General features: G+C 65.3%; 115 protein-coding genes and 3 tRNA genes (1 of these 118 running past the window's edge). 51 read left to right on the forward strand and 67 right to left on the reverse strand.

Annotated elements, in window-relative coordinates; translation table 11 throughout:
• The 3 genes from AABA86_RS07560 to argE form a co-directional block, all read left to right on the forward strand.
• Positions 1–152, forward strand: the end of a protein-coding gene (locus AABA86_RS07560) for a YadA family autotransporter adhesin (RefSeq protein WP_338306334.1). Its footprint begins 1459 nt before the window's first position; only the last 152 of its 1611 coding nucleotides appear in the window; its start codon lies off the left edge, out of view; the stop codon is at positions 150–152.
• Between the two features lie 228 nt (positions 153–380).
• On the forward strand, positions 381–929 hold the full coding sequence (locus tag AABA86_RS07565; protein WP_246550393.1) for a hypothetical protein: 549 nt from the start codon (positions 381–383) through the stop codon (positions 927–929).
• Positions 930–1049: 120 nt separating this feature from the next.
• Positions 1050–2222, forward strand: a complete 1173-nt coding sequence (gene argE, locus AABA86_RS07570) for an acetylornithine deacetylase (RefSeq protein ID WP_338306335.1) — start codon at positions 1050–1052, stop codon at positions 2220–2222.
• Positions 2223–2481: 259 nt separating this feature from the next.
• Here the strand turns inward: argE and AABA86_RS07575 are convergent, their stop codons facing one another.
• Together AABA86_RS07575 and AABA86_RS07580 are read right to left on the reverse strand one after the other, a co-directional pair.
• The gene (locus AABA86_RS07575) at positions 2482–3540 is read right to left on the reverse strand and encodes a phosphotransferase family protein (RefSeq protein WP_338306336.1); all 1059 of its coding nucleotides are present in this window, start codon (positions 3538–3540) and stop codon (positions 2482–2484) included.
• A gap of 128 nt (positions 3541–3668) precedes the next feature.
• Positions 3669–4904 (reverse strand): acyl-CoA dehydrogenase family protein, encoded by a 1236-nt coding sequence (locus AABA86_RS07580; RefSeq protein ID WP_338306337.1) that lies wholly within the window; start codon positions 4902–4904, stop codon positions 3669–3671.
• A gap of 227 nt (positions 4905–5131) precedes the next feature.
• Here AABA86_RS07580 and AABA86_RS07585 point away from each other — a divergent pair, with 227 nt between their 5' ends.
• The gene (locus AABA86_RS07585) at positions 5132–5791 is read left to right on the forward strand and encodes a TetR/AcrR family transcriptional regulator (RefSeq protein WP_212249044.1); all 660 of its coding nucleotides are present in this window, start codon (positions 5132–5134) and stop codon (positions 5789–5791) included.
• 63 nt (positions 5792–5854) lie between these two features.
• Here the strand turns inward: AABA86_RS07585 and AABA86_RS07590 are convergent, their stop codons facing one another.
• From AABA86_RS07590 to AABA86_RS07625, 8 genes are all read right to left on the reverse strand, one after another.
• Complete coding sequence (locus AABA86_RS07590) at positions 5855–6247, reverse strand: outer membrane protein (RefSeq protein WP_338306338.1); 393 nt, start codon at positions 6245–6247, stop codon at positions 5855–5857.
• Positions 6248–6302: 55 nt separating this feature from the next.
• Positions 6303–6701, reverse strand: a complete 399-nt coding sequence (locus AABA86_RS07595; RefSeq protein WP_338306339.1) for an outer membrane protein — start codon at positions 6699–6701, stop codon at positions 6303–6305.
• A gap of 167 nt (positions 6702–6868) precedes the next feature.
• Entirely contained in the window at positions 6869–7261 is a 393-nt protein-coding gene (locus AABA86_RS07600) for a RidA family protein (RefSeq protein ID WP_212249046.1), read from the reverse strand.
• Between the two features lie 96 nt (positions 7262–7357).
• Positions 7358–7573, reverse strand: coding sequence for a hypothetical protein (locus AABA86_RS07605; RefSeq protein ID WP_212249047.1), 216 nt, complete (start codon positions 7571–7573; stop codon positions 7358–7360).
• Between the two features lie 104 nt (positions 7574–7677).
• Positions 7678–8553 carry a 3-keto-5-aminohexanoate cleavage protein gene (locus AABA86_RS07610; protein WP_338306340.1) on the reverse strand — a complete coding sequence of 292 codons (876 nt, stop codon included), beginning with the start codon at positions 8551–8553 and terminating at the stop codon, positions 7678–7680.
• A gap of 4 nt (positions 8554–8557) precedes the next feature.
• The gene (locus tag AABA86_RS07615) at positions 8558–9787 is read right to left on the reverse strand and encodes a CaiB/BaiF CoA transferase family protein (RefSeq protein WP_028141053.1); all 1230 of its coding nucleotides are present in this window, start codon (positions 9785–9787) and stop codon (positions 8558–8560) included.
• A 180-nt stretch (positions 9788–9967) separates the two neighbouring features.
• Positions 9968–11170: an MFS transporter gene (locus tag AABA86_RS07620; protein WP_338306341.1), complete on the reverse strand. Its 1203-nt coding sequence runs from the start codon at positions 11168–11170 to the stop codon at positions 9968–9970.
• Between the two features lie 127 nt (positions 11171–11297).
• Positions 11298–12026 carry an NUDIX hydrolase gene (locus tag AABA86_RS07625; RefSeq protein ID WP_338306342.1) on the reverse strand — a complete coding sequence of 243 codons (729 nt, stop codon included), beginning with the start codon at positions 12024–12026 and terminating at the stop codon, positions 11298–11300.
• Between the two features lie 102 nt (positions 12027–12128).
• Here AABA86_RS07625 and AABA86_RS07630 point away from each other — a divergent pair, with 102 nt between their 5' ends.
• Both AABA86_RS07630 and AABA86_RS07635 read left to right on the forward strand, forming a co-directional pair.
• Entirely contained in the window at positions 12129–13175 is a 1047-nt protein-coding gene (locus AABA86_RS07630) for an SPFH domain-containing protein (RefSeq protein ID WP_338306343.1), read from the forward strand.
• On the forward strand, positions 13159–14094 hold the full coding sequence (locus AABA86_RS07635) for a sugar kinase (protein ID WP_212249053.1): 936 nt from the start codon (positions 13159–13161) through the stop codon (positions 14092–14094). Before AABA86_RS07630 ends, AABA86_RS07635 begins: the two co-directional genes overlap by 17 nt.
• A 3-nt stretch (positions 14095–14097) precedes the next feature.
• Here the strand turns inward: AABA86_RS07635 and AABA86_RS07640 are convergent, their stop codons facing one another.
• The 10 genes from AABA86_RS07640 to AABA86_RS07685 form a co-directional block, all read right to left on the reverse strand.
• The gene (locus tag AABA86_RS07640; RefSeq protein WP_212249054.1) at positions 14098–14301 is read right to left on the reverse strand and encodes a hypothetical protein; all 204 of its coding nucleotides are present in this window, start codon (positions 14299–14301) and stop codon (positions 14098–14100) included.
• Positions 14302–14358: 57 nt separating this feature from the next.
• A complete protein-coding gene (locus AABA86_RS07645) occupies positions 14359–15696 on the reverse strand; it encodes a PQQ-dependent sugar dehydrogenase (RefSeq protein WP_338306344.1) in 1338 nt (445 codons plus the stop codon).
• The gene (locus AABA86_RS07650; protein WP_338306345.1) at positions 15693–16145 is read right to left on the reverse strand and encodes a DUF2231 domain-containing protein; all 453 of its coding nucleotides are present in this window, start codon (positions 16143–16145) and stop codon (positions 15693–15695) included. The genes AABA86_RS07645 and AABA86_RS07650 overlap by 4 nt, the downstream gene beginning before the upstream one ends.
• A gap of 123 nt (positions 16146–16268) precedes the next feature.
• Positions 16269–16592: a hypothetical protein gene (locus tag AABA86_RS07655; protein WP_338306346.1), complete on the reverse strand. Its 324-nt coding sequence runs from the start codon at positions 16590–16592 to the stop codon at positions 16269–16271.
• Positions 16593–16692: 100 nt separating this feature from the next.
• Positions 16693–17481 (reverse strand): ABC transporter permease, encoded by a 789-nt coding sequence (locus tag AABA86_RS07660; RefSeq protein WP_028141062.1) that lies wholly within the window; start codon positions 17479–17481, stop codon positions 16693–16695.
• A complete protein-coding gene (locus AABA86_RS07665) occupies positions 17478–18341 on the reverse strand; it encodes an ABC transporter permease (RefSeq protein WP_338306347.1) in 864 nt (287 codons plus the stop codon). Before AABA86_RS07665 ends, AABA86_RS07660 begins: the two co-directional genes overlap by 4 nt.
• Positions 18342–18359: 18 nt before the next feature.
• A complete protein-coding gene (locus AABA86_RS07670; RefSeq protein ID WP_338306348.1) occupies positions 18360–19406 on the reverse strand; it encodes an ABC transporter substrate-binding protein in 1047 nt (348 codons plus the stop codon).
• 22 nt (positions 19407–19428) lie between these two features.
• The gene (locus AABA86_RS07675; protein WP_338306349.1) at positions 19429–20736 is read right to left on the reverse strand and encodes an NAD(P)/FAD-dependent oxidoreductase; all 1308 of its coding nucleotides are present in this window, start codon (positions 20734–20736) and stop codon (positions 19429–19431) included.
• Between the two features lie 16 nt (positions 20737–20752).
• Positions 20753–21469, reverse strand: a complete 717-nt coding sequence (locus AABA86_RS07680) for an HAD family hydrolase (protein WP_018316998.1) — start codon at positions 21467–21469, stop codon at positions 20753–20755.
• Positions 21470–21502: 33 nt separating this feature from the next.
• A complete protein-coding gene (locus AABA86_RS07685) occupies positions 21503–22582 on the reverse strand; it encodes an ABC transporter ATP-binding protein (protein WP_338306350.1) in 1080 nt (359 codons plus the stop codon).
• 213 nt (positions 22583–22795) lie between these two features.
• Between AABA86_RS07685 and AABA86_RS07690 the strand changes: the two genes are divergently transcribed.
• Positions 22796–23734 (forward strand): LysR family transcriptional regulator, encoded by a 939-nt coding sequence (locus AABA86_RS07690; RefSeq protein WP_212249062.1) that lies wholly within the window; start codon positions 22796–22798, stop codon positions 23732–23734.
• Between the two features lie 209 nt (positions 23735–23943).
• On the opposite strand, the gene AABA86_RS07695 is transcribed toward AABA86_RS07690, so the two are convergent.
• Positions 23944–24017: transfer RNA gene (locus AABA86_RS07695), tRNA-Gly, on the reverse strand.
• Positions 24018–24346: 329 nt separating this feature from the next.
• The gene (locus AABA86_RS07700) at positions 24347–26752 is read right to left on the reverse strand and encodes an ATP-binding protein (RefSeq protein WP_212251970.1); all 2406 of its coding nucleotides are present in this window, start codon (positions 26750–26752) and stop codon (positions 24347–24349) included.
• 343 nt (positions 26753–27095) lie between these two features.
• Here AABA86_RS07700 and AABA86_RS07705 point away from each other — a divergent pair, with 343 nt between their 5' ends.
• Positions 27096–27809: a substrate-binding periplasmic protein gene (locus AABA86_RS07705; RefSeq protein ID WP_338306351.1), complete on the forward strand. Its 714-nt coding sequence runs from the start codon at positions 27096–27098 to the stop codon at positions 27807–27809.
• An 11-nt stretch (positions 27810–27820) separates the two neighbouring features.
• On the opposite strand, the gene AABA86_RS07710 is transcribed toward AABA86_RS07705, so the two are convergent.
• Together AABA86_RS07710 and AABA86_RS07715 are read right to left on the reverse strand one after the other, a co-directional pair.
• On the reverse strand, positions 27821–28024 hold the full coding sequence (locus tag AABA86_RS07710) for a hypothetical protein (RefSeq protein WP_338306352.1): 204 nt from the start codon (positions 28022–28024) through the stop codon (positions 27821–27823).
• A gap of 20 nt (positions 28025–28044) precedes the next feature.
• Positions 28045–28227, reverse strand: a complete 183-nt coding sequence (locus tag AABA86_RS07715; RefSeq protein WP_038950498.1) for a hypothetical protein — start codon at positions 28225–28227, stop codon at positions 28045–28047.
• Positions 28228–28452: 225 nt separating this feature from the next.
• On the opposite strand from AABA86_RS07715, the gene AABA86_RS07720 reads away from it, so the two are divergent.
• A complete protein-coding gene (locus AABA86_RS07720; RefSeq protein ID WP_338306353.1) occupies positions 28453–28833 on the forward strand; it encodes a YciI family protein in 381 nt (126 codons plus the stop codon).
• 4 nt (positions 28834–28837) lie between these two features.
• Here the strand turns inward: AABA86_RS07720 and AABA86_RS07725 are convergent, their stop codons facing one another.
• Positions 28838–29428: a TMEM175 family protein gene (locus AABA86_RS07725; protein WP_338306354.1), complete on the reverse strand. Its 591-nt coding sequence runs from the start codon at positions 29426–29428 to the stop codon at positions 28838–28840.
• A gap of 123 nt (positions 29429–29551) precedes the next feature.
• Here AABA86_RS07725 and AABA86_RS07730 point away from each other — a divergent pair, with 123 nt between their 5' ends.
• Entirely contained in the window at positions 29552–31609 is a 2058-nt protein-coding gene (locus AABA86_RS07730; protein WP_338306355.1) for an ATP-dependent helicase, read from the forward strand.
• A gap of 56 nt (positions 31610–31665) precedes the next feature.
• Positions 31666–32646, forward strand: a complete 981-nt coding sequence (locus AABA86_RS07735) for an NADPH:quinone oxidoreductase family protein (protein ID WP_338306356.1) — start codon at positions 31666–31668, stop codon at positions 32644–32646.
• Positions 32647–32687: 41 nt separating this feature from the next.
• On the opposite strand, the gene AABA86_RS07740 is transcribed toward AABA86_RS07735, so the two are convergent.
• From AABA86_RS07740 to AABA86_RS07750, 3 genes are read right to left on the reverse strand one after another with little or no spacing between them, the layout of a single operon-like run.
• The gene (locus AABA86_RS07740; RefSeq protein WP_338306357.1) at positions 32688–33935 is read right to left on the reverse strand and encodes a metal-dependent hydrolase family protein; all 1248 of its coding nucleotides are present in this window, start codon (positions 33933–33935) and stop codon (positions 32688–32690) included.
• A 17-nt stretch (positions 33936–33952) separates the two neighbouring features.
• Entirely contained in the window at positions 33953–34450 is a 498-nt protein-coding gene (locus tag AABA86_RS07745; protein WP_338306358.1) for a GAF domain-containing protein, read from the reverse strand.
• On the reverse strand, positions 34447–35805 hold the full coding sequence (locus tag AABA86_RS07750; RefSeq protein WP_028141078.1) for an MFS transporter: 1359 nt from the start codon (positions 35803–35805) through the stop codon (positions 34447–34449). The genes AABA86_RS07745 and AABA86_RS07750 overlap by 4 nt, the downstream gene beginning before the upstream one ends.
• Positions 35806–35892: 87 nt before the next feature.
• On the opposite strand from AABA86_RS07750, the gene AABA86_RS07755 reads away from it, so the two are divergent.
• Positions 35893–36840, forward strand: coding sequence for a LysR family transcriptional regulator (locus AABA86_RS07755; RefSeq protein WP_338306359.1), 948 nt, complete (start codon positions 35893–35895; stop codon positions 36838–36840).
• Between the two features lie 145 nt (positions 36841–36985).
• Positions 36986–38017, forward strand: coding sequence for an LLM class flavin-dependent oxidoreductase (locus tag AABA86_RS07760; protein ID WP_338306360.1), 1032 nt, complete (start codon positions 36986–36988; stop codon positions 38015–38017).
• A gap of 17 nt (positions 38018–38034) precedes the next feature.
• Here AABA86_RS07760 and rlmB read toward each other — a convergent pair whose 3' ends face one another.
• Positions 38035–38862: a 23S rRNA (guanosine(2251)-2'-O)-methyltransferase RlmB gene (gene rlmB / locus AABA86_RS07765; protein WP_212251988.1), complete on the reverse strand. Its 828-nt coding sequence runs from the start codon at positions 38860–38862 to the stop codon at positions 38035–38037.
• A gap of 207 nt (positions 38863–39069) precedes the next feature.
• Here rlmB and AABA86_RS07770 point away from each other — a divergent pair.
• Positions 39070–39155, forward strand: a tRNA-Tyr gene (locus AABA86_RS07770).
• 211 nt (positions 39156–39366) lie between these two features.
• On the opposite strand, the gene AABA86_RS07775 is transcribed toward AABA86_RS07770, so the two are convergent.
• A complete protein-coding gene (locus AABA86_RS07775) occupies positions 39367–39846 on the reverse strand; it encodes a hypothetical protein (protein WP_338306361.1) in 480 nt (159 codons plus the stop codon).
• Positions 39847–39889: 43 nt separating this feature from the next.
• Positions 39890–40375 carry a hypothetical protein gene (locus AABA86_RS07780; protein ID WP_212251992.1) on the reverse strand — a complete coding sequence of 162 codons (486 nt, stop codon included), beginning with the start codon at positions 40373–40375 and terminating at the stop codon, positions 39890–39892.
• A gap of 282 nt (positions 40376–40657) precedes the next feature.
• Here AABA86_RS07780 and AABA86_RS07785 point away from each other — a divergent pair, with 282 nt between their 5' ends.
• Both AABA86_RS07785 and AABA86_RS07790 read left to right on the forward strand, forming a co-directional pair.
• A complete protein-coding gene (locus AABA86_RS07785) occupies positions 40658–41134 on the forward strand; it encodes a hypothetical protein (RefSeq protein ID WP_212251993.1) in 477 nt (158 codons plus the stop codon).
• 157 nt (positions 41135–41291) lie between these two features.
• Positions 41292–41366: transfer RNA gene (locus AABA86_RS07790), tRNA-Thr, on the forward strand.
• A gap of 18 nt (positions 41367–41384) precedes the next feature.
• On the opposite strand, the gene AABA86_RS07795 is transcribed toward AABA86_RS07790, so the two are convergent.
• From AABA86_RS07795 to AABA86_RS07805, 3 genes are all read right to left on the reverse strand, one after another.
• On the reverse strand, positions 41385–41798 hold the full coding sequence (locus tag AABA86_RS07795; protein ID WP_338306362.1) for a GFA family protein: 414 nt from the start codon (positions 41796–41798) through the stop codon (positions 41385–41387).
• A 211-nt stretch (positions 41799–42009) separates the two neighbouring features.
• The gene (locus tag AABA86_RS07800; protein WP_338306363.1) at positions 42010–43842 is read right to left on the reverse strand and encodes an outer membrane protein assembly factor BamB family protein; all 1833 of its coding nucleotides are present in this window, start codon (positions 43840–43842) and stop codon (positions 42010–42012) included.
• Between the two features lie 93 nt (positions 43843–43935).
• On the reverse strand, positions 43936–44649 hold the full coding sequence (locus AABA86_RS07805; RefSeq protein WP_338306364.1) for a class I SAM-dependent methyltransferase: 714 nt from the start codon (positions 44647–44649) through the stop codon (positions 43936–43938).
• Positions 44650–44903: 254 nt separating this feature from the next.
• On the opposite strand from AABA86_RS07805, the gene AABA86_RS07810 reads away from it, so the two are divergent.
• From AABA86_RS07810 to AABA86_RS07820, 3 genes are all read left to right on the forward strand, one after another.
• A complete protein-coding gene (locus AABA86_RS07810) occupies positions 44904–45104 on the forward strand; it encodes a hypothetical protein (protein ID WP_212252000.1) in 201 nt (66 codons plus the stop codon).
• Positions 45105–45371: 267 nt separating this feature from the next.
• A complete protein-coding gene (locus AABA86_RS34625; RefSeq protein ID WP_445083459.1) occupies positions 45372–45746 on the forward strand; it encodes a hypothetical protein in 375 nt (124 codons plus the stop codon).
• A gap of 302 nt (positions 45747–46048) precedes the next feature.
• Positions 46049–46303, forward strand: coding sequence for a hypothetical protein (locus AABA86_RS07820; protein ID WP_028141090.1), 255 nt, complete (start codon positions 46049–46051; stop codon positions 46301–46303).
• A 27-nt stretch (positions 46304–46330) separates the two neighbouring features.
• On the opposite strand, the gene AABA86_RS07825 is transcribed toward AABA86_RS07820, so the two are convergent.
• The 4 genes from AABA86_RS07825 to AABA86_RS07840 all read right to left on the reverse strand — a co-directional run bounded on the left by AABA86_RS07825 (position 46331) and on the right by AABA86_RS07840 (position 48843).
• Complete coding sequence (locus tag AABA86_RS07825; RefSeq protein ID WP_338306365.1) at positions 46331–46573, reverse strand: hypothetical protein; 243 nt, start codon at positions 46571–46573, stop codon at positions 46331–46333.
• A gap of 251 nt (positions 46574–46824) precedes the next feature.
• Positions 46825–47532: an outer membrane protein gene (locus AABA86_RS07830; RefSeq protein ID WP_212252002.1), complete on the reverse strand. Its 708-nt coding sequence runs from the start codon at positions 47530–47532 to the stop codon at positions 46825–46827.
• Positions 47533–47818: 286 nt separating this feature from the next.
• Entirely contained in the window at positions 47819–48253 is a 435-nt protein-coding gene (locus AABA86_RS07835) for a hypothetical protein (protein ID WP_179879913.1), read from the reverse strand.
• A 215-nt stretch (positions 48254–48468) separates the two neighbouring features.
• On the reverse strand, positions 48469–48843 hold the full coding sequence (locus AABA86_RS07840) for a His-rich protein BRANT (protein WP_338306366.1): 375 nt from the start codon (positions 48841–48843) through the stop codon (positions 48469–48471).
• 250 nt (positions 48844–49093) lie between these two features.
• Here AABA86_RS07840 and AABA86_RS07845 point away from each other — a divergent pair, with 250 nt between their 5' ends.
• Both AABA86_RS07845 and AABA86_RS07850 read left to right on the forward strand, forming a co-directional pair.
• The gene (locus AABA86_RS07845) at positions 49094–49636 is read left to right on the forward strand and encodes a tetratricopeptide repeat protein (protein ID WP_212252006.1); all 543 of its coding nucleotides are present in this window, start codon (positions 49094–49096) and stop codon (positions 49634–49636) included.
• A gap of 106 nt (positions 49637–49742) precedes the next feature.
• Positions 49743–51128 carry a serine hydrolase domain-containing protein gene (locus AABA86_RS07850; protein ID WP_338306367.1) on the forward strand — a complete coding sequence of 462 codons (1386 nt, stop codon included), beginning with the start codon at positions 49743–49745 and terminating at the stop codon, positions 51126–51128.
• Here AABA86_RS07850 and AABA86_RS07855 read toward each other — a convergent pair.
• Positions 51118–52686: a S10 family peptidase gene (locus AABA86_RS07855; RefSeq protein ID WP_212252010.1), complete on the reverse strand. Its 1569-nt coding sequence runs from the start codon at positions 52684–52686 to the stop codon at positions 51118–51120. The two genes, AABA86_RS07850 and AABA86_RS07855, sit on opposite strands and share 11 nt — an antisense overlap.
• A 248-nt stretch (positions 52687–52934) precedes the next feature.
• On the opposite strand from AABA86_RS07855, the gene AABA86_RS07860 reads away from it, so the two are divergent.
• From AABA86_RS07860 to AABA86_RS07870, 3 genes are all read left to right on the forward strand, one after another.
• The gene (locus AABA86_RS07860) at positions 52935–53714 is read left to right on the forward strand and encodes an NAD kinase (protein ID WP_338306368.1); all 780 of its coding nucleotides are present in this window, start codon (positions 52935–52937) and stop codon (positions 53712–53714) included.
• Between the two features lie 98 nt (positions 53715–53812).
• Positions 53813–54358, forward strand: a complete 546-nt coding sequence (locus AABA86_RS07865; protein WP_279377020.1) for a response regulator — start codon at positions 53813–53815, stop codon at positions 54356–54358.
• A 28-nt stretch (positions 54359–54386) separates the two neighbouring features.
• Entirely contained in the window at positions 54387–54965 is a 579-nt protein-coding gene (locus tag AABA86_RS07870) for an Hpt domain-containing protein (protein WP_338306369.1), read from the forward strand.
• Between the two features lie 152 nt (positions 54966–55117).
• Here the strand turns inward: AABA86_RS07870 and AABA86_RS07875 are convergent, their stop codons facing one another.
• From AABA86_RS07875 to folE, 4 genes are all read right to left on the reverse strand, one after another.
• On the reverse strand, positions 55118–56293 hold the full coding sequence (locus AABA86_RS07875; protein ID WP_338306370.1) for a DUF2336 domain-containing protein: 1176 nt from the start codon (positions 56291–56293) through the stop codon (positions 55118–55120).
• Positions 56294–56581: 288 nt separating this feature from the next.
• Positions 56582–57643, reverse strand: a complete 1062-nt coding sequence (locus AABA86_RS07880; protein ID WP_338306371.1) for a lytic transglycosylase domain-containing protein — start codon at positions 57641–57643, stop codon at positions 56582–56584.
• A gap of 186 nt (positions 57644–57829) precedes the next feature.
• Complete coding sequence (hisI, locus tag AABA86_RS07885; protein WP_338306372.1) at positions 57830–58252, reverse strand: phosphoribosyl-AMP cyclohydrolase; 423 nt, start codon at positions 58250–58252, stop codon at positions 57830–57832.
• 27 nt (positions 58253–58279) lie between these two features.
• Positions 58280–58972 (reverse strand): GTP cyclohydrolase I FolE, encoded by a 693-nt coding sequence (gene folE / locus AABA86_RS07890; protein WP_212252022.1) that lies wholly within the window; start codon positions 58970–58972, stop codon positions 58280–58282.
• Between the two features lie 235 nt (positions 58973–59207).
• On the opposite strand from folE, the gene AABA86_RS07895 reads away from it, so the two are divergent.
• On the forward strand, positions 59208–59675 hold the full coding sequence (locus AABA86_RS07895; protein WP_212252024.1) for an iron-sulfur cluster assembly scaffold protein: 468 nt from the start codon (positions 59208–59210) through the stop codon (positions 59673–59675).
• A gap of 51 nt (positions 59676–59726) precedes the next feature.
• Here AABA86_RS07895 and AABA86_RS07900 read toward each other — a convergent pair whose 3' ends face one another.
• The gene (locus AABA86_RS07900) at positions 59727–60626 is read right to left on the reverse strand and encodes a hypothetical protein (RefSeq protein ID WP_212252026.1); all 900 of its coding nucleotides are present in this window, start codon (positions 60624–60626) and stop codon (positions 59727–59729) included.
• 242 nt (positions 60627–60868) lie between these two features.
• Here AABA86_RS07900 and yidD point away from each other — a divergent pair, with 242 nt between their 5' ends.
• Positions 60869–61207 (forward strand): membrane protein insertion efficiency factor YidD, encoded by a 339-nt coding sequence (gene yidD / locus AABA86_RS07905; RefSeq protein ID WP_338306373.1) that lies wholly within the window; start codon positions 60869–60871, stop codon positions 61205–61207.
• Positions 61208–61298: 91 nt separating this feature from the next.
• Positions 61299–61508, forward strand: a complete 210-nt coding sequence (locus AABA86_RS07910; protein ID WP_212252030.1) for a hypothetical protein — start codon at positions 61299–61301, stop codon at positions 61506–61508.
• Here AABA86_RS07910 and AABA86_RS07915 read toward each other — a convergent pair whose 3' ends face one another.
• Together AABA86_RS07915 and AABA86_RS07920 are read right to left on the reverse strand one after the other, a co-directional pair.
• The gene (locus AABA86_RS07915) at positions 61509–62723 is read right to left on the reverse strand and encodes a hypothetical protein (RefSeq protein WP_338306374.1); all 1215 of its coding nucleotides are present in this window, start codon (positions 62721–62723) and stop codon (positions 61509–61511) included. It abuts the gene before it with no gap.
• 2 nt (positions 62724–62725) lie between these two features.
• On the reverse strand, positions 62726–64093 hold the full coding sequence (locus AABA86_RS07920) for an APC family permease (RefSeq protein WP_338306375.1): 1368 nt from the start codon (positions 64091–64093) through the stop codon (positions 62726–62728).
• Positions 64094–64444: 351 nt separating this feature from the next.
• On the opposite strand from AABA86_RS07920, the gene AABA86_RS07925 reads away from it, so the two are divergent.
• Positions 64445–65749 carry an alpha/beta hydrolase gene (locus tag AABA86_RS07925; RefSeq protein ID WP_338306376.1) on the forward strand — a complete coding sequence of 435 codons (1305 nt, stop codon included), beginning with the start codon at positions 64445–64447 and terminating at the stop codon, positions 65747–65749.
• A 169-nt stretch (positions 65750–65918) separates the two neighbouring features.
• Complete coding sequence (locus tag AABA86_RS07930; RefSeq protein ID WP_212252038.1) at positions 65919–66245, forward strand: GrlR family regulatory protein; 327 nt, start codon at positions 65919–65921, stop codon at positions 66243–66245.
• 12 nt (positions 66246–66257) lie between these two features.
• On the opposite strand, the gene AABA86_RS07935 is transcribed toward AABA86_RS07930, so the two are convergent.
• Positions 66258–66647: a hypothetical protein gene (locus AABA86_RS07935; protein ID WP_130369499.1), complete on the reverse strand. Its 390-nt coding sequence runs from the start codon at positions 66645–66647 to the stop codon at positions 66258–66260.
• 91 nt (positions 66648–66738) lie between these two features.
• Entirely contained in the window at positions 66739–67908 is a 1170-nt protein-coding gene (locus AABA86_RS07940) for an MFS transporter (RefSeq protein ID WP_338306377.1), read from the reverse strand.
• A 184-nt stretch (positions 67909–68092) separates the two neighbouring features.
• Between AABA86_RS07940 and thrS the strand changes: the two genes are divergently transcribed.
• The 3 genes from thrS to AABA86_RS07955 all read left to right on the forward strand — a co-directional run bounded on the left by thrS (position 68093) and on the right by AABA86_RS07955 (position 72175).
• Complete coding sequence (gene thrS / locus AABA86_RS07945) at positions 68093–70186, forward strand: threonine--tRNA ligase (protein ID WP_338306378.1); 2094 nt, start codon at positions 68093–68095, stop codon at positions 70184–70186.
• A gap of 93 nt (positions 70187–70279) precedes the next feature.
• The gene (locus AABA86_RS07950; protein WP_212252044.1) at positions 70280–70843 is read left to right on the forward strand and encodes a nitroreductase family protein; all 564 of its coding nucleotides are present in this window, start codon (positions 70280–70282) and stop codon (positions 70841–70843) included.
• Between the two features lie 63 nt (positions 70844–70906).
• Complete coding sequence (locus AABA86_RS07955; RefSeq protein ID WP_338306379.1) at positions 70907–72175, forward strand: serine hydrolase domain-containing protein; 1269 nt, start codon at positions 70907–70909, stop codon at positions 72173–72175.
• Here the strand turns inward: AABA86_RS07955 and AABA86_RS07960 are convergent.
• Both AABA86_RS07960 and AABA86_RS07965 read right to left on the reverse strand, forming a co-directional pair.
• On the reverse strand, positions 72161–74623 hold the full coding sequence (locus AABA86_RS07960; RefSeq protein WP_338306380.1) for a putative bifunctional diguanylate cyclase/phosphodiesterase: 2463 nt from the start codon (positions 74621–74623) through the stop codon (positions 72161–72163). The genes AABA86_RS07955 and AABA86_RS07960 overlap by 15 nt on opposite strands.
• Positions 74624–75633: 1010 nt before the next feature.
• On the reverse strand, positions 75634–76485 hold the full coding sequence (locus AABA86_RS07965) for a LysR family transcriptional regulator (RefSeq protein WP_338306381.1): 852 nt from the start codon (positions 76483–76485) through the stop codon (positions 75634–75636).
• A gap of 102 nt (positions 76486–76587) precedes the next feature.
• On the opposite strand from AABA86_RS07965, the gene AABA86_RS07970 reads away from it, so the two are divergent.
• On the forward strand, positions 76588–77580 hold the full coding sequence (locus AABA86_RS07970; protein WP_338306382.1) for a zinc-dependent alcohol dehydrogenase family protein: 993 nt from the start codon (positions 76588–76590) through the stop codon (positions 77578–77580).
• A gap of 37 nt (positions 77581–77617) precedes the next feature.
• On the opposite strand, the gene AABA86_RS07975 is transcribed toward AABA86_RS07970, so the two are convergent.
• Positions 77618–77812 carry a hypothetical protein gene (locus AABA86_RS07975; protein WP_212252054.1) on the reverse strand — a complete coding sequence of 65 codons (195 nt, stop codon included), beginning with the start codon at positions 77810–77812 and terminating at the stop codon, positions 77618–77620.
• Positions 77813–78114: 302 nt separating this feature from the next.
• Positions 78115–79098 (reverse strand): aldo/keto reductase, encoded by a 984-nt coding sequence (locus tag AABA86_RS07980; protein ID WP_212252056.1) that lies wholly within the window; start codon positions 79096–79098, stop codon positions 78115–78117.
• 105 nt (positions 79099–79203) lie between these two features.
• On the opposite strand from AABA86_RS07980, the gene AABA86_RS07985 reads away from it, so the two are divergent.
• On the forward strand, positions 79204–80097 hold the full coding sequence (locus tag AABA86_RS07985) for a LysR family transcriptional regulator (RefSeq protein ID WP_212252057.1): 894 nt from the start codon (positions 79204–79206) through the stop codon (positions 80095–80097).
• A 169-nt stretch (positions 80098–80266) separates the two neighbouring features.
• On the opposite strand, the gene AABA86_RS07990 is transcribed toward AABA86_RS07985, so the two are convergent.
• Positions 80267–81340: a hypothetical protein gene (locus AABA86_RS07990; protein ID WP_212252059.1), complete on the reverse strand. Its 1074-nt coding sequence runs from the start codon at positions 81338–81340 to the stop codon at positions 80267–80269.
• A gap of 245 nt (positions 81341–81585) precedes the next feature.
• Between AABA86_RS07990 and AABA86_RS07995 the strand changes: the two genes are divergently transcribed.
• Complete coding sequence (locus AABA86_RS07995) at positions 81586–82614, forward strand: patatin-like phospholipase family protein (protein WP_338306383.1); 1029 nt, start codon at positions 81586–81588, stop codon at positions 82612–82614.
• Between the two features lie 35 nt (positions 82615–82649).
• Here the strand turns inward: AABA86_RS07995 and AABA86_RS08000 are convergent, their stop codons facing one another.
• Positions 82650–83078 (reverse strand): CBS domain-containing protein, encoded by a 429-nt coding sequence (locus AABA86_RS08000; protein ID WP_212252063.1) that lies wholly within the window; start codon positions 83076–83078, stop codon positions 82650–82652.
• 189 nt (positions 83079–83267) lie between these two features.
• Positions 83268–84089 carry a rhomboid family intramembrane serine protease gene (locus AABA86_RS08005; protein WP_338306384.1) on the reverse strand — a complete coding sequence of 274 codons (822 nt, stop codon included), beginning with the start codon at positions 84087–84089 and terminating at the stop codon, positions 83268–83270.
• 307 nt (positions 84090–84396) lie between these two features.
• On the opposite strand from AABA86_RS08005, the gene AABA86_RS08010 reads away from it, so the two are divergent.
• Entirely contained in the window at positions 84397–84699 is a 303-nt protein-coding gene (locus AABA86_RS08010; RefSeq protein ID WP_338306385.1) for a GIY-YIG nuclease family protein, read from the forward strand.
• A 557-nt stretch (positions 84700–85256) separates the two neighbouring features.
• On the forward strand, positions 85257–85811 hold the full coding sequence (locus AABA86_RS08015; RefSeq protein ID WP_338306386.1) for a PAS domain-containing protein: 555 nt from the start codon (positions 85257–85259) through the stop codon (positions 85809–85811).
• 10 nt (positions 85812–85821) lie between these two features.
• Here the strand turns inward: AABA86_RS08015 and AABA86_RS08020 are convergent, their stop codons facing one another.
• Positions 85822–86208, reverse strand: coding sequence for a COG4315 family predicted lipoprotein (locus tag AABA86_RS08020; protein WP_338306387.1), 387 nt, complete (start codon positions 86206–86208; stop codon positions 85822–85824).
• Positions 86209–86354: 146 nt separating this feature from the next.
• Between AABA86_RS08020 and AABA86_RS08025 the strand changes: the two genes are divergently transcribed.
• Positions 86355–86861 carry a GNAT family N-acetyltransferase gene (locus AABA86_RS08025; RefSeq protein WP_338306388.1) on the forward strand — a complete coding sequence of 169 codons (507 nt, stop codon included), beginning with the start codon at positions 86355–86357 and terminating at the stop codon, positions 86859–86861.
• Between the two features lie 123 nt (positions 86862–86984).
• Positions 86985–87290, forward strand: coding sequence for a hypothetical protein (locus AABA86_RS08030; RefSeq protein WP_338306389.1), 306 nt, complete (start codon positions 86985–86987; stop codon positions 87288–87290).
• Positions 87291–87368: 78 nt separating this feature from the next.
• Here the strand turns inward: AABA86_RS08030 and AABA86_RS08035 are convergent, their stop codons facing one another.
• Positions 87369–89339 (reverse strand): DEAD/DEAH box helicase, encoded by a 1971-nt coding sequence (locus AABA86_RS08035; protein WP_338306390.1) that lies wholly within the window; start codon positions 89337–89339, stop codon positions 87369–87371.
• A 284-nt stretch (positions 89340–89623) separates the two neighbouring features.
• On the opposite strand from AABA86_RS08035, the gene AABA86_RS08040 reads away from it, so the two are divergent.
• Both AABA86_RS08040 and AABA86_RS08045 read left to right on the forward strand, forming a co-directional pair.
• Positions 89624–90364, forward strand: coding sequence for a metallophosphoesterase family protein (locus AABA86_RS08040; protein ID WP_212252078.1), 741 nt, complete (start codon positions 89624–89626; stop codon positions 90362–90364).
• Between the two features lie 122 nt (positions 90365–90486).
• On the forward strand, positions 90487–90840 hold the full coding sequence (locus AABA86_RS08045) for a cupin domain-containing protein (RefSeq protein WP_338306391.1): 354 nt from the start codon (positions 90487–90489) through the stop codon (positions 90838–90840).
• A gap of 21 nt (positions 90841–90861) precedes the next feature.
• On the opposite strand, the gene AABA86_RS08050 is transcribed toward AABA86_RS08045, so the two are convergent.
• From AABA86_RS08050 to AABA86_RS08070, 5 genes are all read right to left on the reverse strand, one after another.
• Positions 90862–91287, reverse strand: coding sequence for a GFA family protein (locus AABA86_RS08050; RefSeq protein WP_338306392.1), 426 nt, complete (start codon positions 91285–91287; stop codon positions 90862–90864).
• Positions 91288–91393: 106 nt separating this feature from the next.
• Entirely contained in the window at positions 91394–91906 is a 513-nt protein-coding gene (locus tag AABA86_RS08055) for a hypothetical protein (RefSeq protein WP_338306393.1), read from the reverse strand.
• 90 nt (positions 91907–91996) lie between these two features.
• A complete protein-coding gene (locus AABA86_RS08060) occupies positions 91997–92425 on the reverse strand; it encodes a VOC family protein (protein WP_338306394.1) in 429 nt (142 codons plus the stop codon).
• 120 nt (positions 92426–92545) lie between these two features.
• The gene (locus AABA86_RS08065; protein WP_338306395.1) at positions 92546–93028 is read right to left on the reverse strand and encodes a DUF5680 domain-containing protein; all 483 of its coding nucleotides are present in this window, start codon (positions 93026–93028) and stop codon (positions 92546–92548) included.
• A 3-nt stretch (positions 93029–93031) separates the two neighbouring features.
• Positions 93032–94183, reverse strand: coding sequence for a zinc-binding dehydrogenase (locus AABA86_RS08070; protein ID WP_338306396.1), 1152 nt, complete (start codon positions 94181–94183; stop codon positions 93032–93034).
• A 338-nt stretch (positions 94184–94521) separates the two neighbouring features.
• On the opposite strand from AABA86_RS08070, the gene AABA86_RS08075 reads away from it, so the two are divergent.
• The 3 genes from AABA86_RS08075 to AABA86_RS08085 all read left to right on the forward strand — a co-directional run bounded on the left by AABA86_RS08075 (position 94522) and on the right by AABA86_RS08085 (position 97466).
• Positions 94522–95763: an MFS transporter gene (locus tag AABA86_RS08075; RefSeq protein WP_338306397.1), complete on the forward strand. Its 1242-nt coding sequence runs from the start codon at positions 94522–94524 to the stop codon at positions 95761–95763.
• 136 nt (positions 95764–95899) lie between these two features.
• On the forward strand, positions 95900–96511 hold the full coding sequence (locus AABA86_RS08080; RefSeq protein ID WP_026202686.1) for a PilZ domain-containing protein: 612 nt from the start codon (positions 95900–95902) through the stop codon (positions 96509–96511).
• 331 nt (positions 96512–96842) lie between these two features.
• Complete coding sequence (locus tag AABA86_RS08085) at positions 96843–97466, forward strand: transglutaminase-like cysteine peptidase (protein ID WP_028141141.1); 624 nt, start codon at positions 96843–96845, stop codon at positions 97464–97466.
• A gap of 118 nt (positions 97467–97584) precedes the next feature.
• Here AABA86_RS08085 and AABA86_RS08090 read toward each other — a convergent pair whose 3' ends face one another.
• From AABA86_RS08090 to AABA86_RS08100, 3 genes are all read right to left on the reverse strand, one after another.
• Complete coding sequence (locus AABA86_RS08090) at positions 97585–99348, reverse strand: CYTH and CHAD domain-containing protein (protein ID WP_212252092.1); 1764 nt, start codon at positions 99346–99348, stop codon at positions 97585–97587.
• Between the two features lie 467 nt (positions 99349–99815).
• Positions 99816–101174, reverse strand: coding sequence for a metal-dependent hydrolase family protein (locus AABA86_RS08095; RefSeq protein ID WP_338306398.1), 1359 nt, complete (start codon positions 101172–101174; stop codon positions 99816–99818).
• A 584-nt stretch (positions 101175–101758) separates the two neighbouring features.
• Positions 101759–102466 carry a GntR family transcriptional regulator gene (locus AABA86_RS08100; protein ID WP_212252096.1) on the reverse strand — a complete coding sequence of 236 codons (708 nt, stop codon included), beginning with the start codon at positions 102464–102466 and terminating at the stop codon, positions 101759–101761.
• Between the two features lie 268 nt (positions 102467–102734).
• Here AABA86_RS08100 and AABA86_RS08105 point away from each other — a divergent pair, with 268 nt between their 5' ends.
• From AABA86_RS08105 to AABA86_RS08130, 6 genes are all read left to right on the forward strand, one after another.
• The gene (locus AABA86_RS08105; RefSeq protein WP_338306399.1) at positions 102735–103721 is read left to right on the forward strand and encodes an ABC transporter ATP-binding protein; all 987 of its coding nucleotides are present in this window, start codon (positions 102735–102737) and stop codon (positions 103719–103721) included.
• 42 nt (positions 103722–103763) lie between these two features.
• Entirely contained in the window at positions 103764–105053 is a 1290-nt protein-coding gene (locus AABA86_RS08110; RefSeq protein ID WP_212252100.1) for an ABC transporter substrate-binding protein, read from the forward strand.
• 4 nt (positions 105054–105057) lie between these two features.
• Positions 105058–106017 (forward strand): ABC transporter permease, encoded by a 960-nt coding sequence (locus AABA86_RS08115; RefSeq protein WP_212252102.1) that lies wholly within the window; start codon positions 105058–105060, stop codon positions 106015–106017.
• Positions 106018–106020: 3 nt separating this feature from the next.
• Positions 106021–106899 (forward strand): ABC transporter permease, encoded by an 879-nt coding sequence (locus tag AABA86_RS08120; protein WP_212252104.1) that lies wholly within the window; start codon positions 106021–106023, stop codon positions 106897–106899.
• Positions 106900–106920: 21 nt separating this feature from the next.
• Complete coding sequence (locus AABA86_RS08125; protein WP_338306400.1) at positions 106921–107652, forward strand: aspartate/glutamate racemase family protein; 732 nt, start codon at positions 106921–106923, stop codon at positions 107650–107652.
• A gap of 177 nt (positions 107653–107829) precedes the next feature.
• The gene (locus tag AABA86_RS08130; RefSeq protein WP_212251537.1) at positions 107830–108324 is read left to right on the forward strand and encodes a hypothetical protein; all 495 of its coding nucleotides are present in this window, start codon (positions 107830–107832) and stop codon (positions 108322–108324) included.
• A gap of 174 nt (positions 108325–108498) precedes the next feature.
• On the opposite strand, the gene AABA86_RS08135 is transcribed toward AABA86_RS08130, so the two are convergent.
• Positions 108499–108873 carry a hypothetical protein gene (locus tag AABA86_RS08135; RefSeq protein ID WP_212251539.1) on the reverse strand — a complete coding sequence of 125 codons (375 nt, stop codon included), beginning with the start codon at positions 108871–108873 and terminating at the stop codon, positions 108499–108501.
• A gap of 206 nt (positions 108874–109079) precedes the next feature.
• Positions 109080–109418: a hypothetical protein gene (locus AABA86_RS08140; RefSeq protein ID WP_338306401.1), complete on the reverse strand. Its 339-nt coding sequence runs from the start codon at positions 109416–109418 to the stop codon at positions 109080–109082.
• A 94-nt stretch (positions 109419–109512) separates the two neighbouring features.
• On the opposite strand from AABA86_RS08140, the gene AABA86_RS08145 reads away from it, so the two are divergent.
• On the forward strand, positions 109513–109677 hold the full coding sequence (locus AABA86_RS08145; protein ID WP_162832279.1) for a hypothetical protein: 165 nt from the start codon (positions 109513–109515) through the stop codon (positions 109675–109677).
• The last annotated feature ends 11 nt before the right edge of the window (positions 109678–109688 follow it).

Here is a 109688-nt window from a genome sequence, read left to right on the forward strand (position 1 = left end):
CCGGCGGCTTCGGCAATTTCCAGGGACAATCCGGCCTCGCGGTCGGCCTCGGCTATTCCTATTCGGACTCCATGCGCTTCAACGCCGCGTTCACGGCCGCGCAGCAAGGCGCCGTCGGCGTGCGGGCCGGCGCGTCGTGGACGCTGAACTAAGGACGATGTTACCGCCCGATGAGGCGGGCCACGACAATTTCGAATGTCCGGATGTTGCCGGACAGTGACAGATTCCGTTCGATCGAACCGCTAGTGTCGTTGGCTCGGATTGGTTTGAGGAATGGTGATGCAGGCTTTCATGGGCTCGGGTGTGGGTGCCCGACCTGGATTGATGGGATTCGGCGCGCGGGTCGGAGACCGGCCCGAATGGTGACGCCGGATCTGGCCATGCGCTTGCGAAAATGCCTCGGCCTCGTGCTGGGCGTGGTGATTGCCTTGTCGCCGGTGGTGATGAACCCGATCAGCGCCGAGGACGACAAGGCTGCCACCAAGCAGCAGCCGCAGCTTCCCGTCACCCCCGAACAGGCCCTCTATCTGGTCCGCTCGACGCTGCTGACACTGAACGACGCCAACCGCAGCGGGAACTATTCGGTGCTGCGCGATCTCGCCGCGCCCGATTTCCAGGCCAAGAACACCGCCGCCGATCTCGCGCTTGGATTCACCGACCTGCGCCGGCGGAATTTCGACCTGTTCTCGGTGGCGCTGGCCGCGCCGCAGCTCTCGACACCGCCCTATCTCGACCCCAGCAAGATGCTGCGCCTGACGGGGTTCTTCCCGACGCGTCCGCTCCAGATCAATTTCGACCTCACCTTCCAGAACGTCGGCAACCAGTGGCGACCCTACGGCATCTCGGTCGCAACGCCGCAGGCGCCGCCGGAAACCGCCGCCGCGCCGCCCCCCGCTCCGGCCAGGAAGAACGCGACCCAGAAGAACTGAGGCACCAAGCCGGATGATCTGGCTCGACCGCCCGGCCCGGCCCGTTTGCGCATCATGCCCTTCCGTTGGTATGGTTCGTGCAGGCCGCAGAGCCACTCCTCCCATCACATGATCCCGAGAATGCTGGACCCAAGACCCGACCGGATTCGCAAGATCCTCGCCGACCTCGTCGGCTTCGACACCGTCAGCGACCGCACCAACCTGCCCCTGATTGCCCATATCGAGAGCTACCTCGCCGCGTTCGGCATCAAGGGTGAGCGCATCGTCGACGCAACCGGGCAGAAAGCCTCGCTGTGGGTCACGATCGGCCCCGAGGACCGGCCGGGCCTGGTGCTGTCGGGGCATACCGACGTCGTGCCTGTGGTGGGCCAGGGCTGGAGCCACGATCCCTTCAAGCTGCTCGAGCGCGACGGCAAGCTCTACGGCCGCGGCACCACCGACATGAAGGGTTTTGTCGCGGTGTGCCTCGCCATGGTGCCGGAGATGGTGCAGGCCAGGCTCGCAACGCCAATTCATCTCGCGATCTCCTACGACGAGGAGATCGGCTGCGTCGGCGTGCGGCCGATGCTCGGCGAGGTCGCCAAGAAGACGGTCAAGCCGCTCGGCGCCTTCATCGGCGAGCCGACCGAGATGAAGGTGATCATCGGCCACAAGGGCAAGCACGGCGTGCGCGCGACGTTTCGCGGGCTCGCCCGCCACTCCTCGATCGCACCCGACGGCGTCAACGCGATCGAATACGCCGCCGAGCTGATCGTCGAGATCCGCCGCCGCGCCGTGGCGCTTGCAAAAGAAGCCGAGCGCAACAGCCTCTACGACGTGCCACACTCGACGCTGCTCACCAGCATCGTGCATGGCGGCGCCGCGCTGAACATCGTGCCCGACACCTGCACGGTGGATTTCGAATGCCGCGGCATCGGCATCACCGAGTCCAGGGAGGTGACGGACGCCATCGTCGCCTGGGCCAGAGCCGAGCTCGAACCGGCGATGAAGAAACAGCATCCGGAGTGCGGCATCGATTTCGAGGAGATCCTCGACTACCCCGCGCTCGACACCGCGGCCGATGCCGCCATCGTCACGCTCGCCAAGAGCCTCGCAGGGCGCAACGACCATGCCAAGGTCGCCTTCGGCACCGAAGCGAGCCTGTTCGCCAGCATGGCCGATATCCCCTCGGTGGTGATCGGCCCCGGCGCCATCGCGCAGGCGCACACGCCGGACGAGTTCGTGGAGATGGCCGAGCTGGAGAAATGCGCAGGCTTCGTGGAGAGGCTGATCGCGCATTGTGTGAAGGCGTAGCCGCAGGCGCCGCTGCCGCAGGGTGGGCAAAGCGAAGCGTGCCCACCACTCTGCCCGCGAACGCCGACGGATGGTGGGCACAGCGCTACGCGCTTTTGCCCACCCTACGAGAGCTGCCCGTAGCCCGCATAAGCGAAGCGACATGCGGGAGCACCGTCCCGGGTATCGCTACGCTCACCCGGGCTACGACACCGAGTAAGTGGAAGCGGCGTCGCAACAAACAAAAAGCGCGGCCACATCGGCCGCGCCTTCGTCATTCCTACACCGCCCCCGCCTTCTGCGCGTATTCCCACGAGGCCTTTGACAGCGGCACGGTGCGCTTGGCGGACTCCAGGGCCTTGGCGTTGGCGGCGGTGCCGTCGCGGACGCGGCCGGCGATGCCCTGGGTGATGCCGGCAAGGCGGAACAAATTGTAGGCGAAGTACCAGTTGAGGTCAGGCACCGTCATCTTGGTGACGTTGCAATAGATCTGCGCGGCTTCCTCCACGCTCGGGATGTTGAGTGCCTTGAGGTCGGCGCCGTCCAGGCCGGGCATGATCCACTGCATCAGCAGATAGGTGAAGTCGGCCATGGGATCGCCGAGCGTCGACAGCTCCCAGTCCAGCACGGCCTGCACGCGCGGTTCCGTCGCGTGGAAAATCATGTTGTCGAGACGATAGTCGCCGTGGACGATCGAGACGCGCGCCTGCTCCGGCACGGTCCTGGGCAGCCATTCGGCGACCTTCTCGAACTCGGGAATGTGCTGCGTCTCCGACGCGCGATACTGCTTGGTCCAGCGGTCGATCTGGCGCGCGAAATAATTGCCGGGCTTGCCGAACTCGCCGAGCCCGATCGCCGTGGGATCGTACATGTGGAGTTTCGCCAGCGTCTCGATCTTGCTGGTGAAGATCTTGCGCCGCGCATCGCCATCCTGGCTCGGCAGCGTCGGATCCCAGAACACCCGGCCCTCCTCCATCGACATGATGTAGAAGGCAGCCCCAATGACGTTATCGTCCTGGCACAGCGCATAGGCGTGCGCGACCGGGAAACCCTGCTTGCCGAGCGCTGCGATTACGCGATATTCGCGATCGACCGCATGCGCCGAGGGCAGCAATTTTCCGAACGGCTTGCGGCGCATCACGTAGGAGCGCTTCGGCGTGTTCAGCCGATAGGTCGGATTGGACTGGCCGCCCTTGAATTGCAGGACGACCAGCGGACCCTCATAGCCTTCGACGTTGTCGCGCATCCAGGCTTCGAGCCGCATCTCGTCGATACGATGACGCTCCTCGACCGGCTTGGTGCCCGAGAACTCTTCGTCTTTCCTGACGCCGTCAGCCATGACGCTCCCTCTTCAGTCGAAGCACGATCCTAATGGGTAACCGCCGACGCACTTGCGTCAAGCGGTCACCCCGATCGGATCATGCCCTGTCGTTTCTTCAGATCGGGAGCGCCGCAGGGCTCTCCCTTTTAATGACTGGGAGAGTTTGCATACTTCCGAACCTCAAGTCTGGCAATGGCGCGATTGTGCACCTCGTCCGGACCGTCGGCCAGCCTGAGGGTACGGATGTGGGCGTAGTCCTTGGCAAGGCCCGCCTCGTCCGAGACGCCGGCGCCGCCGAAGGCCTGGATCGCCTCGTCGATGATCTTCAGCGCCATGTTGGGCGCTGCGACCTTGATCATGGCGATCTCGGCCTGCGCGGTCTTGTTGCCGACCTTGTCCATCATGTCGGCAGCCTTGAGGCAGAGCAGACGCGTCATCTCGATGTTGGTGCGGGCATCGCCGATGCGCTGCTCCCACACAGAGTGCTCGACGATCTTCTTGCCGAAGGCGCTGCGCGAGGACAGACGCTTCACCATCTTCTCCAGCGCCTCCTCGGCCTTGCCGATGGTGCGCATGCAGTGATGGATGCGGCCCGGGCCGAGACGGCCCTGCGCGATCTCGAAGCCGCGGCCCTCGCCGAGCAGGATGTTCTCCTTCGGCACCCGCACGTTGTCGAGCAGCACCTGGGCGTGGCCGTGCGGGGCGTCGTCGAAGCCGAACACCGGCAGCATCTTCTCGACCTTGATGCCGGGGGTGTCGAGCGGAATCAGGATCTGCGACTGCTGCTGATGCTTGGCCGCCTTGAAATCGGTCTTGCCCATCAGGATCGCGATCTTGCAGCGGGGATCGCCGACGCCGGACGACCACCATTTGCGGCCGTTGATGACGTAATGGTCACCGTCGCGCTCGATGCGGGTCTCGATGTTGGTGGCGTCGGACGAGGCCACCGCAGGTTCCGTCATCAGGAAGGCCGAGCGGATCTCGCCGTCCATCAGCGGGCGCAGCCATTTGCGCTTCTGCTCCTTGGAGCCGTAGCGGATGAACACTTCCATGTTGCCGGTGTCGGGCGCGGAACAGTTGAACACTTCCGAGGCCCAGGTGACGCGGCCCATCTCCTCCGACAGCAGCGCGTATTCCAGATTGGTCAGTCCCGCGCCGCGGAATTCGTCGTCTTCATGCTCGCTCGGCGGCATGAACATGTTCCAGAGGCCTTCGGCCTTCGCCTTCTTCTTGAGGTCTTCCAGAACCGGAATCACCTTCCAGCGCTCGCCGGCGTGATCCTGCTGATCATAGATCGGCACCGCCGGGCGCACGTGCTTGGCCATGAACGACCGTACGCGGTCGAGCCATTCCTTCTGCTTGGGGGACAGATCGAAATCCATGGGACGCTCCTCGTTTCTCTCTTGCGAACCTGTTGGCTTCGCGAGCCTGTTTTGCGCCGGACTGTCCTCCCGCTGCGCGCGGCCCGCAAGCGCGCAGCTTGCGGACGCTTCGGAACCGGCTTCGCGAGTTGCGAACGAGTCCCGATTGCGGATTGACTTTTCCCGACCTTCAAACGATAGTTTCATACAACTGTTTGAATTGCAACTCCCTCCCCTCCGGGACATCCATGGCCAGCGATCATACGAGATCTGCCATTCTCGCCGCCGCCGAACGGCTCTATGCAGATCGCGGCTTCGGCGACGTGACGCTGCGCGACATCGTCGCGGAGGCGGGTGTCAATCTGGCGGCGGTGAACTATCATTTCGGCTCGAAGGACGAGCTGATCGCGGAATTATTCGTCACCCGCTCGATCGCCACCAACCGCGAACGCCTGCGCGAGTTGAAGGCGGCGGAGGAAGAAGGCGGCGGCCGCGCGCCGATCGAGGTGATCCTGCACGCGCTGGTCGGGCCAACCTTGCGCGGCTGCCTCGGCCCCGAGAACCAGCGTTCCACCGCGGCGCGCTTCATGATCCGCGCCTCGATCGAATCCGTACCGCCGATCCGCCGCATCAAGAACCGCGAGATCGACCATTTGCGGAAATTCGCAGGCGCGATGCGCCGCGCCCTGCCCGACCGCAGCGACGTCGATATCTACTGGGGCCTCAACTTCGCGCTCGCGATGGCGCACCACACCATCCGCGAAAGCGAGCGGCTGACGAAGCTGTCGGAAGGCAAATGCGATCTCGACGACGTCGAGGACGTCGTCGCCCGCGTCGTCAGCGTGGCGACGATGGCGCTGACGGCGGGGAAGGTCGAGGCGAAGGCGCCAAGGGTGGCGGCGCGTTAGCACGTGCTCGACAGAAAACCCGGCCAGAGGCCGGGTCGAGTTTGGCTTGAACGATCGGCAAGATCAGTCGATCCGCGTGGCGCCGCCGAACTTGTAGCTGAGGCCGACCCGGCCGATGTCGTAATGCTGGCTGCGCGACCACGATGCACCGCACGGCGCGCCCAGGCAATTCCCGGAAGCCAGATTGAGCGTATCGGTCGCAGACCCGACGTCGACGTGCAGATATTCCGACCGCACGATCCAGTTGGGCGACAGCATCAGTTCCGCGCCGACGCCAGCCACCCAGCCGGTCCTGACGTTGGAGAAGGTCGCCGTGGTCAGATTCCTAGCACTAGAGTTAGCGCATCCGGCGACCCGACAATCGGCGGTGATCGAATCGCGCGTATCAAGAAACGCGACCCCGCCGGTGCCGTAGACCAGGATGCGGTCAAAGGCATAGCCGAGACGCCCTCGCACGGTTCCGATCCCTCTTGTTTCGCCCCGGAGCGTGAGGAAGCCTCTGCCGCTGTCGTCACTGCTGGTCACTCCCGATATCGGTCTGGCGACAGAACGAGTGCCTGGCCGACGCCCATTGCCAATCGCCTTCCAGGCCCAGCACCAAATGCGAGGTCTGCCAGTTGTATCCGAGATGAACGCCGCCGATGGCCGACGAGGTCGACGATGCCGGTGACGGCTGTGGATTGTTGGCAAACTCGGTCGTGTCATCGTCTTGAAAGAAGTTCGAACGTCCGCCCGTCGTGGCTTTGGTCCCGCCGATATCGGCGCCGGCATAAAAACCCGTCCAGTCCCAGACCGCGGCGACCGCCGCCGCTTTCGTGTATCGCGGCGCGACATCCGCAGCATTCGCACCGGCAAGACCGATGCAGAGAATGCCTGCTGCCGCGACGGCCCCGGCGAGCAATTCCTTCAAGACGATCCGGCAAGACATCTGTGCCCCTTCCCTCCATCGACCCGCACGTCCTGCGAGTCGGTCACGATGGATGAGGCTTAGGGGGAGCCCGCTCTGCCCGCGTCATTCGCTCGAATGACACAGGCCATCTTGCGGCGCAGTGTTGCCGATCTGCAATATGCCTCGCCTCACATCATCGCGATGCAGTCGATCTCGACGTCGAAGGGGCCGAACCATTCCGGCGTGCAGACGAAGATCCGCGCCGGCGGATCGAGCGGGAAATAGCGGGCATAGACCGCGTTGAAGGCGGCGAAGTGTTTCGTCGAGGTGCAGTAGACGTTGCACTTCATGACGTTGTCGAGCGAGGCGCCGGCCGCCTGAAGACACAGCTTCATCTGCTCCATGACGATCTCGCTCTGCCGCTCGATCGGCATTTGCGCGATCTCGCCCGTGTCCGGATCGAACGGCGGCAGGCCTGAGACGAAGATCATATTGCCGGCGAGCGTGACCGGCGAGACCGGCGCGTTGCGGCGATCGAGAAACGTCGAGATCGGCTCGACGCGGAGCGCTTCGCGTTTCATGGCCGGCCACCTTCGGTTCGAGCGGGACTGACGGCTGACTACATCATCTTTCAGCCGGCATGTTTCGCTTTTCGTCGAAGTGTGGTCGTGGCGGGTTCAGCCCCGCTGCGGCATCTCCTCGGCCTCTTCCTTGGCGAGCAGCAGCAGCATCTCGATGCCCATCTCGCCTTCCTGCGGCGAGCGGATGAACTTGATCTCCTCGGCACTCTGCCGCAGTGCGGCAACGATGGCGACGGCCTGATTGGCGGTCGCCGCCTCGGTCGCCAGAATTGCCTTCTGGTCCTTGGCCTGGAACCCGATCGTGTAGGACATCCATTTCCCTCCCGACATTACTGGAGAGATCGAATCAGAGTCGGGCGCGAAGCGGAAGCCTGTGCGACTACGGACCGGGATTATCTGGGGATGGCGCGCAAGCCTCACGCCAGCCCCAGCATCCCGCGCGCATCTTCCGCTGTCGCAACGCTCGCTCCCAGGCTCTTCAGAATGCCCGCGGCGTGCGCGACCAGCTCGGCATTGGTCTTCGCCAGCACGCCCTTGGACATATAGAGATTGTCCTCCATGCCGACGCGGACATGGCCGCCGAGCAACCAGGCCTGCGCCACCATCGGGAACTCGGCGCGGCCGATGCCGAAGCCGGACCAGATCGCGCCCGGCGGCAGCAGGCTGCGGGCGTAGAACATCGTCTCGGGCGTCGCCGAGAAGCCATATTTCACCCCGAGCACCAGCGAGAACAGGCCCGGCCCCTTCAGCGTGCCGTCGGCGAACAGGTCGCGCGCCAGATGGCAGTCGCCGCTATCGAACAGCTCGATCTCCGGCAGCACGCCGGCCGCCTTCATCCGCTCGGCCATGATGCGGACATTGCGCGGCGTGTTGATCACGACCTCGCCGCCGGAGTTCATGGTGTTGAGATCGAGCGTGCAGATGTCAGGCTTGAGCAGCTCGATGTGCTCGACGCGTTTTTCGGGCTGCAGCAGCGTGGTGCCGGGGCCGGCGACGCGCGGGTCTTCGAGCGAGGGCACGAAGCGCCCGCCGGGACCGGTGGTGAGGTTGATGACCAGACTCTTGTTGCGGGCGCGGATGCGCGCCACCACGTCGCGGTAGAGATCGACCTCCATCGAGGGACGCCCCGTCGCGGGATCGCGCACATGGATGTGGGCGATGGCGGCGCCGGCTTCGGCCGCTTCCAGCGCGGAGGTCGCGATCTGCTCGGGCGTGACGGGGAGGTACGGCGACTGCTCGGGCTTTGTGAGGTTGCCCGTGATGGCGCAGGTGATGATGGTTTTGGTGGTCATGAGATCAGATGATCCCCTGCTGCTTCAGCGTCTCGATCTTGCCCGCATCATAGCCGAGCTTGCCGCCGAGCACCTCCTGCGTGTGCTCGCCGAGCAGCGGCGGGGCGCGATATTCGGTGATGGGTGTGCCCGACAGGGTCAGCGCGTTGCGGATCAGCGAGAGCTCGGGCTCGAACTTGTGCTCGGTCTTCACCCGCATGCCGCGCGACTGGACGTGCGGATCGGAAAACACCTGCTCGAAATTGTTGATCGGGCCCGAGGGCACGCCAGCCTCTTCCAACTTGTCCAGCCAGTAGGCCACCGGCTGCTTCAGGAACAGGCCGGCGAAGATCGCCATGATCTCCTTGCCGTGCACGACGCGGTCGTTGTTCTTGATGAAGCGCGGATCGGTCGCCAGTTCCGGCGCGCCGAGCACGGCGCAGGTGCGCTGGAACTGGCCGTCATTGCCGACCACCAGCATCAGCTCGCCGTCGGTGCAGCGGAACACGCCGGCCGGCATGCCGCCATTGCCCCAGGTGCCGCGCCGCGGCGGCGTCTTGCCGTTGACGAGATAGATCTGCAGCCAGTGCGACAGCGACGCAATGACGGTGTCGAACAGGCAGACGTCGATGTGCTGCCCCTCGCCGCCATTGACGTCGCGATGGTAGAGCGCCGAGAGAATCCCGATCGAGGTGTTCATGCCGGTCATGTAGTCGACGATCGACGGGCCGACCTTCATCGGGCCCTCGCCGGGCTCGCCGTCGATATGACCGGTGACGCTCATCAGGCCGCCCATCGCCTGCAGGATGGCGTCATAGCCGGCGCGCGGCGCATAGGGCCCGGTCTGGCCGAATCCGGTCACCGAACAATAGATGATGCCGGGGTTGATCGCCTTGATCGTCTCGTAGTCGAGGCCGTAGCGCTTGAGATCGCCGACCTTGTAATTCTCCATGAAGACGTCGACGTCCTTGGCAAGCTCGCGGATGATCGCCTGCCCCTCGGGCTTGGCGATGTTGACCGTGACGGACTTCTTGTTGCGGTTGGCGCAGAGATAGAAGGAATTGTTGTTGTTGGCCTTGCCTTCCGGATCGGTCAGGTAAGGCGGGCCGAAGGCGCGCGCGTCATCGCCGGTGCCCGGCCGCTCGATCTTGATCACCTCCGCGCCCAAATCGCCCAGCATCTGGGCCGACAAAGGCCCGGCAAGCACGCGCGTGAGGTCAAGGATCTTGATGCCTGAGAGCGGCAAGGCCGACATATCGATTTCCTCCGGGGAACTGGATCTTGGCGCGGCGGCTCAAAGCGCGCCACGCCCCCTAGCGGATACACTATTTTGGCGCCTTGAGCACTGCACTGGCGGCATACGGCCATCCGCAGCTTCGGCAGCGAGCCAAGTCCCGTCTGCAACTTTCCGCGACGCGAATATTGCCTCATCGGCTCAGGTCACGGCCGCCGCAGTCGCTTGTGGCCGCCGCCGTCCGAGCAGGACCAGGATCAGCACCGTCGCGCAGGAGAAGACAAAAGTGAGACCGAGCGCACCGCGGCTGCCGAACTGGGTGAGCAGCCCGACAAGGAGCGGCGGCGAGATCGCGGAGGCGAGATTGAGCGGCAGCGCGATCATCGACATCGCCTTGGCGAACTCGGCCTGGTCGTAGAACACGAGCGGGATGGTCGCCCGCGCCACCGCCATCGCGCCGCTGCCGGCGCCATAGAGCAGGATGAAGACCGCCACCGCCCAGGTCGCGCCTTCGCTCAGCATCAGCAGCAACATCGCGACGGGCAGCGCGGTGCCCGCGACGAGCCCTGTCGTGATCCCATCCCATCGCCCGCCGCCGAGGAGATCGAGCCCGCGGGCGCTGACCTGGATCACGCCCAGCATGGAGCCGAAGAGGAGTGCCTGCGCCGACGCCAGCCCCTCCGCCCGCAACAGCTCGATCATGACGGCGCTGATGCCGAAATTGACGAAGGCGTTGAGCGTGATCGCGGCGACGACGAGGCCGAAGGTGCTCTTCGGAATCGCGGGCGGCGGTGACGCCTTGACCGGCTCGCCGCCATCATTCCCCGCGATCTTCCGGCGCGGTGCGAACGCATAGAGCGGCAGGCTGACGACGAGCATCATCGCGGCATAGACGAGGCACGTCCCCCGCCAGCCGAGGTGCCCGCTGAGGAACGACGTCGTCGGCCAGAAGATGCTGCTGGACAGGCCCGTCACCAGCATCAAGGCCCCGATCGCGTTCTTGGCCTGCCGTCCGGCGATCTCGTTCAGCATGATATAGGCGCCAGTCGACAGCGTGGCGCTGCCGGCGATGCCGAGGACGATCCAGGCGGCGAAATAGAGCATCGGCTCGCGCGCGAGGGACAGCAGCACGAAGCCCGGCACGGTGACGACCGTGCCGACCATCATGACCGTCCGCGCGCCATGCCGTGCAAACGATTTGGCCAGCCACGGCGCGCACAGTCCCATCGAGACGTAGAGAACGGACGTTCCGGCGAACACCGCCGGCAGGCTCATGCCGAGATCGCTTGCGAGATCGCGCCCGACGATGGCAGGAAGCCCGATCGTGCCCCATCCGACCAGCTGCGTGATGGCGAGCACCAGCAGGACGCCGATCAGCCTGCTGTCAGATTTCAAGAACCGCATTCCAACCGTTCGCCTGCCTGCCGAGCGCAGATCGCGCCGGCAACCAATGTCTTACCTGCAGACCGAGGCCACGGGCATGCCGGTTCCGAATGGCACCGCGGCGCCAGCCGCAGAGCGGAGCACGACCTCATTCCGGCGGATTGAACGTCCGAACGAAATACACGGGCTCGCCGCCCTTCTTCAGGCGGTAGAGTTGCGCCGGACGGTTGGGACCGCGCCGCATCTTCGCGACCGGCTCGATCATGTCGGCCGACAGGATCCGGGTCCGGAAGGCGCTTTTCTCGAGCGGGCGGTCGAGCACGATCTCATAGACCCGCTGCAGATCCGGCAGCGTGAATTCCGCCGGCATCAAATAGGCCGGCAGCGAGGTGTACTCCACCTTGTTGCGCAGCCGCCGGATCGCGGTTGCGAGGATCTCGCCGTGATCGAAGGCGAGCTTCTCCTTGAGCCGTCCGCCTCGAACCGGAAACCACCGCGCATCGTTCGCCAGCACGCTTGCGTCCGCCGGGATCAGCGCAAAATAGGCGTGGGTCGCCGACCAGCCGCGCGGATCGCGCGTCGCACTTCCCCAGCTTCCGAGCTGCTCCAGATAAGGACTGGTAACTCCGGTCTTCTCTTTCAGCTTGCGTGCCGCACAGGCGGCGAGATCGCGGTCCTTCGTGACGTCCACGAAGCCGCCCGGCAGCGCCAAGGCGAGCGGAAACGGCTCGCCCTCGCCGGCCGGGCGCTGCATCAGCAGCACCTGAAGCCTGTCGTCGAGGATCGTAAAGATCACGACATCGACCGTGGTCAGGGGTCGCGGGAAGTCCAATTGCCCTGATTTACCAGACCCTTCAGCCCGACCTTCGCCCGCCATCGGCAGCCCCCCCTGTTCGAACTTGACAGTAGCATAGTTAGTTGTACAGTCCAACTTACTTAGTTGCTCAGACCAACTTACAGTCAGTGATTGGAGACGGCCATGTTCGGCGTCAGGTTCATCAAGGCCCAGCCCACCACCTATCTGATGAAGTACCGCGCCGGCGCGGTCGTCGCCGAGGGCGCCGGGCTCTCCGCGCTCTATTACGCGCCGGTGACCACGCTGGTCGCCGTGCCCATCGGCAGCCGCGACGCCTCCTTCATCTTCGAGCAGATCGCGCGCGACTTTCAGACACTGACCGTGCAGGGTCACGTCACCTATCGCGTCAGCGAGCCGAAGAAGGCGGCATCGATGCTCGACTTCACGCTGAAGGCCGATGGCAAGTCCTACGGGAGCGACGATCCGGAAAAGCTGCCGGAGCGCATTCTCGGCACGGTCGAGGTCCTCGCCCAGCAAGCGGTGAAGGAGCTGACGCTGAGGGACGCATTGCAGGCGTCCGATCGCATCGCCGACATCATCGCGGGCGGCTTGAGGGCGCGCGCCGACATCGCCGCTCTCGGCCTCGAAATCCTCGGCGTGTCGATCCGCGGCATCAAGCCGACTCCGGACACCGCAAGGGCGCTGGAGGCGCAAGCGCGCGAGGCGATCCTGAAGAACGCGGACGAAGCGATCTTCGCCCGGCGCAACTTCGCCGTCGAGCAGGAACGTGCCATTCGCGAGAGCGAGCTCGACACCGAGATCGCGGTCGAGCAGAAGAAGCGGTCGATTCGCGAGACCCAAATGGACGCCGAGGCAAGCGTTGCGGCAAAGCGCAATGAGCTGCGCGAGGCCGGCATGGCCGCGGACATCGTGCTGGAGGGCAAGCGCAAGGATTTCGTCGGCCTCAATGCCGAGAATACCAGGACGCTGGCCGACGCCGAGGCCTATCGCGTCGGTGCGCTGATGAAGATCTTCGAGGGCGTCGACACCCGCGTGATCCAGGCGCTCGCCGCCGCCGGCATGCAGCCGGGTCAGCTGATCGCGCAAGCCTTCTCCGGCATTGCCGAGAAGGCCGAGAAGATCGGCCAGCTCAACGTCTCGCCAGACCTGCTCAGCCAGTTGATGGAGAAGCCGAAGCCGACGGAGGCCGCCAATGCCCGCCGCCAATGACCGCAAGGTGGTGCTGGTGACGCGCAAGACCAGGCTGGAGGACCTGATCGCGCGCCACCTGACGGCGGCGCAGGCCCGCTTCTACGTCGAGCATCTCGGCGCCGACTTCTCGGACTATGAGCGCGAGCACGAGGTCTATCGTGCGCAGCGCCACACGACGCTGCAAGTGCTGGAGCAATGGGGGCGCTATCAGGTCGTCGACCGCGGCTTCCTGCCGAACTTCCTGTTCGGCCCGGACGACATCGTGGTCGCGCTCGGCCAGGACGGCGTCGTCGCCAACACGATGAAATATCTGAACGACCACCCGCTGATCGGGCTCAATCCGGATCCCGCGCGCCACGACGGCATCCTGCTTCCCTTTGCGCCGCGTGACCTCGCAAAACTCCTGCCGGAGGTCGCCAGTGAGAAGCGCGGCAGCCAGACCGTGACGATGGCCGAAGCGCGGCTCAACGACGGCCAGGTGCTCTACGCCGTCAACGACCTCTTCATCGGCGCCCGCACGCATGTCTCCGCGATCTACGAGCTTGCGGCCGGCGGGGCGACGGAACGACAATCTTCCAGCGGCCTGATCGTCTCGACCGGGCTTGGATCGACCGCCTGGTTCAAGAGCATCGTCACCGGCTCGCTGGCCATTGCCGGCAGCTTTGGCCAGCCTCCCCCGCTGACCGGTTACGAGGCCCTGCCCTGGGACGCAGCCGAGCTGCGCTTTGCGGTGCGAGAGCCCTTTCCCAGCCGCCATTCGCAGACCCATCTCGTCTGCGGCCGGCTCGCTTCGGCGGATCAATTGCGCATTCGCTCGCTGATGGCGGAAAACGGCGTCATCTTCAGCGACGGCGTCGAAGCCGACCGTCTCGACTTCAACGCGGGTGCCGAGGTCACGATCGGGATTGCCGCGCGGCGCGGGCGGCTGATCGTCTGATGGCTAGATGCCGAGCGCGTTGTCTCCGGCTTCGCGGCCGGGCACGCTGACTTGGACTTCATGTCCCTCACGAAGCGCGAGGGATGCGGCGGCGACCGCCGATTCGAACGCAGCTTCCTTGGTGGCGTATGTGTTCTTGACGTCACCGTCGTGCAGCACGCCCCATTCGTTCCGCACCGGCACGATGGCATATTGAGCAAGGCCCATTGTCCAACTCCTGGCTTGGCTTTCAGAAACCGTCGTCCCGATAACGCGCCGGCGGGCTTAACGTTGCGTCAGCTGCGGATGCGCGGCGGTGACGCGCCACACCGTATTGCCGCTATCATCGGCGACCAGCAGCGCGCCGGTCTTGTCGATGGCGACGCCAACGGGACGGCCGCGCGCCTGGTTGTCGCTGTTGAGGAAGCCGGTCACGACATCCTGCGCCGGTCCGCTCGGCTTGCCGTCGATGAACGGCACGAACACGACCTTGTAGCCGTTGAGCACCTGCCTGTTCCAGCTGCCATGCTCGCCGACGAAGGCGCCGCCGCGATAGGCAGCCGGCAGGCTGGAGCCGGTGTTGAAGGCGAGCCCGAGCGGGGCGACATGCGAGCTCAGGGCATAATCCGGCACGATCGCTTTGGCGACGAGATCCGGCCGCTGCGGCTTGACGCGGGGATCGACATGCTGGCCGTAATAGCTGTAGGGCCAGCCGTAGAAGCCGCCGTCCTTCACCGAGGTCATGTAATCGGGAACGAGATCGGGCCCGAGCTCGTCGCGCTCGTTCACCACCGTCCACAGCGCGCCGGTCTGCGGCTCGAAGCTGAGCCCGTTCGGATTGCGCAGGCCGCTTGCGAACACGCGCCAGCGCCCGCTGGCACGGTCGATCTCCAGGATCGCCGCGCGATTGTGCTCGGCCTCCATGCCGTTCTCGGTGATGTTGCTGTTGGAGCCGACGCCGGCATAGAGTTTCGAGCCGTCGGGGCTGGCGACGAGACTCTTGGTCCAGTGATGGTTGATCGGCCCGCCCGGCAGCGGCGTCAGCACCGTGCCCGGTGCGGTGATCTTCGTGTCGCCGTCCGTGTAGGGATATCTGACGATCGCATCGGCATTGGCGACGTAGAGATCGTTGCCCACCAGCGCGATGCCGAACGGCGAGTTGAGATGGTCGAGGAAGACGCTTTGCGTATCCGGCACGCCGTCGCCATTGCCGTCACGCAGCAGCGTGATGCGGTTGCCCGGCCCGGTGTCGTTGCCGCCCGAGGTCGCCCAGGACTCGATATAGCCCATGACGATCTCCTTGGGCCGCTTGATCCCCGCTCCCTTCGGCGCCTTGGATTCCGCCACCAGCACGTCACCATTGGGCAGCACGTAGAGGAAACGCGGATGCTGCAGGCCGGTCGCGAAGGCCTTGACCTGCAGGCCCTCGGCCACAGCGGGCGTCTCGCCCTTCTTCCAGCCGACGATGCGCGCGATGTGGACGGGCGGCAGCAGATATTGCTGGATGTCCGGTAGCTTTGGGGTCGCACCGATCTGCGCCTTGGGATCGCCGCTGCCGTCGTCGCAGCCGGCCAGCAACGGCAGCAACGAGCACACCAGCGCGCGGGCGAGCTTCGATATCATCGCGCAACTCCCACGCCGTGGCGATAGACCATGGCCCAGCCGAGCCAGCCGGTGACGGGCAGGATCAGCACGGTGATCACGGACAGAACGAGCCCTGTCGGCCACACCGAGGTCCAGGCATCGCGGCTGTGGATCAGCGCGTTGACGATGGCCAGGATCAGCGCCACGGCATTGCCGATCAGATGCGGCCAGGCCGGCGTCTGCGCCCGCACCAGGCGGTTGCCGAGGAAATCAGTGAGGCCCGCGATCGCCGCCAGCACGCCGAAGACGACGCCAGCGAGCAGAAGCCAGGCGGAAAAATCCGCCCACATGATCTCGGCGCTGGCGACATAGGCGATGTCGGTCAGGAGAGCCCCGATGAAGCACGCGATCGGGATCGACACCAGCATCGGATGAATGGGATGACCCGCGATCTGCGCGATGGTGCGCACGCGCACGTCTTGCTGCACGGTTGGCCTCGTGTGACTTTCCTCCAGCCCGACCGGCCAACTCGTGCGGGATGTGATGGTTCCTAGGGGATCCGCCTTGCTCCGCTTTGACCCGCGCAGATCGCGCTCATCGCGGCGGCAATATCACCGACCGCGGCTGCCCTGGATACGCGTCAGACCCAGCCTTTCGCGGACCTCGTCATCCTCGATTGCCTGATCAAGACGCGCGTCCTTGCCGGCTTCGAAATCTTCCGCGATCGTTTCGAGCGCCCGAAACGCCTCCCCGGCGCTCGGTGCCGCTTCGATGTGAGCAAGCGACTGACCGTTGACCGTGAGATCGGCCTCGCCCCAGGGCGTGGTGTCAATCTCCAGGCGGTCGCCGCCGGCATTTGCGATGAAGTGCTGGACGGTGGATTTGGAGGTCGGCAGGGAGAGGTCCGGCGTCCAATCGATCGGCTTGTTGGTCATGTCATGGTTGTCCCGAAGTTGCGACTAACCGATAGACCATCCGGCGCGCGCGACATTGACCTGGATCAGGCCCGGCGCGGCCGGGCCGTCAGCGCAGGATTTATCCCACCTTCCTCTTCTGTCGCGTGGTTGCGAGCAATACCAGGAGGAACGAGGCCGCAGTCATCAGCGTCGATATCGCTCCAATCGTTGGGTCGATCTCGTCTCGAAGCGCGGTGAACATGCGCTTGGTCAGCGGCTGGTACTGGCCGCCGGAGATGAACAGCGCGACGATGGTCTCGTCCATTGCCGAGATGAAGGCAAAAATGCCGCCGGCGACCACGCTCGACTTGATCTGCGGCAGGGTCACCGCGAAGAAGCTGCGCAGCCGGTTCATGCCGAGGCTTCGCGCAACCATCTCCTGCGCCGGATCGAAGCTCTGCAGGCCCGCCAGCACCGATATGACGACATAAGGCAAGCCCAGCATGACATTGGCGAGCACGAGGCCGGGCATGGTCGCGACCAGGCCGACCTTGGCGTAGACGAAGAAGATGCCGACCGCGGTGATGATAATCGGCACCACCAGCGGCAGCAGCAGCGCCATATGAACGACGCGCATGATGCGCAGCTTGGACTGGCTGATGGCATAGGCGGCAGCCACCCCACACGGCGTTGCAATCACGACGGTGAAGAGCGCAACTGTCAGCGTCACGCGCGTTGCCTGCATCCAGGCCGGGTTTGTGAAATATTGCTGATACCAGCGCGTCGAGAACGACGGCGGCGGGAAGGTCAGGAAGCGCGCGCTGGAGAACGAGATCGGCGCGATGATGAGAACGGGCAGGATCAGATAGACCAGCACCAGCGCGCTGATCGCGTAGAGGGCAATCCGTGCGGGCGAGATGCGCATCATTTCTGCCCCAGCACGCGGTCGAGCGAGATGAAGCGGCTGACGACAAAGAAGATTGCGAGCACGCTGAGAAGCAGCACCACCGCGACGGCGCTCGCCGCGCCGAACTGGTTGTAGAGCTCGACATTGCGGCTCACCAGCATCGACACCATCACGGTGCGGCCGCCGCCGAGCAGCTCCGGCGTGATGTAGAAGCCGAGGCAGAGCACGAACACCATGGTGCAGCCGGCGAGCACGCCCGGCAACGACAGCGGCAGGAAGACGCGAAAGAATGTCAGCGACGGGCTCGCGCCGAGACTGGCGCCGGCTTGCATGAGATCGCCGGGGATCTTCTGCATCGTGGCATAGAGCGGCAGCACCATGAACGGCAGCAGGATGTGCACGGTCGCCACCACCGTACCAAAACTGTTGTGGACCAGCGCGAGTGGCTCGGAGATCACATCGAAATAGCGCAGGAATTGGTTGATCACGCCGCTACGCTGAAGCAGCGCCAGCCAGGCATAGGCGCGGACCAGCACGCTAGTCCAGAACGGCAGCACGACCAGCGACAGGATCAGGATGCTCCAGCCCTTCGGCACCGAATTGGCGAGATAGGCCAAGGGATAGCCGAGCAGCAGAGCGATCAACGTGACCGCGAGGCTGATCTCGAAGGTCAGCGCGAAACTTCGCCAGTAGATGTCTTCGGTGAAGACTCGCCGGTAGTTCTCCAGCGTAAAGCCATCATGGTAGATCGACTGCCAGGCCAGCCAGCCGACCGGCAGCACGATCAAGAGCAAAATCACGAGCAGCGCCGGCGACACCAGCGCCAGCATCAGCCCGTGCTCACGGCGCTGATGCTTTTGCGAAGGATCGGACACTGTCATCGTCAACGCTGCCTCGTCTCACTTCTGCATGAACGACGCCCAGCGCTTCTCGGCGGCTTCGCCGGCCGGCGATGACCACCAGGCGTAGGACATCAGCGCCTGCTTGGCCGCGTTCGCCGGCTCGCTCGGCAATTGCGCGGCACGTTCGGACTTGATCACGTTGGTTTCAAACGCCTTCGGATTGCCGGGGCCGTAGTCGATGTGGAGCGGCAGATTGGCCTGGTGCACGGGATCGACGGCCTCGTTGAGGAATTTCAACGCGGTGTCGAGATTCGGCGCGCCCTTGAGAATGCAGAGCGAGGTGCTCTGTAGGACGCCCTGATTGTAGGTGAAGGCAACCTTGGCGCCTTCCTTGGCGACGGCGCTGACTCGGCCGTTCCAGGCCATCTCCATGTCGACCTCGCCGTCGTTGAGCAGTTGCGCCGACTGCGCACCCGAAGTCCACCACACCGTGATGTGCGGCTTAATCTCCTCCAGCTTCTTGAAGGCGCGGTCGACATCGAGCGGATAGAGCTTGTCGGGCGCAACACCGTCGGCCATCAGCGCGGCCTCGAGCGTTGCGAACGGGTGGTTGCGCAGCGCGCGGCGGCCGGGAAATTTCTTGACGTCCCAGAAATCGGCCCAGCTATTCGGCGCGTCCTTCGGGAACGTCTTCTGGCTGTAGGCCAGCACGCTGGAATAGAACTCATAGGAGACCGAATAGGGACTGCGATACGCCTCCGGCATCGCCGCGCCGTTCGGGATCTTCGAGAAGTCGAGCTTCTCCATCAGCCCCTGCTCGCCGCCGCGCAGGCAGTTGCCGGTGGGCGTGTCGACGACGTCCCAGATCGGCTTGCCGCTGCCGACCTGGGTCTTGATCGCAGGCCAGGCGTCGGGAATGGAATCCTGGTTGATGGTGATGCCGAGCTTCTTGGCGGAGGGATCCAGGATCGCCACCGTCTGCGCCTGCTGGTAGGCGCCGCCCTGCGAGACGAAGGTGATCTGCTCGGCGGCATCGGCCGCATTGGTCAATCCGATTGCGCCCAGCAGCGCGCAGCCCAGTCCAAACTTCTGCTTCATCGTCATCCTCGCCTCCTCCAAAGACTTCTCACTGACCGATCGCATCCAGAAACTGGTACCAGCCGGCGACCATGCGCACGGCGGGCTCGCGCAGCGGATAGAACGGAATGGTCTTCATGCGACTGACATCGAGCAGGCCGACGTCGGGGCTCTCGTCGCGCACGAAGGCGGCCAGATAGCGGCCCATCAGGCTCGACATCGCCACACCTGCTCCGTTGTAGCCCAGCGAGACCAGCGTGCGGTCGTCGAGCCGGCCGATATGCGGCACCGAGTCCAGCGTCATCGCGACGAGGCCAGACCATTTGTATGCGAGCGGGACCTCGTCCAAATCCGGAAAGATTCCGACCATCGCCTTGCGCAGCGCGTCGAACGCAGCTTGCGAGTCCTGCTTGCCGAAGGCGCCGCGGCCGCCGAAGATCACGCGGTTATCGACCATGCGGAACCAGCGCATCATGCGCTTGGTCTCGGTGTAGGTCCGCCCCGTCGGCATCAGCTTTCCAGCGAGATTGTGCGGCAGCTGTTCGGTCGCAACCATGGCGCTGCGGAACGGGATCAACGTGCGCTGCATATGTGCGGTGGCGCCAGTCAGATCGGAATAGCTGTTGGTGGCGATGATCGCCTGTTTGGCACGCACGGCGCCTTGCGGCGTCTCGGCGACAATACCGTCCTTCTCGCGCCGCAGCTTGACGACCGGGGATTCCTGGAAGATCAGAACACCACGGCGCGCCACGCCGTCGGCGAGGCCCCGCAGATAATTCAGCGGATGGATGCCGCCAGAGCCGGGATTGAGCACGCCGCCGACAAAGATGTCGGAGCCGGTCTCTTCGCGCACTTCGCGCTTGTTGAGGATGCGGACCTCGGCGGAGCCCATCTCGCGCGTCATCCAGTTGGCTTCGTCGATCGCCGCCTTGAGCGTCGTCTCGTTGTGGGCAGCCTTGACCTGGCCGGTGCGCGTCAGGTTTGCGCTGGTGATACCGAATTCGGACACTAGCTCCTCGACCATGTCGGTCGATTCATGAGCGATCTCGTACATGCGCTTTGCCATCGCGCGGCCGTGCACGGCGTCGATCTCACGGAACGACAGGCGAAACTTTGCGGTGATCACGCCACCGTTGCGCCCGCTCGCGCCCCAGCCGGGGCGGTTGGCCTCGAGCACGATCGGTGCGAGCCCGCTCTTGGCGATATGGTGCGCAGCGGAGAGCCCGGTATAGCCCGCGCCGATGATCACCACATCGGCCTGATGCTCGCCCGACAGCACGGGACAATCGCGCGCCGGCTCCGCCGTGGCTTCCCACAGCGAGTTGACCGATGGCTGCGCGCTCCAGTCCCGTGTCATGCCCGCGCTCACGGATTTATGCCGCCGGCCCGATCGCTGCGTCGGCCAGTGCCTTCAAGGTCGGATAATGGAAGTCCGGCTTGGTTAGCGTCTCCACCGCGGGCGTGCCGCCAAAACCGGCGATGCCCTGGCGGCGCTCGATCCAGCACACCTTGTAGCCCAGCTTCCGCGCGATGCCGATGTCGTGGTACTGGCTCTGCGCGACATGCAGAATGTCGGACTGCTTGTAGCCGAAGGCGGACTGACGCCCCTTGTTGTAGGCGAAGAATTCCGGATTGGGCTTTGCCACCCCGGTGTCGTCGGCGCAGACGGTGTCGTCGAAGGGATTGCCGAGCGCATGCGCGTAACACGAGAGCGCGACGCGGTCCGCATTGGTCATCGCCACCAGCCGGAATTTCGTGCGCAAGCGCTTCAGTGCTTCGACCGAGTCCACGAATGGTCCCCAGCGCAGCACCGAGAGCTGGAAGACATCGCACGACGCGTCGTCAGACGGCAGCCCGAGCTCCTTGGCGAGATGGCGATAGACGTGGAACATCGCCTCGCTCGAGCGCTCGTAGTGCATGTCGCGGCCGCGCTTGTAGGGCTCGAAAATCTGATCGTCGCTGAGTTCGGCCGGCGTTTTGCCCGAGATCTTGCGCACTGCGTTGATCACGCCGGTTTCGAAATCGATCAAGGTGCCGACGACGTCGAAGGTGAGGACCTTGAAATTGCTGAACGCGGCTTGGGTCGACATGTCGTTTTTCTCTCAGGTTAAACAGGCTAGGGTTCAGTCCACCCGGGGCACGATGATGGTGTCCTCGGGGTGAAGGGTGACGGTGAGGCTGCCGCCGAGTGGCGGAATGCGGCTGTAGGCCTGGTGATAGCTCGGCTGTCGCAGGCTGAGCGCGACGCCGTCGGCAAGCGCCAGGAAGATACGCAGGCTCTCGCCCTGATAGACGATATCGGTGACCGTAGCCGTGAGCCGGTTGCAGGCGGCATCCTGCGCGCCATCGTCGATCAGCAGCTTTTCGCTGTGCACGGCCAGCATCAGCGCATCGCCGTCGGGGATGGCGCGGGCGCTACGCAGCAGCGCGTTGCCGAGCGCGACGCTGGTGGCATCGACACGGCGCACCGACAGCATCGTGGCTTCACCGATGAAGCTCGCGACGAAGGAATCGGCGGGATGGTCGTGCAGCCGCGCGGGCTCGTCGATCTGGATCAGCCTGCCGTCCTTCATCACCGCGACACGGTCGCTCATGGTCAGCGCCTCGCGCTGGTCATGGGTGACGTAGATGATGGTGGCGCCGATGCGCTTGTGCAGCGCCCGCAGCTCGATCTGCATGGATTCGCGCAGCTGCTTGTCGAGCGCGGAGAGCGGCTCGTCCATCAGGATCAGTTGCGGCTCGAAGATCATGGCGCGCGCGAGCGCCACACGCTGGCGCTGGCCGCCGGAGAGCTGCGCGATGCCGCGCTCCTCGTAGCCGGCGAGGCCGACCATCGCGAGCGCCGCGCGCACCTTGTCGGGCCAGTTCGCCTTCGGCAGCCGGCGCGCGCGCAAGGGAAAGGCGACGTTCTCGCCGACGCTCATATGCGGGAACAGGGCGTAGTTCTGGAAGACGACGCCGATGTCGCGCTTGTGCGGCGGCATCCAGGTGACGTCGCGACCACCGAAGAGAATTGTGCCCGACGTCGGGATGATGAAGCCGCCCAAAATGCCGAGCAGCGTGGTCTTGCCGGAACCGGAGGGGCCGAGCAGCGAGACGAATTCGCCGGCGCCGACATTGAGGGAGACATCGTCGAGAGCGCGAACGGCGCCGTACGCCTTGCTCGCGGACCGGATCTCAACGCTTTCCGCTCGTCTGTCCAACGATCGCCCTCGCCTCGTTCCCTGTCATGACGTGCCTCACTGCGCGCCATAAGCCTGCTTTATAGACAGCATCCCGGAGCAATCGCGGGTACAGCGTGCGCCGCACCAAAACTGTCTCTCGAACACCCTGTCTTTAGGCTGTGACACGAATGACACCAGACTTGGCAAAACTCGGCAATTGCCAAATTCTCACCGCGCCCATAACATGACGTTATGCCCGAGCTGCGCAGGATGCTGCCCTCAAGTAACGCCCTGTTCGTCTTTGACGCAGCAGCGCGCAATGGCAGCTTCACGGCGGCTGCCGCCGAACTCAACGTCACGCAGCCGGCGGTAAGCCGGATGCTCGGACAATTCGAGGAGCATCTCGGCGTTCGCCTGTTCGACCGCAAGGCGGGCCGCGCGGTGCTCACCGAGGAAGGCGAGCAGCTCTATCGCCGCGTGCTCGAAGGCTTTCGCAGCATCGAGAGCGGCCTCGTCGAGATCGAGCGGCGCCGCAAGGGCACCGAGACCGTGACGCTGTCGGTCTCCTCTGCCTTTACCACGCACTGGCTGATGCCGCGCATCGACAAACTCCAGAAGCAGTTTCCCCAGGTCGATCTGCGCTTCCAGCTGATCTCCGGCGCATTACGCGGGCCGGTGGAGAACGTCGATCTCGGCATGCGCTTCCGCGATCGCGACGAGCCGTCGTCCGGCGGCACGCTGGTGATGAAGGAAGTGATGCTGCCGATGTGCAGCCCGACCTATCTCGGCGCGACCGATCCCACCGAGGGCAACACCATCATCCGCCTCGCCGAGACGGCGGGCGACTGGGCCGCGGATTACGCATCACTGCTCACCGGTCGTCGCGGTGCGGCCAAGGGGCTCAGCTTCACCGATTATGCCGTCGTGATGCAGGCCGCCCTGCTCGGCCAAGGCATCGCGCTCGGCTGGCTGACGGTCGCCTCGCATTGGCTCCTGACAGGCGCGCTGGTGCCGGCCTCCGATACGCTCACCACCACGCGCCGTCTCTGCGAGTTCCTGCCGCCACGCAACCGGCCCATGCGGCCCATTGCCGCCGAGATCCGGGATTGGATCATCGCGCAAATGCGGATCGAGCTGGCTGCAATCGATCGGCAATATCCACGACTTGGCTTGATGCCTGCGTGCTACTGAGCTTTCAGGTGGATTTGCCTTCCTGACCGTCGGCTCGCCCGAGCGAATGAGCCGGCGGGCTCAGGTCGCTGTCCAAAGGTACGAACAAGCAGGCAACCGTCAGCTCCTATCGCAAAGCTCCGGCCATCTGGCGATCGACGTCAGCAAGCAGGCTTCAACTTTTCTGCGATCCACAATGAGCCCTCATTTCAAGCGGAGGGCTTGGGCGTTGGAGCGGGTGAAGGGAATCGAACCCTCGTATTCAGCTTGGAAGGCTGCTGCTCTACCATTGAGCTACACCCGCGTTACGGGCTCCCTAACACGGCCGGGCGGCGGTCTCAACTGCCCAGGCGGTCGCTTTCCGGCGTCTTCGGCGGCCTTGCGAGCCGCCCCGGTTCCCTCCGGAGCCGCCGCCTCTTAACAGCGGTGGCAATGCCGCCTATATTGAAATCTTCCGAAACCAACGAAAGGAGGTGATCCAGTGTCTCTTACCAAGCGCTGTCACCTCGCTGGGATCGCCCGCTAAGCTTCGAACAAGGCTTGGCATCGGGGCGCTCTCAGCCCTGGACCAGCGAGCAAGAAATCGGGCGCGACGGGGCTTCCCCGCCGCGCCTTTTTCGTCCGGGGGCGCGCTCAGGCCGGCGGCTCGCCCGCAAGCACCTCGCGAATCTTCTGCGACAGCTCCGACTTCCGGTAGGGCTTCCTGAGCAGCGCCACGCCGGGATCGAGATGTCCTTCGTGGACGATGGCATCGTCGGTGTAGCCGGAGGTATAGAGCACCCTTGCTCCCGGCCGGCGGAGCCGGACCGCGTCGGCCAATTCCCGCCCGTTCATGCCGCCGGGCATGATGATATCCGTGAACAGGAGATCGAATTTGGCGCCCTGGTCGACCAGCGCCAGTGCGGAGGCGCCGTCGCCGGCCACCAGCGTGCGATAGCCGAGGCTGCCGAGCCGAGCGATGACATAGCCCTGCACCAGCGGATCGTCCTCGACCACGAGGATCGTTTCGTGCCCGCGTGCCGTGTCCAGCGCCTGGACCGGCGCGGTCCTGACCGGCGCCTCGCCCTTCGACCGCGGCAGGAACAGCCGCATCACCGTGCCCCGCCCCTCCTCGCTCTCGACCGCGACGGTGCCGCCGGTCTGTTTGGCAAAGCCGTAGACCATGCTGAGCCCGAGGCCGGTGCCGCGGCCGACGCCCTTGGTGGTGAAGAACGGCTCGAATACGCGCTCGCGGATGTCGGCGGGGATGCCGTGGCCGGTGTCGGCGACCGCGACCATCACGAAGGCGCCGCGCATGGCACCGCCGTCGCCGGCAGCGTCGGTGTCGTCGAGCTCGCGGTTCGCGGTCTCGATCGTGAGCTTGCCCCCGCCCGGCATCGCGTCGCGCGCGTTGACGGCGAGATTGACGATCGCGGAGGAGAGCTGCGACGGATCGGCCATCGCAGACCAGGCGTCGTCGGCGAGCCGGGTCACGATCTCGATATGGGCGCCGAGGATCGGCCGCAGCAGCTTCGCGGTCTCGATCACGAGGGCGTTGACGTCGATCTCGCGCGGCTCCAGCGGCTGGCGGCGCGCGAAGGTCAGGAGCTGCGAGGTGATCTCCGCGCCGCGCGTGGCCGCATCGTCGATCAGCTGCGCGATCGCGGCGAATTCGGGCTTGTCCGCAAGCCCTTCCTGAATGATCTCGATGGTGCCGGTGATGACCGTGAGCACGTTGTTGAAGTCGTGCGCGACGCCGCCGGTGAGCTGGCCGATCGCATCCATCTTCTGGGATTGGCGCAGTCGCTCCTCGGTCTCGTGCTGCTCGGTGAGGTCGGTCGCAGAGCCGCGATAACCCATGAAGCTTCCGTCGGCGGCGAAGACCGGCTGGCCGTTGACGCTGAAATGATGCATCCGCCCCGTGGTGTCGCAGCCGCGATATTCGAACTTCCGGAACGGCTCATGGCGGTCCAGCATCGCCATGTGCGCGCGCCATTTCTCGGGCTCGGCGTCGCGGCCGAACGCGGCATCGGTGCGGCGCTTGCCGATCAGCGCCTTGTTGTCCATGCCGAAGACACCGGCCCGGTCGGATATGTAGGTGAACCGATGGTCCGGTCCGGTCTCCCAGAACCAATCGGACGCGGTCTCGGCATAGTCGCGGAAACGCTCTTCACTCGCACGCGCGTCCTCTTCGGCGCTCCGGCGGACCTTGAGGTCGCGCTCGAGATTTGCATTGGCCTCGCGCAGCTCGCCATAGGCCCGCTGGAGGTTCGCGCACATCGCGTTGAAGGCGTCGATCACCTTGTCCAGCTCGTCGGCATCGTAGGGCGGCCGGCGCTCCAGGCGCAAAGGCGGCGGCGGCCGCGCCAGGCTGTATTTGCTGACGAACTCGGCGATGGCGACCAGATGCCGCGTCACCAGCAGATGGACCATGTAGATGATGAACAGCGAGACGAGGAACGTCTTGGCCGCCTGGCTTGCCAGGATCACCAGCGCACGGTTCAGCAAATGCTGGTAGACGTCGGTCAGCGTCGCCTCGACATGGAGCACGCCGATCTCGCGTGCGTTGCCTTTCACGGCGTAGTTCAGCGGATAGTCGCGCGTCACGACCGAGCGGGTGCTCGGCTCGCCGATGGCGAGACGGATCGGATTGGGACGGTCGGCGATCTCACGCACCTCCGCGGCGCGGATGTCGGGCAGCCGCAGGATACCGTCGAGCTGGAGCTTGAGCTGGTTCTGGTCGAGATTCCAAAGGCTCTCGCCGAGACTGCCGGTGGTGCTGCGGCCGATCTCGTCCAGCCTGGTCTCGATGAGGCCGACCTCGCGATCATAATCGAGATAGAGCTGGAGCGCAGTCAACGTCAGCGTCACGACCGAAGAGAACAGCAGCACGGCCGCGAGCAGGCGCGGCCCGACGCCGCTGCGCGACCAGTTGAAGAGTCGGGACAGCAGCGCGGCGAACATCGAAGGCGCGAGCGCGGTGCCGATCAAATCCTGCTTCGCAGCCGCCGGTGCGACGGCGCGGCCGCGATTGGAGTCCTCGTCACCAGCCTTGGCCATGCACCACATCCCCGGAATGGCGGCACGCTGCGGCCGACCGGTCGCAGCCTCGAGCAATTCGATCGTCGAGACTTCGCCTTCACGCGATGCGCGCGGCGATCCTGTCCGCCCATTTCCTGTCAACCCCATGGGCGGCTCGAGGTCGGCGGGTCATATCTTGCGCAGCAGCAGGATTCCCGCGCAAACTACCACTTCGCGTGGTAGAATGACATCGGTGAAAGTCCGGACGTCGCCTGCACCTCGGGCGGGCAGTGACCTCTATGGCCACACGCAGGCGCCATCTCCGGTAAATCGGGCGGACATCGGAATCCAGCGGTAGAATCGGGCAACGAGGAGGCGCGTCATGTGGCGGATTATCGTCGCCTGCCTGTCACTGCTTGCAAGCGGTCCTTCGCAGGCGCAGGAGGTCATCCGGCTGGCGCGCATCACCGACATCCCCGATCAATATGTCGGCGGCGAGATGCTGCGGGCCGTCTACGCCAGGCTGAACATCAGACTGGAGTTCGAGGACGTCCCCGGCAAGCGCGCGCTCGCGCTGTCGAGCGCCGGTGAGGTGGACGGGGAGATCCAACGGATCGGAACGCTCTCGCGCGACTACCCGACGCTGGTCCAGGTCACGCCGGCGATCAACTATATCGAGCCCGCGGTGTTTGCGACGAAATTCCGGTTCGACGTCGCCGGCTGGGATTCGATCAGAGACTACAGCATCGGCATCGTCCGCGGCGTCGGCTCCTCGGAGGCCGGTACGCGCGGCATGGCCCGCGTCACGGCGACCACTGGCCTCGACAACATGGTCAGGATGCTCGATGCCGACCGTTTCGACGTGATGGTCACCGATCTCTTCAGCGGGCTCGCAGCGGTGCGCAAACTCAATCTGCAGGCCAGGATCTACCCCCTCTCGCCGCCGCTCGAGCGCATCCACATCTACCATTACCTGCACGAACGCCATCGCGATCTCGTGCCGAAGGTTGGCAAGGCGATCGCTCAGATGGAGGCGAGCGGCGAGCTGGCGGCGCTGCGCGAGGCCCTGGTCAAGCAGGTCTTGAGCGGGAAGTGACGACTGCTGTGTCAGCCCGCGCGAAGCCGCTCGCGTAGCGCGACGGCGGCAATCAGCATGCCGACGCACCAGGCCACGACGGCGCGGTGAGGCTCCACGCCGAGCAGCACCGTGAAGATGCTCGTCAGCAGGCACGGCACGATGACCTTGCCCGTCCGGCTCGTCAGTGCGAGCAGGAACGGCATCGCCGCGATCGATATTTGCAGGACGTCCATTGGAAATCGGTCGCGAGGCTTCAGAAGCCGCAAACGCCGAGCGCGCGCGGGCGCTTGCCGCGCCGGCTCTCCACGATGCGCTCGCCGCCATTCTCGGCCGAGCTGCCGTAATAGCGGTGATGGCCGCTTTGGTCGTGCAGATCGGCCGTCTGAGATTGTCCGGCCCGACGTGCGTCGCAGATGATCTTGATGTGACCCGACATTGCCGCCTCCAGCAGAAATCTTGTTGTTTGTGGTCATCAGTCGCGACCACTTCCGGCGGCGTTCACGCGGCAAGGGCCCAATCGGGTTTCAGGACGGTTTCGTCGCGGCCCGGCCACGCAATATTTTGTGCGTGAATTTATTCTTGAGTTTATTCTTGAGGATTGTCGGCATTGCCTGCGGTGCGACGTCCTTCGGGATCGGTGCAGAAAAACAACGAGGTGACGATGCTTTACGCCATCCTGGCCTACCACGTGGAAGACGAGATCTTGTCCTGGACGCCCGAGCAGGACGCCGCAGTCGTGGCCAAGGTCATCGAAGTTCAGGCCCCCTTGCGGGCCAGCGGACAGTTCGGGCCGGCCGCCCGTCTGGATGAGACCCGAAAGGCGCGCACCTTGCGTGGCCCCGGCGCGGGCATGGTGCTGGACGGCCCGTTTGCCGAGACCAAGGAGCAGCTTCTGGGCTTCCACCTGATGGAATGCGCCAGCGAGGAGGAGGCGATCACGGCGGCGCGGAAACTGCGTGCGGTCAATCCGACAGCGGTCTACGAAATCCGCCCGGTCAAGCTCTACGTGCCGGCCGATGGGTTCGGCGCGACGTCCGGGTGAGGCCTCACGCCCCCGGCCCGGTCCGCGCACCGTAGAAGCGCTGGATCGCGAGCCCGCCGAAGGCGATGAACCACACGAAGGGCGCGATGTGCGGGGCGAACGCCGCAACGATCGTGCCCGGGATAAACACCAGGAGCGGAAACAGCGAGGCCATGATCTCCTGGCGCCAGCCGCCGAGGATCGTCCACCACAGCCAGGCATTGAGGCCGGCGATCGCGGTCAGGTGCAGCCCGTAGAGCACCGCAACCGCACTGCTCATGCCGTAATTGGTGTAGAGGCCGTTGGTGACAGGCAGCAGAACGATCGAGAGCAGGAAGAACAGGTTGAGGATCACCGCGCCGCGGCTGCCGACGGGTTGGCGCGCCAGCCGCCGGTGATGGCTGATCCAGAACACGCCGGCGATGATGAAGCTGAGGGCAAGGCCGGCGAGCTTGCCGGAATAGACGTGGGCGAGATCGCTCCAGTCGGGCACGCTGGTGAAGACCGCAGCTTTGGGCAGGTCGTAGGCCAACAGCGTCATGGCGACACCGAAAATGGTGTTGCTGAGTGATTCCAGCCGCCGCATCTCGAACTGGTCGGGGTTGGGCTCGGTCATGTCGGGGCCTGCGCTGCTGGAACTTAGGGCCATCTTCCCCCTAAATCCTAATTCCCGTTCCGTCCAGCCGCATTGCGATTCGCGCCGGGATCGCCGACTCTTGCCCTTTCACCGGGGCGATTCGTGGCAACATATCTGGACACGCTCAATGCGGAGCAGCGCCGCGCCGTCGAGCATGGCGTGGCCGAGGGCTCAACCGTGGGCGCCCCCCTGCTCGTGATTGCCGGCGCTGGCTCCGGCAAGACCAACACGCTGGCCCACCGCGTCGCGCACCTGATCGTCGCAGGTAGCGATCCGCGCCGCATCCTCCTGATGACGTTCTCCCGCCGCGCGGCGGCCGAGATGGCCGGCCGGGTGGAACGGATCGCCCGCAAGGTGCTGGGCGAGAACAACGCCGCCGTCATGCGCGATGCGCTGACCTGGGCCGGCACCTTCCACGGTATCGGCGCGCGCCTCTTGCGCGAATATGCCGAGCGGATCGGCGTCGATCCCGCCTTCACCATCCACGACCGCGAGGATTCCGCCGACCTGATGAACCTGGTCCGCCACGAGCGCGGCCTGTCGAAGACCGAGAGCCGCTTCCCCGCCAAGGGCACGTGCCTGTCGATCTACTCGCGCTGCGTCAATGCCGAGATGGAGATCGAGAAGGTGCTCGGCCAGCACTATCCCTGGTGTGCGGGGTGGGCCACCGAGCTGAAGGGGCTGTTCGCCGCCTATGTCGAGGCCAAGCAGGCGCAGCACGTGCTCGATTACGACGACCTCCTGCTCTACTGGTCGCAGATGATGAGCGATGCGCTGATCGCCGAAGAGATCGGCGGCCGCTTCGATCACGTGCTGGTCGACGAATACCAGGACACCAACCGCCTGCAATCCTCGATCCTCCTGGCTCTGAAGCCCGACGGACGCGGGCTCACCGTGGTCGGCGACGACGCCCAGTCGATCTATTCGTTCCGCGCCGCCACCGTGCGCAACATCCTGGATTTCCCGCAGAGCTTCTCGCCCCGCGCGGAGATGATCACGCTCGACCGCAACTATCGCTCGACGCAGACCGTGCTGGCGGCGGCCAACGGCGTCATTGGGCTTGCGCGTGAGCGCTTCACCAAGAATCTGTGGACCGACCGCGCCGCCTCGCACAAGCCGCAACTGGTCACCGTCCACAACGAGGCCGACCAGGCGCGTTACATTGTCGAAGAGGTGCTGGCGAACCGCGAGCAAGGCGCGCTGCTCAAGCACCAGGCGGTGCTTTTCCGGACGTCCTCGCATTCCGGCCCGCTCGAGATCGAGCTGACCCGCCGCAACATTCCGTTCGTCAAGTTCGGCGGGCTGAAATTCCTCGACGCCGCGCATGTCAAGGACGTGCTGGCGCTGCTGCGCTTTGCCGAGAACCCGCGCGACCGTGTCGCCGGCTTCCGCATCCTGCACCTGTTGCCCGGCATCGGACCCGCGACCGCGCAGCGCGTGCTCGACCAGATGGCGGAGAGCACCGACCCACTTGCTGTGCTCGGCCAGCTTCCGGTGCCCGCGCGGACCGGCGCCGACTGGACCGACTTCGTCCGCACCGTCGAGAATTTGCGCTATTCGGAATGGCCGGTCGATCTCGAACGCGTGCGGCTCTGGTACGAGCCGCATCTCGATCGCCTCCACGAAGAGTCCGAGACGCGCCGCGCCGATCTGATGCAGCTCGAGCAGATCGCCAGCGGCTATGCCTCGCGCGAGAAATTCCTGACCGAGCTGACGCTCGATCCGCCGGATGCGACCAGTGACAAATCCGGCCCGCCGTTGCGCGACGAGGACTATCTCATCCTGTCCACCATCCACTCCGCCAAGGGCCAGGAGTGGAAGTCGGTGTTCGTGCTCAACGTCGTCGACGGCTGCATGCCGTCCGATCTCGGCGCCGGCACCAGCGCCGAGCTCGAGGAGGAGCGCCGCCTGCTCTACGTCGCGATGACCCGCGCCAAGGACGATCTGCACCTCGTCGTCCCCCAGCGCTTCTTCGTCCACGGCCAGGCCGCCAAGGGCGACCGCCACGTCTATGCCTCGCGCACCCGCTTCATCCCGGAGCAGCTGGTCTATCTGTTCGAGCGCACCGCCTGGCCGAAGGCTGCCGCGGGCGCGGCCCGCACCGCGGCGCAGGGCCCGAAGGTCGACATCGGCGCGCGGATGCGCGGGATGTGGCGGTAGACGCAAGAGGCTCGTGTCGGGACCTGTCAGGATAACCGGAACAACAGAGGTCCGACATGAAAGCCGTCGTGGTCGAGCAATACGCACCGATCGATCAGATCGAACTGACGGACGTCCCGCCCCCGTCCATGGAACCAGGACAATTGCGCATCCGCGTGGAAGCTGCCGGGATCGGCTTCGTCGACGGCTTGAAGATCGAGGGACGCTATCAGACCAAAGATCCCCTGCCCTTCATTCCCGGGACGGAGTTCGCGGGCGTGGTGACGGACGCGCCCGGCGCACCCGGCGGCTATCAGCCCGGCATGCGCGTGATGGGGATGACGCGCTCGGGCGCACTTGCCGAAGAGATCGTCGTCAGACCCGAAGCGCTCCATCCCCTGCCCGACGGCGTCGCGGCCGAAGTCGCCGCCTCGTTTCGCGCCAATTATCTGACCGCTCTCTATGCGCTCGGTGCACGCGCCTCGCTCTGCGCAGGGGAACAGCTTCTGGTGCTGGGCGCAGCTGGCGGCACCGGAATTGCGGCAGTCCAGATCGGCAAGCTGCTTGGCGCCCGTGTGATCGCAGCAGCATCGACGCCGGACAAGCGCGCGTTCGCGCTGGCGCACGGCGCCGACGCTGTGATCGACTACACGCAGGCCGGCTGGCGCGACACGCTGAAGGAATTGACGGGAGGACACGGCGCCGACGTGATCTTCGACCCGGTCGGAGGCGACGTCTCGGTGCAGGCCTTTCGCTCCATCGCCTGGCGTGGCCGTCATCTCGTGGTCGGTTTTGCTGCCGGTGCGATCCCGGCATTGCCGTTCAACCTGCCACTGCTGAAGGGCGGCGCCCTGCTCGGTGTCGACCTCGCACAGATTCCCCTGCGCGAGCCCGAGGTGCAGAAGCGCCTGATGTCGCAGTTGACGGGCTGGCTTGCCGACGGCCAGCTGAAGCCTGTGGTCGGTCGCGTCTTCGCGCTGGGCGATTTCCGGGAAGCGTTCAGGACCATGCAGACGCGCGGGGCGCTCGGCAAGATGGTCGTGCGCATCTCGACATAGGACGCACGAGCGGCGCGAGGGCGTCCGTGACGCAGCGGCAGCTACGTGTTCAGCCTGTCGAACAGGACTTTGCCCGCCTTCATCACCAGCGGGATATGCTCGCCCTGGCCGAGCAGGCAGGCAACGTCGTTGAGCGGATTGCCGTCGACCACCAGCACGTCCGCGATCGACTCGGGCACGATGCGGCCGAGCTTGCCCTCCATGCCGAGCACTTCGGCGCCGATCACCGTGGCGCTGGCGATCACCGCGCGTGGGCCGAGAATCTCGGCGCGAATGCGGAATTCGTCGCTCTGGAGGCGCTGCGACGGCCCGAGCAAATCGCTGCCGAACCCCATCTTCACGCCGGCGTCGCGATAGATCGCGAGCGAACGCAGGCCGGCATCGCGGACATCGGCGATCTTGGCGACGCTCTCGGGCGGCAGGCCATATTGCGCGCCTTCATTGGCCAGCGCCTCATAGGTGACGAGCGTCGGCACCACATAGGCGCCCTTCTCGGCCATCAGGCGCGCGGTCGGGGCATCGACCAGATTGCCGTGCTCGATGGTGCGCACGCCGCAGCGAACCGCGCGCTCGATGGCGGCGGCGGTATAGGCGTGGGCGAGCACATAGGTCTGGCGCCCGCGCGCCTCCTCGACGATGGCGCGGATCTCGTCCTCGGAGTAGCCGAAGGCGCCGACCGGGTCGGTCGGTGACGCGACGCCGCCGGACGCCATGATCTTGATCTGATCGGCGCCCATCTGCAGCTCCTCGCGCGCCGCCCTGCGCACGCCGTCGACGCCGTCGGCAACGCGCGCCAGCGCGCCGACGCGCACGCAGCAGGGGCACGGCGCGTCGCTGGCAAGATAATCCGAGCGCGCGCGCATGTCGCCGTGCCCGCCGGTCTGGCTCAGCGCGCGGCCGGAAACGAACAGCCGCGGGCCGTCGGTGAGACCCGTCTCGATCGCCTGCTTCAGCGCATGGCCGGCGCCGCCGGCGTCGCGAACGGTGGTGAAGCCACGCCGAAGCATGCCGCGCAGCAGCAACGTCGAGCGCAGCGTCACCAGCACGTTCGGCATGTGCACCTGCTGCGACAGATTGAGCTCGACCGCCACCGCATGGACATGCAGGTCGATCAGGCCCGGCATCAGCGTCTTGCCGTTGAGGTCGATGGTGCGGTCGACTGAAGCCTGGAGCGGCCGGTCCGAGACCTCCTTGATCACGTTGTCCTCGACCAGCACGTGATGGCCTTCCAGCAAATCCGGCTGAAGCGGATCGAGCAGAGCGGCATTCTTGAAGAGGGTGCTGGGCATGGTCGTTTCCTGTCTGGTCAGGACTGTGTGAGCAGCGCGGGCAACGCGAGCTGGGCGAACGGAAGGCACGCGGCGACATCGTCTGCGTTATACCAGCCGGCTTCATGCAGCAGGTTGAGCGAGCCGAGCGTGCGTCCGCGCCAGCGCACGGGCATGTTGAGCACGCTCTCGCAGCCGAGTGACGCGATCAGCTCGTGATCGGCGAACACATTGCGCAAATCATCGAGAGTGCGGCCGATAAAGGCCTCGCCGCGGTCGAGCACGGCCTCGGTCCAGGGGCCCGGCGCCAGGCGCTTGCGGCCGCCCGTCGGGTAAGGCCCGGGGCGGTTGGAATAGATCCGCGCCGCTTCCCCGCTATCGTCGTCATAGGTCAGGATCGTGAACAGCTTCTGCCCGATCGCCGATTTCAAGGCATCGTCCAGCGCGGAGAACAGGGCCTCCGGCTGATCCGCCCTGCCCTGCGCCGCCGCCACGGCGTTGACCAGCGGATCGAGCCGGCGTGTCGTTGCCCTCATGCGACTTCGCCCGCAGCAATGTCTTCCAGCGAACGGCCGCGCGTCGGCACGCCCATCACCACGACGGTGAGCGCTCCGATCAGCAGAACGCTGGTGGTGATCCCGAACACGCCGGCAAAGCCGAAATTGGGATAGAGGTAGCCGACCAGGATCGGCGAGACGATCGCGCCGATGCGGCCGATCGCCGAGGCAAGGCCGGCGCCGGTGGTCCGTACCGGCGTCGGGAACACCTCCGCCGTATAGGCATAGACGCCGGCATAGGTGCCGTTCATGAAGAACGACAGCAGGATCCCGGCGACCATGATGTGCTGGTCGCTCTGCGCGAAGGCAAGTCCGAGCGCGCTGATGCCGCCGAGCACCATGTAGGACGCAATGGTCGCCTGCCGGCCGATGCGCTCGTTGAAATACGCGGCGCTGAAATAGCCGGGGATCTGCGCGCAATAGATCGCGAGCGAATAGGCGAAGCTCTTGGTGATGCTCATGCCGTTCTGGACCAGCAGGCCGGGAATCCAGACGAAGAAGGAATAATAGCTGAAGGTGATCGCAAGCCACATGATCCACGTCATGACGGTGATGCGCGCCTGCCGGGGCGCCAGAAGCGCCGCGAAGTTGGCAAGCAACGTTCCCCCGGCGACGGGCGGGCTGACCGCGTCGACGACCGGCTGCGGCAGCACATGCCCCTGGCGCGCGAAGCCGGCTTCGATCCTGTCCAGCACCGCTTCGGCTTCCTTCGCCCTGCCCCGGCTCTCCAGCCAGCGCGGCGATTCCGGCAGCGCCCGGCGCCACCAGAGCAGCATGACGACCGGCACCGCGGTGATCACCAGCACGATGCGCCAGCCGTTCTCATAGGCGGGAACGATGAAGTAGCCGAGCAAGGCCGCCGCGACGAAGCCGAAGGAGAAGAACCCGGCCAGCGCGCCGGTGAAGCTGCCGCGGAAGCGCCGCGCCACGAACTCGGCGAGATAAGGCGCGATGATCGCGCTCTCGGCGCCGGTGCCCATGCCCGCGACGACGCGGGCGGCGAAGAAGGACGGCCAGCTGTCCACGGCGGCACTGACGATCGATGCGGCACAATAGAGCGCCAGCGCCGACATCATCACCGCACGGCGGCCGATCAGGTCGCCGAGCGTGCCCGCCAGCAACGCGCCGAACAGGAAGCCGATATAGGTGCTGCTGCCGAGCACGCCGATCTGCACGCTCGTCAGATTCCAGGCGGTGCGCAGCACCGGCAGGATGAACGCCAGCACGGCTGCGTCCATCGCGTCGAACATGTAGCCGAGCCCACCCATCAACAGCAGATGCGTGTGGAAGCGCGCGAATGGCAGGCGCTCGATGCGCGCCGAGATCATCGACATGTAAGTCCCTTCTGTCCGGCGGCCCGGCATCCGCAAGTCCCTGGGGGAACCATAGACAAAGAGATATTATCGTCATAATTTATAATCGTGATCCCATACATCACCACGGTGAATGTTCTGTCGTTTCGATCGCTCGACCTCAACCTGCTGAAAGTCTTCGAAGCCCTGATGACCGAGGGCAGCGTCACGCGTGCCGCAAACGCGCTGCTGATGACGCAGCCCGCGGTCAGCAACGCGTTGGCGCGGCTGCGCGACGCGCTCGGCGATCCCCTGTTCGTCAGGTCCGGCACCGGCATCCGTCCGACCCAGCGCGCCGTGGTGCTGTGGGAGCCGATCGGCGAGGCACTCGAAACCGTACGCGGCGCGCTCGACGAGCAGGTGTTCGATCCGCGCCGCGCGCAGACCGAGTTCAGCCTGTCGATGTCGGATTACGTCGCCTCGCTGGTGATGCCGAATCTCCTCGGCCATTTCGGCAAGGTCGCGCCCAAGGCGCGCGTGCACACCGTCCCCAACACCATTCTGGAGATCGCCGATCAGCTCGAAGACAATCGCGTCGATTGCGTGCTCAGCGTCTATGTCAACGAGGCGCAGCAGCCGGCCGCCATCCGCTCGCGCTCGCTGTGGACGGTCGACTACGCCTGCTTCATGCGGCGCGGCCATCCGCTCGCCGCCCAGAAGCGGCTCAGCACGCGCAGCTTCCTCGGCGCAGGCCATGTCGACGTCAGCCTCGCCGGCAAGACCCTGCCGTCCTACGACCTCTTCCTCGCCTCGCGCGGGCTGTCGCGCAACCTGGTCGCGACCGTCAACCACTACAGCGCCGCCTACGAGGTGGTGCGCCAGTCCGACCTGATCGCGGTGCTGCCGAGCGATTTGCGCTCGCAATCCCGGCACGCGCCGTTCCTGCACGCCATGCCGCTGCCGCTCAAGGCGCCGCCGCGCATCGTCAGCCTGTTCTGGCACCAGCGCAACGACACCGTGCCGGCGCAGCGCTGGCTGCGCGAGACCCTGGTCGAGATGTTCACCCGATCCGGCTGAGCGGGCGCGGGCCTGGCGCGATCCAAAAAGGAAACGGTGGGTTTCTCAGAGCAGCATTGTTGCACCGGCCGCCGCGGCCTAGCTCCACCGCAACGATCCCCTCCCACAGTGACAGGCGCAAGCTGCGTCCGCAGAGACCTCACCGATGACCGCATCGCTTCAATTCGGACTGGACACTTTTGGCGACGTCACCAGGGACGCCGGCGGCGCCATGCTTCCGCACGCGCAGGTGATCCGCAACGTCGTCGACGAAGCCGTGCTGGCCGACGAGCTCGGCCTCGACTTCATCGGCCTCGGCGAGCACCATCGTGCCGATTTTGCGATCTCCTCGCCGGAGACCGTCCTCGCCGCGATCGCGTCGCGGACCAAGCGCATCCAGCTCGGCTCGGCCGTGACGGTGCTGTCATCGGACGATCCCATCCGCGTGTTCCAACGCTTTGCCACGCTGGACGCGCTCTCCAACGGACGCGCCGAGGTGATCCTCGGCCGCGGCTCGTTCACTGAATCCTTTCCGTTGTTCGGCTTCGACCTGCGCAAATACGAAGAGCTGTTCGAGGAGAAGCTGGACCTGTTCGCCGCACTGCTGGCGCAGCAGCCGGTGAGCTGGGAGGGCAAGCTGCGTCCGCCGCTGCGGGATCAGCTGGTCTATCCCCCTGTCGAGAACGGCCGGCTGAAGACCTGGATCGGCGTCGGCGGCAGCCCGCAATCGGTGGTGCGCGCTGCGCATTACGATTTGCCTTTGATGCTCGCGATCATCGGCGGCGATCCCGCGCGCTTTGCGCCCTTCGTCGATCTCCATCACCGCGCCGCCAAGGAGTTCGGCCGGCCGGCACAGCCGATCGGCGTGCACTCGCCCGGCTATGTCGCCGAGACGGATGAAGAGGCGCGCGAAGAGCTATGGCCCGACTACAAGGCCATGCGCGACCGCATCGGCAAGGAACGCGGCTGGCCGCCGATGGGCCGCGACGAGTTCGTCAGCGAGGTCGAGCACGGCTCGCTCTATGCCGGCTCGCCGGAAACGGTGGCGCGCAAGATCGCCAGGACGGCGAAGACGCTCGGTGTTGCGCGCTTTCAGCTGAAGTATTCGGCGGGGCCCTTGCCGCACGAGAAGCTGATGAAGAGCATCGAGCTTTATGGGCGCAAGGTGGTGCCGATGGTACGGGAGATGATGGGGTAGCGGCTTGAGGCAGCCGCCTACTTCATCAGCCCGAGCCGGCTCGCGCCGACATAGAGCGAGAGCACGGCGGCGTTGGAGACGTTGAGGCTCTTGATCTCGCCGGGCATGTCGAGCCGCGCCACGACGCTGCAGGTCTCGCGGGTCAATTGCCGCAGACCCTTGCCTTCGGCCCCTAACACCAGCGCGAGCGGCTCGCGCAGCGCAACGTCGCTGAGATCCGCGCTGCCTTCGCTGTCCAGCCCGACGGTCTGGAAGCCGATTTCGTTCAGCGTGGTCAGCGCGCGAGCGAGGTTCTGCACCGTCACAACAGGCACCAGCTCCAGCGCGCCGGAGGCGGCCTTGGCGAGCACGCCGGTGGCTTCCGGGCTGTGGCGCGCGGTGGTGACGATCGCCTTCACCGCGAACGCTGCGGCGGAGCGCAGGATCGCACCGACATTGTGCGGGTCGGTGATCTGGTCGAGCACCAGCACCATGCCTTCTTGCTTCAAGGCCTCGATGTCAGGCGAAGGCAGAGGATCGGCCTCGGCGAGCAGGCCCTGATGCACGGCATCAGGCGAGAGCAGACGGTCGATCTCTTGGGGCCGGACGATCTCGGGGGTGACGCGGGTCTCGATATTCTCGTCCGCAAGCCGCTTCGCTGCGTTCTCGGTCAGCGTCAGCTTGCGGATCCGCCGCTCCGGGTTGGCCAGGGCCATGGTCACGGTGTGCCAGCCATAGAGGATGACCGGTCCGTCGGCGTGCGAATCGCGGTCGCGCCAGGCCGGCCGGCCGGCCGATTTCCCGGGTCTGTTGAAGGGCTTAGCCCCGCCGCGGGGGCCCCTGGGGGTGAATTTTCGATCCTTCATGGGCTCGCTTGTGTCACGGGTGCCGGAATATGGCAATTTGGGTGGCTTCGACGGCGATTTTAGCTGTTCGCCTCGGTTGACTTTGCCCCACCGGATCGCCCATAACCGCGCCCGGTCGCGCCCCCATCCGGGCTGTCGCGGCCTTCACGTTCCATGGCCGTCTTCGGTCGCCGGCAAAGGTCCGGCCCGATTGTGCTGCCGTCGAGCGGGGGAGTGTCCCGAGTGGCAAAGGGAGCTGACTGTAAATCAGCCGCCTCATGGCTTCGCAGGTTCGAGTCCTGCCTCCCCCACCAGCCTTCGCTCGCTTCGCGAGCTTCGGCTTGGCAAGCCGCGCGAGCTTCGGTCTGGCGAGCCGAACGTCACGGCGCGAAGCCGACCCCCGACACGACGACTTCTCGTACCTGAATTTGCGCGATCGCCAGGACGGCACGCAGACATCGCAAAAAGCAAAACGCCCGTCCGCATCGCGCGAACGGGCGTCTCGTTAGCTCAACCGATCGGAGATCAGTAGTAGCGGCGCAGCACGCGGTGGCCGCCGTAGTACGGCGCCGGCGCGTGCCGGTGGGCGTAGCCGTAGCGCGGACCATGGCCGTAGTGCACGCGCGGCAGATAGCCGTAGCGCGGGCCGTAACCGTAGCGGTACGGACGGTAGTACGGGCGGTGATAGGGAGCCACGGCGGCGCGATAGCCGTAGCCGTAATTGGCGGGCGCGACCACCGCGTCTTCACGATAGGTCGGATACGGCGCGAAGGCGCCCGGGCCGGTATAGGTCGGGCCCTGGTTAACGTGATAATACTGCGTGGTCGGCTCGGCGAGACGCTCATAGGCGCCATAGCCATAGCCGTAGCCGCCGCAACCGGTGTTGCAGCCGGAATAGACCGGCGCGACTGGCTGGCATGGGTTGAAGCCGCACGCCGCGGCGGGTGCCGTGGCGACGAACATCACGGCAGCCGCCGCAACCAGTCCCGAAATCATTTGACGCATTACTCTCTCCTGTTGATTTCCGTTTGTTGGATTTTGACGTTTCTTAACCCGGCGGCTTGCCGGGGACTTGGACATGCGGCCGCGGTCGCGGTGGCCGCGGACGATCGTTGATCTCAGGCGCGAGGATCACCGGCGGCGCATCGACGGGCGCGTCCATCTGCGGCGGCAGCGGCGCCGATTGCGCGCCCCAGCTCTGATGGTAGCTCTCGGCGGGCTTTGGCAATTTCCGGTTCGCGGGCGGCTCGACCTCGAGCCGGCCGTAGCCGGGCCGCAGGCCCATCGTCGGATAATAATGGCCGACATCGGCAGGCTGCCGCTCGGCGACATAGCGCCCGCCATAGATGGTGGGCTGCACCTGCTGGTTCTTGCCAAGACCCCAGGTGCCCTCGACCACGGCATAGGACGCGTCGATGTTGTTGATGATGATCGGCACGCCGGGACGGCCGGGCACGACGATATCGAAGCCTTCGCCGGCAAGCGCCGTCGCGGGCAATCCGATCAGAAAGGCAGCGAGCGCGACAGCGCGCATGAGGGGACCCCGGTTATGCGGCGGCAACCTACCCGATCGCGACGCAGAGAGGGTTAAGGCCCGCTCACCAAATTCCGGTAAGCCTAATGTGTAAGGATTGCGCGCCGCTCAAATGCTGCAAAGCGAATGAGCGAAGCGTTAACGGCGTGTGGCTCCGCCGCACGGAACCGCGCCGTGCGCTCACATCCGTTTGACCGTTTGCTGGCGAAATCCACCGGTTTCTTCGGAACGTCCGGCGCCGCAAGCGTTTAGCCCCCGTCAACAAAATGGGAGCCAACAACCATGAACATCAAACTTCTTGGAGCGACGGCGATTGCGGCGACCATGCTGGCAGGCTCTGCCATGGCGCAGGCCGTCGTCACCAATCCTGGCCGCTGCTCGGCGCAATTCCCCAACGCCAATTGCCAGAATCTCGGCCCCGGAAATCCGTACACCGATAGCGGATACCGCCATCGCCGCGTGTCCTATCGTCAGACCAATGGCGACTGGAATAACGACTGGAACAGGAGCCGCACCGGCTTCTGGCCGACCGACGTCGCGGCCGGCGTAGCCGGCGCCGCGATCGGCACCGCCGGCGCGATTGCCTCAGCGCCGTTCCGCGCCTGGGACAATTCCTACGCGTACGATAATTCGTGGGACAACCGCGGCTGGGACAATCGTGGCTGGGACACCCGCACCTACGCCCAGCGTAACGGCTTCGTCTGCACGCCCGGCACCTGGTTCAAGGGCGAAGACGGCCGCCGGCATCTCTGCCAGTAAGGCGATCTAAATCGATGCGGAGAGATCAGGCGGCCTCCGGGCCGCCTGATTCATGTTCGCGGCGACGGCCTTTCCGGTTCTGGCACTTTCCGACCAAGTCTGGTATTGCGGCGCGGAACGGGTGGACACCCCGGCCCATGCCGGCCCTGCCCGCGTCGCCGGCTTAGCTCAGCGGTAGAGCAGCGGTTTTGTAAACCGAAGGTCGGGGGTTCAATCCCCTCAGCCGGCACCAGCATCTGGCGTACAGGTCTCAGCTCGAACGGTTCGCCGCGCTGCCTTGCTGGAAGTGCTCGGCGCCTGACATCTCCACCCAGCCATGTTTCGACTGCTCGAACACCGATCTGATCGGCGGTGGAAAATCGGGATTTGCGATCGCGCCGACGGCGACGCCGATCATCCCCGGCAGATTCTCGGCTTGCCAATAGACCGTCGAGCCGCAGTCGGGACAGAAATAGCTGCGGACCTTGCCGCCGCTTTCGGCAGTCCGGACGTACTCCCTTGACGGCCCTGAAATCGTGACGGCGTGCGCCGGATAGAAGGCACCGACACCGAACGGCGCGCCGGTTCGTCGCTGACAGTCAAGGCAATGACAGGCGACGACGAGCTGCGATGGTCCCGGCAGCGACAGCGAAAGCGCACCGCAGCTGCATCTGGCATCGATCATCGAATTTGCTCCCCCTCGTTGGCTCACAATGACGGGGTTGACGAGGCGGCCTCAACCCGTGCCCCGGACGCAGTGCAGCGCCCCTTCGGCGATGCGCTGCAGAGCCGGGGCCTATCGCGCCGCATTCCACCGTGCCGCTCTCTGGGTCCCGGCTCTGCGCAGCAACGCGAGAGGCGCGTTGCTGCGCGTCCGGGACACGGCGGCAAAGTCGTCACTCCGGTCCGACCTCGAACGCCAGCAGCACGTTGCCGGCGACGCCGCTCCATTGGCCGTAGCCGGAATTGGTGTAGAGCATGCCGCCGGCGATGACGGGCCCGGGGCCATCGATGGCGCCGCCATGGGCGGGGACGCCGTTCACGGCCTTGAAATCCTGCGCGGTGTCGAACTCCCAGAGCAGCTTGCCATCGGTGGCGTAGGCGCGCAGGAAGCCGCTGACGCCGCCGGAGAACACCACGCCCGGGATCAGGCTCACCGCCGCCGAGAGCGCGGGGCTGCATTTGGGGCGGTCGCCGCAGGCGACCGGCGGCACTTCCATCGCGATCTTGCCACTGGCGAGGTCGAGGCCGAACAGGCCGCCGCCTTGCGTGGGATCGAGTTGCCGCGTGCCGTCACGCATGAAGCGCACGTCGGAATTGGCGACATAGATGCGCTCGCCGTCCGCGGCCGAACCCCATTCGCTGCCACCGAGCGCACCGCCCTTCCCGATCCTGGTCTGCCACAGGATCTTGCCACCGTCGTCGGGATCGAGCGCGTGCACGACGCCGGATTTCTGCGCGATGACGAGCACGCGCCGGCCGTCGCGCAAGGTGACGAGGATCGGCGACTGGCCGAAATCGTGATCGGGTCCTGGATCCTCCGGACAATTGGACTTGTCCGCAGTGAAGCACGCCACGACAAAGGCATCCTTGGGCGTGGCCTGCTGCTTCCAGAGCAGCTTCCCGGTCGCAAGCTCGAAAGCGAGGATCGCATCAGCGGTCGCCGCCGGCGGGTTCGAGTAGGAATTGCTGGTCGCTACATAGACGGCGCCCCGCTTCGCATCGATCGTCGGCGCCGACCAGATCGCAGCGCCCGACGGACCGAACAGCTGCGTGCCCCTGGCATTCTTGCCGGTCGGATGCGGCACTTCCGGAATCGTATAGGCCTGCCAGACCAGCTTGCCGGTCGCGGCGTCGAGCGCCACCACGCTGCCGCGGAAGGTGCAGCATTCGTAACTGGCTTGCGAGCCGGCCGCTTCCTCGATCGAGGACACCGGCACGTAGAGCACGCCGGAATGCAGCGTCGGCGCGCCGGTGATGCGCGCGGCGGCATGCTCCTCGACCTTCGTCTTCCAGATCAGCGCGCCGGTCAGCGCGTTCACGGCATAGGCGTTGGCGCGCAAATCGCCGAAGAAGATCGCGAACTGGTCGGAGCCTGGAAGTGGCGCAAAGCTGATCGCGGCGCGCACCGCCGCATCGATCGCCAGCGTCCACAGCGTGCAGCCGCTGCGCGCGTCGAGCGCGTGCACCTTGCGATCGGTGCCGCCGATGAACAGCATTCCGCCCACGATGGTCGGCGGCGCAAACGACACCGAGGCGCCGGGGAATGCATAAGCCCATTTCAACCGCAGGCGCGGAACCTGCTCCGCCGTCAGCCCCGCCATGTCGGCCGGCTGGAAGCGGCTATTGCCGGTGTCCACGCCCCATCCGTTCCAACGCGGACCATCGAGGGCCTGCGGGAAGCCGCTGGCCTGTTGCGCGCAGCGGCCGTCCGCGTCGGCCGCAACCGCGCCGGTCGCGATCTTGCCGGTGACGAAGGACGCTATCGCGCGGCGTTCCGCGTCGCTGCGATCCTTTGCCATCCCCGCCATGCTGCCGGAGGTCAACGCCGCCAGCACATGATCGAACGACATCGCCTGCATGGCGCCGCGGCCCGGCACGCGGCTCTGCGCATCGCCGTCGTGGCATTGCGCGCAATGCGTCGCATAAAGCGTTGCGCCCTCCTGCTGTGCCAGCGCCGGCGCGCTGCACCAAATCAACAACGCGGCCAGGACAGCACGTGCTCTCATGGTGGGCTCCGGCATGCGACAGGAGATCGCGACACAACCCGAAGTCTATCGCCGGGGCGATTACGGACGCAATGGACGTTCCGCCCGCAGCTGTCACACATCCGTGGCCGTGCGGACGCGATCCGGCAACTCATCCAGCCGCCAGAGCCCGAGGCTCTTGTCGCGCCAGCCGCCATCGCCCTCCTCGCAACGCTCGTCGATCAGCGCGCGCGGCACCGGCCAGTCGAACGGCGCCTTCGTCATGTTGAGCGCGCGCCAGTCGCCATCCTCGCAATCGCAATTATCCTCCCACTCCGGAAACGTCGTGACGAGCAGGAATTGCGCGCCGCTCTGGCGAAAGCGGGCGATGGCGCTGGCGATGTTCTGAAAGCTCAGATGCACCAGGCAGTCCCGGCACAGGATCAGATCGGCGCGCGGCAGTGCATCGCGCGTGATATCGGCCACCAAGAATCGGCCGGCCAATTCGCCGCGCGCCGCACGCGCGTTGTTGGTCTCGATCAGCGACGGCACGATGTCGACGCCGGTGTAATCGAGATCGAGCTTGATGCGACCGATCCAGCCGGCGTCGCCGCAGGGCGCATCGAGCAGCGAGCGCGCGCCGAGCTGTTGCAGCAGCGAAGGAAGCGCGTCCCGGATCGCGGCGGTCGCGGGGTCCTCGGAGCCGAGGCCCGACACCGAGCCGGCAGCGCCCCAGAGGTTCGTCCGCTCGATCCGCTCGAACCTTGCGGTAAGATCTAGCCCTGAGAAATTGTCGCGGTCGGCGACGAAGCGTTCGTGGGCGAGGACGGCAGGACGATTGGAGATCATGGGATCGGACTCGGAGGTCGAGATTCCGGTGCAGACGAGCTATACTCGCGTCCGATGCGCTCGACCACTCCGAGAGAGAAGGCCAGGATCGCCGCTGGCGCGGTGACGGCCGTCGTCATGACGGCCGTGCTGTTCGTGTTCATGCTCGGTTTCCTGCTGGCACCATAGAGGGCGTAGTCGGCGCGGCAGACGGGGAACCGAGCCCTGCCCTCAATCGTTGTCGGCCCATGCGGATCAGGGAAGAAAACCGAAACATGTTTCTGCTGGCGACGGTGACGCTGTGCTGCGCCGCCGTGGCCGGCACATTGACGTTGTTCGCGCCGCTGCCTGGGCCGGCCCCCGAAAAGCTGGTCGCAGAGACAGCCGTGATCGACGTCACCCGGACGTCGGTTCAGACACCGGTCCGGGTGGTCGGCGCGCCGTTCGAGCCCAACGTCAATCCGCGCGAGCGATAGCGCTCACCTCGGCGATGCCGCCTTGCCCTCATCGGGCCGGCCATGCGCACGCGCCAATTCCTCCACGAACGCGATCACCTCCGCCCGCTTGTCGGGCGGCAGCGACAGAAACGCGCGGATGAGCCTCAGGCCCTCTACTTCGTCCGAACGTTCTTTTCCGGAATCCATCTGCCTATTTTCGGGCGACCGGGAAAAATATGCAATCCCCTGTTTACCGCCTTGATTCGGCACGGCCGCTTTGCTGGAATGGGCCGGCTGAGGTGGATCATGAAATGGATCGTGGAACGCGACGCGCTGATCGCGCAGACACTGGCCTTCGTCCAATCGGTGACCGGCAGGAAGGATGATGTCCTTCAGCCGGAACGGACCCCGGTCGCCACGACAGTCGCGGTCGAGCTCGTTGCCGTGGAGGCCGCCGCAGTCGAGATCGAGCTGGCGCAAGCTCCGGTACCGCTCCCGCCCACTCCTCTGCCGCCAGCGCGGGCGATCGGTGATTTCCGCACCGAGATGCAGGCCCGCATCGCCAATTTCCGCAAGCATCAGGAGCGGTTCGAGCGCGAGCGCGAGGAATATTGTGCCGAAACCCTGACCAGATTGCGCGCCGCCATCCACGACGCCTCCGGCCCATCGGCCAAAAAATAAGGCCGCCTCCCGTCAGAGGGCCTATAGCCAGGACCACACCAGCCAAAGATTGGCCGCGCAGGCGCCGAATAACGCCAGCGTCAGCGGCAGGAGCATGTGCCCGCAGGAGGTCTTCAGGTCGCTCGTCATGGCGGAAAACATCCGCTGATTCCGCCAAACGAGTCCCAAGGATTCTTTTTTTCGCGATTCAGGACTCGTTAAGGACTCAAGGCCCGGCAGCCTGGATCACGGCCCCGTGATCGCCAGCCCCCCGGAACCGGCGGGCCGTTAGGTCGTTAATGCGTTTTCCGGGAGCGGGAAGAATGCCCTACGCCTTGTTCTGCAACGACGCCCAGATCAGCAAGGCCTATCCGAGCGAATCCGACGTCTGGAAGCTCGCGTATCGGAGCGGTCTGGTCGTGGATATCAGCGCCGACGAGGAGCGTCCCGGGCCACGCCGGGTGCTCGACAACGACTACGAGATCAAGCCCTGCCGGGTCGCCCAGGGTGAGGACCCCGCCCAAAACAAGGCCGAGGCCGACCGCCAGTCGACGATGGAGCTCGAGCTGAATTCGTGAGGTCCGGCGGCGGATGCCGCAAAGCGGTCAGGGCGTTGCGGTTGCCAGCGAGGCCTGCTCACCGGCCAGAGCCACGCAGGCCTTGCGGCGATGCAGCCCGCGGATCGCGCCGGTGACCTTGAGCACCTTGCCCGACGGGCAGGACGCGTCCTTGACGAAAGCCACCTCGTAAGGTGCCAGCATCAGAGGCTCGGATTTGAGGATTGTCTGTGCAGAGCACGGCAGGCACAAGAAGCACGAGAGCCCTACTGCCGACACCAAGATACGCATGTCCGTCGTCCCACCAGCCCGGTAATTCTCATATAACGCTTCCCGGAGCGCGAGTTCCGTAAGCGGCAAAAATTATTTTTGCTTTACCCAAGTCCCATGACGCGCGTGAGAAGGCGCCCGCCGGAATGTTTTCCTGCAAATGACGCGCCAGATGGTTCACGCAAAGCAAACATGGGGCCGGCAGGCAAGAGGGCCGACAAACGAAAGGCCGGCGGAGCCGGCCTTTGTCAGAGCGTTGTCGCGGTGGAGCGTTAGTAGCGCGAGGCTGCCGGACCGCCCCAGCCGAAGCGGTAGTTCACACCGACCTTGACGGTATGCTCGTCCTCCCGGCCGCGAACGCCGACGATGTCGGCCGGACCGGAGGTGAAGGTGGTGCTGCCGAAATTGTAGTATTGGTACTCGGCCTTGGCCGACCAGTTCGGCGCGAACATATATTCGAGGCCGGCGCCGACGGTGTAGCCGTCCTTGCTGTTGCCGGTGGTGGTGAAGCCCTGCGGCACGCCTGCGACATTGACGCCCAGGCCGCCATTGCGCCAGGCGTAACCGCCCTTGGCGTAGAGCAGCGTCGGACCCCAGGTGTAGCCGATGCGGCCGGTCACCGACCCGAGCTGGTCGGTATTGGAGGTCACCTGCGTGCCCGCCGGGAACGTGACACCATTGTTGTTGGTCGGCAGCCAGGAATACTGGGCCTCGATACCCACCACCCAGTTGGGCGCGAACTGGTAGTCGAAGCCGCCCTGCACGCCGCCGAGGAAGCGGGCGTCGCTGGACTGGAAGCTGCTGTCGCCGGCAAACGCGCCGCCGACATGGCCGCCGATGTAGAAACCGGTCCAGTTATAAATCAGCTGTGGCGGCGTATAGGCCGGGGCCTTGGCGTAGGTGCGCGGCTGCATATCCGCGGCTGCAGCCGGCGCGGCCAGCGCAAGCAGAGCGGCAGCACCCAGCAAAATCGATTTCATGATCATCCCCGTTCTTTCATTACGACACTCAGGAAACAACGTGGCGTGAATTGGGTTGCTTCGCGGCGATGCCGGAACGTTGATCGCTCGTAACTGTGACGGAGGGGCAACAACGCGATTTTGTTCCGTCACGTCGTCCTGCACCGACTGTTTTTGCCGCCTGCGCAGGGCCTGCCGTAACAATTTGTCGCGAGGTCAAACCACCCCGTTCAAAGCTCCCCGAAATGTGATCCGGCAGCTCCGGCCCTGATCGTTCTAGCACCAGGCGATGAAGGCGGACTTTGCGCTACCGCGTCATCTTTTCCAGTTCCGGAAAGGGTACGTAAACCGCGCCGGCGCAGAGCTCACTCGTGCGGTCGACGACGCGGTCCGCTCGTCCGTTGACGAAGATCACAGCGCGTTCCCGCATGGCCTTGTAGCTGCCGTCGGTCTCGCGCGGGGTGAAGTGCAGACAGCTCACATAGAACTGCCGGCCGCCGACCTCGCGCTGGACCGGCTCGGCCATGCTGGCCTCGCGCACGCCGACCGGGTTGTTCAGATAGGTGCGCATCAGGGCCAGGATGTCGCCGCGGAAATTGTCGGGAAACGGCTGCGGGCCTCCGGCCTGGGTCCCACCGATGATGGTCGGACGGTCACCGTCGCTGCCGAAACATGCCGCGAGCGCCAGCGGCAATAGCAGGACCGATGCCAAGCTCGCCGCACGTTTCGCCAATCGCCCCACAGATCCCGCTCCCGCTCGAACAGATTAGGGGGACGTTCTAGCCGCAAGGTCGCGCAAAGGGAATTCAGTCCTGCTGGCAAGGCCCGCTCGCAAGGCCTGGCGGACAACGCACCGCCCCGCCGCCGGCGTCTGCGCTTTCGCACAGGCGCCGGGACGGGCCTGAAGTCCGTATGCGGCGGCGGGCAATGCACGGTGCCGCCGCGCCGGATCAGACGCTAGCTGCGCTTGTCGGTGGCCAGCGGCTTGGTCACGTCAGGCTGCGCCTTCAGCTTCTTCGCCGACAGATGCTTGTGGTGGTGGCGATGGGTGCGCACGGTCTTGTGCTCGTCGGACGTGACCGCGGCGTTGGCATTCAACGCCTTCGACTTGGTATCCACCTTGGCATCCGCCTTGACGTCGCCGGCCTTCGCATCGGTCTTGGCATCGGCCTTGACGCCGGTGTCCGGTTTCGCGGCGGTGGTCGAGGCCTTGGTCTGGCTCTGGTCCGCCTTGATCACCGGGGCCGTTGTGGTCTTGCCGGCCTCGGCAGCGAAGGCCGGGGCTGCGATCACGGAAGCTGCGAGCAAAGCTGCGGAAATGGTCTTCAACATGGTGGTCTCCTCTTGGAAGGATCTCGAGGCGGCGCCCTGTCGCCTACCCTTCGATCGTGGGTGGGAGCCTAGGGGTGGCGCGCTGAACCCGGTCTGAAGCCCCTTGCAGGCTTCCGTTCATCTCGATGACAAGTTTGTCATCCGCGCCCGGGCGAATAGATCGGGCGAAGCGGGAATGTTTTCGCCAGACGGGTGTTCCGGTCTTCGGGCAATCGTGTAGGATCGCCACGTTCCATACGGGAGAATTTAGATGCGCAAACTCTCAATGCTTGTCGTGCCGGGATTGGTCGCCATGTCGCTGGCGGCCGCGCCGGTGCTGTCCAGCGCCTATGCCGCCGGCAGTGACGAGCCCTCCTCGCCGCCGAAATCGGACTCCTCGTCCAAGAAGGGCAAGAAGAAGAGCTCCTCCGTCAGCGATCCCAAATTCCTCGCCGCCTACCGCACCGCCTACACTGCGATCTACGACAACCACGACTACACCGGTGCGATCGGTCAGTTGAAGTCGCTGGGGCGCGACGACGTCGCCGACGTCGCCAATCTGATCGGCTACTCCTATCGCAAGCTCGGCGACTACCAGTCGTCGAAGGTCTATTACGAGCTGGCGCTGAAGGACGATCCGAACCACGTCCGCACCTGGCAGTATTACGGCCTCTGGCAGCTCGAGCAGGGCAACCGCGAACAGGCGCAGTATCATCTGAACAAGATCGCCTCGCTCGCCGGCACCGACAGCTCCGAGTATCGCTCGCTTGCCACGGCGCTCGACAAGCCGACCGGCGCGACGCTCGTCTACTAAGACAATCGCATCTTTGACCTCGCGGACGGGCACAACCTTTCGGTTGTGCCCGTTCGGCTTTCTCGGCTAGCCTCTCGCATCGATTTTCCCAGTAAATTGGTGTGCAATGGACCCATGGCTGCGATCCGCGATCGACTACATCGGCTCCTGGATCGAATTCCAACTGACGACAATCCAACAGCCAGGCGTCATCGTCGCATTCGCCCATCGTGGCGAGATCGTCGCCGAGCATGCGTTCGGCCTTGCAAATCTCGACACCGGCGAGAAGCTCACCCCACGCCACCGCTTCCGCATCGCCTCCCATTCCAAGAGCTTCACCTCGGCCGGCATCATGAAGCTGCGCGAGCAGCGCAAGCTCCGGCTCGACGATCCGATCGGCCAACATGTCGGCGGGCTGCATCCGCGCGTCGCCGAGACGACGATCGCGCAGGTGCTCTCGCACAGCGCCGGGTTGACGCGCGACGGCGCCGATTCCGGACAGTTCATCGACCGCCGTTCCTATCTCGACGCGAAAGAGTTGCTCGCGGAATTGAAGCTGCCGACCGCGATCGAGCCCGGCACCCGCTTCAAATATTCCAATCACGGCTTTGGCCTGCTCGGCCTCGTCATCGAAGCGGTGACGAAGCAGCCCTACTCCGCCTGGATCAAGCGCGAGATCATCGAGGCTGCGGGCCTGCGCGAGAGCGAGCCGGACGCGCCGCTGCCCAAGGGCGCATCGTTCGCGCGCGGCCATACGCGGAAGCTGCCGTTCGGCGAGCGATGCGTGATCCCCGGCGACAATCCCGCGCACGCGATGGCGTCCGCCGCAGGCTTCGTTGCGACGGCCGGCGACACCGCACGCTTCTTCGCGCAGCTTGCGCCCAATGCGAAGAAGAGCGTGCTCTCGGTCGCGAGCCGCCGCGAGATGACGCGACATCATTGGCGCATCCCGCAGAACTTCGAGGGCTATTACGGGCTCGGCGTCAATGCCGGCAAGACCGACGGCTGGGACTGGTTCGGCCATGGCGGCGGCTTTCAGGGCTACATCTCCCGGACCTGCGCCATCCCCGCTTGCGAGCTCACGATCAGCATCCTCAGCAACTCCATCGACGGCGCGGCGCCGCTCTGGATGGACGGCGCGATGCAGATCTTGCGCGTGTTCAGGACGCGCGGCACGGCCGACCGGCGCCTGCGCGACTGGACCGGCCGCTGGTGGACGATCTGGGGCGCGAGCGACCTCGTCCCCGCGCGCAACCGCGTGCTCGTCGCCAATCCGCAATTCATCAATCCGTTCATGGATGCCGCCGAGATCGAGGTCACCGGCCGCGACACCGGCAAGCTCGCCTGGGCTGCCGGCTATTCCAGCCATGGCGAGCCGGTGCGACGGATCCGCGACAAGCGCGGCAGGATCAGCGAGGTCTGGATCGCCGGCGCCAACCTCAAGCCGGCGAGCGCCGTGGCGAAGGAGATCGCCCGCCGCTATCCGCCGCGCAAGCGCCGGCCTACTCCCTGATCAGCGCCTCGACCTCGCTGCGAAACGCCTGCCGCGAGCCGCCTTGCGAATAGAACATGTGGCCGCCGGGATAGACCACGAACTTCACGCGCTGCGTTGCGAAGGCCGGCATCTGGTCGAGCACCCGCTTCGTTCCGAAATAGGGCGTGGCAAGGTCGAACAGGCCGTGCGCGACCAGCACGTTCAGCTTGGCATCGGTGGCGAGGATCTGGCGCAGCTCGGACACCGATTGCGGCGGGTTGATGCCGCGGCCGAAATCCCAGTGACCTTCCACTGCGCCGTTGAGCACTTCATAGGAGCCGTCGGGCCGCCAGTTGAGCTTGCGCGAGAGCACGTCGACCGCGGCGCTCGTCAGCGGCGCCTGGAGCGCATCGCCCGAGGGGTCGCCGAACCGCGAGCTGCTGGAATCCGGATAGGGATCGAAGCCGCGCACGGAGGCATCGTAACGTCCCGTCACCTTGCCGTTCTTGCGGTCAAATTCGCGGCGGAACTCACCGACGTCGAAACGGCCGGCGAGCCGGCGGCTCACCGCCTGGTCGATGCCGGTGAGCGCGGCGACCCTGTCGGCAAGCCGATTGGTCGCCTCCCTGTCCGCCTCGCCCTTGACGAGGTCGGCCAGGAATTCACCGCGCGCGTAGGCCTCGACGTCGGCGAGATCGGCGCGCTTGACCGGCCCTTTGGCCTCGCGCGCCACCGCCACATAGCTCGGCAAGGTCGCGACATATTGCAGGAGGCTGGTGCCGGTGAACTCGCGGAAATCCAATAGCGGCGATACCAGGATCAGGCCTTTGACGCCGACGCCGTGCTGGAGTTGCAACTGGCGCACCACCTTCGGCCCGCGAATGCCGCCATAGCTCTCGCCCGCGACGTATTTGGGCGAGGTCAGCCGGTCGTGCTTCTCGAGCCAGCGGCGGATCACCAGCGCGATCGCGTTGACGTCGCCGTCGACGGAGTAGAAGGATTTTCGCGCGTCCTCGCCGCTCGCAATGAAGCGGCTGTAGCCGGTGCTGACGGGATCGATGAAGACGAGATCGGTGAAATCGAGCCAGGTCTCCGCGTTCGGCTTCACCTCGGGCGAGGCTGACGGCGACAGCGCTTCGCCATCCAGCGGCAGCCGCCATGGACCGGCAGCCCCGAACTGGAGCCACGCCGAGGACGCGCCGGGCCCGCCATTGAACAGGAACGTGACCGGGCGCGTGGCGCGATCGGCGCCGTCGAGCTGGTAGGACGTATAGGCGATGTCGGCCAGCGGCTCGCCCTTGCCGTCGAACACCCGGATGGAGCCGGCGGTCGCGGCGAAATTGAGGGTGCGGCCGGGCAGATCCAGCGTCTGCTTCGTGGTGGAATCCGAGGGGAGACGATGCGGCTCGGCCGCCGACGGCGAGGCCTGCGTCGCGCCTTGCGCGCTGCCGGCGCGCCCGCCCTTCTGTCCGGCCGGCGATGCCGCCTCGGAGCGCGGCTGTGGCGGATCATCCGCGCGCGCAACGTTTGCGAACGCGAAAGCTGACACGGCCAGCACCAGGGCCGCGCGGCGCAGCGCCGACAGGATCGTGAGCATGATCGTTCTCCCTGCCCGGCTGTCATAGCCGGCGCGCATCGAAGCTAGCGAGGAATTGCGACGGTTTGCGGGATCGCCCGTCCGATGGCGCGCAAGGCGCCTCGGCGGGCTCAAATCGACCCGTTTTGTTCTCCGGATCGACAATCGCCCGTTTGCCTTGAGACCCGGTCATCCTCGACAATGCAGGCCCACCTCGTATAGACGAGCCCGGCGGAACTTCCTCCAGCCAGCGGCCTGCCCGACAAGCCATGACCAAGCCCCAGCGATACGACCGCATCGCCTTCGTCGCCAGCCCCAGCAGCGAGGCGCAGGCCGCCTTCAGCCAGCTCACCAGGGACTATGGCAATTGCGACCCCAAGGACGCCGACATCGTGGTCGCGCTCGGCGGCGACGGGCTGATGCTGCAGACGCTGCACCAGAACATGCACACGGGAAAGCCGATCTACGGCATGCATCGCGGCACCGTCGGCTTCCTGATGAACGAATACTCGACGCACGATCTGCGCGCGCGGCTCGAGACGGCGCATGAATCCGAGATCAATCCGCTCCTGATGCGCGCAACCGACGTCAACGATCGCGTCCATCTGCACCACGCCATCAACGAGGTTTACCTGTTCCGGCAGACCTCCCAGGCGGCGCGCCTGCGGATCCTGATCGACGAGCGCGAGCGCATGCCCGAGCTGATCGCCGACGGCATCATCGTGGCGACGCCGGCCGGCTCGACGGCCTACAATCTGTCGGCGCAGGGCCCGATCCTGCCGATCAACGCCGCCCTTCTGGCGCTGACCCCGATCAGCGCCTTCCGTCCACGCCGCTGGCGCGGCGCCCTGCTGCCCAACACCGCCTATGTCGTGATCGACGTGCTGGAGGACGACAAGCGCCCGGTCGCGGCCGTCGCCGACCATGAGGAGGTACGCAGGGTCCGGCGCGTCGAGATCTTGTCCGACAAGAGCATCTCGATGCGCATGCTGTTCGACCCCGGCCACAGCCTGGAAGAACGCATTTTGCGCGAGCAGTTCGGCTACTGAGCCCCTGCCTCCGCGCGCTGCGGGAGCCCGGTCGCAACCCTTCGTTAACCCTCGCCACGATATGGTTAACGAAGGTTGACCGCTCTGGCCCAGGCGTCATGTTCCGCATCGATTTCAACAAGCTGCGCTTCCTCGTCTGCGACGACAATCCGCACATGCGCCGCATCCTGCGCACGCTGCTGCATTCGTTCGGCGCGCGCGAGGTCTATGAAGCCGAGGACGGCGCCACCGCGCTGGAAATGTACAGCCACTACGTGCCCGATATCGTCATCACCGACTGGGCCATGCCGATCTTCGACGGGCTCGAGCTCGCGCAGATGATCCGGCAGCCGGAATCCAAGGGCAACCCTTACGCACCGATCATCATGCTGACCGGTCATTCGGAGAAGCGCCGCGTCACGGTGGCGCGCGATGCCGGCGTCACCGAATTCCTGGCCAAGCCGATCTCGGCCAAAGGGCTCTATCAGCGCATCCTCAACGTGGTCGCCAATCCCCGCCCCTTCATCAAGACCAAGACCTATTTCGGGCCGGACCGGCGCCGCAACATCAACTCTGCCTATATGGGCCCCGAGCGCCGCGTCGGCGAAAAGCACGAGGTGCTGCAGCAGCCCTCGCTGCTCGATAAGGCCCGCTCATCCATCTAGCGCAACGTCTTCAGACGAGGCAGGCATCATGGCGAAGAACAGCGCAAAGGACATCGAGGTCACGGCCTTCGCCACGCATCAAATCATCACGCAGCCCAACCCGCTGCGGAAAGTCCTGCGCCGGGTCGAAGACAAGGACATGGACGATCCGATCGGCCGCGCCGAGCAGGCGCTCGCCGGCCTGTCCGGCGAGTTCAAGGATTGGATGACGACCGAGGTCAACCGCCTGTCGGCCGCCTACGTCGCCATCCGCAATGACGGCTTCACCAAGGAGCGGCGCGACGAGCTGTTCCGCGCCGCGCACGACATCAAGGGCGACGCCGCGACCTTCGGCTATCCGGCCGCGGCCGGAATCGCCGAGAGCCTGTGCCGCGTCATCGAGCACGCGCCTGATCTGGAAAAGGTGCCGGCCGAACTGTTCACGCACCACATCAACGCCATCCTCGCCATCGTGCACGAGAATACCAAGCTCGACAGCATCAGCGTCTCCGCCGAGCTCAGCCGCCGCCTGCGCAAGGTCGCCGACGACTACCTCGCCCATGTCAATCGCGACCGCCCCGAGCATCTCGAAGTGATCCTGGCGCCGAGCATCGCGCCGGGGGAGTAAGGTCCGGCTCTATCACCACGATCAGAATCGTAGGGTGGGTTAGCGTAGCGTAACCCACCACTTCTCTGTTTGCGTGGAAAGCAAAGAGGTGGGTTACGCCTGCGAGCTGCGCTTCGCGCAGCCGCAAGGCTAACCCACCCTACGGCAGCTCGCTATGCGGCAATCAGATCGCCATACACCGGGTCGATCGCCTCGTCCGCGACGAGTTCGTCGCAGAACAGCCTTGCCTCCTCCCGCGCCGACTCGGTGGCGAAGCGGCGGAGCAGGACCATCAGCGGCTCGGTGACGCCGCGGTCGGTCTCGCAATGGGTGAGCACGCGCTCGACCATGCGACGGCGCAGCCGCACAGCGCCGTCGTCGCTGTCGACGAAGCCCTGCTCGTGGCAGGCATCGAGCGCGACCTGGAACGCCGCGAACGTCGGCTCGGGAAGCCCGGCGCGCCGGAGCAGCGCCTGCAGGCTGTTGCCGCCGCGGTCGTGCAGCAGCGCGGTGACGCGCGCCAGCGGCAGGTCGGCGAGCTCGGCCAGCGCCGCGTCGAACAGGTCGAGATTGCTCGACAACAGCGCGCGCAAGATGAGACCCGCCGTGAGCTGGCCGGTGATGCGCAGGTGCCGCACCAGGCCCTGCATGTCCTCGCCGCGCGAGCGCGATGCGATATTCATGGTGGAGCGGTCGCGCGCCTCGAGCGCGATGCGTTCGGCCCGGTCGGCGCTGAGCCAGTTCCGCGCCACGACGAACTGCGCCAGCGTCTCGGAGAGTTTCGCCACCAGCGCGGCGCGGGTTGCTGCCGGCAGATCGTCCAGCACCAGCATCGCCTCGCGGATCGCGGCGAGATGGCCGTGACGCTCGACGATGCGGTCCCAGGAGAACGGCGCAAGCTCGGCATGGGGATTTTCGATCAGCTCCAGCGCGGCCGCCGCGCAGCCGACTTCGGCGATGGCGGCGCAGACCGAGACCGGCAGCGCGATGCGGCGCGCGACCGCGCACTGCACCTCGTCATTGCCGGTCGCGACGATGTCGACGAGATCGGCGTCGATCAGCAGCGGGGAATGTTCGAGCACGGGCAGCGCGACGGTCGGCTGGTCCGCCGACAGCGCCCGCACGATCGATGCCGGCGCATCAAGGCTACGCGCAAAAGCCTCGGCCATCGCCTGCCGCACCAGCGGCGAGGGATCGTCGAGCTGCATCAGGAGCGCGCCTTCGGCGGCGATGCGGTCGTCTGTCGAAAGATCTGAGATCAGCCAGGCCCGGGCCAACGCCCGTGTGGCCTCGGCCCGCTCGCCGGCGGGCGCCGTCCTGATCCAATTGATGAACTGCCGAACAATCATGCTGCTTCCGGCTTACACAACAAACGAAAATGGTGACGGCTCGTCACCTGCAACACAAAATAAACCACGACGCTTAACAAAGCGTTCACCATAACTGGCTGGTTTTATTGATGATTTGTTAAGGGAACAAAGGTGCCTCGGCTCGCGTGCGCCGGACGCAGCGCAGCACGATGTGATGCGCTGCTGAACCGGGATCCATTTCCGACAGGAAGATTTGCTGCGGCATGGGTTCACGGCTCCGCGCAGCAGCGTTTCACGCTGCGGCGCGTCCGGGACGCGAGACCTCGATTAGCTCGAGAACGTGCCGCTGCGATCGCTGAACAGATCGAGCGGCTGCGGCGGACGCACATCTGGCGTCGCTGAGGCGACGGACGTCAGCGAGGCGTTGTTGCCCCACAATTTCTGCACCGTGGTCGAGACCGGCTGCGTGGCATCGCCGGGCTGATAGATCGAACGAAACACCGGCGTGGTCGGGGCACTGTCCGCGACCGTGGTCGGCGACGTCGCACTGACGGGCGTCACCGCGCGTGTGTTCGGGAAAGTCTGGAGATAGGCGGCGTTGTCGATGACGGGCGCGGTGGGCTGCACGCCGCTCGCGCTCGCAACCTCGGTGGTCGACGGCGTCCCGCCATACATCGCCATCGCGCTGCGGGTCGTTTTCGAATTGGCCGCGCTGGCATAGCGCGCGTCCAGCACCGAATAGACTTCGGAGACGCTGCGGGCGCGTCCGTCCCTGGCGTAGAAGATCGAACGGTTGGCGGATGCCGCATTGGGAAACAGCCGCGCGCCGACCGCTTGCGGATTGTCCTCAGCATTGGCGATCAGCTTTGCGGCGCCGCCGACGCCCATGAAATGCGCCATGTAGAGTTCGCTGTCGCTCGGCCTGCGCCCGAGCAGGCCCGTCAGCTTGAAGCTGTTCGACTGCGTCAGCGCCGCGGCCATGCTGGAAGCGGCCTCCGGATCGTCGCGGAGCTTCATGATCGACCGCTTCATCGCGGGATCGTCGACGGTGTAGCCGCCCGACGTGGTCCTGGAGATCGCGTTGGCATAATTGCCGTAGCCGAGCTGGGGGCCCGCCTCCTTCACCGTGCCGAGCCAGGTCTGGTCGATGAACTGGTAGAGTCCGTGCGCCGATGACGTGGTGGCTCCCGCGGTGGGATCGAAATCCGATTCCATCTTGGCGGTGGTCAGCATGTACTGGAAGCTGACGCCTGAAACATTCGAGGCCTGCTTGATCGCACCGGCGACGCGCGCCCGCGACGGATCGAGAACCGCCGTCTGCGTGGCACTGGAATTGTCGACCGACATGATGAAGTGCCCGCCCCACGCGGCGTTGAGCGGCGCCGGCAATTCGGACGCCCGATCGTCTCACCGTGGGACAGGTATGGTTAATGCGGGGTTAATTGGGCTCTCCCCGCCCGCCCCGCGTCATTCCGGGGCGCACCGCAGGTGCGAGCCCGGAATCCATTGAGCCGCGCGTGATGCCTTGCGATGGATTCCGGGCTCGCGCTGCGCGCACCCTGGAATGACAGCAGGTTACTTCTTGTAGACCGCGTTCGGATCAAACAGCCGCTCGGCATCGGCGAAGACCAGCTTCGCTCCCCCGCCCTCGGCCTCGACCTTGCGATAGAAGCAGGATCGCCGCCCCGTGTGGCAGGCCGCGCCGATCTGCTCGACACGGATCCAGACTGCGTCCTGATCGCAATCGGTGCGCATCTCGACCACGCGCTGGGTCTGACCCGAGGTCTCACCTTTTCGCCACAAGGCATTGCGCGAGCGGCTGAAGTACCAGGCCTCGCCGGTCGCGATCGTCTTGCGCAGCGCCTCGTCGTTCATGTGCGCGACCATGAGCACGTCACCGGTGGCGACGTCGGTCGCCACGCAGGTCACGAGCCCGCTCGCGTCGAAGCGCGGCTGGAAGGACAGGCCTTCCTCGATCTCATGGGAATGGGCGGACACGACGACCTCGCCGATCTATTCGCGAGGTCAGCGCTGCAGGCCTCGCACCAGGGACAGGAAACGGGCCTGCTCCGCCGGATTGTCGCGGAACATGCCGGTGAAGCGGCTGGTGAAGGTGGAGGCGCCATGCTTGGCGACGCCGCGCACCGACATGCAGGTATGCTCGGCCTCGATCAGCACCGCAACGCCGCGCGGCTTGAGGACCTCGTCGATCGCAGCGGCGATCTGCGCCGTCAGATGCTCCTGGGTCTGGAGCCTGCGGGCGAAGATGTCGGTAAGGCGCGCAAGCTTGGACAGGCCGACAACACGTTCCACCGGCGTATAGGCGATGTGCGCCTTGCCGTAGAACGGCATCATGTGATGCTCGCACTGAGAGGTGAATTCGATGTCGCGCACCAGGACGAAATCGTCATAGCCCGCGGTCTCGCCAAAGGTGCGGTCGAGCACCTCGGCCGGGCACTGGTGATAGCCCTGATAGAGCTCGTCAAAGGCTTCGACCACGCGGCGCGGCGTATCGAGCAGGCCCTCGCGCTCGGTATTCTCGCCGATATAGGCGAGCAGCGTCTTCACCGCCGCTTCCGCCTCGGCGCGGGCCGGGCGCGGCTGGTCGGCGCGGACGGCGGCCGCGAGGAATTCGGCAGGATCAAGCTCGGCCGGGCGGCTCTCGGGCTGCCGGTCGGAGACCTTGTTGGGGCGGATGGGTTTGATGGTAGCGTCCATATCGACTCCGTTCGACGGCCTTACGGCCGGAGTGTCACCGGCAGACGGGGCGGCATGCCGCCGGACGCCTGAAGAGAACAGTTGAACCTGGCGAAAAAGCCCTCACCTCTCACGTCGGCCGCACGGCCTATGGCCACCGCCGCTGGACTGTTTTTCCGCCAGTTCCGACCCTATATAGGACCGTGGACCGCGCCCGCCAAGGCCGATCCGATGCGGAAGTGCTGGACTCCATCACATGCTGAACGACATCTACAACAAGCGGATCATCGAATTGGCCGGGAATATTCCGCGCCTCGGACGGCTGTCGGACCCCGATGCCTCCGCCACCGCCCACTCCAAGCTGTGCGGCTCGACCGTGAAGGTCGACCTCAAGATGGAAGGCGACAGGATCACCGACTTCGCCCATGACGTGAAGGCCTGTGCGCTCGGACAAGCCTCCTCATCCATCATGGCAAGTCGCATCGTCGGCTCGACTGCGAGCGAACTCCGTGAGTTACGCGAAACTGTTCGCAAGATGCTGAAGGAGAACGGCGCGCCTCCTGAAGGCAAATGGGAGGAGATTAAGTTCCTCGAGCCGGTCCGCGACTACAAGGCGCGGCACGCTTCGACGCTCCTGACCTTCGATGCGGTGGTCGACGCCATTGGCCAGATCGAAGCCAAGGCAAAGACCGAGGCCAAGCAGCCGGCTGCGGCGCAGGGCTGAGGCCGGGTCCGCGCTAAGCGCGCGCCGGGTATGATTGCCAGGATCTGAGAGCTACTTCTGCGTCGTCGGAGCCGGCGCGGCCACGCCACCCGTCGGCACCAGTGCTTCCGCCGTCTTGGTCGACTTGGCAGGCTGCGACTGCTCCTGTTCCGCGCCAAATCTCGCCTGCGTCTTCGGCGCAAGCGCCGCCATCGCCGGCGCGGAGATGTCCACATGCGGCAGCACGTCGGCCACGAGGTCGGTGGTCACGAGATTGGTGAGCTTGAGTTCGCCGGAATCCAGCTCATGCAGGTCTTCCCAGGGCGGCACGCTGAGCGCCAGCGACAGCAGATCGCCGGCACCGCCCATGTCGAAGGTGTATTTGGCGAGACGACCGATGTCGCGTTCCACGATCATCAGGTCCTGCGCGCTGTAGCTCGCCGCCTTGGCATCGTCGGCGCGGTCACCCATCCAGATCTGGTGGACACGGACATGGGCAGCTTCCGGCACATAGCGCTTCTTGCCGGCCAGCAGCAGGAACACGCACATGGATTCGCAATAGGCCTCCGGCGCAACCGCCGGGCGGGCGGACTGCCCGCCGCGGAGACTCACGCCGACCGTGGTCAGAAGTCCGAGATTGCGGAAGCGCCGGCCGAGCGTGATCGCGTCGTTGACGGAACCGCCGCTGGAATCGAGCACCACGGTGGCGCCGCCGAGCTGGCGTCCGCGGGAAAACTCCTCGAAGTCCTTGGGTGTGTCTGCAGTAATGATGCCGACCGCGCTGACCCAGCCGCGGCAGTTCGGCTCGCAGGCGATCCAGTTGAACTTCATCGGCAGCTTGCGCTCTTCGAGAGCAGCACCAGCGCGGGCCGACGACCCGAATGTCGTGACGGCGCCAGCCAGCACGACTCCGCCCACGGCGGCTCCCACCAGCAACCAGCCGCGAAGGTTGAGCGACTTCAGGAGTTTCAAACTGATCCCTTCCCCAAGCCCCATTGGCGCGATTATCCCCGCTTCGCGCTCGATGAGTCCATCATACGGTCGTATGTTTCCACGAGAGTCGCAAAAATGGTATCCGGGGGAATACAGCTCGTCCATACGGATTTGCTGCACTGCTCCCAAAAAACATGCAAAATATGGCGCGGAAACAACAGCTTACAGTTCCATGCGCCGGAACCATGCAATACCGCGCCCACGATTGCAGCAAAGCGCACATGAAGCATCCAGCCTGCGAGCATTGTTCCAATTCCGTCGAGGGTGTGCTCCGGCTTCCGCGTCGATTCGGCCGTGCGCTGATCTGGCTCTACCGGCACACGCTATCGCCTCTGGTCGGCTACAATTGCCGGCATCTGCCGACCTGTTCCGTTTATGGCGATGAGGCGATCGAACGGTTCGGCCTCTGGGCCGGCGGCTGGATGACGCTCGCGCGCCTGCTGCGCTGCAATCCGTTCGGCACGTCGGGCATCGACAATGTGCCGCTCGGCGCGCCGCAAGGCGCGCGCTGGTATCTGCCATGGCGCTATGGCCGCTGGCGCGGCGTCAATGCTTCCTGAGATTGCTGCGATGCTCTGCCCATAAGTGGCTGAGCGGAACCTTCGAGTTTCTTCCCGCGTTGTTTTGATGCTCCCCCGGGAGGAAACAACAATGCGCTGGAAAATCAGCCCTCATCTTCACTTCAGGCTTGGGCCCAATCCCGGCTCCAGGCGTCACCACGACCCCCGAACCATGGATCTGCTCGCGATCGTCGCCTTGCTGGCGCTGGTGCTCGGCTCCGGCTGGTATCTGGCAACGAGCTTTGCGACGGCGCCGAGCACGACCGCGTTCATCGTGCCGAGCCAGAGCGTGCACTGGTAATCAGCGGAACCAGTAGAAGCGCCCGGGCGGCGGCGGGATCGGCTCGGGCGGTCGCAGCCGCTTCGGACGCGGCGGCTTCGGCGCCGGATCGGCCGACGAGGTGGCCTCCGCGCCCGGCGCCGTTTCGGTGCCCGGCACCCTCACCGCCAGCAGCAAATTGGACTCGTGCATCCGCCAGCGGTAGCCGACGCCGAAATCGATTGGCTGGGCCCGTGTGAACAACTCGGCGTAGCGCTCCTGATAGCGGCCGGGGAATTCGTCGATCGGCCCGAGATAGCGGCCGAACGGGAAGAACCGCCATTGCCGCGCGCCGTAGTTCGCAAGCGGAATCCCGGAATCGTCCTGGATGATGGTGGCGCTGTTGGCGAGCAGCCAGTCGCGAACGACGGTGAAGTTTCCGGAGTGCATGAGATAGGACGCACTCTTGAGCAGGCTGTTGCCGGGCCCGAGCGTCTCGCAGAATTTCAGGAACCCCGTGTTGCGCGCGCCGGAATTGGAAAGATCGGTCGAGAAATAATACAGCGTGCGCGTTTCCCCATCGCTGCCGGCGAAGGTGATGCGAACGCCGCGCGTCGCGTTACGCCCCGGATTGTCGTCGCCGACATGCAAGCCCCCCTTGTCGTCGAGCGCGATCATCTCGACGTTGCGGATGGTCTTGCCGGAGCGCGCGAGGAAGACATAGAGGATCGGCAAGGTGCCGTTGACCTGATTGGCGTGCAGGTCGACCTTCATCTGCTTGGTGATGAAGAAGGAAAAGCTCAGGATCGAACCGAGCGAGCGCTCGACATTATAGAGCGCGGCGCCGACCGAACCGCGCGGCAGCCGGGTCAAATCGGGCACCGTCCCGACCGGCTCCAGCGCGCCGAGCACGTAGGTGCTCGCCTTGGAATAGAAGGCGTTGGCGTAGAGGAAATCGGGGCCGCTGAACATGTAGAACATGGTCGGCCGGGGCGCGGCGAGGTTGACGTCGGCCCAATCGCGGATCTTGGAGAGCTGGCGCTGTTCGAGCTGGGCGAAGGCGCCGTCGAAGAACTTTGCATGGCGCTGCCAGCCCGGATCCTTCGTGAGCGGCACCAGCGGCGAGTCCGCCGAAGGCTGCATGCCCGCGAGGAAGCGCGCGGTGTCATCGAAGCTCACCTCGGCGGCGTGCGCGGACGAGACGGCCGCAGCCAGCAGGGCAAGAGCGACGGACGCAATTCTGAAGGGTCGAAACATGTCTATTCGCGATTGTGTGAATTGCCAGCGGCGACCGGCCGCCTGCGGAAAACAGCATAAATCAACAGGCCCGAGAGCATGACGAGCATCCCCGCGAGCGACTGCACCGGCCGCTCGGTCAACAGGTAGTACATCATGAACGCGGTCACGAGCAGGAAAACCAGGGGCGTGAACGGGTATCCCCAGGCGCGATAGGGCCGCGGCAAATCGGGATCGGTGATGCGCAACTTGATGACGCCGGCGACCGTGAAGAACGAGCAGAACAAGAGCGCGAACTGGATGAAGTCGAGCACCGCCTCGAAGCTGCGCGTGAACAGCAGCAGATTGGCGACGGCGAGCTGAAACAGGATGGCATAGGCCGGCGCGCCGCTTGCCGATCTCTTCGAGAACACGCGCAAGGCGGGAATGTCCTCCCCCATCGTCATCATCACGCGCGGGCCGATCCACATCATCGCAGAGATCGAGGAGATCAGGCCGACGCAGATCATCGCGCCGACGATCCGGCCGCCGAGACTGCCGAAGATCGCGCTGCCGGCAACGCTGGCAACATCGAGCTGGCCGGCGAGCGCACCTGCTGGCGTTGAGTAGAGGAACACCGCGTTCAGCGCGACATACAGCACGAGCACGATCAGCGTGCCCGCCAGCAGCGCGCGCGGCAGGCTCCGCTGCGGCGTGTTCATCTCGCCGATGATGTAGGTGGCGGCATTCCAGCCCGAGAACGAATACATCACGAAGACGAGCCCGATCGCGAACGGCGCGCTGACGATGTGGGCGAGATCGCCCGGCTGCGGCGTGAACGTGATCGGTTGCGGGGCAGCGATGACGAAGCCGGCGACCAGGAAGGCGACGATCAGCGCGACCTTGATGATCGTCGAGATCAGCTGGAAGGTCGAGGAGTGCCTGACACCGGTCAGTTGCACGAGCGAGACCAGCCACACCACGGCGATGGCGAGCGGGATCGGTGGCAGATCGGGCACGACCGATTTGGCGTATTCGCCAAACGCCATCGCGGCGAGCGCAACGGGCGCTGCGAAGCCCACCGTCGCCGAGACCCAGCCGGCGAGAAAGCCGAAGGCGGGATGATAGGCGCGACCGAGGAAATTGTACTCGCCGCTCGAGCGCGGAAACATCGCCCCGAGCTCGCTATAGGCGAACACCCCGCACAGCGCGACGATGCCGCCGACGGTCCACAGCAGCAGGATCGAGAAGCCGGACGGGATATCCTTGACCTGGAAGCCGAGGCTGGTGAAGACGCCGACCCCGATCATGTCGGCCACGACGATGGCGGTTGCGACCAGAACCGAGATCCCGGTCCCGCCTCCGGTCAGCCGGCCAGTCCAGGGCGCGGTTCCCGCATTTGATGCCGTCATCGGGGTCCTTAACCTCAGGCGTCGTGCCTCATGGGCGCATCGTGCAGGTTGGCCCAGTCAATTCAAGCAGGGTTAACAAGGGCTAAATGAGGCGACGGAAGCGGGTAATCGAGCACCGCTTATTCTGCTCCCAAGCGATAAAGCTGCGCCAGCCCCGGGAAAGCCCGCTCCCCTTCCCCACAATCAGGACACGATTGCATGGTCCTTTTGAGCGTTCCGGATGTGGGGAAGTTTCTCCGGACGCTTAACGTCGCCTAAACGCCGGTCGGCTCAATTGTCTAGAGATGCCGATGGACGTGACTTTGGGGTCATGGGTGGATGGTCGGGGCCGTTCCGAAACCGAGAGCTGACATGCGTGCCGACCGGACGTCGTCCGGTGCGCGCGGTCGTGCGCTCCGGGTCGGCCTGATCTCAGCTTTGGTGCCGCTGTCCCTGACACTGGTTCAATGCGGCAAGGCGCCGAATGCGGCGGCGCTCGCGGCGAACTCGCAAGGCGATGTCCAGGTCGTTGCCAAAACCAATTCGCAAATCTCCAATCAGCAAGTTGCGAGCGGCGACACGTTCGAGGATCGCTTCCCCGCTCCGCAATTCGGGGAGCGATTCCCCTCGGCGAGCGAGAGTTTTCTGCAGCGGCAGATGTCGGACTTCTCGCCAAAGCGCGCAGTGCAGCAGCCGCCGCCGGAGCAGGCACCCTACAAGGTCGCTTCGCTCGAGCCGCAGGTCCCCTACAAGCGTTCGCCCCGCGACGACCTGACGACGCTCGTCAGCATGAAGTCGTCGGCCTTCCCCTATTTCGGCAACACCCCCGCCTCCGACGCGCCGTTCCTCAACATTGTCAAGGGCGAGCGCCGCGGCCATCGCAGCTATTCCGGTCGCGTGTTCTGGCAGGACGAGACCTACAATGACAGCCGCGTGCTGATGCACGTGCCCGAGCATTTCGACGTCCGCAAGCCCGGCGTGATCGTGGTGTTCTTCCACGGCAATGGCGCAACGCTCGAACGCGACGTGCGTGATCGCCAGCTGGTCCCCAAGCAGATCACCGATTCCGGCGCCAATGCCGTGCTGCTTGCCCCGCAGATGGCGGTCGATGCCGCCGATTCCAGCGCCGGCAAGTTCTGGCAGCCGGGCGGCTTCAAGCGCTTCATGGCGGAATCGGCCGACCACCTCGCCCGCGTCACCGGCGATCCCAACGGCGCCCGCGCCTTCGCCAACATGCCGATCGTGATCGTCGGCTATAGCGGCGGCTTCCTGCCGACGGCCTGGAGCCTGGAGGTCGGTGGCATCAGCGACCGCGTCCGCGGCGTCGTGCTGCTCGACGCCGTCTATGGCGAAATGGACAAGTTCGCAGCCTGGATCGAGAGCCACCGTTCCGGCTTCTTCGTCAGCGCCTACACCCGCCACACCGCGCGGCGCGACCGCGAGCTGATGAGCATGCTCCGGCAGAAGGGCATCAGCGTCGCCGAGGACATGGATGGCCCCTTGCGTCCCGGCAGCGTGGTGTTCGTGGAGACCGGCGACGGCATCACCCATCGCGACTACGTCACCCGCGCCTGGACGCGGGATCCGCTCAAGGACGTGCTGGTGAAGATGTCGGCGACGCCGGCGCTGGCGCTGACCCGCGTGGCCGCCACCAGTTCCGCCGCGTCGAGCCGATAGTTTGGACATTGGTGCAGCCTGTATCCGGCTGCATTGCCTGCAATTCCCTCAGGCTCTGATCAAAATGTGATGTTGATGGCCGAGATCCCCGGGAGCCACCGGATTGCTTCCGCTGGCAGGGCTCATAGTTTGCGGTCGAGTTGCGTTCGGAATTGCGCGGGGACAGGCAGTGCGTCAGGGATTGTACAAGGTCGACTTCCACACCGTTCACGGAACGGGCTGCGGCGTCGTCTATGTGATGGATGGCAAGATGCGCGGGGGCAATTCCGCTTTCGCCTTCATCGGCACGTACACCGGCGAAGGCGACGGCATCAAGGTCAAGATCTCGACCCAGCGCTACAACGACGACCCGTCCTTCAAGGCGCTGTTCGGCCTCGACCGCATCACGCTGGCGCTCGCCGGCCGGGAGGACGGCGACACCGCGGAATTCGAAGGCAACGCGCTGCAGGCGCCAGGCGTTGCCTTCCGGGCTGTGCTGTGCCGGATCAGCGACTGAGCCTGGCGAGAATTAGGTCTTGGGCAGCTTCGGAATGCTCTCGGCGAAGCCGTTGAAGCAGGCCAGCCGCTCGTCTTCTTCCTTGAAGAATTTGCAGTCGGCGTAGCCCTTGGCCTTCGCCGGCTTCGGCTTTGGCGTCGGCGGAATGATGGCGTCGTAGCAATTGAGCCGGTCCTTGGTGCCGTCATCAAGCTCGAGGCAAGCCTGAAGGCGGGCCGCGATCGATTGCGGCTTGCCCTTTGGCGCCGCGGCCGGCTTGGCCGCCGCCTCCTTGGTCCCCGCCTTGGTCCCCTTGGGCTTGACCTGCACCAAGGGCTTGTCCCCGACCATCGGTGGCTTGTCGGCTTGCGCAAACGCGGAGGCTGAATAGAGCACCGCGGCAACCGCCAGAATCATCCTCATTTCAGTCAACTCTCTTTGGTCCCCATGACCGGCCTTCTAGCGCTCCAGCGCGCGGTTTGCCAAGCACCTTGCGTACACGAAAATGCGGGATTCAGGCCGTTGCGGCAGCAGGCCTGGGCCGGGTCAGGACCACCAGGATCAGCGCCAGCACGACGAAACCGACCGCGACGAAGCCGAGCGTATGCAGGAGTTCGTGGGCGAACAGCAGCCCGCCGATCGCGGAGCCGACCGCCTGGCCGACATAGAGGACGGACGTGTTGAGCGCGACGGTCGCCGATGCCAGTGGCGGCGCGGCCGCGACCAGCCGCACCTGCTGCATCGAATTGGTCGAGGCAAAGCCGAGGCCCCAGATCGCGACTCCGACCGCCATGAGAGCAAGCGTGCCGGCGCCGAGCGCCCAGCCCGTGATGCCCGCAAGCAGCAGGCAGGTGAACAGCAGCGAGGTCCGATACGGTCCCGAGGTGTCGACGATGCGGGTGGCGATGACGACGCCGAGGAAGCCGCAGACGCCGTAAAGCGCGAACACCATGCCGATCGCATCGGGACCGGCGCCGGTGAGCTTCTTGAGCAGCGGGCCCATGAAGGTGAACACCACGAACTGCCCCGACATCTGCAGCATGGTGATCGCAAGCAGCAGCAGGATCGTGCCGTTGCGGCCGACCTCGCGCCAGGTCTTCAAATCCACCGGCGCGCCCTTCAGGCCTGCCGGAAGCCGCAGCAGCAGCAACAGGAAGCTGATGCAACCGAGCACGCCGATCCCGCCATAGGCCGCGCGCCAGCCATAGCGGCTGGCGATGAAAGTGATCAGCGGAAGGCCGACGGCGGCAGCCAGCGACCAGCCAAGGAAGATATAGGCGATGGTGCTGCCCCGCCGCTCCACCGGCACGATCAACGCCGCCGTGCCGGCGGCCTGCGGCGTGTAGAGCGCACCGACCGCGAGCATCACGAGGCGGATGGCGAGGAGGCTGGTGTAATCGGACGCAAAGGCCGACGCGAGATTGCCCAAGGCAAGCACCGCCAACGTCGTCGTGAGCAGCGTCCGCCGTTCGATGCGGCTCGTCAGCCAGGCCGTCAGCGGCGAGCCGATGCACAGCGTGATCGCGCCGAAGGTGATGAGGAGCCCGGCCGCATGAATGCTGACGTCGAGCCCGCTCGCCAGCTCCGGCAGCATGCCCGCCGGGGCCAGCACCGAGCATCCGGTGACGAGATTGCCGAGCATCAAGGCGGTTGGCGCGAAACGCCTGGCGCGTGAATTTTCCATGCAAGTGCATGTAGAGCAGCCGCCGAGCCAGTTAAAGGGCCGGTGCGAAATAGTTCGCTCCCAACGCCGCTTTATGCGCCGACTTTCTTGGAATTGCCGGATTGCGCAGGCCGAATCGCCTGATATATCGCTCGTTCCCGCTTACCTGCGCTCGTTCGCAGGAGTGAGCCTCAGGAGAAAAGCAATGACCGACCAGCCCAAGGACCAATCCAAGGACCAATCCAAGGACCAGTCCAAGTCCGACCAGCCGAAGTCCGAATCCGGCTTCCAATATTCCCTCAGCAATCTGAAGCCCGTGACCCCCGCCGCCAAAGTTACCCTCACCTTCCCGGACGGCGCCCAGCGTCAATACGACCAGAGCATCACCGGCCTCGATATCGCCAAGGGCATCTCCCCGTCGCTGGCCAAGCGCACGGTCGCGATGGCGCTCGACGGCGTGGTCGCCGATCTCAACGATCCCATCGAGGCCGACGCCAAGCTCGAGCTGATCAGCCGCGACGATCCGCGCGCGCTCGAATTGATCCGCCACGACTGCGCGCACGTGCTCGCCGAAGCCGTGCAGACGCTGTGGCCGGGCACGCAAGTCACCATCGGTCCCGTGATCGAGAACGGCTTCTATTACGACTTCTTCCGCAACGAGCCGTTCACGCCGGAAGACTTTGCCGCGATCGAGAAGAAGATGCGCGAGATCATCGCGCGCGACAAACCTTTCACCAAGGAAGTCTGGGACCGCGAGAAGACCAAGCAGGTGTTCCGCGACAAGGGCGAGGCCTTCAAGGTCGAGCTGGTCGACGCCATTCCCGGCACCGAGCCGATCAAGATCTACTACCAGGGCGACTGGTTCGATCTGTGCCGCGGCCCGCACATGACTTCGACCGGCAAGGTCGGTAACGCCTTCAAGCTGATGAAGGTGGCCGGCGCCTATTGGCGCGGCGACAGCAACAATCCGATGCTGACGCGCATCTACGGCACGGCCTTCGCCAAGCAGGAGGACCTCGACGCTTACCTCAAGCAGATCGAGGAAGCCGAGAAGCGCGACCATCGCAAGCTCGGGCGTGAGCTCGACCTCTTCCACTTCCAGGAGGAAGGTCCGGGCGTCGTGTTCTGGCACCCGAAGGGCTGGACCATCTTCCAGCAGCTGATCGCCTATATGCGCCGGCGCCTGACCGGCGATTACAGCGAGGTCAACGCGCCGCAGATCCTCGACAAGGTGCTGTGGGAGACCTCGGGCCATTGGGGCTGGTATCGCGAGAACATGTTCGCGGCGCAGTCGGCCGGCGACGAGGCCGAGGACAAGCGCTGGTTTGCGCTCAAGCCGATGAACTGCCCGGGGCACGTGCAGATCTTCAAGCACGGCCTGAAGAGCTACCGCGACCTGCCCTTGCGCCTCGCCGAGTTCGGCGTGGTGCACCGCTATGAGCCCTCCGGCGCCATGCACGGCCTGATGCGCGTGCGCGGCTTCACCCAGGACGACGCGCACATCTTCTGCACCGAGGACCAGCTCGCCGAAGAGTGCCTGAAGATCAACGAGCTCATCCTGTCGACCTATGCCGATTTCGGCTTCACCGGCGATCTCACGGTGAAGCTGTCGACCCGGCCGGACAAGCGCGTCGGCACCGACGAGATGTGGGATCACGCCGAGCGCGTGATGGCGACGGTGCTGCGCGAGATCCAGTCGCAGAACAATCACATCAAGACCGAGATCAACCCGGGCGAAGGCGCCTTCTACGGGCCGAAGTTCGAATATGTGCTGCGCGACGCCATCGGCCGCGACTGGCAGTGCGGCACCACGCAGGTCGACTTCAACCTGCCGGAGCGGTTCGGCGCGTTCTACATCGACCATGACGGCGGCAAGAAACCGCCTGTGATGGTGCACCGCGCGATCTGCGGCTCGATGGAGCGCTATATCGGCATCCTGATCGAGCACTATGCCGGCAACTTCCCGCTCTGGCTGTCGCCGGTGCAGGCCGTGGTCACGACCATCACCTCGGAAGGCGACGAATACGCCAAGGTGGTGATGGAGCAGGCGCGGCGCGCCGGCCTTCGGGTCGAGATCGACCTGCGCAACGAAAAGATCAACTACAAGGTCCGCGAGCATTCGCTGGCCAAGATCCCGGCGCTGCTCGTGGTCGGCAAGAAGGAGGCCGAGACGCATTCGGTCTCGGTCCGCCGGCTCGGCAGCGACGGCCAGAAGGTGCTGACGACCGAGGAGGCGATCGCCGCCCTGGTCGACGAGGCGACCCCGCCGGACGTCAAGCGGGCGCGGGGCGCGGTCTGATTCCTGAAATCGATCTAAACTCGCTTCCGGTTGCGGGCGTGCATGCTTATCTCGGCATGGCACGCCCGCCGGCCAGTTGAAGAGGATATCGCAGTGCCCGACGCCATCGAACTCCTGAAGACCCGCCGCTCGGTCAAGCCGCGCGAGATGACCGGACCCGGCCCTTCGGCGGCCGAGCTCGAGACCATCCTCACCATCGGCGCCCGCGTGCCCGACCATGGCAAGCTGGCGCCCTGGCGTTTCATCATTTTCGAGGGCGATGCCCGCCAGCGCGCCGGCGAGGTGATCGCGAAGGTCTTTGCCCGCAAGAATCCCGGCGCGCCCGCCGCCGACGTCGAGATCGAGCGCAAGCGCCTGATGGATGCGCCGCTGGTGATCGGCATCGTCAGCTTCACGAGGCCGCATCCGAAGGTGCCGGCGTTCGAGCAGGAATTGTCGGCGGGAGCCAGCGCCATGAACATCGTCACGGCCGCAACCGCGCTCGGCTACGGCGCCTGCTGGCTGACCGGCTGGTTCTCGTTCGATCGCGACGTGCTCGATGGCCTCGGCCTCAAGCCTGACGAAAAGCTCGCCGGCTTCATCCATATCGGCACGCCGACCAAGCCGAGCGAAGATCGTCCGCGACCGTTCCTTTCGGAAATCGTGACGCGTTTTTAATCGAACGCTTGTTGACGCCTCCAGCGTCTTGCGGCTTTGATCCCGCCGAGGGAGGAAGCCGGGATGAAGCGTCGTGATTTTCTGGTCGGGGCTGCGCTGCTGGCCGGCACGATGGCGCGAAGCCGGGCTGCCGACATCCCCGCCCCGTCGCCGGACGGGCTCGACCGCATCACGGCGTATTTCAACGACGAGGTCGGAAGCGGCCGCCTGCCGGGCGCCGTGATCCTGGTGCAGCAGCACGGCAAGCCGGTCTACCAGAAGACCTTTGGCGTGCGCGACGTCAGGACGGGCCTTGCGATGACGCCCGATACGATCTTCGCGATCCACTCGATGACCAAGCCGATCACCTGCCTCGGCGCGATGATGCTGATCGACGAGGGCAAGCTTGCGCTCACTGACCCCGTGTCGAAATATGTTCCCCTGTTTGCCGACACCAAGGTCGGCCTCGAGGTCACCCTGCCCGACGGCAAGCTGGAGCTCGACCTTGTGCCGCCGGTCCGCCCCGTCAACATCGAGGATTTGCTGCGGCACACCTCGGGCATCAGCTACGATTATATCGGCGGCAAATGGGTCGAGCAGGCCTACAAGGCCGCCAACATCTTCGAAGGCCAATTCAACAACAGGGAATTCGCCGACCGCATCGCAAAACTGCCGCTGGCGCGGCAGCCGGGAACGCTGTGGCGCTACGGCCATTCCACCGACGTGCTGGGCAGCGTCATCGAGATCATCTCGGGCCAGACGCTGTACCAGTTCCTGAAACAGCGCATCTTCGATCCGCTCGGCATGAGCAGCACCAAATTCACGCTGGCGACCGAGGACGAGCTCGCGCGCATGGCGCGGCCGCTGCCGAACGATTTCATCCTGCTCGCCGCCGAGCGCGACCGCCTCGACCATCCCGAATGGCAATCGGGCGGCGGCGGCCTGCTCTCGACCATCACGGACTATCAGCGCTTCTCGCAGATGCTGCTCAATGGCGGCGAGTTCGAGGGCAAGCGTTACCTGAGCCCGGCCGCGTTCAAGGCGATGACGACCGATCATATCGGGCCAGGCTCCGGCGTCGGGCGCGACTATTTCTATTTTCCAGGCGACGGCTTCGGTTATGGCTATGGCCTTGCGGTGCGGACCGATCCGGGCAACGCCAAACCGCCGCCGCCGGGCTCGCTCGGCGAGTTGAAATGGGACTCAGGGAGCGGCACCTATTTCGGCGTCGATCCCAAGCTCGGCATGGTCTACCTCATGATGCAGCAGACCCAGAACGAGCGCAGCCGCATCACGCCCGCCTTCAAGGCGCTGGTCTACGACTGCTACCCCGAGGGGCTACGCCGCCCGTGAGGCGCGCTGACCGAAATCGGCGAGCAGCTTTGCGATCTCGGCCGCCGGCCGCGCCGCGCTGAACAGAAAGCCCTGCACCTCGTTGCAGCCTTCGGCGCGCAGCCAGTCGAGCTGATCCTCGGTCTCGACGCCCTCCGCAGTCGTGGTGATGTTGAGGCTGCGGCCGAGCCCGGAGATCGCGCGCACGATCGCGCTGCAATCGGGCCGCTGCGCCAGATCCTTGACGAAGGAGCGGTCGATCTTGATCTTGTCGAAGGGAAAGCTCCTGAGGTAGCTGAGGCTGGAATAGCCGGTGCCGAAATCGTCCATGGAGATGCCGACGCCGAGCTCGCGCAATTGATGCAGAATCGCGAGATTGGCATCGGTCTCGGCCAGGAAGATCGACTCGGTGATCTCGAGCTCGAGCCGTCGCGGCGACAGGCCGGATTGCGCCAGCGCCGAGATCACGATTTGAACCAGGTTGCGGCTGCGGAACTGCACCGGCGACAGATTCACCGCGACCTTGACGTCAGACGGCCATTTCACCGCTTCGCGACAGGCTTCGCGCAGCACCCACTCCCCGAGCTGGGTGATGAGGCCGATGTCCTCGGCAACCGGGATGAACTCAGCCGGCGAGATCATGCCCTTGTCCGGATGACGCCAGCGCAGCAGCGACTCGAAGCCGGAGATGCGATCGGAGGCGATCGACACCAGCGGCTGATAGTGCAGCTCGAACTCGCCATTGGCGAACGCACGGCGCAGATCGAGCTCCATGTCGCGGCGCTTCTGCGCCTGCAGGTCCATCTCGCGCTCGAAGAAATGGTGCACGCCGCCGCCGTCGGACTTCGCCCGGTACAGCGCCATGTCGGCATTGCGCATCAACTCCTCCGGCGTCGTGCCGTCGCCCGGCGACAGCGCGATGCCGATGCTGGCGCCGATCACCATCTCCTGACCGTCGAGGTCATAGGGCGCCTTCAGCATGTCGATCAGCAGGCCAGCGCAGGCGCTGGCCTCGTTCGGCGAGACGTCGGCCGCGAGGATCACCGCGAATTCGTCGCCGCCGAGCCGGGCCGCCAGATTGGGGCCGCGGACAGCAAGGGTCAGGCGTTCAGCGACTTCCTTGAGCAGGCGGTCGCCCGCGGGGTGCCCGAAGGAATCGTTGATGTTCTTGAACAGGTCGAGATCGATATAGAGCACGCCGACCCGTTTTCCGGCCGCCTGCTCGAGCGCCTGCTTCAGGCGCTCCTGGAAATATTCGCGGTTCGGCAGGTCGGTGAGTCCGTCATGGTGGGCCATGTGCGCGATGCGCGCCTCGGCCTTGCGCCGTTCGGTGATGTCGACCACCGCGACCAGATAGCCGTCGCGATCGTCGAAGGCGACGCGGCGGCCGAAGGTGAGCACTTCGATCTCGCTGCCGTCGGCGCGCAGATGCCGCCAGTTGCGCGAGGAATGGTAGGCATCGCCGACGCGCTCCAGCGCCTCGGCGTGGCTGTCCCACTCGTCCTCCGGCCAGATCTCGTGCAGCTTCATGCGCAGGAAGGTGGCGCGGCTGTAGCCGTAATGCTGGACCGCGGCGTCGTTGACGCCGAGGAACTCCTTGGTCTCAGCGTCGAACACCCACATCGGCATCGGGTTGTTGTCGAACAGCAGGCGGAACGAGGCGTCGCGCCGCTTCAATGCGGTGACATCGGAGATCGTCAGCGAGACCACGTCGGCGAAGGCCGTGGCGCTGAGGCGGAGGTGGCGACCCTCGCTCTCGATCTCGAGCTGCTCGCCGCGGCCGCCCGCGACGGCCTTGAGCAGAAAGCCCATGATCTCGGGCGAGGCCAGCAGCGTGTTGCCCTCGCCGATCCGCCGCCACAACAGACCTCCGCTCGCGACCTTCAGCAGCGCGCTTGCGCTGTTGTTGTGGTGCACGACCTGGAGATCGGACGGCTTGCCGCCGGCGTCGCGCAACGTCGCCAGCGAGATCACCGCATCGTCGGTCGAGGCGAAGATCGCGTCCAGCAGATTGTACTGCGTGCCGCGCTCGTTGATGTAAGCGCCGACCAGCGTGGCGCCCCAGCGCGAGGCCGTCGGCAGCGCCAGCACATCGTAGGTCCGGACCATGCCGTCGCGCACGCAATGCGCGCTGGCATGGTAAGGCCGTCCATTGGCAAGCGCGCTCGTCGCCGCTTCCGACAGCGCGGTCGCGCAATCCGGCGACAATTCGGCGACGGGGATATCCCAGCGCTCTTCGCCGAGCCATTTCTGCACGTAGCGCCCGCTGCGCGACAGCTCGAGCGTGCCGTCGTTTCTCAACAGCGCGATGTGATCGGCGAGCCGTCCGAGACTGCCGAGCATCACGTCCTCATAGCGCGGCAGCCGATCGCCCGGCTTCAACGCTGCACGCCATTTGCGCTGAAGCACCGGGATGTCATCGAACATTTCGGCGGCCGGTTTTCCCGACACTTTCTTCGCGGCATTCATGGCAGTCCCCAACGCACTTTCCCGGCGCATCCAATGCAGGTGCGCTTAACGACGTGTAAAAGGGCCGCAGGCGCGGGTTCCATTCGGCGATTATGACAGTTTTAAATCAGGTGTTGGTTAGTGGGCGTTAGAGACTATGACGGTCGTGCGAAGGCGATACTCTCGTGTCCCGGACGCGCTGCAGCGTTCTTACGCTGCTGCGCAGAGCCGGGACCCAGCAGGCCGCGGCACTCGCTGATGCATGGGCCCCGGCTCTGCAGCGCATCACTCCGTGCTGCGCAGCGTCCGGGGCACGAGAGCGTTGATAAATGACTGACATGGGATCGCATCCTCGCAGCGCATTTCGCCCGAGCTTTGCTTGATCGCTTCACCCTCTTCTTGAAAGAGGGCGCAGGGAAGACCGGGCGCCGGCTGGCACCCGCGGTCCACTGTGCGAATCCTGCGTAACAAGAAGCTGCACAGCGGCATACAGGTGTAGCCAGGACATCCCGGCCTTCCCTGCGCAGTGGCTTTACGGCTTATGTCGTGCTCTCCCCGGGGAGCGTTGCACTATTGCCCCCGTCGCCTTGCGGATGGCTGACGAGCGCGTCCGGTTGGACGATACCCATCACCACAAGACTTGACGCACAGACCCCGGGCGTCAGGACCACACGATTTTGCCGTACGCCGATCACACCGGTCGTGTGCGCGATGGCCTTGCTCACGGCTCTCCGCCCTGCAAAACCCTTCGCGCCGATGTGACCCACGTCCACCGCCGCCCGGCCCGCGTTCGTGACGATCGCGATACGCCCCTCTTCCTTGGGCCGGGTTGCCGCGACACATACGTGATTTCCGAATTTCGGTAAAGTGGAATGTTTTTGGCGGCGTGTGTTGACCCACCGCTGGCGTGTTTTGCCCGTCGGGCAACGCAAGGTCTGGTAGCCCGGATGGAGCGCAGCGTAATCCGGGAATCTATCCGAGCGGAAAGAGCGCCCCGGATTACGCTTTCGCTCCATCCGGGCTACGAAGCATCAGCCCGCCAGCTTCTCGATCACGATATCGAGCAGCGCGCGCAGACGGGCGAGGCGCCTGAGATCGCGGTGATAACCGACATAGGTGTCGCGGCCGGGCGGCGCCGTTCCGATGTCGAGCGCGACGAGACGGCGGTCGCGGTCGCCGAGCGGGCGCGGCAGCACGGCAAAGCCGCCGCCGCTCGCACATAGCTCGGCCTGCACCTGCCTGTTGTTGCTGCGCGAGGCGACGGCTGCATTCGGCAGTGCGCGCTTCAGCCAGACGGCGTCCGGCATGTCGGCGAACTCTGCATTCATCGTCACGACGCGGACAGTGCTGCCGTCGCCGGCGCGCGGCGGCTTGCTGCCCTTCTTGCCATAGAGCGCGTAGGGAATGTGCAGCAGCTTTCTGGAGATCACCTCGGGCTCGCTGAACGGCTTGATGCGGAAGACGAGATCGGCTTCACGCCGCGGCAGACTGTAGAGCCGCGCATCGGTCAGCAGCTCCACCGTCACCTTGGGGTGACGCTTGCCGAACGCGGCGATCACGGGCGACAGCAGCACCGTCCCGAACCAGTCCGACGACGACAGGCGGAGCAGGCCGTCGAGCTGCGTCTCCGCACCGGACACATGGCGCTCCAACGCGAGCGCCTCGTCCTCGATCCGCTCGGCGTGGCGGAGCACGGCGGCCCCCTCGTCGGTCAGCACCAGGCCATCTGCCGTGCGCTGGAACAGGGTCTGTCCCAACGATGTCTCGAGCGCGCGAAGCCGCCGGCCCATCGTCGGCTGGGTCTGGCCGATTTTTCGTGCGGCAGCGCCGAGCGTGCCTTCGCGCGCAATTGCCAGGAAGATGCGCAGATCGCTCCAGTCCATCAGGATTCCCGCCATACAGAAATGTATGATGATCGTACAACCTTGTTCCTTCTCATGCAAAATTTCATGGGCATATTGAGCCGATCACGGAGCAAGACGATCATGACGAGACAATCGACAATGCGCGCAAATGTCCTGGAGACCCACAACGCTCCCTTGCGCCTCTCAACCATCTCCACGCCCGAGATCGGCTCGCGCGAGGTCCTGGTGCGGGTGCGCGCGAGCGGGGTCAATCCGCTCGACACCAAGATCCAGGCCGGCGCCGCGGCGCATGCGCGCCACCCGTTGCCGGCAATTCTCGGCATCGATCTCGCCGGCGTGGTCGAGCTGGCCGGGCGCGAGGTCTCGCGGTTCAAGCCGGGCGACGAGGTCTACGGCATGACCGGCGGTGTCGGCGGCGTACAGGGATCGCTGGCCGAATTCGCAGCGGTCGATGCCGATCTGCTGGCATTGAAGCCTGCCAATCTCAGCATGCGGGAAGCCGCCGCCCTGCCGCTGATCGTCATCACGGCCTGGGAAGGTCTGATCGACCGGGCGGGCCTGAAGGCAGGCCAGAAGGTATTGATTCATGGCGGTGCGGGCGGCGTCGGTCATGTCGCGATCCAGATCGCGCGCGCCTTCGGCGCGGAGGTGTTCGCAACCGGCTCGCGGCCGCAGCGCGCCACCATCGAAGGTTTCGGCGCCGTGTTCATCGACCGCGACAGTCCGGTCGACGCCTACGTGACGCAGCACACGGGCGGCCGCGGCTTCGACATCGTCTACGACACCGTCGGCGGCAAGGTGCTCGACGCCTCCTTCGAAGCGGTGCGCCGCTTCGGCCATGTGGTGAGCGCGCTCGGCTGGGGCACCCATGCACTTGCGCCGCTGTCGTTCCGGGCAGCCACCTATTCAGGCGTGTTCACGCTGCTGCCGCTGCTGTCGGGCGAAGGCCGCGCGCATCATGGAGAGATCATGGCGGAGGCCACGCGCCTCGCCGAGGCCGGCAAGCTCATGCCGCTGCTCGACTACAGGCGCTTTACCCTGGAGAACGTCGACGAGGCCTATGCGCTGATCAGAGACCGCGCCGTCAAGGGCAAGCTGGTCGTCGATATCTGAGGCGGAGCTTGCAGCCCGGGTGGAGCTGTGCCCGCCGCTAATCCTCGCTGGACGCGGCGGAGCGCTTGCGCAAGTACGCCTGCGACAACAGGAAGAACAACGCGCGCTCGCCATGATATTTGGCGGACGGCCGGGTGCGCTCGAAGCCATCGGCAAATATCTTGCCGGACTGGTCGCACACCTGCCATCGCCAGCCAAACCGCTTGCGCCTGGTGAGGATCACTTCGAACATGCCGACGAGCTTGGTCCCCTGCCCTTGCCGGTCTCGCAGACGCTCAAGCCTGCTCCGGCCTCCCCCGTTAGACGGATGCCCGACATATAACGCAGCGGAGTGGAAAGAGAATAAAATTGATGATCGGAAATGCGTATCTTGCACCGTTGTGATGAACGCGCGACGCTTCCGGAATAAGCCGATGGTACCGGTGTTTCATCGCTGCTCTAACGCACCTTGGTAGCGCTGGCAGAGGTATTCAAACCGGTACACAGGCGTGAAAGTCCGGTAAGCGAATGCTCACCGGACTTTCGCCGCAGATATCAGCGGCCGACGCGCGCCTGCAGATGCGCAGGATAGCGATCGCCCTGCACCGTGACCTTGGCCAGTACGCCGGCAATGGCAGCGCGATCCGCCTCCGACAGCCTCACCGCCGCCGCGCCGAGGTTCTCTTCGAGCCGGTGCAGCTTGGTGGTGCCGGGAATCGGCACGATCCACGGCTTCTGTGCGAGCAGCCAGGCCAGCGCGATCTGCGCCGGCGTCACCTTCTTCGCCGCAGCGATCTCGCCGAGCAGATCGACCAACGCCTGATTGGATTTTCGTGCGCTGGATGAGAAGCGCGGTACGATGTTGCGGAAATCGCTACTGTCGAACGTCGTGCTCTCGGTAATGGCGCCTGTCAGAAAGCCCTTGCCGAGCGGACTGAAGGGCACGAAGCCGATGCCGAGCTCTTCCAGCGTCGGCAGGATCTCCTGCTCGGGCTCGCGCCACCACAGCGAATATTCGCTTTGCAATGCGGTCACGGGCTGCACCGCATGGGCGCGGCGGATGGTCTTCGCGCCCGCCTCCGACAGGCCGAAATGCAGCACCTTGCCGGCCTGGATCAACTCCTTCACCGCGCCCGCGGTGTCTTCGACCGGCACGTCGGGATCGACGCGGTGCTGGTAGAACAGGTCGATGCGGTCGGTCTTGAGCCGCTTCAAGGCGGCCTCCGCCACCGCCTTGACGTTGGCGGGCCGGCTGTCGAGCCCGGCTTCGACCTTGCCGCCCTTAAAGCCGAACTTGGTGGCAATCACCACCTTGTCGCGGAATGGCTGGAGCGCCTCGCCCAGCAGCTCCTCATTGACGAAGGGGCCGTAAGCCTCGGCGGTGTCGAACAACGTCACGCCACGCTCGAATGCAGTCCTGATCAGCGCGATCGCCTGCGACGCTTCGGTCGCAGGGCCATAACCATAGCTCAGTCCCATGCAGCCGAGGCCGAGGGCCGAGACCTCGAGGCCGCTCTTGCCAAGTTTTCGTGTCTGCATCTGAAGCTCTCCTTTGAGAAATCACGTTCACGGGCAAATCTAGGCGGCGCGCCGGCATGCGATTAGGTGATAAAAGCGGCATGTACTCATGATACGGACTCATGAATGGCCCGAGCCAATGTCAACGACCTCCTCGCCTTCCTCGCCGTCGCGCGCGAGCGCAGTTTTACCCGTGCGGCAGCCCAGCTCGGGGTGTCGCAGTCGGCGCTCAGCCACACGGTGCGCAGCCTGGAGGAGCGGCTCGGCCTGCGGCTGCTCACCCGCACCACCCGCAGCGTCGCGCCGACGGAGGCCGGCGAGCGCCTGCTGCGCAATGTCGGACCGCGCTTTGCGGAGATCGATGCGGAGCTGTCGGCATTGACCGCGTTGCGCGAGACACCGGCCGGCACCGTCCGCATCACCACCGGCGAGCATGCCGCGCAGACGGTTCTCTGGCCGGCGCTCGCAACGCTGCTGCCGCGCTATCCCGACATCAAGGTCGAGCTCGTCGTCGACTACGGCCTCACCGACATCGTCACCGAGCGCTACGACGCCGGCGTGCGTCTCGGCGAGCAGGTCGCCAAGGATATGATCGCGGTGCGGATCGGGCCGGAGATGCGCATGGCCGTGGTCGGCGCGCCCGCCTATTTCGCCACGCGGCCAAAGCCGAAGCAGCCGCAGGATCTCACCGAGCACAATTGCATCAACCTCCGCCTGCCGACCTATGGCGGGATCTATGCCTGGGAGTTCGAGAAGCGCGGCCGCGCCGTGAAGGTGCGCGTCGACGGCCAGCTCGTGTTCAACACCGGCTTGCTCCGGATGAATGCCGTGCTGGCAGGGCTTGGGCTTGCCTATATCCCCGAAGACCTCGTCAAGCGCGAGATCGCCGACGGACGGCTGATCCGCGTGCTCGCCGACTGGTGCGCGCCGTTCGCGGGCTATCACCTGTATTACCCGAGCCGGCGGCAGCCGACGCCGGCGTTCGCGGTGCTGGTGGAGGCGCTGAGGTATCGGAAGTGAGGGGGCCGTTTGTGGGCTTGGCCCGCTCTCGTGCCCCGGACGCGGCGCAGCGCTCCTTCAGCGGTGCGCTGCTGAGCCGGGGCCCATCCATCGAGATAAGCGTTTGCGGCCTTCTGGTCCCGGCTCTGCGAAGCGGCATTGCATGCCGCGCCGCGTCCGGGACACCAGATCAGCGCGCGACGACTTCCACCTCGCCGTCGACGCCGTTGACGACGTTGAAGCCGCGCTCGTAGACCTTGCCCTCGTTCTTGGCGATGGCGCGGTATTCGCCTTCGGAGAGCACGACGCGCGGGAAGGCGCCGATCGATTCCTTGATGACGTCGCCGCCCGGGGTCAGCACCGACCAGGCTGTGTTGGCGAGCGCCTCGCCGCCCCTGTCGCTGACCAGCTTGAGCGTGATCACGGCTGCGCGGTGGGTGATGGTGACGTCGGTGAGCTTGCTGGCCTGGACGCGGATGTCGGAGCGCACCACCGAATTGGCGTCGCCATAGTTGGAGATGATGTAGTAGGTGCCCTCCGGCAGCAGCACGACGTCGCCGGCGGCGACGTTCGGCACCAGCGATGCGCGCTCGCCGGATTCGAACTGGCTGCCCTTGTAGATCGCGAACGAGATCTGGTTCTGCGGAATGCGGCTGGTGCCGACCCGGCCCTCGATCCGCAGCCCCCCGGCCGGCAGCACGAAGGATTCGCGGTCGGTCTCGGCCTTCAGGCTGACGGTGCGCACCGCGCTGACGAGGCCGAAGGCGACGTGCACGACGTAATTGCCCGGCGGCAGCACGATGTTGGGCGTGGCGCTGCGGTCCTCGCGGATCAGCTTGAAGGTGCCGTTCTCGTCGGGACGGTCGGCAAACACACGCCAGACCAGGCCGCTGGTGATCGCCGGAGAATCCTTGCCGTATTTCGCGGTCAGCGACAGCACGCCCTGTCCGGGCACGGCCGCATTGAGCGGGGCGGCCGGCGGCACGGTCGTGACCGCGGGCGGCGGCATGCTGGGGGTCGTCGGCTGCATCAGGGTCGGCGGCAGGCTCGGCGGGCCGGCGCCAGGCCCGGAGGGCGGCGCCAGGCTGACGGCGCCGCCGGGGTCGGGCACCGAAGCCGGCGGGACCGGCGGCGGACGATCGGAGAAAAGCTGCGCCTGCGCAGCGTTTTGGCCCGAGGTAACGAAGCACGCGGCAAGGATCAGCGCCGGCAGCAGCCTGCCGCTGCGCCGCCATCCGATGATGCCGTCACCCCCGCGTGTCATACCCCCTGCTTTTCACCGAAAACGCGGCAAATTCAAGCCTCTGAAACCCCAGGAAATACGGGCCCCGTCCGATTGATGGAACCCGGTTGACGCTTGCGTGATTAGTCCAGCGGCAGCCAGCCCTCGCCACACTACTGCCCCCTGCTTCCCCGAACGGTATAAACCATGCTTGGCCCTCGCTCTGGTGCGGCGGAAGTCCGGTGCCTACTCTGGTGTCGAGGGCTGGCCCGGGTAGGAGAGTTTCGGTGCTTGATATCTTGAAGGGTCGTGGTGCGAACGGCTCGAACGGTGAGAAGATTGGCCTTGGCCCCACCCGCCGGCCGGTCATCGGCCTCGCCCTCGGTGGCGGCGCGGCGCGCGGTTTTGCCCATATCGGAATCCTGAGGACCCTGATCGCCAACGGCGTCGTTCCCGACGTCGTGGTCGGCACGTCCATCGGCGCCGTGGTCGGCGGCCTCCATGCGGCCGGCCGGCTCGAGACGTTCGAAGAGTGGGGGCGCAGCCTGCAAGGGATGCGCAACATCCTCGGCTATCTCGACATCCGCCTCAACGGCTCCGGCCTGCTCGGCGGCGAGAAGCTGGCGACCCGGCTCGAGAACGCGGTCGGACAGACCCTGGTCGAGGACCTGCCGGTCAAGTTCGCGAGCGTCGCGACCGAAGTCCGCACCGGCCACGAGATCTGGCTGACGCGCGGCCGCCTGGTCGATGCGATGCGTGCGTCCTACGCCCTGCCCGGCATCTTCGCGCCCGTGCTGATCGGCGACCGCTGGCTGGTCGACGGCGCGCTGGTGAACCCGGTGCCGGTCTCTGCCGCCCGCGCGCTCGGCGCCGAAATCGTCATCGCCGCAAATCTTTCCAGCGACATCTTCACCCATTCCACGACGATCTATTCGCACGGCGCGATTCCCGCGCCGGCCGCAGCCGAGCCGGAGGAGACGACCGCCAAGCGGCGCTTTCCCCGCTTCTTCTCACCCGAGAGAACCATGAAGCGCGAGTTCTTCGGCAGCGCCGGGCGCCCGGGCATCTCCTCGGTGATGGTCGACGCCTTCAACATCATGCAGGACCGCATCACCCGCGCCCGCCTCGCCGGCGATCCGCCGGATCTCTTGATCTCGCCACGGGTCGGCCAGTTCGGCTGGTTCGACTTCCATCGTTCCGAGGACCTGATCGCCCACGGCGCGCGCGCCGCCGAACGCGCGCTGGAGTCGATCCGCGAGGCGATCGAGGTGCTGGCGCCGGCTCCCGCGGGCCACGCGCCCAAGGCGGAAGAATAAGGCGGAAGAACAAGGCAGACGCGTAAGCGGACGCGTCAGGCCGTCTTGATGTAGTCGCGCAGGGCTTCCTGCTCGGTCTCGTATTCGCGGACACGCCATTTGACGATGTCGCCGATCGAGATCAGGCCCACCACCTTGCCATTGTCGATCACTGGCAGATGGCGGAACTTGCCTGTCGTCATTATCTCCATGAGCTCGGCGACCGTGTCGGCCTCCTTGCAGCTCACGACCTTGCGGGTCATGACCTGGCTCACTGGTTCCTCCAGCACGGACGCGCCGCGCTCGCCGAGCACGCGGACGATGTCGCGCTCCGACAGGATGCCTTCGAGCCGGCTCTGGTTCATCACCAGCACCGCGCCGATCTTCTTCTCGCCGAGCAGCTTGATGGCGGCGGCCAGCTTCGCGTCGGGCTCGACGCTCATGATCTGGTGGCCCTTGGTGTTGAGAATGGAACGTACCGTCATTGTTGCCTCCCTGAATCGGACCCGTCCGCCTTTGGCGGTCCGGACTTGTTCTTCGAGTCTTCAACTAACAGTTTTGGCGCCGGTTGCAGGCTCAGGCGCTTTGCGAAGCATCGCCGCTAGCGGCTTGCAGCTCCGGAACATTCTTCCGGCAAATGATGGATGAATTCGGGCCGCGCCGCAAGCGCCGCTTCAAATACGGTCTGAAACGTCCTGTGATGACGCATCCGCAGCATCGTTTCGCACGCGCGGCACGGGATCGAACAGCGCGAACAGCAGCAGGCCGGCGAAGAAGCCGCCGATATGCGCCTGCCAGGCCACGCTCGTGGTCTCGGAATCGATGCCGATCGCACCGACGCCGAAGATGATGTTGACGCCGAACCACACAGCGAGGAAGCCGACCACCCGCCCGTCGCGCAGCGCGCGCGACAGCGGCAGCGCCGGAACTCTCGCTGCGGTATCGGCGTCCGACCTGTTGAACGACAGGAAGCTGCCGCGGACGAAGGCGAAGCGGATCGCGGCTGCCATCGCGCCCGACACCGAGGCCGAGGCGCCGATCATCGGCGCCACCGCATGCTCATGGGTGACGAGATGGGCGAGCGCGCCGGCCGCCGCCGTCACCGCCAGAAACAGGAAGAACCTGACCGCGCCGAAGCGCCGCGCCAGCGCGCTGCCGAACGGCAGCAGCCACAGCACGTTGAAGCCGAGATGGGTCAGGTTGGCGTGCAGCAGCGAATAGGTGACGAAGGTCCAGACCTTGGCGCCGGCCCCGCCCGGGATCTGCAGATTGAGCAGCGAGGAATCGTAGCGCTTGGGGATGAAGCCGAAGACGTCGATGGTCCAGTTCTCGAGCTCCGGCGGCAGCAGCACCCGCAGATGGATCACCGCCAGCAGGACGATATAGGCGGTCAGCGCCACCGGCAGCGTCAGGACCGGCTCGCGCGGAGCCTCCTCATGGGCGGCCGGCAGGCCGGGCTGAGAATCCTGCGGCGGAGAATCGTGCGGAGAATCCAAGGCAGCTTCGCTTTCAGGCGCGATCGGAGCGATCCGTTTGGAGATAGTCGCCTTTGCCGGCCTTGCGCAAGTGCACAAAAGGAAATCGTGAAACGGCGTCTCATTTCGATGTCGGACGCGACGCTGGGCCCCGGCTCAGCAGTGCAGCGCTGAAGGAGCGCCGCACTGCGTCCGGGGCACGAACCAGCCCAGCCCGTGTCCCGGACAAGGCGCGGCACGAAGTGACGCGCCGCAGAGCCGGGACCCAGATTGGCGGCAAGCTCGAACCATGCAATTCTAGGTAGTTTTTACTTTCTGGTTCACGCCCATGCCAACCGCATTCTTCGTCTACATCCTCGCAAGCCAGCGAAACGGCACATTGTACGTCGGCGTCACCAACGACCTCGCGCGCCGTATGGCCGCACACAAGGCGAAGCGCGTGCCCCGGTTTACGAAGCAATACGGGGTCACGTTGCTGGTCTATTTCGAGAGCTACGAGTCCATCCTCGAAGCGAGAGCGCGCGAGCATTCGCTGAAGCGATGGCGGCGCGCCTGGAAGCTCAAGCTGATCGAAGACCTCAATCCGGACTGGCGCGACCTGACGGAAGACCTGAACTCGCTGGCAAACTGACTGGGTCCCGGCTCTGCGCAGCAGCGCTATGCGCTGCAGCGCGTCCGGGACACGGAACGCTAGTGTCCCGGACAAGGCGCGGCACGAAGGGACGCGCCGCAGAGCCGGGATCCAGCTCTTCGTCGGTTGAGCTCGGGACATGGGCCCCCGGCTCCGGGGCACGAGAGCCGGCGGCTGAAAAAGGAAAAGGCAGGGCCCTGGGAAGCCCTGCCTGTCCGTGTCGGCCTTCCGGTGCCGGAGGAATGAAGGTGTATCCCCACCCCTCCCCGCGGCCCGTGACCAAACTGTTTGACGCCCTGTGTACAGGCCCCGCCGAGAACCTGGATGAAAGCGGCGAGGCTTGCGACTGCGATCACCATAGCAGCGCCGCGCGAGGCGCAAAGGCCATAGTTAATTTAACGTTAATGACGCAAAGACCGCCTTAACGGGGGCGAAAACGCCCTCCCGGCATGGACGCTGCAAATCCCCTCCTGCACAACATCACAAGGGATCGCGGGTGCACTGAAGCGGGACAAGTTTGTCCCTTCGAGGTTGCACCCCGGGATAAGCGTTCAGACATGAAACATCCGTCGAGCCGCGCGTTCTTCGCGTATTGGGACAAGAAGCGCGGCGCCGCACGGGCCCCTGACAGGGCCGACATCGATCCGGCCGCCGTCCGCGGCCTGCTCGGCGACATTTTTGTCCTCTCCTGCGAGCCCAATCTCGGCTTTCCCTTCCGCGTCGCGGGAACGCGCGTCTGCGCACTCGCGGGATGTGACCTCAAGGACCAGAGCTTTGCGGCGCTGTTCACTGAAGCCAGCCGCGGCGAGATCGAGGAGATCACCACGATCGTCGCCGACGAGGCGCTCGGTGCGATCGCCGGCGTCACGGCCGCGCGCGAGGACGGCAGCAAGGCCTATCTCGAGCTGCTGCTGCTGCCCTTCAACGCCCGCCCGCACACGCCGGTGAGCGTGACCGGCGTGCTCGCGCCGTTCGACGACGAATGCGGCGCGCTTTCAACCTTCACCCTCACCTCCTGGCGCTATCTGCACCAACCGGAGAAGCTGTTGCCGCGCGCGATCCGCAAATTGCAGATCGCACGCGGGCTGATGGTCTATGAGGGGCTGAGATAGTCGCCCGCTCTCACGGCATCGCCAGATGCCAGGCGCCGTTCAGAAAACCATCGCCGGTGACGTCGCCGGGCTTCTGGTCCTTGGCGAAGGTGTAGAGCGGCTTGCCCTTGTAGGCCCACTGCTTCGAGCCGTCGTCGCGGGTGATGATGGTGTAGCCGTCGCTGCCGGCGTCATTCGCCTCGGCCTTCAGCACCGGCCAGTTCGTCGCACATGGACCGTTGCAGGCCGACTTGCCGTCCGCATCCTTGTCGAAGGTGTAGAGCGTCATGCCCTTGGCATCGGTGAGCACGTTGCCCTTGTCGGTCTTGCCCGTCTTGGTCGGCGGTGCGGCGAAGGCGGCGGGAACGATCGCGAGCGACAGTGCCAGCGAGAGCGCGAGGCGGATCGGGGACGTCATGATATCTCCTGTCATGCAATTGGCTTGCATGGGTAGGACGCCGCGCGCGGCGTCGTATTCCTGAAACGGCGGCAAAGATATTTTTCGCTGCGCGCGCCGCCGCGGCGGAATAAACTGGACCGACCGAGACGGAACGACGGAAAGACATGAGCAAGCCGCATTGGCGCCCCGCGCACGCATCCGACCTGCCCGCGATCAGCGCGATCGCGGCGCAAATTCATCCTGCTCTTCCTGAGAGCCCCGAGGTGCTCGCGGAGAAGATGCGGCTCTATCCCGACGGATGCCGCGTGCTGGTCGCGGGCGACGAGATCGCCGGCTACGGTCTCGCGCATCCCTGGAAGCGGCACCGGATTCCGCCGCTCGACGGCTTGCTCGAACGACTGCCTGACGGCGCCGATTGCCTCTACGTGCACGACGTTGCGGTCCTGCCCGACTTTCGCGGCGGCGTCGTGCGCCCCTATGTTGCCGATGTCGAGCAGCTGGCGCGTGCGTCAGGCATCGCAACGCTCGCGCTGGTCTCGGTCTATGCCACGCAGCCGCTGTGGCAACGTCTCGGCTTTCGGCCCGTCACGGCGGACGCGGCACTGCGCGCAAAACTCGCATCCTATGGCGAAGGCGCCACGTACATGCTGCGCGACCTTACCGCGATGTAATGTCCCGCCCCGGGCCGGCTCACGCGGGCGTGAAGCCGCGCCCTCGAACCCGCTCAGGTGGCGCTCCGTCGAAGGTGTGTGCGAGCCGTTCCGGTCTCGCCGAACCGAGGCTGGAGAAGATCCATGAAACTCACATTGTCGAAGATTGCTTTGATTGCAGGGGTTGCGACGGCCGCGTTCGTCGCGACCGGTGCCAATGCGGCGCAACACCGAAGCTATAGTTGCGAATTCGCCTTTTTCGAAGGCTGTGGCATCGTGTTCGAGCAGCCGAACCCCGGCCGCTCCCGCAGCAGCGTCATTCCCGTCCACGATACCTCGCCGACCTACATGAAGCAGACCGACCCGCGCTACAGCTCGTCGATGCGCGATGCCGGCGGCGGCGGTGGTGGTGGCGGAGGCGGTGGTGGTGGCGGCGGCGGTGGCCGCTGAGCTCACACCCGACTTTTCAGATGATGTCGCCGGTGCAACCCGGCGGCATCATTGTCGTCTGCGCTGAATGGTGCCGGTTCAGCCGCGATTCTTTTTCTTCTTCGGCTTCTTTCCAGGCGCGCCCTTCGCCTGCCACGGCGTGACCGACGGCTCTGCGTGACCCGGCTTGTTCTTGTGCTTCTTCTTGCCGAAAGACGGAGCATCGTCGAATTTCGGCCCGCGCTCGCCTTGAGGCTTGCTGCGCGGCTTGAAGTCACTCTTGTCGCGCGGACGATCGTCGCGACGTTCACGATGATCGCTGTCGCGGCTCTCGCGCCGGGGCGTGTGTGACTGCTCCTCCGCAGGCGCCTGTTGCTGCGGCGCGCCCGCCATCGGCTCGAGGCGGATATTGTCTTCCTTGTCCGGACGCTTGATCTTGACCGCGAAAGACTCCGCGACCCGCTCGGAAATCTCGAACTCGGTCGTGGTGTCCATGATCTTGATGGCGCCGATATCGCCCTTGTCGATGCCGCCGCGACGGCAAATCATCGGCAGCAGCCAGCGCGCTTCCGCATTCTTGCGTCGCCCGATGTTGGCGCGGAACCAGACGGTGGCCTCTCCCATGCCGTGACGCGGCGAGGATTTGCCTGATTTCGATCGCGGCCCCGCAGGGCGATCATCGCCGCGTAAGGTGCGGCCATCGTCGCGCGGCGTGCGAACATTGTCGCGACCGCGATCGTCACGCGGCCGGCCAGCCCGCTCGCCGGGATCGAGGATGTCTTCCGGCGACGGCAGCCGCGCGCGATAAAGCCGCGCCAGCGCGGCGGCGATATCCTCGGCCGACCGCTCGGCCAGCAGCGCCTGGGCCAGCACGAGGTCGTCCGCCGTCGTCTCCTCGGTGAACAACACGTCCTTCATGCGGTCATGATCGAGCTTGCGGATTTCGTCCGCCTGCGGCGCCGTGCCCCAGTCGGCGTCGACCCCCGCGAGATTGAGCAGCAGCTCGGCGCGCCGCCGGCGGGCGGGCGGCACCAGCAGGACGCTCGTCCCCTTGCGTCCGGCGCGCCCGGTTCGGCCCGAGCGGTGCTGCATCACCTCGGCGTCGTTGGGCAGGTCGGCATGAATGACGAGGTCGAGGCTCGGCAGGTCGATACCGCGGGCGGCAACGTCGGTGGCGACGCAAACGCGCGCGCGGCCGTCACGCAGCGACTGCAACGCCATGGTCCGTTCGTTCTGCGTCAATTCACCCGACAGAGCGACCACGGAGAAGCCGCGCTCCAGCAGCGCCGCCTGCAAATGCCTGACGTGATCGCGCGTGCTGCAAAACACCAGCGCGCTCGGCGCCTCGTAGAAGCGCAGCACGTTGACGACCGCATGCTCGGCATCGGCGGGCGCGATCCGGATCGCGCGGTACTCGATGTCGGCGTGACCGCCTTCGTCACCGGCGACTTCGATCCGAAACGCCTGCTGCTGATATTGCTTGGCGAGCGCGACGATGCCGCGCGGGAACGTCGCCGAGAACAGCAGGGTGCGGCGCGTCTCCGGGGTGGTCTTGAGGATGAATTCCATGTCCTCGCGAAAACCGAGATTGAGCATCTCGTCGGCCTCGTCGAGGACGACGACCTTCAATTCCGAGATGTCGAGGCGGTTACGCCGCAGATGATCGCACAACCGGCCGGGCGTACCGACGACGATGTGGGCGCCAGCCGCAAGCTCGCGCTGCTCGCGGCGCGGATCCATGCCGCCGACGCAGGAGACGACCCGCGCCTCCGCATGCTGATAGATCCAGGCGAGTTCGCGCTGAACCTGCATCGCGAGCTCGCGGGTCGGCGCCACGATCAGGGCGAGCGGAGCGGCCGCCCGCTCGAACAGCTCGGCATCGCCGAGCAGATCCTTGGCCATGGCGAGGCCATAAGCGAGGGTCTTGCCGGAGCCGGTCTGGGCCGAAACCAAGAGGTCGCGGCCGGCGGCTTCGTCCGCGAGCACGGCGAGCTGAACGGGGGTCGGTGAATCATAGTTCCGCTCGGCCAAAGCGCGGGCGAGCGGCGGGGTCAGGGCCGGAAAAGACACGGGATGGAGAACCTTGGTTAATTCAGGCGCGCAAACGGTGAGCCGAGGGGCCTGAGCTCGCGTGCGCGGCAAACGGCCCGGCCGCACGCTGGATTTGATCTGGGTGCTCTTTACGCCAAGAGTTCGGAAATCACCATGCCAATGATGCATGGCTTCGCGAAAAGAGCCGCGCCTCAGAGGTTGCAGCGGATTTTTGCGGCCACCTTGATTAACATCGGCGCAACGGGGTCTGGCGGCAAGGCAAATGGGCCGAGATCGAACCGAGTTAGAGGGGGAGCGCAACGATGCGATTGGCCGTCATTTCCGACATCCACGGCAACCTTGCTGCGTTGGAGGCCGTGCTGGCCGACATCAAGGCGCGCGGCGTCGATCGCACCGTGAACCTCGGCGATTGCGTCACCAGCCCTTTGTGGCCGAAAGAGACTTTCGAGGCCCTGCAATCGCTGGCGTTGCCGACCGTGCGCGGAAACCATGACCGCTGGATCGAGGAGTTTCCGGACGACAAGCTCTCGCCTGCAGGCCTGTTTGCGCGTCGCGCATTGACTGCGGAGCAACGGCGCGCGCTCCATGGCCTGCCCTCGCAAATTCGTCTCGACGACGGGATCCTCGCCTGCCACGGCACGCCCGACAACGATACGGCGTGCCTGCTGGAGGAATCGCTCGATGACGGCCGCTTTGTGCCGGCACGCCGCGAGGTGCTGGCGACGCGCCTCGCAAGCGAGCCGACGGCGCGCGTGGTGCTGTGCGGCCATAGCCACCGCCAGGCCGCGGTTCAGGGACCGGGCGACTGCCTGGTTCTCAATCCGGGAAGCGTTGGTTGCCCCGTCTTCGCGGACATTCCGTTTGCCGCAAACCTGGAGCACCGCTCGCCTCACGCCCGCTATGCGATCCTCACGAAGAAAAAGAGGGGCTGGCAGGTCGAGCTGCTGGCCCTCGAATATGATTGGGACGCCGCATCGGCGCGTGCGCTCGCCAACAACCGCCCCGAATGGGCGCAGGCGATGTTGACCGGATGCGTCACATAGCCGACCGCGGCGAGATCTCAGATCGCATCGGTACAGCAGGATCGACCGGTCAACGAGGACGGTCTTGTCGCGCCCGCCCCGCGATCCCAAATCGTGCCTCACGAGAGAGCAAGGGAGAAAACATGACAGGTAGCATATCGCTGGCCGACAAGCTCGCGACCTTTGAGGATCATTGGTCGCCGCGCACGGTCACGACCTTCAACGATTGCGACGTGATGGTGGTGAAGGTGAAGGGCGAGTTCACCTGGCACAAGCACGAGGACACTGACGATTTCTTTCTGGTCCTGAAAGGCAATCTGGACATCGAGTTGCGGGATCGCAAGGTGACGCTTGGTCCGGGCGAACTCTACGTCGTACCAAAAGGCGTCGAGCATCGCCCGGTGGCACGTGAGGAGGTTCATCTGATGCTGATCGAGCCGACCGGCACACCGAACACCGGCGACAAGGCAACCGCGGCGAAGCGCAAGCTCGTATAGGTATCGCGGGCTGACGGAGCTCTAGTCGGCAGGGACGAAGCGAAGGGTGCCTGCCTGACGCGTCGGCTTGCCGGTGTCATTGGTGTGATTGACGCCGTCCATGACCGGCACCTCGGCGAAATCGAACGGGCTCACCCCATTCAGGCAGGCGACATTGACGGCGTAAAGGGATTGGTCGGACCGGCGCTGGTGGTGGGTATAGATTCCGCAGCGGGAGCAGAAGAAGTGCTGCGCCGATCCGGTATGGAAGCGGTACGTCGTCAGCGCCTCCTCGCCCCGCAGGAACTTGATCCCGCCCATCGCCGCCATGGCAACGACGGCGCCTCGCATTCGACAATAGGAGCAGGTGCAGCGGCGGATCGATTTGAAGTCGTCGCTGAGTGTCACCTCGAAGCGTACCGCGCCACAATGGCACTGGCCGGCTCGAACGTTCGCGTCACTCGTCATGGTCCCTGTGTTCCCTGATCCAGATCATGTCCCCGCCGCTCCGGCCGCACCTGGACTGTCTTAACGACGATCGCGCGCGATGTAAGACAAATTCGCGCGACCCCTTTCAGTCCCGGGAGGTCGCCAGCCTGCTGAAACCGTTGACCAGCCTTGCTCTTGCCCGCGCAACACTGTCCCTCACCGTGCGGTTCACGGCCCGGACGAAGCGCCAGGCGTCCGTCTCCTGCAGCCACGCCTTCGCCCCGGCGTATTTTCCGTAAGCCCAGGCAAAGGCTGGAATGCGCATCAGCTTGTCGCGCGTCAGATGAAACAGGCGTTCGACCAGCACCAGCTTGAGCAGCTCGCCCACGATCAAGACCACCGCTCCGCTCAGCACCTGACCGGTTGCGGTGAGGTACGCAGCCACCGGCTTGACCGGCTCCAGAATGATGACGGGCACCAAGAACAATGCGAGTGACGCATATGGCGAAAGTGATTCGATCCAGGCGCGCAACCGCTTGAATTGGACATACCGCCCGATCCAGCGGGCGACGGGTGCGGCCACGGCCATGAAGACCGCGTCCACCAGGAAGTAGATCGCAGCCAGGATATATGTGATCGGTTTCAGGATTCGCTTCACGCCATCACTCCCGTAGAGTGAAAGCCGGAACCTGGGCCTAAGTTTCACCTGTGCGTGCACAGTTCGAGGGAACTTTTGCGGAACGGCCGCTCAGATCTCCGCATAGACCTCCAGCAGATTGCCGTCGGGATCGCGGAAGAACAGCGTGCGGTGGCCGAAGGGCTGGTTCGTCGGCGGCGACACCAGCGCCACGCCCTGCCGGACGAGCTCCTCGACGCAGGCATCGACCTCGGCCGCGGATACCTTGAACGCCAGCTGCAGCGAAGCGCTGCCCGCAGGCAGCGGCGCATCGGTGGCGGTCCGGCCTGGCCGCGCCAGCGCCAGTGTGTTGCTGCCGAGGCCATACTCGATCCAGTTCGGCGACAGCTCGCGCAGCAGGGGAAAGGCGAGGACGTCCTCATAAAAGCGGCGCATCGCGGACATGTCACGCACGAAGATGACGGTGTAGTCGATCGCGCGGATGGCGCGGAAGGGGGAAGAGGCACGTGGGGTTGGTTCGGGTGTCTGTTCGTTTGTCATCGCGTCCTTTATTCCGAGCTCCCGTCCCGTAGCCCGCATGAGCGAAGCGACATGCGGGACAACTCCGTCGACAAGCACCCCGGATATCGCTTCGCTCATCCGGGCTACAAGCTCGCAAAACTATCGCAGCAAACCGCCACTGTAACGCAGCTCGTACAGCTGCGTGCCATCCTGCCGCGCAATCGTCTCGCCCCCGTGAAAACGATCGAGCGCGCCTTCGGCCTCGTTGCGGTAGACCATCCCCGCCTGCTCGAACCGGCGCGGTCCGCGGTACGGCTGTTCGACGCTAACACCCAGCAGCGCCTGACGCAGGAATTTGTAGATCTCGAGAAAGGTCTCCCGATCCCTGACCTCCGCACCGGCGCCGCCGCTGTAGCTCATCGACCAGATGACGCGGTCGTCCCGCGACACCGTTTCCTGTCCAACGAAAAATCCCATCCCGAAATAGATATCGCGATAGGCATAAGGCGGCGCGCGATGCTCGAGCCGTTTTGAGCCGGCGAGCAGCGGCGCGGCCACCGTCGCGTCGTCGTCGAGGCCTGCATAGGTGCGCTGCTTGGCCTCGACCAGGAACGCCGCGAGATCGTGCGGGATCGGTGGCATCGGCTAGTCCACCAGTTCGGGCCACGGCACGATGGTCGACTTCACCGTCTTCATCGCCATGGCGTCCTTCACCGCCTGCGCGACGCCTTCCTCCGTGAACGGATAGATCGTCTGCATCTTCAGCCAGGGGTACTTGTTGGCCGTGCGGTAGAGCATGTCGACGCCGAGCGGCAGATCGTTGCCGGTGAAGCCCCAGGACCCGAGCACGTTGAGATCCTTGGTGCAGATGCGGTGCCAGGAGGTGTCGATGGAGCCTGCGTCGGTGAACTGACCCATCTCGACATAGGTGCCGCCGTCGCGCAGCATCTCGATGCCTTCGGGGCCGGCGGTGGGATGTCCCGAGCAGTCCATCACCAGATCGGCGCCGAAGCCGCCGACGATCTCGCGCACACGGGCGATGCGCTCCTGCGGCGATTTGATCTCCTCGATGTTCACGGTCGCCTCCGCGCCGAATTCGCGGGCGAGCTTGAGCCGCGGCTCCTCGGGCGCACCGACGCAGATCACACGCCCTGCCCCCATCTCCCTGGCAGCCGCGACCGCGAGAATGCCGATTGGGCCCGAGCCCTGGATCACCACGGTGTCGCCCCAGCTGAAACCACCGGCGCGGCTGGCGCGGTTGAAGGCGCGGATGCAGGAGGTCAGCGGCTCTGAGAGAGCACCGAGCCGCAGCGACATGTCGTCGGGCAGCTTGTAGATCTTGGTGCCCGGCAGCATGTCGAGATCGACATAGACATATTCGGCCCAGCCGCCCCACATGTGCGGCGCCTTGTCGAAACCGAGATAGCGGCCGTAATAGACCGGCGTCAGGCACTTGTTGGCGGTTTGCGGATAATGGATGCAGTAATAGCAATGGCCGCAGGGCATCAGCGGCGGGATCATCACTTTTGATCCGACCTTGAGCGGCTTGCTCATGAAGTCCTCGGTGAACTCCTCGCCGCATTCGACGATGACGCCGCCGAGCTCATGCCCAAGCGTGAACGGCCAGGGCAGCGGCTTCGGCCAGTGACCTTTCAGGATGTGCAGATCGGTGCCACAGACCCCGCAGGCGCCGACCTTGATCAGCGCGGCCTTGCGGCCGACCTTCGGCCACGGCACGGTCTTGATGACGGGCTCCGAGCCGGGACCGGCGTGGGTGCAGACGCGGATCTGTTGCATGGCTGTTTCCTCATCGCCCGTCTGTTATGATTGATGGGTGCGGGCGTGCGGCGAAGCCTATGTGAGATGCACGGTCGTGCCAAGCAGGCAGTCTCGTAGCCCCGCATGAGCGACTTGTTCGCCGTAGCTCGGAGAGCGAAGGCGGAAGCGACATGCGGGACCGGCGGCCCCAGATGTCGCTTCGCCCATCCGGGCTACAAAGCTTGCCGCAAACACAGCCGTCTTTCCCGCCGCAGAGTGTGTGGCAGCAGCGCATGGCAGATGCCCATGCAAACCCAATGTCTTGAGCACCGACCGGCGAACGTGTAAGCGCCGATAGTCTCACCCCAGGTGTCCCCTTGAATCCCCTGCCTCAAAATCCCGTCGCTGCGTCCGGCTCGTTCGCGGCGATGAAGTCGGTGCCGTACCGGCTCCAGTTCGCGTCTTACGTGCTGGCGATGATGGCTGACAACATCGAGCATGTGATCAGCTATTGGGTGGTGTTCCAGAAATTCCATTCGCCGGCGCTGGCGGGCTTTGCGGTGCTGTCGCACTGGCTGCCGTTCCTGCTGTTCTCGGTCGCCGTCGGCGGGCTTGCCGACCGGTTCGATCCGCGCCGCATCATCCAGTGCGGCATGCTGCTGTTCATCGTGGCATCAAGCGGATGGGGATTCTTCTTCCTCACCGACACGATCCAGATGTGGCACGCGATGCTGCTGCTGGTGATCCATGGCTGCGCCGGCGTGCTCTGGCAGACACCGAACCAGCTGCTGCTCTACGATCTCGTCGGACCCGCCGACCTGCCGAGCGCGGTGCGGCTGAACGCGATGGCGCGCTATCTCGGCATTCTGGTCGGGCCTGCAGTGGGCGGAATCATCATGCTGACGCTGGGCACCTCGCACGGCATCATCTTCAACACGCTGTTCTATCTGCCGATGCTGCTCTGGCTGTTCTGGGCACCCGTGCGCGACAACAGCGTGGCGGTGCGGCGCTTTGCCGTGCGCGGCCTAGCCGACATCGTGCTGACCGTCCGCGCGATCGGCACCCAGCCGACCCTGACCGCGATGACCTGGCTCGCCGGCCTCACCTCCTTCATGATCGGCAACGCCTATCACGCCCAGATGCCGGGCTATGCCGGCGATCTCGGTCATGGCGATCCCGGCGTCTCCTACAGCGTGCTGCTCGCGGCGGATGCGGCCGGCGCGGTGCTCGCCGCTATCGCGCTGGAATCCTGGGGACGGCTCAAGGGCACGCCGCGCACCGCGATCATGCTGGCGATGCTCTGGAGCGTGGCGCTGCTCGGCTTCGCCACAGTGCGGATCTATCCGGTTGCGATCGTGCTGCTGTTCTGCGCCGGCTTCTTCGAACTGTCGTTCAACACCATGGCGCAGGCCCTGGTGCAGGTGAATGCCCCGCACGACATTCGCGGCCGCGTCGTCGGTCTTTATAATATGGCGGGGCTCGGGATGCGGGCGTTCAGCGGCATCACCGTCGGGCTGTCGGGCGCTGCGATCGGCATTCACTGGTCGCTCGGGCTGTCCGCCGCGGTGCTGCTGGCGCTGCTGGTCCTGCTGCAGCGGCGGGCGACGAGGCCGGCTTGAGCCCCGCCTCCGGGTGTGGCTTTTCGAACGCATTGTGTCTGTCCGTTACCGCCGTACCCAATCCTAACGCGGCATTAACCCTATGCACCTTAGGGTCGTCCCGGACTCCGCCCGGGCGGGGGGTCGGGTGTTGAAAATGGCGTTGGCGAACAAAAAATTTCTTCCTGCCGCCGAAGAGCGTCGGCGTTTTCAGCGGGTGAAGGTGCACCTGCTCGGCCGCTACATGCTGCCGGACCGCCGCGAATTCCCCTGCCAGGTGATCAACATGTCGCCGGGCGGCCTCGCGCTGCTCGCCCCCGGCATCGGCAATGTCGGCGACCGCGTCGTCGCCTATCTCGACCATATCGGCCGCGTCGAGGGCAAGATCACCCGCATCATCGACAATGGCTTCGCCATGACGATCGGGGCGACACCCAGGAAGCGCGACAAGCTCGCCGCGCAGCTGACCTGGCTCGCCAACCGCGACATCCTCAACCTGCCGGAGGACCGCCGCCACGACCGTATCGTGCCGCGCAACCCGATCGCGGTGCTGACGCTCGAGGACGGCACCAAGATGACCTGCCGCATCATCGACCTTTCCTTGTCCGGTGCCGCCATTGCCGCGGAGAACCGGCCGCCGCTGAAATCGACCGTCATGCTCGGCCGGGTCCAGGGCCGCGTGGTCCGAAACCTCGAAGACGGCTTCGCGCTGGAGTTCGTCCACGCCCAGCCGATCGAGACTCTCGAAGAGAGCGTTACCGCGCGGTAAAGCGCAGGGACGCCAAATCCCCTGTATTTCCAGCCCCGAAGGCGGCTTCCGTAATGCGGACGCCGCCTTTTTCGTGCGTGATGACGAACCTCGCGCCGGTTAACGCACAGCCCCTTTGCACGTTGAAATGGCGGTTCCGCCAGTGTTTCCGCGTTAATCGATAAAATTTGAATCAATTGCAGTTGTTTCAAATTTTATGAGAATTCGATTCAAGTATAGATCGAATTCGCCGCGCCTTTTACTTGTATTCGTCTCGACTTGACTTGGCTGACTTAGCGGCAACTCAAAAGCTCCGTGCGAAATGTGGTCCCAACAAGAAACGGGGGCCGCAATGTTTGACTTCAAGGGACAGGGGAAAGGGCTGGCGCTGGCTGCCATGCTCTTCGGGATCAGCGCGGCAGCGCAGGCCGGCGAGAGCCGTCTGCTCTACGCGAGCCTCGGTGACACCACGCGTGCGCCGATCGGCTGGGTCGAGTTCTGCGCGGACAATACCGCTCAGTGCCAGGGCACGCCGGCGCAGCCGCGCGACATCGTGATGTCGCAGGCCGCATGGCGCGACCTCGTCAAGGTCAATCGCTGGGTCAACGAGACCGTCAAGCCTTTGACCGACCAGGAGCACTGGGGCGTGATCGAGAAATGGTCGCTGCCGACCGACGGTTACGGCGACTGCGAAGACTACGTGTTGTTGAAGCGCAAGATGCTGATCGATGCCGGATGGCCGCGCCAGGCCCTGCTGATCACCGTCGTGCGCGACAAGAAGGGCGAAGGACACGCGGTGCTGACGGTGAAGACCGACAAGGGCGAGTTCGTTCTCGACAATCAGAACGAGAACGTCGTTGCCTGGACGGAGACCGGTTACCGCTTCGTCAAGCGCCAGTCGCAGAGCGATCCCAACGTCTGGGTCTCGCTGGGCGATACCAAGCCGGCGGTCTCCACCGCCAGCGCCAGAGATTGAGAACGAGACAAGGAGTTACGCGGCCCGGTCACATCCCCACCCCTCCCCGTCCCAGACCGGTTCGCGCGCGCCCAGCCATCCCCCAATGGCTGGGCGCAACTTTTTTGGCGATGCGTGATCAGTCCTGAGCGGCCTGCGACCACGGCACGCGCGCGGCGGTGAAATCGCGCCAGGTGCCTTGCAAGGCAGGCCTGATGCCGATCGATGCACGCGCCTGCCAGCCGGCGATCGCGGCGGCGGCGATGGCGCCGTCGGGCTCGGCTCCGAGCCTGTCGAGCAGCGAAGCCGTGACCGCCATGTCGTTGTAGGCGCCGAGCTCCTCCTGCAAACCGGCGAGCCTGCGGGCAAATTTCCTCGCGGGCTTGCGATCGGCAAACAGCGGCAGCAGGAACTCGCTGAGATAGCGCAGCCGCTTGGTCGCGAGCCGCACCCGGTGCAGCTCCTCCATCGTGAGCGACTTGAAGCGGCGGCCGCGCTTGAGCACCTTGGCGTATTGCTCCGACAGAATGCGCTGCGCGAAATTGACGGCGGGCTCGGCGAGCCGGCCGAGATCTTCGGCGGCGACGTCATTGCGCCAGCCCCGAGTCTCGATCCAGTTGCCGAGGCCGATCAGGAACATGGCGCAGCGGCGATCGTCGAGCGCGTGATGCGCCTTGCGATAGGCCTCGGACTGGCGTCCGGCCGCAGCCCGGCCGAGCGCATCGAAACCGGCGATTGCAGGGCAAGCCTTCGCGATCGTCGGCAAGGTCTCGAGCTGGAACACATCCCAGTCGCGCGCGGCGGACAGGTCTTGCGCCAGCCAGCGCGCTTCCGACCTCAGTGCGTCGAGATTGCTGAGCGCGCCGACCGAGCGCATCAGGTCGAGCGCCGATCGAATCCGGCGCAGCGAGACGCGCAGCTGATGCACGCCTTCCGGATTGCGCCCGTCCTCGGCCGCCGGCAGCGACTGAAGCAGATGAAGGAAGCACGAGCGCAGGATCGTCGCGAACGCCTCGTCGAGCGTCACCGACGGATCGAGGCGAAGCTTGCGTGGTCGGCGTGCCGAGGGCGGCACGCCCGCAGCAAGATCGAAGCCGCGCGCCGACTTGCTGCGGATGGACGGCTTCACCGCGCCGTGCTCGGCCAGCCGCAACGCGACCTCGTAGATCGTGCTCGCGCTGCCGCTCTTGAGCTCCAGCTCGATCTCGCTCACCGGCAGCGATCGATCATCTGCCGTCAACGCGCCATGGTCGAAAGCGATCTCCACCGTGCCGGACGGCAGGTCGATCATTCGCGCGTGGCGATGGACGTCGGCGGTGAAGACGGCTTCGAGCGGCTGCGCTTCGAGATGGCTGCGAAGCTTCTCCGGAATGAAAGGCATCGCCAGAGCGAGATCGGGCGCAAGCGAGGCCACGCTCGCCTCCCACTCGCCGCGGCGCAGCGGATCGTCCGCCACGTCGGTCTTCACGGTCTGCACGAAGCGCGCGCCGCTCTGGCGAACGCGCAGGCTCAGGCCGTTGCGCCGAAGCATCCGCTCGGGGGTGTCATAGTAGACGGATTTGAGGTGTTTTCGCGAGCCCTTGTTGCGCGCATTCGCAGCGATGACCGGCGCGGCGTTGAAATGCGCCATGCGATCGGCATCGACCAGCAGCTTGAGCTCGATTTCGCCGGGATGCGCGGCAAGGCTCGACTGCGTCGGTTCCGCAGCAGGCGGGGCACCTTGCGATGGCGTCTGATCACTCACAGCGCCCTCGACGATCGCAGGTTCCGCGCCGGGCTCGGCCGGTTCAATCTGCCTGAGGAAGCCGGCAACGACTTGCGTTCTCCTGTTGTCCTTCGGGACAGGATTCCCCTCCGGCGCACTCGGGGTTTTGCGAGCCGGTGTTGGGTCTGATTTCAGCATTTACGGTGACATGACAGTTCAATGACAGAGCGACAGCATATAGCGGGAGCGGCCCGCGAGGAATAGTCACGTTATGCAGCAGTGCGTGATCAACCACACGACGTGCCAGACGCGGGAATCCGGCAAGGCTTGTCACAATCCGGCGTGCCAATACGAGCTAAACTGACCGGAGCGCAGCAAATGATCGATTCGACGAGCGAAATTCGCTGTCCTCGAAACCGAAATGAACGCGCCAGCGAGTTTGCCCCATGCTAGCCGAGAAATTCTTTCTGGTTCTGGAGACGCTGAGAAGCCATGCCCCCGATGACAGGCCTGGAATTGTGACAAGCCCTGGGCGGCCTGCAGCAGTCCCGGAGCTCGCGTTAGGTTCGCAGCTCAAAAGGGCGGTTGCGGAGGATCGCCCCTAGGAGCGATCCCGCCACCTCATGTCTGGCAGGCACGCAAGATGTGATCGACGCGCGCGCTTGTCAGCGTGCGAGGATGTTCTTGTAGACCTTGCCGCCCTTCATGATCACCACAAAATTCTTCGCGGGATCTTCGACGAGCTTGATGTTGTCGAGCGGATTGCCGTCGACCAGAAGGAGATCGGCGAACGCGCCCTCCTCGACCACGCCGAGCTTGCCCGGATAGGGATTTCGCGAACCCGACAGGCTCAGCAGTTCGGCATTGATCGACGTCGCCATGGCCAGCGCTTCGGCCGATGTGTACCAGCGCGTGAGCGCAGCCAGCATGGCGCCCTGTCGATCCGCCAGCGCCTGCGAGAACAGGACGTCGGTGCCGAACGCGGTCTTGATGCCGTACTTCTTCGCGAGCGCATAGACGCGGTCGGTTCCGGCGACCACCTGCTTCATCTTGTCCTGCTCGGCGGCTCCGAGCGCGGCGGCACCGGAGATATCCAGGAACGGTTGCGTGCTCAACCAGATCCCCTTCTCCGCGATCAGCTTAGCGCTCGCCTCGTCCATGAGATGACCATGCTCGATGCATCTGACTCCGGCTGCGACCGAGCGCTGGATCGCGACCGGCGTATAGGCGTGCGTAGCAACATAGGTGCCCCAATTGTCGGCGGCTTCGACCGCCGCGCGCAGCTCGGGCTCGGTAAAGGTGGAGACGTCGAGCGGGCTGAAGGGCGATGCAACGCCGCCGCCTGCGGTGAGCTTGACCTGCGAGGCCCCTTGCATGAGCTGCTCGCGCGCGCGCACACGCACCTCGTCCGGACTGTCGGCCACCATGCTGCCGCCGATCCGCTCCATGCGGCTCAGCATGCCGCCGATCGTTCGCGGCAGATCAGAGAGCTGGCGGAAGTCGCCGTGCCCGCTGGTGATGGTGATCATGGCGCCGGAGGGATAGATGCGGGGACCTGCGACGAGGTCCTCATCGATGGCCTGCTTGAGACCGAAGCTCGGCCCGCCCATGTCGCGCACGGTGGTGAAGCCGCGCATCAGCGTGGCCGTCGCCTCGCTGGCGGCGAGCAGATTGTTATAGCCGATATCGCCCGCGAGCACGGCCATCGGCGTCGGGCGCACCAGCATCGCGTGCCAATGCGCATCGATCAGTCCCGGCATCAGCACGCGGCCGCCGCCGTCGACCACCTGACCGGCGGCCGCGATGTCCGCGGTCGAAATCCTCTCGATCTTCCCATTTCTAACGAGGACGTTGGACGCGGCTGACAGCGCGGCGCTCTTGCCGTCGAATATCCGGACGTTGCGAAACAGGACGGCGGAGTCCTGCTGGGCCCTCGCCGAGGAGGCGCTGCCGAGGATCATTGCAACGGCCGCAAGCAGCGTGGCGATTCCGGACACTCTGGCCGGCATCCTCAAACCCGACATGTCCGGCCTCCGCTGAGGTGCAGGGCTACGCGAGGGGTGATGACAGGCACGCAACGTCTCGCGCCAATTGACGCCGACGTCTGGCCTCCGTCAACTGGCCACCACAGCGGCAAATATGCAGTCCTGCCATCTGCATTGATGAGAGGTCGCCGCGATCGGCTCGAATTTGAATCAAAGAGATATCGTGATGATCGGCGCCGCAGCCGGCATATCGTGGCGACGGGAGAGCAGAATGATGAGCGAACAGCGCGCGATGAGCCCCACATTCATTAGGAACCTTCATCGCGCTCGCGCTTGAACCGACATGAAAGATCCATCACCCGGGATGCGCAGGGCATTACGTCATGCCCAACTATACGGTCACTTGCTCGTCCGAAATGACAGGCTGTATTACCCAGGAGGTAACCACCCCATCTGCTCGGTGCAGCTTGCACGGGAGATGGTCAGGTCAGGATGGATGACAAAGCGAGGCGGCGACTACGAGATCACCCCAGACGGGCAGCTCGCCGCAGAACGCGAATTCAGCCACTGACGCGGGATCGCAGCTCTCGGCGGCGATTCCTGCCGCTTGCGATCGATGCGGATCAGACGCCCAGCACGTCCGCGAGCCGCAGCTCGTCGGCGGCGGGGTCCTTGAGGAACAGCTCGTCCTCGATCTCGGTCAGATGCGAGAGCATCTGCGCGCGCGCGGCCTGCTTGTCGCGCTTGCGGATCGCGCTTACGATGCCGGCGTGATGATCGGTGCCGCAAGCGGGCGTGTCGTGGCGGCGGTATAGCAGGATGATGAGCGAGGAGCGCGCGATCAGCTCCTTGAGGAAGCCGAGATAGATGCTGTGGCCGCTCATCTCGGCGACGAGCTTGTGAAACTCACCGGAAAGCCGGACCGAGGCGCGCGCGTCGCCGCGCAGCTCCGCCTCGCGCTCCTCAGTGAGATGTTGCTGCAGACGATCGAGCCAGGCCGGCGACACCGCGTCGATGGCGTGATCGACGATGGTGGGCTCGATCAGGCGCCGCGCCTCGAACACCTCGCGAGCATCGGCAGGCGTGGGGCGCGCGACGAACGCGCCGCGGTTCTTCTCGATGTTGACGATGCCCTCATGCGCGAGCTGCTGGAGCGCGGTGCGGACCAGGGTACGGCTCGCGCCGTAGATCTCACCGATCTCGTCCTCGCCGAGCTTCGTGCCCGGCAGCAGGCGATGTTCCAGGATCGCGGCGGTCACGCCCTCCCGGATGCGGCTGACGCGGTCGCTCGCGTCTGGCGCGTCGGATTTGGGGCGGGTCTTGGCGGCCATTGGTTCGAGAGTTGGGCTTGAGGGCTCGGTCGACGACGTTCGCTTGCGAATGTTAGTCGACGAGCTGTATCCAATTACAGGCGAAACTTTATACAATCTTCGCCTGTTTTGTGTGCAGATGACTGCGCGCCGGGCGGGCAGCCCGGATCCGCCGGATTCGATCTAACGATCTGACTCCGCAGCACAGTTTCGGGATTCGGCCGGCAAGGAGGCGATTGGCACGGAGCTTGCGGAGAGAGGCGGAAGCACCGCCCTCCTCGGACACGCCATGGCCACTCCCGCCGCTCTCGAACTGGTCGCCGTCACCAAGCGCTACGACACGACGCTGGCGGTCGACACCGTCAATTTGAAGATCCCGGCCGGCACCTATTGCTGCCTGCTCGGCCCGTCCGGCTGCGGCAAGACCTCGACGCTGCGGATGATCGCGGGCCACGAGGCGGTCAGCGAGGGCGACGTCATCCTCGGCGCGCAAAACGTCACCGACCTGCCGCCGGCCGAGCGCGGCACCGCGATGATGTTCCAGTCCTACGCGCTGTTTCCGCATCTGTCCGTGATCGACAACGTCGCCTTTGCACTCAAGATGCGCGGCATCGACAAGCCGACACGCCACAAACGCGCCGGCGAACTTCTGGAGCTGGTGGCGATGAGCCAATATGCGGGCCGGCTGCCGGCGCAGCTCTCCGGCGGCCAGCAGCAACGCGTCGCGCTCGCCCGCGCACTGATCACCGAGCCGCAGATCCTGTTGCTCGACGAGCCGCTGTCGGCGCTCGATCCGTTCCTGCGGGTCAAGATGCGCGGCGAGCTCAAGCGGCTGCAGCGCGAGCTCGGCATCAGCTTCATCCAGGTCACCCACGGCCAGGAAGAGGCGATGGCGCTCGCCGACCACATCGTGGTGATGAACCACGGCAAGATCGAGCAGCAGGGCACGGCGCGCGACATCTTCCACCATCCCCGCACCGAATTCGTGGCGCGCTTCATCGGCGGCCACAACGTGCTCAGCGACGCCGGCAAGCTGATCGCCGTGCGCGCCGATCAGCTCGGCATCGCGCCGTTCACCGATGGCGCGTTCGGCGCGCCGGCGCGGCTGACCCAGACCGAGTACCAGGGCTCCTACATCGCCGTCTCGCTGACGCTCGACGACGGCACCGCCCTGTTCTCCCACGTTCCCGAAGCCACCTTCGACGTCCACCCGTTCCGTCCGGGCGATCGCGTGCTGGCCACCTGGGATCCCGCCAAGGCGCAACGCCTGCAATAGCGCCGATCGATCACTGGAATGCGCAACAGAGGAGTGACTGACATGAGCGAGACCATCAGGACAAAGGGCGTCAGCCGCCGCACGCTGCTCAAGGGCACCGCAGGTCTGGCCGGCCTTGCCGCCGGCTCCGGCGCCATCACCGGCTTTCCCTATGTGAAGTCGGCCGAGACCAAGGTGCTGCGCTATCTCGGCACCGCCGTGAACGAAGGCGACGACATCTCCAAGCAGTGCCTGAAGGACACCGGCATCAAGATCGAATACATCACCGCGACCACCGACGACGTCACCAAGCGCGTGATGACCCAGCCCAACTCCTTCGACGTGCTGGACACCGAATATTTCTCGCTCAAGAAGATCGTGCCGTCGGGGAACATCCTTGCGCTCGACGCCAGGAAGATCAAGCAGTTCGACAACATCACGCCCGTCTTCACCAAGGGCGAGACGCCCGGCGGCAAGAAGATCGGCGGCCAGGGCACCGCGCCCTGGAAGGTGCTCTATCTCGAAGGCAAGGACTCCAAGAAGTTCGCGACCTCGGCGACCGAATTCGTCACTCTCATCCCGACGGTCTACAACGCCGACACGCTCGGCATCCGCCCCGACCTGATCAAGCGCCCGATCAGCTCCTGGTCCGAGCTGCTCAATCCCGAATTCAAGGGCAAGGCCTCGATCCTCAACATCCCCTCGATCGGCATCATGGATGCCGCGATGGTCGTGGAGGCCACCGGCAAGTACAAATATGCCGACAAGGGCAACATGACCAAGGAAGAGATCGATCTCACCATGAAGGTGATGACCGAAGCCAAGAAGGCCGGCCAGTTCCGCGCCTTCTGGAAGGACTTCAACGAGAGCGTCAACCTGATGGCATCAGGGGAAACCGTGATCCAGTCGATGTGGTCGCCGGCAGTGACCAAGGTCCGCTCGATGGGCATTGCCTGCACCTTCCAGCCGCTGAAGGAAGGCTATCGCTCCTGGGCCTCGGGCTTCTGCGTCTCCAAGGGCGTGTCGGGTGCGAAGCTCGAATGGGCCTACGAGTTCGTCAACTGGTTTCTATCAGGCTATGCCGGCGCCTATCTCAACCGCCAGGGCTACTACTCGGCCGTGCTCTCCACCGCCAAGGCGCATATGGAGCCCTACGAGTGGGCGTATTGGATGGAAGGCAAGCCGGCCGAGAAGGACATCAAGGCGCCCGACGGCTCGCTGCTCGAAAAGGCCGGCGCGGTGCGTGACGGCGGCTCCTATGAGGACCGCATGGGCGGCGTCGCCTGCTGGAACGCCGTGATGGACGAGAACGACTACATGGTCCGCAAGTGGAACGAGTTCATCGCAGCGTAATTTGATGGACACGTCAGAGGACATCCTGCAACGGGCATCCCCGGACCTTGTCCGGGGATCCGACACCGCGCGCGCCGCAAAGGCCGCGCGGTTGTCGCCGTCTTTCATCTCCTGGCTCCAGGCCGGGCCGATGATGCTGGTGTTTCTCGCCTTCTTTCTCGTTCCGCTGGTCTTCGTGGTCATCGTCTCGTTCTGGGACTATAACGAATACCAGCTGCTGCCGGCCTTCTCGGGCCGCGGCTATACCGACACGTTCGAAGGCTGCATCGCGCAGCTGCCCGATCTCTGCACGATCGGGCGAACCTATGTCATGACGCTGAAGCTCTGCTTCCTGGTCTGGGCGATCACGCTGTTCATCGGCTTCTGGGTCGCCTACTTCCTCGCCTTCCACGTCAAGTCCAAGACCTGGCAGATGGGATTGTCGCTGCTCTGCACGATCCCGTTCTGGACCTCCAACGTGATCCGCATGATCGCCTGGATCCCGCTGCTCGGGCGCAACGGCCTGGTCAATTCCGGCCTGGTCAAGACCGGCCTGATCAACCACCCACTGGAATGGCTGCTGTTCTCCGAATTCTCCGTGGTGCTGGCGCTGGTGCACCTCTTCACCTTCTTCATGGTGGTGCCGATCTTCAATTCGATGATCCGCATCGACAAGTCGCTGATCGAGGCCGCCTATGACGCCGGTGCGACCGGCTTCCAGACGCTGGTCAACGTCATCATCCCGCTGGCAAAACCGGGCATCGTCATCGGCTCGATCTTCGTCATCACCATCGTGATGGGCGACTTCATCACCATCGGCGTGATGGGCGGCCAGCAGATCGCCGCTGCCGGCAAGATCATCGAGACGCGGGTCAACGCGCTGCAATTCCCGGCCGCCGCGGCCAACGCCGTGATCCTGCTCGCCATCACCTTCCTGATCATCACCATGATGTCGCGCATCGTCGACATCAAGAAGGAGCTCTAGAGCATGAAGGAAGGACGGCCGCGCTCGTTCTACGTGCTCGCGATCTTCTTCGCGGCCTATGTGCTGTTCCTCTACGGCCCGATGATCGCGATCTACGTGCTGTCGTTCCAGGGGCCGTCGGGCGGCCTCACCTTCCCGATGAACGGCGTGTCGACCTTCTGGATCGCAAAACTGTTCCAGGGCACCGGCATCGTCGATCTCGGCGCGGCCTTCCGCCGTTCGCTGCTGCTCGGCCTGATCGTGATGATCGTCACCGTCGTGCTGTCGGTCGCCGCCGGCATGGCGTTCCGCCGCAGGTTCAGGGCGCAAAGCATCCTGTTCTATTCGGCGATCGCGAGCCTGATCGTGCCCTCGATCATCACCTCGCTCGGTATCTCCCTGGAATTCCGCATCATCGACGATCTGATCAAGGCGCATTGGAACGAGAATTTCGAGACCTCGATGGGCCTGCTCACATCCGGTCTCGGCGCACACCTGACCTGGACGCTGCCGTTCGGCCTGCTCATCATGTTCGCGATCTTCAACCGCTTCGATCCCCGCCTCGAGGAAGCCGCGCGCGATCTCGGCGCGACGCCGTGGCAGACGTTCCGCCATGTCGTGCTGCCGATCATCCTGCCCTCCGTGATCGGCATCGGCTTGTTCGGCTTCACGCTGTCCTGGGACGAGCTCGCCCGCTCCAGCCAGGCGATCGGGGCGGTGAATACGTTGCCGCTCGATCTGCAGGGCCTCACCACCACCGTGACGAACCCCGACATCTATGCGCTCGGTACCGTGATCTCGGCAGTCTCGTTCACGGTGATCACGCTTGCGCTCGGCACCATCCACATGCTCAACAAGCGGCAGGCGGCCAAGGGGTCGGATGCCGGCAAAGGGCTTGTCTGAGAAGGGACTCGTCTGAACGAAATGCGACTGCACATCGTCAATCCCAACACCACGGCGTCGATGACGGCAAAGATCGCCGCTGCAGCGCGCAGCGTCGCCCTGCCCGGCACGGTGATCGACGCGCGGCAGCCGACGATGGGCCCGGTCTCGATCGAGGGATTTTACGACGAAGCGTTCGCCGTGCCCGGCATGCTCGGCTGCATCCGCGAGGCCGACCGCGACGGCGCAGAGGCCCACATCATCGCCTGCTTCGACGACACCGGCCTCGACGCCGCCCGCGCGGTCGCCCAGGTGCCGGTGATCGGCATCGGCGAGGCCGGCTTCCACATGGCGAGCCTGATCGCCGCGCGCTTTGCCGTGGTGACGACGCTCGCCGTGTCCATCGTGCCGATCGAACATAATTTGCAGAAATACGGTCTCGCTGAACGCTGCGCCCGCGTCCGCGCCGCCGAGGTGCCGGTGCTGGCGCTCGAGGAGCGCAACACGGACGCGCTCGCAAAGATCTCCGCCGAAATCACCGCCGCGATCCGCGACGACCGCGCGGAAGCCATCGTGCTCGGCTGCGCCGGCATGGCCGATCTCGCCGCTGAGCTTGCCGCCACGCATGGCCTGCCCGTGATCGACGGCGTCGCGGCGGCGGTGACGCTGGCGGAATCACTGGTGCGGCTGGGCCTGAAGACCTCCCGGCTCGGGCCCTACGCGGCACCGCGATCCAAGACCTATTCCGGGCCGTTTGCGCCGTTTCAACCTTGATTCCTGGGCCGGGGCGGAGCCTCGCAGGCCCCAAGGCACGCTGATTCCTGGTTTTTTTGCCCTTAGCCTCTTTTTGGTCCCATTCCTTGCGGAAACGTAACGCTTTCGGGACCCCCCGGCGACCTCTGGTTGCCGGTCTTCGCCACTCACCAAGTTTCAATTTGGGTTTTGTCAGCGATGATCGATCTCGCCCAGGACACACCGTCCAACCCCCTCCTTCGCCTTGGCGCGCAGCCGATCGCGCTGACCGCCGCAGCGCTCCTGCTTCTGATCGCGGGGGTGACCTCGATCGCGATCTGGCGGGCCTATACCGGCGCCGCTCCTGAAGCCGACCGCGTGGTGGCATCGCGGCAGCTCCAGGCCCGCACCGCCCAGGCCTCCGAGCAACTCGTCGAGAAGACCAAGGGACTGGAGGCGACCCAGCAGGAATCGATCGACCAGCTCCAGGTCGTGCAGGACCAGCTCCAGACGATGAAGCGGCTGATGGCGGCGCAGCAGGCCGACACCAAGCGCCTGTCCGAACAGGTCGCCTCGCTGAACGAGTCCATCGACGGCTTGCGGCAGTCGTTCGCCAGCGCACGGGCGAGCGAGGTTGAAGCGCCCTCGGTTACCCGCAGGAAACCGGCGCGGCACCGTGTCCAGGCCAGTGCGCGCAAGCGCTCGCGCGGCTAACTCCCACCTCGCCGTGGAACTTTATTTTCGCCACTTGTGAACTGGATCACATTCGGCCGTATGATTCCGCGCGATGGTCGCGCTTACCGGATGGCGTGAGCCGATTTCAATGTCCGGGGCTGGCAAGGTCGTTGACGGTATACTGCGTCAACGGCCTTGTTTTTTTGTGGGACGCTATTCGCAGACGTCCACGCGGCGGATGCGCCAGCCCGCTGGCGTCATGACGCGCTTGCGTGCGACGTAGCAGCCGCCATAGCCATCGTTGTAGTCGCCGTAGCCGGTACTATAATAGTACGAATTGCCGTAATAGGGGTAGCCGTAGCCGTAATAACCGCCGTAGTAGCCGGCACCGGCGATGCCCGCCCCGATCGCGACACCTGGCCAGAAGCCGCCGCCATGCCAATGGCCGCCATGGCCCCAGCCACCACCGCCGTGACCCCAGCCGCCATGTCCCCCGCCATGTCCGAATCCCCCTGCGTGGGCCACCTGCGGCGCCGACAGTCCGACCGCCGCGACGGCCAGCGCCGCCATCATCATCCTGCGTAACATCACTCGATCCTCCGCGTGGACACGCTCCACGCTTCAAAGCGGGATCAAGCTAACGTCACTTGGGCATTCGGGACAGCCACGCTGTCTCACTTCCGCGCGAGCGCTAGAGCGCGATGCGATCAGGATGAATCGTCCATCGCGCTTCAGGGTATTGTTTCAAGCATGATCTTTTCGGAAAACCGCTGCGCACTTTTCCGGATCATGCTTTAGCAACCGCGGCAGATGCTCTTGAGCTTCTTGTCGAGCATACGATTCTCGGCATTGACGGCGGCATCGGCGCCGCCGCCTGTGCCGCTGCCGGTCGTACCGCCGGAGCCCGGGCCGGATGACTGAGCCGTACCCAGGCTGTTGGTGCCGGGCGGTGGAGCCGGCGAGTTGGCGAGGCCACCGCTCGATCTGACGGAGCCTCCAGTCGATCCCGCAGCGCCTCCGGTCGATCCGGCAGAACCGCCGCTCGCCTGCGCGAACGCGACGGCCGGCATCGCTGCGAGGGCGAAGATCACCATCATGGTCTTGATCGAGACGGTTGCAGGCGATGCAGCCATGAGAATTCTCCTTTGCCGGTCAACCGCTGCGGCGAAGGCAGGTTCCGGAACAAATGCCGTCACATCAGCTTGAAAGCGAGGAGGCTCAACCACGATGACCGATCGCGATCCTTTTGCAGAAGGCGAACGCGCCGCGCGCGACAACATTCCGGCCGAGGCCAATCCCTACCTCGGCGGCAGCGACGAGCATGCGCTGTGGGCCGCCGGCCACGAGAAGGTCGCAGGCGCGACCGAAGCGCGCGAATCCGAGGGAAGCTGACGTCCCGCTCC

The sequence above is a fragment of the Bradyrhizobium sp. TM233 genome (assembly GCF_036247965.1).
Classification (GTDB): domain Bacteria; phylum Pseudomonadota; class Alphaproteobacteria; order Rhizobiales; family Xanthobacteraceae; genus Bradyrhizobium; species Bradyrhizobium ottawaense.

What these genes read in the sequence shown, in the direction of transcription:
- AABA86_RS07605 (WP_212249047.1), bottom strand. Translation starts at nt 7,573, where the DNA reads ATGTCCTACACGATCGGGTTCCAGGCCAAGGACCAGAAGGCAATTCTG.
- thrS (WP_338306378.1), top strand. Translation starts at nt 68,093, where the DNA reads ATGACCGACCAGCCCAAGGACCAATCCAAGGACCAATCCAAGGACCAG.
- AABA86_RS07680 (WP_018316998.1), bottom strand. Translation starts at nt 21,469, where the DNA reads ATGTCGACCCAAGCCGCGTTCAGCAATTTCAAGGTCCTCACCTTCGAC.
- argE (WP_338306335.1), top strand. Translation starts at nt 1,050, where the DNA reads ATGCTGGACCCAAGACCCGACCGGATTCGCAAGATCCTCGCCGACCTC.
- AABA86_RS07795 (WP_338306362.1), bottom strand. Translation starts at nt 41,798, where the DNA reads ATGATCGATGCCAGATGCAGCTGCGGTGCGCTTTCGCTGTCGCTGCCG.
- rlmB (WP_212251988.1), bottom strand. Translation starts at nt 38,862, where the DNA reads ATGAAGGATCGAAAATTCACCCCCAGGGGCCCCCGCGGCGGGGCTAAG.
- AABA86_RS07940 (WP_338306377.1), bottom strand. Translation starts at nt 67,908, where the DNA reads ATGGAAAATTCACGCGCCAGGCGTTTCGCGCCAACCGCCTTGATGCTC.
- AABA86_RS07980 (WP_212252056.1), bottom strand. Translation starts at nt 79,098, where the DNA reads ATGCAGACACGAAAACTTGGCAAGAGCGGCCTCGAGGTCTCGGCCCTC.
- AABA86_RS07735 (WP_338306356.1), top strand. Translation starts at nt 31,666, where the DNA reads ATGAAAGCCGTCGTGGTCGAGCAATACGCACCGATCGATCAGATCGAA.
- AABA86_RS07895 (WP_212252024.1), top strand. Translation starts at nt 59,208, where the DNA reads ATGCTGAACGACATCTACAACAAGCGGATCATCGAATTGGCCGGGAAT.
- AABA86_RS07780 (WP_212251992.1), bottom strand. Translation starts at nt 40,375, where the DNA reads ATGCGCGCTGTCGCGCTCGCTGCCTTTCTGATCGGATTGCCCGCGACG.
- AABA86_RS07710 (WP_338306352.1), bottom strand. Translation starts at nt 28,024, where the DNA reads ATGGACGTCCTGCAAATATCGATCGCGGCGATGCCGTTCCTGCTCGCA.
- AABA86_RS07910 (WP_212252030.1), top strand. Translation starts at nt 61,299, where the DNA reads ATGCGCTGGAAAATCAGCCCTCATCTTCACTTCAGGCTTGGGCCCAAT.
- AABA86_RS08020 (WP_338306387.1), bottom strand. Translation starts at nt 86,208, where the DNA reads ATGACGTCCCCGATCCGCCTCGCGCTCTCGCTGGCACTGTCGCTCGCG.
- AABA86_RS07610 (WP_338306340.1), bottom strand. Translation starts at nt 8,553, where the DNA reads ATGACCACCAAAACCATCATCACCTGCGCCATCACGGGCAACCTCACA.
- AABA86_RS07920 (WP_338306375.1), bottom strand. Translation starts at nt 64,093, where the DNA reads ATGACGGCATCAAATGCGGGAACCGCGCCCTGGACTGGCCGGCTGACC.
- AABA86_RS07830 (WP_212252002.1), bottom strand. Translation starts at nt 47,532, where the DNA reads ATGAAATCGATTTTGCTGGGTGCTGCCGCTCTGCTTGCGCTGGCCGCG.
- AABA86_RS07775 (WP_338306361.1), bottom strand. Translation starts at nt 39,846, where the DNA reads ATGCGTCAAATGATTTCGGGACTGGTTGCGGCGGCTGCCGTGATGTTC.
- AABA86_RS07625 (WP_338306342.1), bottom strand. Translation starts at nt 12,026, where the DNA reads ATGGCGGGCGAAGGTCGGGCTGAAGGGTCTGGTAAATCAGGGCAATTG.
- AABA86_RS07810 (WP_212252000.1), top strand. Translation starts at nt 44,904, where the DNA reads ATGTTTCTGCTGGCGACGGTGACGCTGTGCTGCGCCGCCGTGGCCGGC.
- AABA86_RS07575 (WP_338306336.1), bottom strand. Translation starts at nt 3,540, where the DNA reads ATGGCTGACGGCGTCAGGAAAGACGAAGAGTTCTCGGGCACCAAGCCG.
- AABA86_RS08130 (WP_212251537.1), top strand. Translation starts at nt 107,830, where the DNA reads ATGATCGATCTCGCCCAGGACACACCGTCCAACCCCCTCCTTCGCCTT.
- AABA86_RS07720 (WP_338306353.1), top strand. Translation starts at nt 28,453, where the DNA reads ATGCTTTACGCCATCCTGGCCTACCACGTGGAAGACGAGATCTTGTCC.
- AABA86_RS08145 (WP_162832279.1), top strand. Translation starts at nt 109,513, where the DNA reads ATGACCGATCGCGATCCTTTTGCAGAAGGCGAACGCGCCGCGCGCGAC.
- AABA86_RS08110 (WP_212252100.1), top strand. Translation starts at nt 103,764, where the DNA reads ATGAGCGAGACCATCAGGACAAAGGGCGTCAGCCGCCGCACGCTGCTC.
- AABA86_RS08085 (WP_028141141.1), top strand. Translation starts at nt 96,843, where the DNA reads ATGTTTGACTTCAAGGGACAGGGGAAAGGGCTGGCGCTGGCTGCCATG.
- AABA86_RS07935 (WP_130369499.1), bottom strand. Translation starts at nt 66,647, where the DNA reads ATGAGGATGATTCTGGCGGTTGCCGCGGTGCTCTATTCAGCCTCCGCG.
- AABA86_RS08050 (WP_338306392.1), bottom strand. Translation starts at nt 91,287, where the DNA reads ATGACGAGTGACGCGAACGTTCGAGCCGGCCAGTGCCATTGTGGCGCG.
- folE (WP_212252022.1), bottom strand. Translation starts at nt 58,972, where the DNA reads ATGGACGCTACCATCAAACCCATCCGCCCCAACAAGGTCTCCGACCGG.
- AABA86_RS08065 (WP_338306395.1), bottom strand. Translation starts at nt 93,028, where the DNA reads ATGCCACCGATCCCGCACGATCTCGCGGCGTTCCTGGTCGAGGCCAAG.
- AABA86_RS07620 (WP_338306341.1), bottom strand. Translation starts at nt 11,170, where the DNA reads ATGCGGTTCTTGAAATCTGACAGCAGGCTGATCGGCGTCCTGCTGGTG.
- AABA86_RS07700 (WP_212251970.1), bottom strand. Translation starts at nt 26,752, where the DNA reads ATGGCCAAGGCTGGTGACGAGGACTCCAATCGCGGCCGCGCCGTCGCA.
- AABA86_RS07875 (WP_338306370.1), bottom strand. Translation starts at nt 56,293, where the DNA reads ATGATTGTTCGGCAGTTCATCAATTGGATCAGGACGGCGCCCGCCGGC.
- AABA86_RS08040 (WP_212252078.1), top strand. Translation starts at nt 89,624, where the DNA reads ATGCGATTGGCCGTCATTTCCGACATCCACGGCAACCTTGCTGCGTTG.
- AABA86_RS08090 (WP_212252092.1), bottom strand. Translation starts at nt 99,348, where the DNA reads ATGCTGAAATCAGACCCAACACCGGCTCGCAAAACCCCGAGTGCGCCG.
- AABA86_RS07665 (WP_338306347.1), bottom strand. Translation starts at nt 18,341, where the DNA reads ATGACAGTGTCCGATCCTTCGCAAAAGCATCAGCGCCGTGAGCACGGG.
- AABA86_RS07840 (WP_338306366.1), bottom strand. Translation starts at nt 48,843, where the DNA reads ATGTTGAAGACCATTTCCGCAGCTTTGCTCGCAGCTTCCGTGATCGCA.
- AABA86_RS08120 (WP_212252104.1), top strand. Translation starts at nt 106,021, where the DNA reads ATGAAGGAAGGACGGCCGCGCTCGTTCTACGTGCTCGCGATCTTCTTC.
- AABA86_RS07865 (WP_279377020.1), top strand. Translation starts at nt 53,813, where the DNA reads ATGTTCCGCATCGATTTCAACAAGCTGCGCTTCCTCGTCTGCGACGAC.
- AABA86_RS07690 (WP_212249062.1), top strand. Translation starts at nt 22,796, where the DNA reads ATGCCCGAGCTGCGCAGGATGCTGCCCTCAAGTAACGCCCTGTTCGTC.
- AABA86_RS07715 (WP_038950498.1), bottom strand. Translation starts at nt 28,227, where the DNA reads ATGTCGGGTCACATCAAGATCATCTGCGACGCACGTCGGGCCGGACAA.
- AABA86_RS07580 (WP_338306337.1), bottom strand. Translation starts at nt 4,904, where the DNA reads ATGGATTTCGATCTGTCCCCCAAGCAGAAGGAATGGCTCGACCGCGTA.
- AABA86_RS08010 (WP_338306385.1), top strand. Translation starts at nt 84,397, where the DNA reads ATGCCAACCGCATTCTTCGTCTACATCCTCGCAAGCCAGCGAAACGGC.
- AABA86_RS07600 (WP_212249046.1), bottom strand. Translation starts at nt 7,261, where the DNA reads ATGAAACGCGAAGCGCTCCGCGTCGAGCCGATCTCGACGTTTCTCGAT.
- AABA86_RS07820 (WP_028141090.1), top strand. Translation starts at nt 46,049, where the DNA reads ATGCCCTACGCCTTGTTCTGCAACGACGCCCAGATCAGCAAGGCCTAT.
- AABA86_RS08080 (WP_026202686.1), top strand. Translation starts at nt 95,900, where the DNA reads ATGGCGTTGGCGAACAAAAAATTTCTTCCTGCCGCCGAAGAGCGTCGG.
- AABA86_RS07845 (WP_212252006.1), top strand. Translation starts at nt 49,094, where the DNA reads ATGCGCAAACTCTCAATGCTTGTCGTGCCGGGATTGGTCGCCATGTCG.
- AABA86_RS08000 (WP_212252063.1), bottom strand. Translation starts at nt 83,078, where the DNA reads ATGACGGTACGTTCCATTCTCAACACCAAGGGCCACCAGATCATGAGC.
- AABA86_RS07740 (WP_338306357.1), bottom strand. Translation starts at nt 33,935, where the DNA reads ATGCCCAGCACCCTCTTCAAGAATGCCGCTCTGCTCGATCCGCTTCAG.
- AABA86_RS07785 (WP_212251993.1), top strand. Translation starts at nt 40,658, where the DNA reads ATGAACATCAAACTTCTTGGAGCGACGGCGATTGCGGCGACCATGCTG.
- AABA86_RS07725 (WP_338306354.1), bottom strand. Translation starts at nt 29,428, where the DNA reads ATGACCGAGCCCAACCCCGACCAGTTCGAGATGCGGCGGCTGGAATCA.
- AABA86_RS08025 (WP_338306388.1), top strand. Translation starts at nt 86,355, where the DNA reads ATGAGCAAGCCGCATTGGCGCCCCGCGCACGCATCCGACCTGCCCGCG.
- AABA86_RS07860 (WP_338306368.1), top strand. Translation starts at nt 52,935, where the DNA reads ATGACCAAGCCCCAGCGATACGACCGCATCGCCTTCGTCGCCAGCCCC.
- AABA86_RS08015 (WP_338306386.1), top strand. Translation starts at nt 85,257, where the DNA reads ATGAAACATCCGTCGAGCCGCGCGTTCTTCGCGTATTGGGACAAGAAG.
- AABA86_RS07965 (WP_338306381.1), bottom strand. Translation starts at nt 76,485, where the DNA reads ATGGACTGGAGCGATCTGCGCATCTTCCTGGCAATTGCGCGCGAAGGC.
- AABA86_RS07585 (WP_212249044.1), top strand. Translation starts at nt 5,132, where the DNA reads ATGGCCAGCGATCATACGAGATCTGCCATTCTCGCCGCCGCCGAACGG.
- AABA86_RS08115 (WP_212252102.1), top strand. Translation starts at nt 105,058, where the DNA reads ATGGACACGTCAGAGGACATCCTGCAACGGGCATCCCCGGACCTTGTC.
- AABA86_RS08105 (WP_338306399.1), top strand. Translation starts at nt 102,735, where the DNA reads ATGGCCACTCCCGCCGCTCTCGAACTGGTCGCCGTCACCAAGCGCTAC.
- AABA86_RS34625 (WP_445083459.1), top strand. Translation starts at nt 45,372, where the DNA reads ATGAAATGGATCGTGGAACGCGACGCGCTGATCGCGCAGACACTGGCC.
- AABA86_RS08125 (WP_338306400.1), top strand. Translation starts at nt 106,921, where the DNA reads ATGCGACTGCACATCGTCAATCCCAACACCACGGCGTCGATGACGGCA.
- AABA86_RS07750 (WP_028141078.1), bottom strand. Translation starts at nt 35,805, where the DNA reads ATGTCGATGATCTCGGCGCGCATCGAGCGCCTGCCATTCGCGCGCTTC.
- AABA86_RS08045 (WP_338306391.1), top strand. Translation starts at nt 90,487, where the DNA reads ATGACAGGTAGCATATCGCTGGCCGACAAGCTCGCGACCTTTGAGGAT.
- AABA86_RS07915 (WP_338306374.1), bottom strand. Translation starts at nt 62,723, where the DNA reads ATGTTTCGACCCTTCAGAATTGCGTCCGTCGCTCTTGCCCTGCTGGCT.
- AABA86_RS07985 (WP_212252057.1), top strand. Translation starts at nt 79,204, where the DNA reads ATGGCCCGAGCCAATGTCAACGACCTCCTCGCCTTCCTCGCCGTCGCG.
- AABA86_RS08135 (WP_212251539.1), bottom strand. Translation starts at nt 108,873, where the DNA reads ATGTTACGCAGGATGATGATGGCGGCGCTGGCCGTCGCGGCGGTCGGA.
- AABA86_RS07630 (WP_338306343.1), top strand. Translation starts at nt 12,129, where the DNA reads ATGTTCGGCGTCAGGTTCATCAAGGCCCAGCCCACCACCTATCTGATG.
- AABA86_RS08030 (WP_338306389.1), top strand. Translation starts at nt 86,985, where the DNA reads ATGAAACTCACATTGTCGAAGATTGCTTTGATTGCAGGGGTTGCGACG.
- AABA86_RS07565 (WP_246550393.1), top strand. Translation starts at nt 381, where the DNA reads ATGCGCTTGCGAAAATGCCTCGGCCTCGTGCTGGGCGTGGTGATTGCC.
- AABA86_RS07660 (WP_028141062.1), bottom strand. Translation starts at nt 17,481, where the DNA reads ATGATGCGCATCTCGCCCGCACGGATTGCCCTCTACGCGATCAGCGCG.
- AABA86_RS07615 (WP_028141053.1), bottom strand. Translation starts at nt 9,787, where the DNA reads ATGTCGGCCTTGCCGCTCTCAGGCATCAAGATCCTTGACCTCACGCGC.
- AABA86_RS07970 (WP_338306382.1), top strand. Translation starts at nt 76,588, where the DNA reads ATGACGAGACAATCGACAATGCGCGCAAATGTCCTGGAGACCCACAAC.
- AABA86_RS08140 (WP_338306401.1), bottom strand. Translation starts at nt 109,418, where the DNA reads ATGGCTGCATCGCCTGCAACCGTCTCGATCAAGACCATGATGGTGATC.
- AABA86_RS07645 (WP_338306344.1), bottom strand. Translation starts at nt 15,696, where the DNA reads ATGATATCGAAGCTCGCCCGCGCGCTGGTGTGCTCGTTGCTGCCGTTG.
- AABA86_RS08100 (WP_212252096.1), bottom strand. Translation starts at nt 102,466, where the DNA reads ATGGCCGCCAAGACCCGCCCCAAATCCGACGCGCCAGACGCGAGCGAC.
- AABA86_RS08060 (WP_338306394.1), bottom strand. Translation starts at nt 92,425, where the DNA reads ATGACAAACGAACAGACACCCGAACCAACCCCACGTGCCTCTTCCCCC.
- AABA86_RS07655 (WP_338306346.1), bottom strand. Translation starts at nt 16,592, where the DNA reads ATGACCAACAAGCCGATCGATTGGACGCCGGACCTCTCCCTGCCGACC.
- AABA86_RS07675 (WP_338306349.1), bottom strand. Translation starts at nt 20,736, where the DNA reads ATGACACGGGACTGGAGCGCGCAGCCATCGGTCAACTCGCTGTGGGAA.
- AABA86_RS07670 (WP_338306348.1), bottom strand. Translation starts at nt 19,406, where the DNA reads ATGACGATGAAGCAGAAGTTTGGACTGGGCTGCGCGCTGCTGGGCGCA.
- AABA86_RS07990 (WP_212252059.1), bottom strand. Translation starts at nt 81,340, where the DNA reads ATGACACGCGGGGGTGACGGCATCATCGGATGGCGGCGCAGCGGCAGG.
- AABA86_RS07635 (WP_212249053.1), top strand. Translation starts at nt 13,159, where the DNA reads ATGCCCGCCGCCAATGACCGCAAGGTGGTGCTGGTGACGCGCAAGACC.
- AABA86_RS07640 (WP_212249054.1), bottom strand. Translation starts at nt 14,301, where the DNA reads ATGGGCCTTGCTCAATATGCCATCGTGCCGGTGCGGAACGAATGGGGC.
- AABA86_RS07705 (WP_338306351.1), top strand. Translation starts at nt 27,096, where the DNA reads ATGTGGCGGATTATCGTCGCCTGCCTGTCACTGCTTGCAAGCGGTCCT.
- AABA86_RS07870 (WP_338306369.1), top strand. Translation starts at nt 54,387, where the DNA reads ATGGCGAAGAACAGCGCAAAGGACATCGAGGTCACGGCCTTCGCCACG.
- AABA86_RS07825 (WP_338306365.1), bottom strand. Translation starts at nt 46,573, where the DNA reads ATGCGTATCTTGGTGTCGGCAGTAGGGCTCTCGTGCTTCTTGTGCCTG.
- yidD (WP_338306373.1), top strand. Translation starts at nt 60,869, where the DNA reads ATGAAGCATCCAGCCTGCGAGCATTGTTCCAATTCCGTCGAGGGTGTG.
- AABA86_RS08070 (WP_338306396.1), bottom strand. Translation starts at nt 94,183, where the DNA reads ATGCAACAGATCCGCGTCTGCACCCACGCCGGTCCCGGCTCGGAGCCC.
- AABA86_RS07855 (WP_212252010.1), bottom strand. Translation starts at nt 52,686, where the DNA reads ATGCTCACGATCCTGTCGGCGCTGCGCCGCGCGGCCCTGGTGCTGGCC.
- AABA86_RS07955 (WP_338306379.1), top strand. Translation starts at nt 70,907, where the DNA reads ATGAAGCGTCGTGATTTTCTGGTCGGGGCTGCGCTGCTGGCCGGCACG.
- AABA86_RS07760 (WP_338306360.1), top strand. Translation starts at nt 36,986, where the DNA reads ATGACCGCATCGCTTCAATTCGGACTGGACACTTTTGGCGACGTCACC.
- AABA86_RS07960 (WP_338306380.1), bottom strand. Translation starts at nt 74,623, where the DNA reads ATGAATGCCGCGAAGAAAGTGTCGGGAAAACCGGCCGCCGAAATGTTC.
- AABA86_RS07805 (WP_338306364.1), bottom strand. Translation starts at nt 44,649, where the DNA reads ATGATCTCCAATCGTCCTGCCGTCCTCGCCCACGAACGCTTCGTCGCC.
- AABA86_RS07975 (WP_212252054.1), bottom strand. Translation starts at nt 77,812, where the DNA reads ATGTTCGAAGTGATCCTCACCAGGCGCAAGCGGTTTGGCTGGCGATGG.
- AABA86_RS08095 (WP_338306398.1), bottom strand. Translation starts at nt 101,174, where the DNA reads ATGTCGGGTTTGAGGATGCCGGCCAGAGTGTCCGGAATCGCCACGCTG.
- AABA86_RS07850 (WP_338306367.1), top strand. Translation starts at nt 49,743, where the DNA reads ATGGACCCATGGCTGCGATCCGCGATCGACTACATCGGCTCCTGGATC.
- AABA86_RS07925 (WP_338306376.1), top strand. Translation starts at nt 64,445, where the DNA reads ATGCGTGCCGACCGGACGTCGTCCGGTGCGCGCGGTCGTGCGCTCCGG.
- AABA86_RS07800 (WP_338306363.1), bottom strand. Translation starts at nt 43,842, where the DNA reads ATGAGAGCACGTGCTGTCCTGGCCGCGTTGTTGATTTGGTGCAGCGCG.
- AABA86_RS07745 (WP_338306358.1), bottom strand. Translation starts at nt 34,450, where the DNA reads ATGAGGGCAACGACACGCCGGCTCGATCCGCTGGTCAACGCCGTGGCG.